This is a genomic window from Microbacterium sp. TPU 3598 (genome assembly GCF_002356155.1).
GTDB lineage: Bacteria > Actinomycetota > Actinomycetes > Actinomycetales > Microbacteriaceae > Microbacterium > Microbacterium maritypicum_A.
The window spans coordinates 569,798-685,140 of the sequence record NZ_AP017975.1; the positions used below are offsets into that span (position 1 = coordinate 569,798).

General features: G+C 69.1%; 95 protein-coding genes (2 of these 95 running past the window's edge). 67 read left to right on the forward strand and 28 right to left on the reverse strand.

Features of this window, described 5'->3' with window-relative positions; translation table 11 throughout:
* Both MST3598_RS02605 and MST3598_RS02610 read right to left on the reverse strand, forming a co-directional pair.
* Positions 1-868, reverse strand: partial view of a carbohydrate ABC transporter permease gene (locus tag MST3598_RS02605; RefSeq protein ID WP_029259541.1) — the 5' portion only. The gene continues 110 nt to the left of window position 1, outside the view; 868 of the gene's 978 nt are visible here — the first part of the coding sequence; its start codon is at positions 866-868; its stop codon lies off the left edge, out of view.
* A gap of 90 nt (positions 869-958) precedes the next feature.
* A complete protein-coding gene (locus MST3598_RS02610; RefSeq protein WP_036271649.1) occupies positions 959-2,272 on the reverse strand; it encodes an ABC transporter substrate-binding protein in 1,314 nt (437 codons plus the stop codon).
* A gap of 235 nt (positions 2,273-2,507) precedes the next feature.
* Here MST3598_RS02610 and MST3598_RS02615 point away from each other — a divergent pair, with 235 nt between their 5' ends.
* Positions 2,508-3,332, forward strand: a complete 825-nt coding sequence (locus MST3598_RS02615) for a sugar phosphate isomerase/epimerase family protein (RefSeq protein ID WP_051671083.1) — start codon at positions 2,508-2,510, stop codon at positions 3,330-3,332.
* A gap of 108 nt (positions 3,333-3,440) precedes the next feature.
* Here the strand turns inward: MST3598_RS02615 and MST3598_RS02620 are convergent, their stop codons facing one another.
* Both MST3598_RS02620 and MST3598_RS02625 read right to left on the reverse strand, forming a co-directional pair.
* Positions 3,441-4,268 (reverse strand): MOSC domain-containing protein, encoded by an 828-nt coding sequence (locus MST3598_RS02620; RefSeq protein WP_029259538.1) that lies wholly within the window; start codon positions 4,266-4,268, stop codon positions 3,441-3,443.
* A 128-nt stretch (positions 4,269-4,396) separates the two neighbouring features.
* Positions 4,397-4,582, reverse strand: coding sequence for a DUF3073 domain-containing protein (locus tag MST3598_RS02625; protein WP_029259537.1), 186 nt, complete (start codon positions 4,580-4,582; stop codon positions 4,397-4,399).
* Positions 4,583-4,731: 149 nt separating this feature from the next.
* On the opposite strand from MST3598_RS02625, the gene MST3598_RS02630 reads away from it, so the two are divergent.
* Positions 4,732-5,277, forward strand: a complete 546-nt coding sequence (locus tag MST3598_RS02630) for a universal stress protein (RefSeq protein WP_029259536.1) — start codon at positions 4,732-4,734, stop codon at positions 5,275-5,277.
* Between the two features lie 231 nt (positions 5,278-5,508).
* On the opposite strand, the gene MST3598_RS02635 is transcribed toward MST3598_RS02630, so the two are convergent.
* Together MST3598_RS02635 and MST3598_RS02640 are read right to left on the reverse strand one after the other, a co-directional pair.
* Positions 5,509-6,135: a PadR family transcriptional regulator gene (locus tag MST3598_RS02635; RefSeq protein WP_029259535.1), complete on the reverse strand. Its 627-nt coding sequence runs from the start codon at positions 6,133-6,135 to the stop codon at positions 5,509-5,511.
* Complete coding sequence (locus MST3598_RS02640; RefSeq protein ID WP_029259534.1) at positions 6,132-6,971, reverse strand: DUF4097 family beta strand repeat-containing protein; 840 nt, start codon at positions 6,969-6,971, stop codon at positions 6,132-6,134. Before MST3598_RS02640 ends, MST3598_RS02635 begins: the two co-directional genes overlap by 4 nt.
* 177 nt (positions 6,972-7,148) lie before the next feature.
* Between MST3598_RS02640 and MST3598_RS02645 the strand changes: the two genes are divergently transcribed.
* The 3 genes from MST3598_RS02645 to MST3598_RS02655 all read left to right on the forward strand — a co-directional run bounded on the left by MST3598_RS02645 (position 7,149) and on the right by MST3598_RS02655 (position 9,305).
* Entirely contained in the window at positions 7,149-7,946 is a 798-nt protein-coding gene (locus MST3598_RS02645) for a MerR family transcriptional regulator (RefSeq protein WP_029259533.1), read from the forward strand.
* 139 nt (positions 7,947-8,085) lie between these two features.
* Positions 8,086-8,460, forward strand: coding sequence for a hypothetical protein (locus tag MST3598_RS02650; protein WP_021201496.1), 375 nt, complete (start codon positions 8,086-8,088; stop codon positions 8,458-8,460).
* Between the two features lie 5 nt (positions 8,461-8,465).
* A complete protein-coding gene (locus tag MST3598_RS02655; RefSeq protein WP_029258386.1) occupies positions 8,466-9,305 on the forward strand; it encodes a nitroreductase family protein in 840 nt (279 codons plus the stop codon).
* Here MST3598_RS02655 and MST3598_RS02660 read toward each other — a convergent pair.
* Complete coding sequence (locus tag MST3598_RS02660) at positions 9,274-10,800, reverse strand: FAD-dependent oxidoreductase (RefSeq protein WP_029265269.1); 1,527 nt, start codon at positions 10,798-10,800, stop codon at positions 9,274-9,276. The two genes, MST3598_RS02655 and MST3598_RS02660, sit on opposite strands and share 32 nt — an antisense overlap.
* Before the next feature lie 106 nt (positions 10,801-10,906).
* On the opposite strand from MST3598_RS02660, the gene MST3598_RS02665 reads away from it, so the two are divergent.
* The 9 genes from MST3598_RS02665 to MST3598_RS02710 all read left to right on the forward strand — a co-directional run bounded on the left by MST3598_RS02665 (position 10,907) and on the right by MST3598_RS02710 (position 21,183).
* Positions 10,907-11,281 (forward strand): fluoride efflux transporter FluC, encoded by a 375-nt coding sequence (locus MST3598_RS02665; protein ID WP_036271458.1) that lies wholly within the window; start codon positions 10,907-10,909, stop codon positions 11,279-11,281.
* Positions 11,278-11,637: a fluoride efflux transporter FluC gene (locus MST3598_RS02670; RefSeq protein ID WP_029258389.1), complete on the forward strand. Its 360-nt coding sequence runs from the start codon at positions 11,278-11,280 to the stop codon at positions 11,635-11,637. Before MST3598_RS02665 ends, MST3598_RS02670 begins: the two co-directional genes overlap by 4 nt.
* 109 nt (positions 11,638-11,746) lie before the next feature.
* Positions 11,747-13,018 (forward strand): ABC transporter substrate-binding protein, encoded by a 1,272-nt coding sequence (locus MST3598_RS02675; RefSeq protein ID WP_029258390.1) that lies wholly within the window; start codon positions 11,747-11,749, stop codon positions 13,016-13,018.
* A 4-nt stretch (positions 13,019-13,022) separates the two neighbouring features.
* Positions 13,023-13,982, forward strand: coding sequence for a carbohydrate ABC transporter permease (locus MST3598_RS02680; protein WP_029258391.1), 960 nt, complete (start codon positions 13,023-13,025; stop codon positions 13,980-13,982).
* Positions 13,975-14,868: a carbohydrate ABC transporter permease gene (locus MST3598_RS02685; protein ID WP_029258392.1), complete on the forward strand. Its 894-nt coding sequence runs from the start codon at positions 13,975-13,977 to the stop codon at positions 14,866-14,868. The genes MST3598_RS02680 and MST3598_RS02685 overlap by 8 nt, the downstream gene beginning before the upstream one ends.
* A gap of 3 nt (positions 14,869-14,871) precedes the next feature.
* Positions 14,872-15,930, forward strand: a complete 1,059-nt coding sequence (locus tag MST3598_RS02690) for a LacI family DNA-binding transcriptional regulator (protein ID WP_029258393.1) — start codon at positions 14,872-14,874, stop codon at positions 15,928-15,930.
* Positions 15,931-15,971: 41 nt separating this feature from the next.
* On the forward strand, positions 15,972-17,153 hold the full coding sequence (locus MST3598_RS02695) for a Gfo/Idh/MocA family protein (protein WP_197024835.1): 1,182 nt from the start codon (positions 15,972-15,974) through the stop codon (positions 17,151-17,153).
* 213 nt (positions 17,154-17,366) lie between these two features.
* Positions 17,367-17,954, forward strand: a complete 588-nt coding sequence (locus MST3598_RS02705) for a TetR/AcrR family transcriptional regulator (RefSeq protein WP_029258396.1) — start codon at positions 17,367-17,369, stop codon at positions 17,952-17,954.
* A 16-nt stretch (positions 17,955-17,970) separates the two neighbouring features.
* On the forward strand, positions 17,971-21,183 hold the full coding sequence (locus tag MST3598_RS02710) for an efflux RND transporter permease subunit (RefSeq protein ID WP_029258397.1): 3,213 nt from the start codon (positions 17,971-17,973) through the stop codon (positions 21,181-21,183).
* A 131-nt stretch (positions 21,184-21,314) separates the two neighbouring features.
* Here MST3598_RS02710 and MST3598_RS02715 read toward each other — a convergent pair whose 3' ends face one another.
* Positions 21,315-22,211: an aldose 1-epimerase family protein gene (locus MST3598_RS02715; protein ID WP_029258398.1), complete on the reverse strand. Its 897-nt coding sequence runs from the start codon at positions 22,209-22,211 to the stop codon at positions 21,315-21,317.
* A 282-nt stretch (positions 22,212-22,493) separates the two neighbouring features.
* On the opposite strand from MST3598_RS02715, the gene MST3598_RS02720 reads away from it, so the two are divergent.
* Positions 22,494-24,752, forward strand: a complete 2,259-nt coding sequence (locus tag MST3598_RS02720; protein ID WP_096359389.1) for a DEAD/DEAH box helicase — start codon at positions 22,494-22,496, stop codon at positions 24,750-24,752.
* A 196-nt stretch (positions 24,753-24,948) separates the two neighbouring features.
* Here MST3598_RS02720 and MST3598_RS02725 read toward each other — a convergent pair whose 3' ends face one another.
* Together MST3598_RS02725 and MST3598_RS02730 are read right to left on the reverse strand one after the other, a co-directional pair.
* Positions 24,949-25,488, reverse strand: coding sequence for a YaeQ family protein (locus tag MST3598_RS02725; protein WP_029259835.1), 540 nt, complete (start codon positions 25,486-25,488; stop codon positions 24,949-24,951).
* A gap of 46 nt (positions 25,489-25,534) precedes the next feature.
* Complete coding sequence (locus MST3598_RS02730) at positions 25,535-26,626, reverse strand: Rv2578c family radical SAM protein (protein ID WP_029259836.1); 1,092 nt, start codon at positions 26,624-26,626, stop codon at positions 25,535-25,537.
* 74 nt (positions 26,627-26,700) lie between these two features.
* Here MST3598_RS02730 and MST3598_RS02735 point away from each other — a divergent pair, with 74 nt between their 5' ends.
* The 4 genes from MST3598_RS02735 to MST3598_RS02750 all read left to right on the forward strand — a co-directional run bounded on the left by MST3598_RS02735 (position 26,701) and on the right by MST3598_RS02750 (position 31,641).
* Positions 26,701-27,630, forward strand: a complete 930-nt coding sequence (locus tag MST3598_RS02735; protein ID WP_029259837.1) for a M15 family metallopeptidase — start codon at positions 26,701-26,703, stop codon at positions 27,628-27,630.
* Positions 27,631-27,782: 152 nt separating this feature from the next.
* Positions 27,783-28,946 (forward strand): acyl-CoA dehydrogenase family protein, encoded by a 1,164-nt coding sequence (locus tag MST3598_RS02740; RefSeq protein ID WP_029259838.1) that lies wholly within the window; start codon positions 27,783-27,785, stop codon positions 28,944-28,946.
* Positions 28,947-29,058: 112 nt separating this feature from the next.
* Positions 29,059-30,156: a serine hydrolase domain-containing protein gene (locus MST3598_RS02745; RefSeq protein WP_036271707.1), complete on the forward strand. Its 1,098-nt coding sequence runs from the start codon at positions 29,059-29,061 to the stop codon at positions 30,154-30,156.
* Positions 30,157-30,234: 78 nt separating this feature from the next.
* Positions 30,235-31,641, forward strand: coding sequence for an HNH endonuclease signature motif containing protein (locus MST3598_RS02750; RefSeq protein ID WP_231924907.1), 1,407 nt, complete (start codon positions 30,235-30,237; stop codon positions 31,639-31,641).
* Positions 31,642-31,745: 104 nt separating this feature from the next.
* On the opposite strand, the gene MST3598_RS02755 is transcribed toward MST3598_RS02750, so the two are convergent.
* The 5 genes from MST3598_RS02755 to MST3598_RS02775 all read right to left on the reverse strand — a co-directional run bounded on the left by MST3598_RS02755 (position 31,746) and on the right by MST3598_RS02775 (position 36,378).
* The gene (locus tag MST3598_RS02755) at positions 31,746-32,366 is read right to left on the reverse strand and encodes an ECF transporter S component (RefSeq protein ID WP_051670951.1); all 621 of its coding nucleotides are present in this window, start codon (positions 32,364-32,366) and stop codon (positions 31,746-31,748) included.
* Positions 32,363-33,238 (reverse strand): siderophore-interacting protein, encoded by an 876-nt coding sequence (locus tag MST3598_RS02760; protein WP_029258747.1) that lies wholly within the window; start codon positions 33,236-33,238, stop codon positions 32,363-32,365. Before MST3598_RS02760 ends, MST3598_RS02755 begins: the two co-directional genes overlap by 4 nt.
* 10 nt (positions 33,239-33,248) lie before the next feature.
* Positions 33,249-34,067 carry an energy-coupling factor transporter transmembrane component T gene (locus MST3598_RS02765; RefSeq protein ID WP_029258748.1) on the reverse strand — a complete coding sequence of 273 codons (819 nt, stop codon included), beginning with the start codon at positions 34,065-34,067 and terminating at the stop codon, positions 33,249-33,251.
* Positions 34,064-35,755 (reverse strand): ABC transporter ATP-binding protein, encoded by a 1,692-nt coding sequence (locus tag MST3598_RS02770; RefSeq protein WP_029258749.1) that lies wholly within the window; start codon positions 35,753-35,755, stop codon positions 34,064-34,066. Before MST3598_RS02770 ends, MST3598_RS02765 begins: the two co-directional genes overlap by 4 nt.
* Positions 35,756-35,832: 77 nt before the next feature.
* Positions 35,833-36,378: an ECF transporter S component gene (locus tag MST3598_RS02775; RefSeq protein ID WP_021198457.1), complete on the reverse strand. Its 546-nt coding sequence runs from the start codon at positions 36,376-36,378 to the stop codon at positions 35,833-35,835.
* A gap of 167 nt (positions 36,379-36,545) precedes the next feature.
* Here MST3598_RS02775 and MST3598_RS02780 point away from each other — a divergent pair, with 167 nt between their 5' ends.
* From MST3598_RS02780 to MST3598_RS02810, 7 genes are all read left to right on the forward strand, one after another.
* Positions 36,546-39,764: a S8 family serine peptidase gene (locus tag MST3598_RS02780; RefSeq protein WP_081860089.1), complete on the forward strand. Its 3,219-nt coding sequence runs from the start codon at positions 36,546-36,548 to the stop codon at positions 39,762-39,764.
* 184 nt (positions 39,765-39,948) lie between these two features.
* Complete coding sequence (locus tag MST3598_RS02785; protein ID WP_029258751.1) at positions 39,949-42,234, forward strand: carbon starvation CstA family protein; 2,286 nt, start codon at positions 39,949-39,951, stop codon at positions 42,232-42,234.
* Between the two features lie 16 nt (positions 42,235-42,250).
* Positions 42,251-42,496, forward strand: a complete 246-nt coding sequence (locus MST3598_RS02790; protein ID WP_051667976.1) for a YbdD/YjiX family protein — start codon at positions 42,251-42,253, stop codon at positions 42,494-42,496.
* 31 nt (positions 42,497-42,527) lie between these two features.
* Entirely contained in the window at positions 42,528-43,709 is a 1,182-nt protein-coding gene (locus tag MST3598_RS02795; RefSeq protein WP_029258753.1) for a sensor histidine kinase, read from the forward strand.
* Positions 43,710-43,714: 5 nt separating this feature from the next.
* On the forward strand, positions 43,715-44,452 hold the full coding sequence (locus tag MST3598_RS02800) for a LytR/AlgR family response regulator transcription factor (RefSeq protein ID WP_029258754.1): 738 nt from the start codon (positions 43,715-43,717) through the stop codon (positions 44,450-44,452).
* Positions 44,449-44,823: a hypothetical protein gene (locus tag MST3598_RS02805; RefSeq protein WP_021198463.1), complete on the forward strand. Its 375-nt coding sequence runs from the start codon at positions 44,449-44,451 to the stop codon at positions 44,821-44,823. Before MST3598_RS02800 ends, MST3598_RS02805 begins: the two co-directional genes overlap by 4 nt.
* Positions 44,820-46,277, forward strand: a complete 1,458-nt coding sequence (locus MST3598_RS02810; RefSeq protein ID WP_029258755.1) for a sodium/solute symporter — start codon at positions 44,820-44,822, stop codon at positions 46,275-46,277. Before MST3598_RS02805 ends, MST3598_RS02810 begins: the two co-directional genes overlap by 4 nt.
* A 1-nt stretch (position 46,278) precedes the next feature.
* Here MST3598_RS02810 and MST3598_RS02815 read toward each other — a convergent pair whose 3' ends face one another.
* Entirely contained in the window at positions 46,279-47,214 is a 936-nt protein-coding gene (locus MST3598_RS02815) for a pirin family protein (protein ID WP_029258756.1), read from the reverse strand.
* A complete protein-coding gene (locus MST3598_RS02820; protein ID WP_029258757.1) occupies positions 47,211-47,555 on the reverse strand; it encodes a GNAT family N-acetyltransferase in 345 nt (114 codons plus the stop codon). Before MST3598_RS02820 ends, MST3598_RS02815 begins: the two co-directional genes overlap by 4 nt.
* Positions 47,556-47,760: 205 nt before the next feature.
* Here MST3598_RS02820 and recQ point away from each other — a divergent pair, with 205 nt between their 5' ends.
* On the forward strand, positions 47,761-49,782 hold the full coding sequence (recQ, locus tag MST3598_RS02825; protein ID WP_029258758.1) for a DNA helicase RecQ: 2,022 nt from the start codon (positions 47,761-47,763) through the stop codon (positions 49,780-49,782).
* A 38-nt stretch (positions 49,783-49,820) separates the two neighbouring features.
* On the opposite strand, the gene MST3598_RS02830 is transcribed toward recQ, so the two are convergent.
* Positions 49,821-51,098 carry a TetR/AcrR family transcriptional regulator gene (locus tag MST3598_RS02830; protein ID WP_096359673.1) on the reverse strand — a complete coding sequence of 426 codons (1,278 nt, stop codon included), beginning with the start codon at positions 51,096-51,098 and terminating at the stop codon, positions 49,821-49,823.
* A 133-nt stretch (positions 51,099-51,231) separates the two neighbouring features.
* Here MST3598_RS02830 and MST3598_RS02835 point away from each other — a divergent pair, with 133 nt between their 5' ends.
* From MST3598_RS02835 to MST3598_RS02860, 6 genes are all read left to right on the forward strand, one after another.
* Positions 51,232-52,530 (forward strand): MFS transporter, encoded by a 1,299-nt coding sequence (locus MST3598_RS02835; RefSeq protein WP_029258760.1) that lies wholly within the window; start codon positions 51,232-51,234, stop codon positions 52,528-52,530.
* Positions 52,531-52,532: 2 nt separating this feature from the next.
* Positions 52,533-54,287, forward strand: coding sequence for a glycoside hydrolase family 3 protein (locus MST3598_RS02840; RefSeq protein ID WP_029258761.1), 1,755 nt, complete (start codon positions 52,533-52,535; stop codon positions 54,285-54,287).
* A gap of 273 nt (positions 54,288-54,560) precedes the next feature.
* Complete coding sequence (locus tag MST3598_RS02845) at positions 54,561-59,762, forward strand: choice-of-anchor G family protein (protein WP_096359391.1); 5,202 nt, start codon at positions 54,561-54,563, stop codon at positions 59,760-59,762.
* Between the two features lie 78 nt (positions 59,763-59,840).
* The gene (locus MST3598_RS02850) at positions 59,841-60,659 is read left to right on the forward strand and encodes a DUF5819 family protein (protein WP_029258886.1); all 819 of its coding nucleotides are present in this window, start codon (positions 59,841-59,843) and stop codon (positions 60,657-60,659) included.
* The gene (locus MST3598_RS02855) at positions 60,656-61,915 is read left to right on the forward strand and encodes an HTTM domain-containing protein (RefSeq protein WP_051670987.1); all 1,260 of its coding nucleotides are present in this window, start codon (positions 60,656-60,658) and stop codon (positions 61,913-61,915) included. The genes MST3598_RS02850 and MST3598_RS02855 overlap by 4 nt, the downstream gene beginning before the upstream one ends.
* A gap of 120 nt (positions 61,916-62,035) precedes the next feature.
* Positions 62,036-64,102 (forward strand): acyl-CoA dehydrogenase family protein, encoded by a 2,067-nt coding sequence (locus MST3598_RS02860; protein WP_029258888.1) that lies wholly within the window; start codon positions 62,036-62,038, stop codon positions 64,100-64,102.
* Positions 64,103-64,180: 78 nt separating this feature from the next.
* Here MST3598_RS02860 and MST3598_RS02865 read toward each other — a convergent pair whose 3' ends face one another.
* The gene (locus MST3598_RS02865) at positions 64,181-64,627 is read right to left on the reverse strand and encodes a hypothetical protein (RefSeq protein ID WP_029258889.1); all 447 of its coding nucleotides are present in this window, start codon (positions 64,625-64,627) and stop codon (positions 64,181-64,183) included.
* 124 nt (positions 64,628-64,751) lie between these two features.
* Here MST3598_RS02865 and MST3598_RS02870 point away from each other — a divergent pair, with 124 nt between their 5' ends.
* From MST3598_RS02870 to MST3598_RS03010, 29 genes are all read left to right on the forward strand, one after another.
* A complete protein-coding gene (locus tag MST3598_RS02870; RefSeq protein WP_029258890.1) occupies positions 64,752-65,795 on the forward strand; it encodes an NAD(P)-dependent alcohol dehydrogenase in 1,044 nt (347 codons plus the stop codon).
* A gap of 34 nt (positions 65,796-65,829) precedes the next feature.
* Positions 65,830-66,399 carry a DNA-3-methyladenine glycosylase I gene (locus tag MST3598_RS02875; protein WP_029258891.1) on the forward strand — a complete coding sequence of 190 codons (570 nt, stop codon included), beginning with the start codon at positions 65,830-65,832 and terminating at the stop codon, positions 66,397-66,399.
* Positions 66,400-66,546: 147 nt separating this feature from the next.
* Positions 66,547-72,618, forward strand: coding sequence for an Ig-like domain-containing protein (locus MST3598_RS02880; protein ID WP_136053500.1), 6,072 nt, complete (start codon positions 66,547-66,549; stop codon positions 72,616-72,618).
* Positions 72,619-72,661: 43 nt separating this feature from the next.
* Positions 72,662-73,633, forward strand: a complete 972-nt coding sequence (locus tag MST3598_RS02885; RefSeq protein WP_029258893.1) for an AAA family ATPase — start codon at positions 72,662-72,664, stop codon at positions 73,631-73,633.
* Entirely contained in the window at positions 73,633-74,895 is a 1,263-nt protein-coding gene (locus MST3598_RS02890; protein ID WP_029258894.1) for a DUF58 domain-containing protein, read from the forward strand. Before MST3598_RS02885 ends, MST3598_RS02890 begins: the two co-directional genes overlap by 1 nt.
* Positions 74,892-77,288 carry a transglutaminase family protein gene (locus tag MST3598_RS02895; protein WP_036271545.1) on the forward strand — a complete coding sequence of 799 codons (2,397 nt, stop codon included), beginning with the start codon at positions 74,892-74,894 and terminating at the stop codon, positions 77,286-77,288. The genes MST3598_RS02890 and MST3598_RS02895 overlap by 4 nt, the downstream gene beginning before the upstream one ends.
* Positions 77,285-78,529: an RDD family protein gene (locus tag MST3598_RS02900; RefSeq protein WP_096359395.1), complete on the forward strand. Its 1,245-nt coding sequence runs from the start codon at positions 77,285-77,287 to the stop codon at positions 78,527-78,529. Before MST3598_RS02895 ends, MST3598_RS02900 begins: the two co-directional genes overlap by 4 nt.
* Entirely contained in the window at positions 78,526-79,341 is an 816-nt protein-coding gene (locus MST3598_RS02905) for a PP2C family protein-serine/threonine phosphatase (protein ID WP_021198482.1), read from the forward strand. Before MST3598_RS02900 ends, MST3598_RS02905 begins: the two co-directional genes overlap by 4 nt.
* Positions 79,341-80,591 carry an FHA domain-containing protein gene (locus tag MST3598_RS02910; protein WP_096359397.1) on the forward strand — a complete coding sequence of 417 codons (1,251 nt, stop codon included), beginning with the start codon at positions 79,341-79,343 and terminating at the stop codon, positions 80,589-80,591. The genes MST3598_RS02905 and MST3598_RS02910 overlap by 1 nt, the downstream gene beginning before the upstream one ends.
* Complete coding sequence (locus MST3598_RS02915) at positions 80,588-82,216, forward strand: serine/threonine-protein kinase (RefSeq protein ID WP_029258383.1); 1,629 nt, start codon at positions 80,588-80,590, stop codon at positions 82,214-82,216. The genes MST3598_RS02910 and MST3598_RS02915 overlap by 4 nt, the downstream gene beginning before the upstream one ends.
* 14 nt (positions 82,217-82,230) lie before the next feature.
* The gene (locus tag MST3598_RS02920) at positions 82,231-82,941 is read left to right on the forward strand and encodes a hypothetical protein (RefSeq protein WP_231479805.1); all 711 of its coding nucleotides are present in this window, start codon (positions 82,231-82,233) and stop codon (positions 82,939-82,941) included.
* Positions 82,938-84,266, forward strand: coding sequence for an RDD family protein (locus MST3598_RS02925; RefSeq protein WP_096359399.1), 1,329 nt, complete (start codon positions 82,938-82,940; stop codon positions 84,264-84,266). Before MST3598_RS02920 ends, MST3598_RS02925 begins: the two co-directional genes overlap by 4 nt.
* A gap of 43 nt (positions 84,267-84,309) precedes the next feature.
* On the forward strand, positions 84,310-88,830 hold the full coding sequence (locus MST3598_RS02930; RefSeq protein ID WP_029259847.1) for an FtsK/SpoIIIE domain-containing protein: 4,521 nt from the start codon (positions 84,310-84,312) through the stop codon (positions 88,828-88,830).
* A 43-nt stretch (positions 88,831-88,873) separates the two neighbouring features.
* A complete protein-coding gene (locus tag MST3598_RS02935; protein ID WP_029259846.1) occupies positions 88,874-89,932 on the forward strand; it encodes a hypothetical protein in 1,059 nt (352 codons plus the stop codon).
* Positions 89,933-90,099: 167 nt separating this feature from the next.
* The gene (locus MST3598_RS02940; protein ID WP_021198489.1) at positions 90,100-90,405 is read left to right on the forward strand and encodes a hypothetical protein; all 306 of its coding nucleotides are present in this window, start codon (positions 90,100-90,102) and stop codon (positions 90,403-90,405) included.
* Between the two features lie 20 nt (positions 90,406-90,425).
* Positions 90,426-91,595 carry a hypothetical protein gene (locus tag MST3598_RS02945; RefSeq protein WP_029259845.1) on the forward strand — a complete coding sequence of 390 codons (1,170 nt, stop codon included), beginning with the start codon at positions 90,426-90,428 and terminating at the stop codon, positions 91,593-91,595.
* Between the two features lie 39 nt (positions 91,596-91,634).
* Complete coding sequence (locus MST3598_RS02950) at positions 91,635-92,252, forward strand: hypothetical protein (RefSeq protein ID WP_029259844.1); 618 nt, start codon at positions 91,635-91,637, stop codon at positions 92,250-92,252.
* Positions 92,252-92,875, forward strand: coding sequence for a hypothetical protein (locus MST3598_RS02955; RefSeq protein WP_136023791.1), 624 nt, complete (start codon positions 92,252-92,254; stop codon positions 92,873-92,875). Before MST3598_RS02950 ends, MST3598_RS02955 begins: the two co-directional genes overlap by 1 nt.
* 136 nt (positions 92,876-93,011) lie before the next feature.
* Positions 93,012-93,299 (forward strand): WXG100 family type VII secretion target, encoded by a 288-nt coding sequence (locus tag MST3598_RS02960; protein WP_028501988.1) that lies wholly within the window; start codon positions 93,012-93,014, stop codon positions 93,297-93,299.
* Positions 93,300-93,378: 79 nt separating this feature from the next.
* Positions 93,379-94,278, forward strand: a complete 900-nt coding sequence (locus MST3598_RS02965; RefSeq protein WP_029259840.1) for a hypothetical protein — start codon at positions 93,379-93,381, stop codon at positions 94,276-94,278.
* An 85-nt stretch (positions 94,279-94,363) separates the two neighbouring features.
* Complete coding sequence (locus MST3598_RS02970) at positions 94,364-94,711, forward strand: hypothetical protein (RefSeq protein WP_021200029.1); 348 nt, start codon at positions 94,364-94,366, stop codon at positions 94,709-94,711.
* Between the two features lie 12 nt (positions 94,712-94,723).
* On the forward strand, positions 94,724-96,034 hold the full coding sequence (locus MST3598_RS02975; RefSeq protein ID WP_029259841.1) for a hypothetical protein: 1,311 nt from the start codon (positions 94,724-94,726) through the stop codon (positions 96,032-96,034).
* The gene (locus MST3598_RS02980; RefSeq protein WP_021200027.1) at positions 96,034-96,630 is read left to right on the forward strand and encodes a hypothetical protein; all 597 of its coding nucleotides are present in this window, start codon (positions 96,034-96,036) and stop codon (positions 96,628-96,630) included. The genes MST3598_RS02975 and MST3598_RS02980 overlap by 1 nt, the downstream gene beginning before the upstream one ends.
* A complete protein-coding gene (locus MST3598_RS02985) occupies positions 96,627-97,514 on the forward strand; it encodes a hypothetical protein (protein WP_029259842.1) in 888 nt (295 codons plus the stop codon). Before MST3598_RS02980 ends, MST3598_RS02985 begins: the two co-directional genes overlap by 4 nt.
* Before the next feature lie 5 nt (positions 97,515-97,519).
* The gene (locus tag MST3598_RS02990; RefSeq protein WP_172889124.1) at positions 97,520-98,188 is read left to right on the forward strand and encodes a hypothetical protein; all 669 of its coding nucleotides are present in this window, start codon (positions 97,520-97,522) and stop codon (positions 98,186-98,188) included.
* Between the two features lie 115 nt (positions 98,189-98,303).
* Entirely contained in the window at positions 98,304-98,591 is a 288-nt protein-coding gene (locus MST3598_RS02995; protein WP_028501988.1) for a WXG100 family type VII secretion target, read from the forward strand.
* Positions 98,592-98,740: 149 nt separating this feature from the next.
* Positions 98,741-99,034 carry a hypothetical protein gene (locus tag MST3598_RS03000; protein ID WP_021198762.1) on the forward strand — a complete coding sequence of 98 codons (294 nt, stop codon included), beginning with the start codon at positions 98,741-98,743 and terminating at the stop codon, positions 99,032-99,034.
* Positions 99,031-100,695 (forward strand): alpha/beta hydrolase, encoded by a 1,665-nt coding sequence (locus MST3598_RS03005; protein WP_029260477.1) that lies wholly within the window; start codon positions 99,031-99,033, stop codon positions 100,693-100,695. Before MST3598_RS03000 ends, MST3598_RS03005 begins: the two co-directional genes overlap by 4 nt.
* 70 nt (positions 100,696-100,765) lie before the next feature.
* Complete coding sequence (locus tag MST3598_RS03010) at positions 100,766-101,419, forward strand: hypothetical protein (protein ID WP_136053497.1); 654 nt, start codon at positions 100,766-100,768, stop codon at positions 101,417-101,419.
* A gap of 21 nt (positions 101,420-101,440) precedes the next feature.
* Here the strand turns inward: MST3598_RS03010 and MST3598_RS03015 are convergent, their stop codons facing one another.
* Both MST3598_RS03015 and MST3598_RS03020 read right to left on the reverse strand, forming a co-directional pair.
* A complete protein-coding gene (locus MST3598_RS03015) occupies positions 101,441-101,929 on the reverse strand; it encodes a dehydrogenase (protein ID WP_029260475.1) in 489 nt (162 codons plus the stop codon).
* 54 nt (positions 101,930-101,983) lie between these two features.
* The gene (locus MST3598_RS03020) at positions 101,984-102,973 is read right to left on the reverse strand and encodes a malate dehydrogenase (RefSeq protein ID WP_029260474.1); all 990 of its coding nucleotides are present in this window, start codon (positions 102,971-102,973) and stop codon (positions 101,984-101,986) included.
* 52 nt (positions 102,974-103,025) lie between these two features.
* On the opposite strand from MST3598_RS03020, the gene ypfJ reads away from it, so the two are divergent.
* Together ypfJ and pip are read left to right on the forward strand one after the other, a co-directional pair.
* Positions 103,026-103,910 carry a KPN_02809 family neutral zinc metallopeptidase gene (gene ypfJ / locus MST3598_RS03025; protein ID WP_029260473.1) on the forward strand — a complete coding sequence of 295 codons (885 nt, stop codon included), beginning with the start codon at positions 103,026-103,028 and terminating at the stop codon, positions 103,908-103,910.
* Positions 103,911-103,980: 70 nt separating this feature from the next.
* Positions 103,981-104,955 carry a prolyl aminopeptidase gene (pip, locus tag MST3598_RS03030; RefSeq protein WP_029260472.1) on the forward strand — a complete coding sequence of 325 codons (975 nt, stop codon included), beginning with the start codon at positions 103,981-103,983 and terminating at the stop codon, positions 104,953-104,955.
* Positions 104,956-104,958: 3 nt separating this feature from the next.
* On the opposite strand, the gene MST3598_RS03035 is transcribed toward pip, so the two are convergent.
* The 5 genes from MST3598_RS03035 to MST3598_RS03055 are packed head-to-tail and all read right to left on the reverse strand — an operon-like array spanning position 104,959 to position 110,037.
* Positions 104,959-106,755, reverse strand: coding sequence for an aldehyde dehydrogenase family protein (locus MST3598_RS03035; protein WP_029260471.1), 1,797 nt, complete (start codon positions 106,753-106,755; stop codon positions 104,959-104,961).
* A gap of 28 nt (positions 106,756-106,783) precedes the next feature.
* On the reverse strand, positions 106,784-108,214 hold the full coding sequence (locus MST3598_RS03040; protein WP_029260470.1) for an MFS transporter: 1,431 nt from the start codon (positions 108,212-108,214) through the stop codon (positions 106,784-106,786).
* Positions 108,215-108,245: 31 nt separating this feature from the next.
* Positions 108,246-108,509, reverse strand: a complete 264-nt coding sequence (locus MST3598_RS03045) for a glutaredoxin family protein (protein WP_029260469.1) — start codon at positions 108,507-108,509, stop codon at positions 108,246-108,248.
* Positions 108,506-109,540 (reverse strand): cation transporter, encoded by a 1,035-nt coding sequence (locus tag MST3598_RS03050; RefSeq protein ID WP_081860193.1) that lies wholly within the window; start codon positions 109,538-109,540, stop codon positions 108,506-108,508. The genes MST3598_RS03045 and MST3598_RS03050 overlap by 4 nt, the downstream gene beginning before the upstream one ends.
* A complete protein-coding gene (locus MST3598_RS03055; RefSeq protein WP_029260467.1) occupies positions 109,537-110,037 on the reverse strand; it encodes a transporter substrate-binding domain-containing protein in 501 nt (166 codons plus the stop codon). The genes MST3598_RS03050 and MST3598_RS03055 overlap by 4 nt, the downstream gene beginning before the upstream one ends.
* 147 nt (positions 110,038-110,184) lie before the next feature.
* On the opposite strand from MST3598_RS03055, the gene MST3598_RS03060 reads away from it, so the two are divergent.
* Positions 110,185-110,577 carry an SIP domain-containing protein gene (locus MST3598_RS03060; protein ID WP_017831448.1) on the forward strand — a complete coding sequence of 131 codons (393 nt, stop codon included), beginning with the start codon at positions 110,185-110,187 and terminating at the stop codon, positions 110,575-110,577.
* Positions 110,578-110,629: 52 nt separating this feature from the next.
* Here the strand turns inward: MST3598_RS03060 and MST3598_RS03065 are convergent, their stop codons facing one another.
* Positions 110,630-111,085, reverse strand: a complete 456-nt coding sequence (locus tag MST3598_RS03065) for an adenylyltransferase/cytidyltransferase family protein (RefSeq protein WP_021198753.1) — start codon at positions 111,083-111,085, stop codon at positions 110,630-110,632.
* Between the two features lie 120 nt (positions 111,086-111,205).
* Between MST3598_RS03065 and MST3598_RS03070 the strand changes: the two genes are divergently transcribed.
* Positions 111,206-112,426: a glycosyltransferase gene (locus MST3598_RS03070; protein ID WP_021198752.1), complete on the forward strand. Its 1,221-nt coding sequence runs from the start codon at positions 111,206-111,208 to the stop codon at positions 112,424-112,426.
* Positions 112,427-112,512: 86 nt separating this feature from the next.
* Positions 112,513-113,535 carry a glycosyltransferase family 4 protein gene (locus MST3598_RS03075; protein ID WP_029260466.1) on the forward strand — a complete coding sequence of 341 codons (1,023 nt, stop codon included), beginning with the start codon at positions 112,513-112,515 and terminating at the stop codon, positions 113,533-113,535.
* A gap of 27 nt (positions 113,536-113,562) precedes the next feature.
* Here the strand turns inward: MST3598_RS03075 and MST3598_RS18630 are convergent, their stop codons facing one another.
* A protein-coding gene (locus MST3598_RS18630) for a glycosyltransferase (protein ID WP_231924908.1) crosses the window boundary here: on the reverse strand, positions 113,563-115,343 show its 3' portion. Its footprint extends 190 nt past the window's final position; 1,781 of the gene's 1,971 nt are visible here — the last part of the coding sequence; its start codon lies beyond the right edge, outside the window; its stop codon occupies positions 113,563-113,565.

Here is a 115,343-nt window from a genome sequence, read left to right on the forward strand (position 1 = left end):
AGATCTCGCCCATCATCGTGTTGTAGGTGAGCATCATCGGGGTGAAGTCCTTGCCCATCCACGAGTTCGCGGCCTGCAGCACCACCGGCTCGTTGAACAGTTGGATGGTGCCGATGATCGACAGGAGCACGGCGAGCAATGCGGCCCCGCGCACCAGCGGTACCTTGATGCGCATCGAGATCTGGAATCCGGATGCGCCGTCGAGGCGTGCCGCCTCATAGAGGTCGCGCGGAACAGCCTGCAGCGCCGACAGGAAGATCAGCATGTTGTAGCCCGTGTAGGTCCACGTCGTCATGTTCGCCATCGAGAACAGGATCGTGCCCGGTGCCATGAAGTCGGTGCCTTCGGGGAGGAAGGGCAGGAAGGGCGACACCTCGGGCGTGTAGAGGTAGAGCCACATCATCGCCGCGATGATGCCGGGAACCGCGTACGGGAGGAAGAACGAGAGCCGGAAGAGCGTGGGACGGCGCACGATGAACGAGTCCAGCAGCAGGGCGAGGCCGAGCGCGACGAAGATCATCACGGGGATCTGCAGTGCGGCATAGAGGACGACGCGACCCATGCCCGTCCAGAACGCGCCGTTGGTCGCGGCGGTGACGAAGTTCTCGAGACCGACGAACGTGTCGACGAGTTCGCCGCCGCCGTAGAGTCCGTCTCCTGACGGCACCTGCGCGAAGAACGACGAGCGGATCGACACGATGATCGGCACCAGGAAGACCAGCACGAACAGCACCGCGAACGGTGCCATGAACAGCCATCCGGTGAGACCTTCGCGTCGGGTCCCGAACCGGCGCCGGCGGGTGGGATCCGCGGGGATGCGCGATGTCGGCGCCGGTGCCGCACCTCGCGTTTCGGTCACTGTGACCATGGTGTCGCCTCTCGAGGTCAAGACGACGGCGGAGTGCACGATTGCGCGTGCACTCCGCCGTCGATCATCCGATGATGCCTTCTCGTCGACTCACTCTGCGACCGGGAGGCCGAGGTCCTTCAGGGAGGAGACGGCGGTGTCCTGCGCGGTGGTGAAGATGTCGGCCACCGATGCCGTGCCGGCGACGGCCGCAGCGGCGGTCTCGTTCATCTTCGACAGCGTCGAGAAGCCCGGTGCGTAGGGGAAGTCGGGGTTCAGATTCTCGGTGGCCGTGCTCAATTCGGCGAGCACATCCTGACCGCCGAACTGGCGGAGCATCTTCTCGGGGGTCTCCACGTCGCCCTTGGCGGCGACGACGAGGCCCTGCGATGCGAGGTCGTCGACCTGCGTGTTGAACCAGTCGTTGAACTCCATCGCTTCGGCGGGGTATTCGCAGCCCTTCATCACCGAGACGCCGGAACCGCCGTCAGGGCCGCTCATGGCACCCGCGCCGAAGTCGGGAAGCTGGGCGACGCGCCACTGCCCTTCGGCCGGTGTGCCGTCGAGCGAATCGAGGAGGAACCCGGCCTCCCACGCGGCTCCGACGTGGCCGATGAGGCTGCCGTCGTTGAGCGCGGCGGTGAAGCCCTCGCCCCAGCGCTCGGTCGCCAACGTCTGCTTGCCGTCGAGCAGGCCCTGCCAGAACGCGGCGACCCGCTCGGAGCCTGCGCCCTCGGCGTCGACCTTCCACTCGTCACCGGCGGTGCTGAACCAGGTGTCGCCGGCCGCGGCCGACTGGGCGGAGAGCCAGTTCTGAGCCTCATCCGGTGTGAACGCGGTGATGTACTTGCCCGCGGCGGCCGCTGCGGCGGAGTCGGCCGTGAGGTCGTCGAGCGTCTTCGGCGCGTCGAGGCCCAGCGCCGTGAACTCGGCCTCGTTGTAGAAGTAGACGAGGGGCCCGGTGTCCTGCGGGAGGCCCACGATGGCGTCGCCGACCTTCATGCCGCTGAACGCACCGGCCGAGAAGTCGTCCTCGTACTTCTTCGCCTCGTCCGCGACGTCCTGCAGCAGTCCCTTGACGAACAGCTGCGGGACCTCCGAGTAGCCCGTCTGCGCGAGGCAGGGTCCGTTGCCGGCCTTCACGTCGGTCTCGAGCTTGAGGATCAAGTCGCTCGACTTGCCGTCGAACTTCGTCGCCTTCACCTGGATGTCGGGGTGTTCGGCGTTCCAGCGGTCGACGATCTCGGAAGCGGGGGTCATGCCCTCGCCGTCGGGCAGGCGGTGCAGGTACTCGATCGTGATGGGCTCGTCGCTGGCGCCACTGTCACCGGAGTCGCCGGATGAGCAGGCTGCGAGGCCGAAGGCCGACACCGCGCCGACCGCGACGATCGCGGCGGTGCGGGTGAAGCGAGGGGTGATTGCCATGCTGTTCTCCTCTTTGAGGTCATGTTCCTGCGGATCGCCCTGGGCGGGGGTGACGCCGAGGCGCCGTCGATCACAAGCACATCCAACCACAGAATGTTTGCGCTCACAACCGACAAAAGAAGTCGGTGACGCTTATACTCGGCCTCATCGAGGGAGCGCTGACATGCTCTGACACGCACACGCCGACCGTCGGTTTCGCGGCGATGCCCCGATCCACCGGAGAGGACATCTGCCGATGACACGAAGCCCGCTCGTCCTGATGAACGATTGGGTCTCCGCGATGCCTCCGCGAGCGTTGGTCGAGACCGCGCTCCGCGAAGGCTACGACGGGGTGGAGCTCTGGCTTCCCTCGGAGTCGAGCGCCCGGCGCGAGCTCGTCGCGGCGATAGACGAGACCGGTGCGCCGGTCTCGTTGCTCGTCGGAAGCGTCGAATCCGATCCTGAGGCGCACCGCCGCGCGCTCGCGCTCCAATTGGATGCCATCGGTGCCGAGGGCATCGCCCCGCTGCACATCACCCTGCACGCCGGTCGGGACCACTGGAGGGAGCGGGACCTGGACGCGCTCGCCGGCTGGATCGTCGCCGAGCGCGAGCGGACGGGCATGGACATCCTGGTCGAGACGCATCGTGCGCGGATGCTCCCCTCCGCGCACTCCTCGGCGCGATTGCTCGAGAGGCATCCGGGCCTCCGGCTGACGCTCGACGTCTCCCACTGGATGGTCTCCGCCGAGTCGCTGTTGCAGGATCAGCCCGAGGCCATGGCGCTGGCTGTCAACCGCGCCGACCATATCCACGCACGATTCGGACACGCGCAATCCCCCCAGATCGATGACCCGCGATCTCCGCGATGGGCGTCCGCTGTCGAGGTGCAGTGGGGATGGTGGGACCTCGTCGTCGACCGTCTGCGCTCCGAGGGCCGTCGCCCGACTTTCCTGGCGGAATTCGGACCGTCGGACTACGCGACGCCGGACCCGCGGACGGGGCTGCCGCTCGGTGATCCCGCCGCACTCAATCGCTGGATCACCGGGCAGATTCGTGGCCGCTACGCCTCCGACGAGTGATCGCGAACTCCGGGCCGATGCGGAGCGGTCTCTGAAGCGATGCATGTTTGCGCTCACAAGCCCCATGTGAGGACATCCACGGTCGATCCAGTGCGCGCGGGGAGACGATCATGCACGGTGGGTGTGGATCTCATCACCGACGCGGATCACGCCACCACCCGGGGGTCGGCCGTCGTCCGACGGTGCCCAGCCGGGCAGGAGCAGGCGTCCGAGGGTCGGCTCCTGCTGGGCGAAGGCGCTCGTGAGGGTGGTGAGCACCTTGGCATCCCGCACGCCCGTGTCCGGGTTCGCGTGGGTCGCGAGGCAGCGCACGATGGGGCCGGCGGCCTGGAAGGCGACGTCGCCGACGCGCACCTGGCCGGTCCACTCGAGCTCGCTCCAGGGAGAGGCGTCGTCGATCACCACGTTGGAGCGGAAGCGTCGGTCGTCGACGTTCGTCCCGAGGGCTTCCCCCAATGCGCGAACGCTGGCTCGGCCGTGAATCGAGACGTAGCCCCGCGGGCGGTCCTGGAAGCGCGACGTCTCCCCGTCACCGACGAGCGCGAGCGGGAGTCGGCCGGGGCGTCGCAGCCGACGGCCCTCGGGGGTCGCGAGGACGAAGTCGGTGACGGCATCGGTCAGCTCGCGCCGTCCGCCGTCGTCGAGGGTCGCCTCGACGAGCACCGAGCCGGCGTGTTCGATGCGGATGCGTCGGGTCTCGTCGTCATAGCTCGTGCGCAGGGCGGCGAGCGCGGGAAAGTCCTGGAGGGCGAGCCCCTTGGCCTTGGGCCAGTAGTCGAAGCCGTCGCGGTCCTCCGGCTCGGCGGCATCCGCGAACCGGAAGGCGAGCACGCGATCGCCGGTGATCCGGCCGTCGGGCTGCACGGTCAGGGAGTCCCGACGCTCGGGGGTGAGTCCCTTGATCGGGTGACGGTAGAGGGCGACGACGTGTGCCATGAGGAGATCCTCTCAGCTGGCGACGTCGGGGCATGACAGACGGTGCTCTGTCGCTGAGCACATCAGCTCAGCGCCAGAGCACGACGAAACACCCGCACGGGGTGCGGGTGCGACGAACAGAGGGGCGGTCAGGCCTTCTCTAGTTCGTCCTCGTCTTCGTCGGCATAGTCATCGGCCCACTTGTCGACATACGCGTCTTCGTCGGTCGGATGACCCAACTCGCGCTCGAGAGCGGAGTAGTTCACCGACGGACTGTACGCCTTGAGTTCGCGGGCGATCTTGGTGTGTTTCGCCTTCTGACGGCCACGGCCCATGCGCGAGACCCCCTCACGAGTTAAGCTGCGGGCTGTTCAGGCCCGATGCATTTCACGACACCGGCTGAACGCCGGTAAGAGTAGCATTCAGAATAGCACGCGGGTACGACCCTCTGGCTGATGCCAGGCCGGTGAAGGGAACGATCATCATGACCGACAACACCTCCACTCCGTCCGACGAGGCCGCACAGAATGCGGCACTGCAGAAAGCCGTCATCGTCGGCATGCAGCTGGACCAGGACCGACACGTGATCGATGAGGCCGTCCGCTACGCGCGACTGCTGAGCGCACCGCTCGTGGTCGCGCACGTCGACGTCACGCGCTTCGTGACGTACGAGGACCCGGACGGCTACGTCCACTCGGCTCCGATCGACATCAACTTCGACGCCGGAGCCGCGGAGTTCGAGGCGGTCGAGGCCGCTGCGGCCACGCTGCTCGCGGGCACTGACGTCACCTGGACGGCGCGGCAGCTGGTCGGCGATCCGGCTCTGGCGATCAAGCAGCTCGCCAACAAGCTCGACGCACAGCTGATCGTCGTCGGTACACGCAAGCGTGGCATCGGCGAGTCGATCAGGGAGTTCTTCACCGGATCGGTGGCCGCGCGCCTCGCGCACCGGCAGCATCGTTCGATCCTGGTCGTGCCGCTCGGAGAGTCGGTGCCGGACGAGCAGAAGGAGATCTGGCCCGAGAAGTAGCGGCCGTTCCCCGGACGCAGAAGAGGCCCCGTCGGCGATTGCCGGTGGGGCCTCTTCTCGTGCGGCGTCACCGCATGTGGATGACGATGCCGTGACGTCGCGCGGAGGGTGACGTCTGCACGACGGGTGGGGTGCGGAGCTGCGGTGGTCGCGCGTGCCCCGGCAGAAGAGGTTCCACCCGCGGGCGAGCGTCGTCCTGCCGCGGACGTGCCGCACCCGGCTCCGAACCGATCACGGGCGTGGCGTGCTCAGGGCGACCGTGACACCGCGTGCGGCGGTGTCGAGCGCCGCTTCGAGCTCGGTGACGACCGAGGGCGAGAGGGTGCCGCCCTTCGCGATGTGGGTGCGCAGATCGGTGCGCACCCGTGCGCGGAAGGCGTTGATCACGGCATCGGCGCGGTGCATCTCCTCGCGGCTGACGAGCCGGGAGTCGTCGGTCGCCGTGCGGGGACGGTTCTTCGCCGCCGTGCGCTCGCCCTTCTCGGCCGCTGCCAGATCGGCGCGAAGGCTCTTCATCGCGTCCTGGACGCTCTGCCGCACCTCGCTCGCGATCAGTCGCACCGAGTCGGTGAGGCCGGCTTCGATGCCGGCGAGGTCGCCCTCGCGCGACGCGAGCTCCGCCCGCCCAGCCTCGGTGATGGAGTAGATGGTGGTGCGGCCGTCGACGGTCTTGGTGACCAGCCCCTCTTCCTCGAGCTTCGCGAGCCGGGGATAGATGGTCCCGGCGCTCGGCGTGTAGGTGCCGCCGGTGCGATCGGTGAGCGACTGGATGATGCCGTAGCCGTGCTGCGGCGCCTCGGCGAGCAGCGACAGCAGGTACAGGCGCAGATCGCCGTGGGAGAAGACCGCGGGGCTCATGCTTCCCACTCCGGGTCGTCGGCGATCGATGCCGGGGTGCGGCGGAGGACCGTCACGCCCCCGGAGACGGAGTTCGCGCGCAGGTCGACGAAGCGTCCGGCGAGCTCCCCGGTCGTGCCCGTGTAGTTGCTGGGGCCCGAGGTGCTGCGCTCGACCCCGTCGATCAGCAGGCGTCCGCTCAGCGACCGGATGACGTAGTTCGCGGCGAGCGACTCGTCCAGGCGCACGGTGGTGCCGCCAGAGACCGAGTTGACGTTGATGGTGTTCACGTCGCCCGCGGCGTCGACCAGCGTGGAGCCCGAGACGATGTCGACGGTCGCCCGGCGCACGGCACCGGTGACGGCCACATCGCCCGAGACGCTGTTCGCGCTGATCGAGCCGGTGAGGCCGCGCACCTGCACGTCGCCCGACACGGAGTTGACCGTGAGGTCGCCGATCAGGGTGTCGACGATGATGTCGCCCGACACGGTGTTGAGGCGGGCGTCGTTGCGGAGTCCGGAGACCAGAGCCCCGGCGCTGACGACACCGAGGTTCAGGGCGATCGCGCGGGGGACCGCGACGCTCACCTCGGCGCGGGGACCGCCGGAGCCGAAGTTGCGGAACACCTCGAGGAAGTTGTCCCAGCCCAGCTGCGGGTGGTCGATCTCGACCTCGCCGTCGTGGGATTCGATGCGCAGGTCCTTGGTGGTGACACCGTGCACCTCGATGCGGATGCCCGGTTCGTCATGGGCGATGATGTCGACCTGTCCACCGACGAGGCCCACCTTGAGGCGGGTGACGGATTCGATGTCGATGACGCGTTCCTCGCCGGGGGCGATGAGCCACTTCTCGGTCATGTCTGCTTCTCCTGGGTTGAGGGTCACGATATATCGTGTGTTGCCACGATAACACGATATATCTCGATCCTGTCAAGAAGGGAGCGCGAATATTCGCTGAAAGATGTTGACCTTGACGCATCGTCAACTTCTAGAGTTCAAGACATCACCGCACGACCACGAACGAGAGGAGGCGGTATGGAGACGGATGACTGGTCGATCCAGGAGATCGCCCGCCTCGCCGGAACCACGAGCCGCACACTGCGGCACTACGACGACATCGGCCTGCTGCCGCCCTCGCGCGTCGCGCACAACGGCTACCGGCACTACGACGGCCCGGCGCTGGTGCGTCTGCAGCGCATCCTGCTGCTGCGGGAATTGGGGCTCGGTCTCCCGCAGATCGCGGACGTGCTGGGATCCGCATCGGACAGCGATGCCGCAGCGAGCGAGGCATCGGCCCTGGAAACCCATCTCGCGCTGCTGCGCGACGAGCAGACCCGGCTGGCGCGTCAGATCGCGTCGGTCGAATCCACCATCACGGCATTGAGAGGAGGTGAGAACCTCATGGCAGAGAACATGTTCGACGGCTTCGACCACACGCAGCACAAGGATGAAGTCGAGGAACGCTGGGGGAAGAAGGCCTACGCCGACAGCGACAGCTGGTGGCGCGGGATGACGGACGCCGCGCGCGCCGACTGGCAGCAGCGCGTGTCCGACCTCGGGCGCGACTGGATCGCCGCCGCGGAGAGCGGCATCGATCCGGCTTCACCCGCGGCCCAGGAGGTCGCGCGTCGCCACGTCGAGTGGCTCACGGGCATCCCGGGCACACCCGCCGCCGTCCCCGGCGGAGACGTCAAGGCATACGTGATCGGGCTCGGCGAGATGTACGTCGCGGATCCGCGCTTCGGCGCGAACTACGCGACATCGTCCGGCGGCACGCACGGTGCGGAGTTCGTTCGCGACGCGCTCCGCGTCTACGCGGAGGGCAACCTCTAGGCCGCGTACCGAGCCGACCCCCTCCTGAGCGATGTCCGCGCAGGAGGGGGTCGTTCGCGTCCGGCACACGGCCTAGCCGACCGGCGCACTCGCGTGCAAGGGGGAGCCTGAGGCCCAGGCGCGGGCGTAGGGTCATGCCATGGTCCACCGCCGTGAGCGCGCGAACAACGCGCCGCTGTTCGCCGCTGCGGCCACGGCCTACGCCGTGAACTGCGCACTCGGCGCATCCGTCGCCGCGCGCCTGGTCGACACCAGCCGCTTCCGCTGGCTGCACCACGCGCTCTACATCGCGACATGCGCGACCTCGGCTGTCGCCGTCGTGGCGGGCTGGTCGCGGGGGCCGCGCACGGGTGGCCGTCGCGCTGCGGTCGGGCTGCTCCCCGCCGCCGTGCCGCTCGCGGCCATCCCGTACCTCGGCACGCACAGCCGGCGGCATCCGCTGGTCGCGCTCGCCGCCGCCCCCTTCATCGTCGCAGGGCTGGTGCTCTCGCGATCCGCCGCCGACCGGAAGTGAAACGCATGGAACTGCTCGATGCCATCCGCCGCCGCAAGACCACCAACGGCGCATTCCTGCCCGACCCCGTCTCCGAGGATCATCAGCGCATCCTCCTCGAAGCCGCGGGCCGCGCTCCGTCGCAGCTGAACAGTCAGCCCTGGCGGTTCGTGGTGATCGAGAGCCGCGAAACGATCGAGCAGATCGCCCGCATCTCGGGCGAGAGCATGACCGAGGCGATGTCGAACGGCACGTTCTTCGAGCGGTACAAACCGTACTTCCGCTTCAGTCAGGCCGAGATGGAGGAGAAGCGCAGCGGGATGCTGTTCGACAAGCTGCCCGCCGCGCTCCGCCCGTTCACGAGCCAGGTGTTCACCAAGCGCGGGCAGACGCTCATGAACACCTTCGGAGTGCCGAAGACCCTCGGTGCCGAGAACCGGAAGCTCGTGGCGGGGTCGCCGCTGCTGCTGGGCGTGATGCTCGACCGCAGCGAGTACCGGCCGGGGCAGCTCTCGTCGTTCTATTCGGTGTTCAGCATGGGGGCGGCGATGGAGAACGTCTGGCTCACCACGGTCGAACTCGGCATGGGCATCCAGTTCATCTCGTTCCCGATGGAGGTGCCGGGCCGCTGGGACGAGATCGTGCAGCTGTTGCGGGTGCCGGACGATCTCGAACTCATGGCCGTCTACCGGCTGGGCTACCTGCCGCCGGAACAGCGTCGCCCCGCGATCGACTGGTCGAGCAGCCAGCGCAAGCTCGTGTCGCAGTACGTGTTCCGCGAGAACGGGGAGACGCCGCAGCAGGGGTGGGACGGCGCGCCTCCCGCCGGCGACATCACTCCGGGTCCGCCGGCGTCAGGGGAGTGAGGTCTCGCAGCGCCGGACCCTCGAGGCGGGTGCCGTCCGGCGCGAAGCGCGAGGCGTGCAGCGGGCAGTCCCACGAACACTCGGCGTCGTTCCAGGCGAGCACGCCGCCCAGGTGCGTGCACACCGCGCTCACGGCCCGCGTCACACCGTCGACGGTGGAGACCGCGACCGGGCGCCCTGCGCGATTCGCCACCACGCCCTGGCCCTCGGCCGGTTGCGGCACCGGCGTGCGGCGGGTCTCCGCCTCCACCCAACCGGAAGCGAGCGCCGTCGCGACCTTGCCGCCCTCGACCGCACCGCGAGCGAGGTCGGCGGGCACGGTCAGACGCGTGCCGATCATGGTGATCCAGGTCGGGCGATCGCGTCGGGGCGTGCCCAGGATCTCGGAGGTGAGGCGCTGCGCGGCGGCGGGGGCGTTCGACAGCCCCCACTTCCCGTAGCCCGTCGCGAAGCGGATGCGGCCGAGGCCGCGCGGCATCGCCCCCACGAACGGGATCAGGTCGTGCGACTCGTAGTCCTGCGCCGACCAGCGGTGCGTCTCCTCCGCGCCGGGGAAGTGCAGCTGCGTCCAGGCGACGAGGTCCTCCACCGCGGCTCTCTCGCCGCCGGATCGGCCGACCGGGTGCCCGTTGCCGCCCACGATCAGTCGGGCGCCGCCACCGGGGCCGTCCGCGACGGTCACCGGGCGGATGGAGCGCGTCGGTCCGTCGACCGAGAGGAACGTCCCCTCCGGAACGCCGTCCGGCACGCGGAAGGACACGCAGTACGACCGGAGCCCCCGAGTCTTGGCGAAGTACAGACCTCGGTCGGTGATCGGGGTGCCCGTCGCGAGCACGATGTGGTCGGCGAAGAGCGGCCCGTGCGCGGTGTCGACGCGACCGGCCAACGCGTGGGTTCCCGTCGCGCGAACGCCGGTGTGGAGCGTGCCGCCGCCGGTGAGAAGCTCCTCGGTGAGGGCGAGGCAAACGGCCACGGGGTCGATCGCGACCTGCTCGTCGAGCGCCACGGCGGCGGCCACCGGGAACGGGGTCGCGGGGAGTGAGGTGGGCGACGCCAATCGCGTCGGCAATCCGGCTTCCCGAGCCGCGGAGTGCTGCTCGTCGACCGTGTCGATGCCGGAAGGGCCCTGCGCGTACGAGTGGTCGGTGTGTCGTGTGAAGGGGACTCCTGCGAGCTCGGCGAATGCGAGCAGCCATTCCATGCCCGAGCGGTTGGCGTCGACGTAGGCGCGCACGAGCGCAGCCGGATGATGGCGCCGGATCGTCGCGAGCTGGCCACCCTGCAGCAGGGAGAGCTTGCCCGTGTTGGCCCCCGTCGCGAGCTCGGCGACCTCGCCCGCCTCGATCACGGCCACGTCGAGCCCGGCTCTGGTGAGCATCACCGCCGTGGAGAGACCGGTGATCCCGGCGCCGACGATGACGACGTCGTGGTGCGCGCCGGGTTCGAAGGGGGATCCGACGGGCAGGGTGCGGTCGAGCTTCCACAGGGGATTCATGTCGTCAGTCAACGCCCTTCGCGTCCTGGTATCCACCGCCTTGACATCCGCAGGGGCCGCTGCCATCCGGCGAACGCCGCGCTGCTCGGCGACTACAGTGGCGGACGTGAACCTCCGCCGCATCCTGCTCGTCGCCGCCGGCGGCACGGTGGGTACGGCCGCGCGGCTCGGCCTCGCCCTCGCGCTCCCGGATGGGGGCGGAATCCCCGTCGCGGTGCTCATCGCCAACGTCGTCGGGGCCCTGCTGATCGGCGTGCTGGCGGCCCGCCTGCCCGCATCGGCCGACCTGCGGCTGATGCTCGGCACCGGAGTGCTCGGCGGATTCACGACCTACAGCGCGTTCATGACCGGCACTGTCGCCCTGTGGGCTGACGTGCCTGCTCTCGCCGCCGCCTACGCGGTGGGCAGCCTCGTTCTCGGGCTCGGTGCGGCAGCTCTCGGGCTGCGTCTCGGCCGGCCCCGGACGGGACGGGCATCATGAGCCCGCTGCTGTTCCTCGGTGCCGCGCTCGCCGGAGGGGTCGGCGCGGTGCTGCGCTACCTCGCCGATCTCGGCGTCGCCCGTCTCGCGGGTCGTCGGTTCCCCTGGGGCATCCTGCTGGTGAACCTCACGGGCTCGTTCGCGCTCGGACTGGTCACCACCGCCCTGCCGGATGCCGCCTTCCTTCTCGGCGCCGGGCTGTTGGGCGGCTACACGACCTTCAGCACGGCGATGCTCGACACGGTGGCCCTGTGGCGCGACGGCGAGCGCCCCGCGTCGACGTTCAATGCGATCGGGATGCTGCTGCTCGGTCTGCTCGCCGCGGGCCTCGGTCTCGCCCTCGGTTCAGCCCTGTAATCGAGGGTTGCGGGGTGCGGCCCCCTTGGGCTACTCTCCTTGCTAATCGATTAACGCTAAACGATTAACATCCGTTTCTGCACTCGTGCACCTGTCGAAGGAGACACCGATGCCCCGTACGACCCGCCGCGCTCTCGGCGCCCTCGCCGCGTCAGCGGTCGCTGTCCTCGCCCTCAGCGCCTGCTCCTCCTCCTCGACGGGCGGCGGCAGCGCCGACGGCGAGGTCACCCTCAGCTATGCCATCTGGGACGAGAACCAGAAACCGGCGATGGAAGACATCGCCGCTGCCTTCACGAAGGAGAACCCGAACGTCACGATCGACATCCAGGTCACGCCGTACAAGGAGTACTTCACGAAGCTGCAGACGGCGGCATCCGGCGGTTCGGCGGCCGACGTCTTCTGGATGAACGGCCCGAACTTCCAGCTCTACGCGTCGAACGGGCAGCTCGCTCCTCTCGATGACGGTGGCCTCGACGCCGCGGACTATCCGCAGGGCCTCATCGACCTCTACACCTACGACGGCAAGCTCTACGGCGCCCCGAAGGACTTCGACACCGTCGCCCTCTGGTACAACAAGGCGCTCTTCGACGCGGCGGGTGTGGAGTACCCCTCCGCGGACTGGACCTGGGACGACTTCACCGCGGCCGCCGCGAAGCTCACCGATCCCGCGAAGGGCCAGTTCGGGGTCGCCGCCAGCCAGTACGGCCAGGAGAACTTCTACAACTCGATCGCCCAGGCCGGTGGTGAGGTGATCTCCGCCGACGGGACGAAGAGCGGATACGGCTCGCCCGAAGCGCTCGCCGGCATCGAGCTGTGGACCGACCTGATCGCGGCGGGCTCCTCGCCCACGGCGCAGCAGATGACCGACACCAACCCCGAGGACTTCTTCCTCTCCGGCAAGGTCGCCATGTTCCAGAACGGATCCTGGGCGGCCATCGCTTACGCGGACAACGCCGACATCGGCGGCAGCGTCGATGTGGCCCCGCTCCCCGCCGGAGCAGAGGGCAACCAGAGCGTGATCCACGGTGTCGGCAACGTCGCCAACGCGAAGAGCGCACACCTCGCCGAGGCCAAGGCGTTCGCCGAGTTCGCCTCCGGAGAGCAGGCGGCGAAGATCCAGGCCGAGACCGGCACCGTGATCCCCGCTTTCGAGGGCACGCAGCAGGCGTGGGTCGACGCTCTGCCCCAGTACGACCTTCAGGTCTACATCGACGCGCTCGAGAACGCCGTGCCGTACCCGGCCTCGAAGAACACCTCCGCCTGGACGAGCATCGAGAGCGAGGTGCTCTCGCAGGTGTGGTCGGGCGCGGTGTCCCCGAAGGACGGCCTCCAGGATCTCGCCGACCAGATGCAGGCGGCACTGGACGCCGAGCAGGAGTGACCGCATGACCGTCATCGCGCCGCGCGCGGTCGAGACGGCGGAGCGGGTGCCGGAGCCGCAGAGCCCCGGCACCCGCCGCCGCCGACGGAGTCCGGGAGCGTCCCCCTGGTGGGCGCTGGTCTTCCTCGGCCCGACCGCCCTCGGGATCGCCGCGTTCTATCTCTGGCCGACCGTCCGCACCCTCATCATCTCGTTCACCAAGTCAGGCCCGTTCGGCGGGGCCGAGTGGGTGGGAATCGAGAACTACACGCGCCTGTTCCAGGACCCCGAGCTGATCGGAGCCCTCCGCAACACCGCGATCTACACGATCATCGCCCTCATCGGCATTCCCCTCGCGGTCGGCATCGCCGCGCTGCTGAACACCGCCGGCCTCAAGGGGCGCAGCGCCTACCGCACGCTGTACTTCATCCCCGTCGTCACCATGCCGGCAGCCATCGCGCTGGTGTGGCGCATGATCTACAACGGCGACTACGGAGTGCTCAATGCGGCCCTCGGTGCCGTCGGGATCGAGGGCCGCAGCTGGCTCACCGACCCGAACACCGCGCTGGTCGCGATCGCCGTCGTGGGCATCTGGGCGGGGCTCGGCACCAACATCGTCATCTTCCTCGCCGGACTCCAGGGCATCCCCGACACGATCATGGAGGCGGCCGACCTCGACGGCGCGGGCCCGGTGCGCAAGTTCTTCTCGATCACGATCCCGCTGCTGTCGCCGTCGATCTTCTTCGTCAGCGTGATCAGCGTGATCGGAGCGCTGCAGGTGTTCGACCTCATCTACATGATGCTCGGCCGCAGCAACCCCGCGATGCCGAACACCCGCACCGTCGTCTATCTCTTCTACGAGGCGGGCTTCCTCGACAACGACCGCGGCTATGCGGCCGCCATCGCCTTCCTCCTGCTCGTGATCATCCTGATCCTCACGATCGTGCAGTTCCGTCTGCAGAAGAAGTGGGTGCACTATGAGTGACGTCTCGCTCGACACACGCGCCGTGGTCGGCGCCCCCGCGGGCCGCTCCGGAACCCGGGCGGGGAAGCCGCGGAACCGCGGCCTCTGGATCGTGCACCTCGTGCTGATCCTCGGCGCGGTGCTGATGGTCTTCCCGTTCGTCTGGCAGCTGCTGACCTCGTTCAAGACGCTGTCCGACTCGGTGCAGGTGCCGCCGTCGTTCCTGCCGCGCGAGTGGGTGTTCACGAACTTCGCCGAGGTGTTCGACTCGATGCCGTTCGGACAGATGTTCCTGAACTCCGTGTGGCTCACGGTCGGGCGCACGGTCGGCCAGGTGGTGCTGTGCACCATGGCGGGCTACGCGTTCGCACGCATCCCGTTCCCCGGCCGCAACGCCCTGTTCGTCGTGTTCCTCTCGGTGCTCATGGTGCCGTCGCAGCTGTACCTGCTGCCGCAGTACGAGATCATCCAGTCGCTGGGCTGGCTCAACACGCTGCAGGCGCTCATCGTGCCGGGCATCTTCAGCGCCTTCGGCACCTTCCTGATGCGGCAGTTCTTCATGTCCATGCCCGCCGAGCTGGAAGAGGCCGCGCGCATCGACGGCGCGAATCCGTGGCAGACCTTCTGGCGGATCATGGTTCCGCTCGCGAAGCCTGGCATCATCGCACTTGTGGTGTTCACCGTGCTGTGGTCCTGGAACGATCTGCTCTGGCCGTTGATCGTGACGACCGACCCCGCGAAGATGCCGCTGTCGGTCGGGCTCTCGCAGCTGGTCGGCATCCACGGCACCGACTACCCGGTGCTGATGGCCGGCGCGCTGCTGGCGACGCTGCCGATGCTGGTGACCTTCATGATCCTGCAGCGGCAGTTCATCCAGGGCATCGCGTTCAGCGGATCGAAGGGCTGAGACATGGCGAAGAGCGAGCACCAGGCGCCCCGGCGCCCGACACTGCGCATGGTGGCCGAACGGGCCGGGGTGTCGACGGCGACCGTATCGTATGTGTTCTCCGGACGCGCAGGGGCGGCGTCGGGCGCCGGCGTCGCCGAAGCCACGGCCGCACGCGTGCTGGCCGCCGCCGATGAGCTGAACTACCGCCCGAACAGTGCAGCGCGGGCGATCCGCACCGGACGCAGCGGCATGGTGCAGCTGTCGCTGCACATGCTGAGCGACCCGTGGTCGTTGGCGGTCGCCGACGCGGTGAACGCCGAGGCGAACAAGCACGGGCTCACCACGCTGATCCTCGCCGACGGTGATTGGCACGCGGCCCTGGACCGGGTCGAGAGCGACGTGGCGTACCTCGACGGCGTGGGCCTCGACGACAAGGCGCGGCAGAACCTCGACGACCTCGTGCGTCGCGGTCAGCGTCTCGTGGTGTTCTCCGAACATCTCGAACCCGAGGGCTTCGATGTGATCCGCTCGGATGCGATCCCCGGCTGCGAGATCGCGATGGACCATCTGCTGGAGCGGCACACCACGATCGGATGCATCGCCGCGGAGGGCGCCGTGCGCCTCGCCGGCACGCAGATCACGCGCTACACGCCCTATGTCGAGAAGATGGCGGCCGCCGGCATCGAACCGGACCCGAGCTGGACGGTGACGTATGCCGACACCCAGGCGAGCGCCTTCACCGCCGCGGTGGAGCTGCTGTCGGGGGAGAACCGACCGCGAGCGGTGTACGCCACCACCGACTTCGCCGCGATCGCCGCGATCAACGCCGCGCACATGCTCGGCCTCCGGGTGCCGCACGACGTCGCGGTGGTGGGCGTGGGCAACACCCCGGACTCCCGCCTGATCGCGCCCACGCTCACGACCGTCGGTCCCACCGACTTCTACGAGCGGCAGGCGCGCATCATCGTCGACCGCGCCCTCGAGACCGAACCCACCCCCGGGCGCCTGCATGACTTCGCGTGGGCGCTCTTCCCCGGCGGATCGACCGACCTCGACGCCCCCGCACCGCGGGCTCGTTGACCTCGGCATCCTGCACAGACTCATCACACAGAAGGACCATCGTGGATCTCCAGATCGGCATCATCGGCTTCGGCGCGCGCTCGACCCTCCAGGAAGAGGTGCATCGCCCGGGACACGGTTCGCGCATCAGCGCCGTGTGCGACCTCGCACCGCGCGCTCGCGACGACGCCCGCGCTCTCGTGCCGGATGCGCTCGTCACCGACTCTCTCGACGAGCTGCTGGCCTCCGGCGTCGACGCCGTCATGGTGCTCACCCCCGACGACACGCACGCCGCGCTCAGCATCCGTGCCCTCGAAGCCGGAGTTCCGGTGTTCTGTGAGAAGCCCCTGGCGATCGACCTCGCCGACGCCGACGCGATGCTCGAGACCGCACGCCGCACCGGCACCGGGCTCTACATCGGGCACAACATGCGTCACATGCCCGTGATCACGCTGATGCGCGGTCTGATCCAGAGCGGACGCATCGGCCAGGTCAAGGCCGTCTGGGTGCGGCACTTCGTCGGTCACGGCGGCGACTTCTACTTCAAGGACTGGCACGCCGATCGCCGACGCACGACGGGACTGCTGCTGCAGAAGGGCGCCCACGACATCGACATCATCCACTGGCTCGCCGGCGCCTACAGCGAGCGGGTCTCAGCGATGGGCGCGCTGAGCGTGTACGGCGACATCACCGATCGGCGTGACCGCACCGGGGAGCGGATGCCGGACTGGTTCAGCATGGACAACTGGCCGCCGACCGCGCTGACGGGACTGCACCCGGTGGTGGACGTCGAGGACATCTCGATGGTGAACATGCAGCTGGAGGGCGGGATCTTCGCGTCGTACCAGCAATGCCACTTCACACCGGATTACTGGCGCAATTACACCGTGATCGGCACCGAGGGTCGCATCGAGAACTTCGGCGATGTCGCCGGCAGCGAGGTCAAGCTGTGGAATCGTCGTCATGCCGGAGCGGCGGCGGCCGACGAGACCTTCATCGTCCCGGAGGTGCCCGACGCGGGGCACGACGGTGCGGACGCCCTGCTCGTCGCGGAGTTCCTGCGCTTCGTGCGCCACGGCGGACTCACCGAGACGTCGCCCGTCGCGGCGCGCGAGGCCGTCGCCGCCGGCATCCTCGCCACCGCGTCGCTGCGGGGTGACGGCTCCGCGATCGAGATCCCGCCGCTGGATCCCGAGCTCGTCGCCTACTTCGAGCGCGGGCAGGTCGAGGCCGCGCTGGTATGAGTGCACCGCGGCCCTCGCGGTGCTGGGGTTGGGCGTATACGTGCCCGCCTACCTGGTGCAGCACCGCATCATCCTGACCGCCGGCCCTGCGTTCGCCGCCGACACCTTGGAGGTCCACGACTCCGTGCGGAGCGAGGGCGAGGTCCGTTCCCAGCATCTTCACAATCCTGAAATGTACAAACGTACATGTACGGATGTCCAAGGGGGGGCGGGATGAGGCAAGGGGAGCGTCGGCGACGTGACCCTGAGGCGCGCCGTCGGGAGATCGTGACCGCGACGGCCGAGCTCATCGTCGAGGTGGGCGCCGACGCCGTCACACACCGCATGGTGGCCGCGCGTGCCGGGGTGCCTCTCGGGGCGACGACGCAGTACTTCGACACCCTCGACGACCTCAGGGCCGCGGCCTTCCGCGCGCTCGCCGAAGAGGTCGACGCACGTCTCGACGGCGTGCGGCAGACCCTCGCCGAACGCGGTGACAGCCCCGACGTGATCGCCGCCCTCGTGTTCGAGAGCATGGACGACCACCATGCCGTGCAGGCCGACCGCGCCGTGGTCACCGCCGCCGTGCACGACCCCCGCCTGCGGGATCTCGCCCGCCATCTGTCGGACCGCCTCGTCGACCTGCTCACGCCGACCTATGGCGAAGACCGTGCCAGAGCGGCGATGATCTTCATCGACGGCGTCATGTGGAGCATGCAGATCCGCGACGACCGTCTTGCCCAGTCCTTCATCGAGTCCGCACTGGCGCGGATCCTCGGAGACGACGTCTCCACCCCTTCCGCAGCGACAGCCACACCCTGACACCGAGGAAACCGCCTTGTCGAAACTCGCCATCCTGAGCCTGAAGAACCGCGCGCTCATCGCCCTCATCACCATCGTCGCGGCGGTGTTCGGCGGGCTCGCGCTCACGAATCTCAAGCAGGAACTCATCCCCTCGCTCGAGCTGCCGGCACTCGTCGTCATGACGACCTACCCCGGCGCCTCGCCCGAGGTGGTCGAGAACGACGTATCCACGCCGGTCGAGGCGGCGATCCAGGGCGTGCCCGGTTTGGAGTCGACCACCGCGACCAGCACCACGAACGCCTCGATCGTGCAGGCGATGTTCGCCTACGGAACGAATCTCGCCACAGCCGAGCAGAAGATCCAGCAGGCGATCAACCGCATCTCGTCGCAGCTGCCGGAGGATGTGACCCCTCAGGTGCTGTCGGTCTCCATCGACGACTTCCCGGTGATCCAGGTCGCCGTCACCGGATTCGAGGATGCCGACAACGCCCAGGCCCAGCTCGAATCGGTCGCGATCCCCGAACTCGAAGACGTCGACGGCGTCAACGCGGCCGAGATCGTGGGTGGCGTCGGGCAGCGCATCAGCATCACGCCGGACGTCGCGAAGCTCGCCGCTGCCGGCCAGAGCACCTCGGCGATCAACGACGCACTCGACCAGAACGGCACGCTGTTCCCCGGTGGCGACATCACCGAGAACGGTCAGACGCTGACGGTGCAGACGGGCGCGAAGATCACCTCGGTCGAGGAGATCGCCGCCCTTCCGCTGGTCGGCACCGACGTCACGATCGGCGATGTCGCGACGGTCGTTCAGGAGTCCGACCCCGTCACCTCCATCTCCCGTGTCGACGGCAAGGATGCGCTGTCGATCTCCATCACCAAGCTCCCCGCGGCGAACACCGTGGAGGTGTCCAACGGCGTGATCGCCGCGCTCGACACGATCGGCGACGCCTTCCCGGACGCGACCTTCACCGTGATCTTCGACCAGGCGCCGTTCATCGTGCAGTCGATCGAGACGCTCGCCACCGAGGGAATGCTCGGCCTGGTGTTCGCGGTGCTCGTGATCCTCGTCTTCCTGATGTCGGTGCGCTCCACCCTCGTCACCGCGATCTCGATCCCCACCAGCGTGCTCATCACCTTCATCGGGCTGCAGGCGTTCGGCTACTCGCTGAACGTGCTCACCCTCGGTGCGCTCACTATCGCGATCGGTCGCGTGGTCGACGACTCCATCGTCGTGATCGAGAACATCAAACGTCACTACGTGGGCGATGCCGACAAGGGCGATGCGATCCGCCTCGCGGTGCGCGAGGTCGCGATGGCGATCACGGCGTCCACCATCACGACAGTGGCGGTCTTCCTGCCGATCGTCTTCGTCGGCGACATGGTCGGCGAGCTGTTCCGGCCGTTCGCGATGACGGTGACGATCGCGATGGTCGCCTCGCTCCTGGTCGCCCTGACGATCGTGCCGGTGCTCGCCTACTGGTTCCTCAAGCCGGGCAAGCCGTTGCTCGACGAGCACGGCGATGCGATCGACCCCGAGCACCCGGACGCGCCGCCGACGTGGCTGCAGCGCCAGTACCGGCCGATCCTGGGCTGGACGCTCAAGCACTCCGGTGTCACGGTGATCCTCGCGGTCGTCGTGCTCGGCGCTACGCTCGCCGCAGCGCCGCTGATGAAGGTCAACTTCCTCGGCGACTCCGGCCAGAACACCATGACGATCACGCAGGACCTCGGCCCGACGGCGAGCCTCGAGGCCAAGTCGGATGCGGCGGTGGCGGTCGAAGACGCCCTGCTCGACATCGACGGCATCGAGCACGTACAGGCCTCGATCGGCACCAGCGGTTCGGCGCTCAGCGACGCCTTCTCGGGCGGTGCGGGTGTCACGTACTCGGTGCTCACCGACTCGAACGCCGATCAGGAGAAGCTCCGCGCGGATGTGCAGGATGCGATCGACGGCCTCGGTGACGATGTCGGGGATGTCGCGGTCTCGGCCTCGGCCGGCTTCGGATCGAGCGACATCGAGATCACGGTCAGCGCCTCGAGCTCGGACGACCTCCAGACGGCGACCACCGCGCTGGTCAAGGAACTCGACGGGAAGGACGGCGTCGGCCAGGTGAGCGACAACCTCGCCGCGTCGCTGCCGTACATCGCCGTCGTGGTCGACAGGGAAGCCGCCGCCCAGCGTGGACTCTCCGAGGTCGCGGTCGGTGCCATCGTGTCGGGCACCATGCGTCCGCAGCAGGCAGGATCCGTCGAGATCGACGACACCGCGCTGACGGTCTACATCGTGACCCCGAACCCGCCGACCACGGTCGACGCGCTCAAGCAGCTCACCATCCCGACGCCGACCGGCATCGTGCAGCTGCAGGACATCGCGACCGTCGAGCAGCAGAACGGACCCACCTCGATCACCACGGAGCAGGGCCGTCGTACCGCGACGATCACCGTGCCGCCGGCGTCCGACAACCTCGCCACAGCCACGCAGTCCGTGAACACCGCGCTCGCGGCGGTCGACCTGCCCGACGGTGCATCCGCCGAGGTGGGCGGTGTCGCGTCGCAGCAGGCCGACTCGTTCTCGCAGCTGGGGCTGGCGATGCTCGCGGCGATCCTGATCGTGTACGTGGTCATGGTCGCGACCTTCAAGTCGCTGCGCCAGCCGCTGCTGCTGCTCATCTCGGTGCCGTTCGCGGCGACCGGGGCGATCCTGCTGCAGATCATCACGGGTGTGCCGCTCGGCGTCGCATCGTTGATCGGCGTGCTGATGCTCATCGGCATCGTGGTGACGAATGCGATCGTGCTCGTCGACCTCGTGAACCAGTACCGGGAGAAGGGTCTGTCGACCATCGAGGCGGTGAAGGCCGGTGGTGAGAAGCGTCTGCGACCGATCCTGATGACCGCGCTCGCCACCATCCTCGCCCTCACTCCGATGGCCCTCGGCATCACGGGTCACGGCGGCTTCATCTCGCAGCCGCTCGCGATCGTCGTGATCGGCGGTCTGATCTCGTCGACGGTGCTGACGCTGATCGTGCTGCCCACGCTCTACAACCTCGTCGAGGGGGCCAAGGAGCGACGCGCGGCGCGCAAGGCGGGGGGAACGGATGCCGGAGGAGCCTCGGCTCCGGATGCTCCTGTCGGCCCGGATGCATCCGGTGCCGCCGTGGTGTCGGCTCAGCCGGTGCTGATCGATGCCTCGGGTCTGCCGCATGCGCCGCAGCTCACCCGCCGCGAGCTGCGCGAGCGCGGGGAGTAGCGCCTTCTCGGCGCCGCCCGGCCGAAACGGAGATCATGTGCGCCGCGGCCGGCGAGTCACCATCCGACTCGCCGGCGCGGCGTCATTCGCTCTCTGTTCTCGTCGGGGAGTTCGCGGCGCGGCGCGTCGAGTCAGCTCAGCGTGATGCCCCAGTGCAGGGTCCAGGTCTCATCGGGGGCGAGCCGGCGGATGCCGAGGCCGCTGTTCAGGGCGTCGGCCGGTGCGGTCATCGGCTCGATCGCGACCGCGAGGCTCTGACCGGGATAAGCGGGTGTCGTGTACACCTGCACGTAGTCGAAACCCTCGCCCTGCCAGAGCGTCACGCGGCGACCGTCCGGTGCGGTGAGCGAATGGTGCACACGTCCGTCGGGATCACGGGCGAGATCCGTGAAGCCGGTGTCGAGGGTGACGTCTCCCAGTCGGACGCCCTCGCGCAGAGCGGCATCGGCCGGTCGGGTGCCGGTGGGGAGCATCCTGTCGTCGGTGTCGAACGCCGTCTGCGCGGGGATCCGCAGCACGAGGTCATGCGGGTCCACGTCGCCGATCGTCACGAACGGGTGGGTGCCGAGGGCCACGGGCGCGGACGTGGTCGACCGGTTGGTGAGCGTGTGCGACACGTCGATGCCGTCGGGCGTGAGCGCGTACTCCACTGTCGTCTCGATCAGGTACGGGTATCCCGTCTGCGGGACGACGGTCGCACGCAGCACGGCTTCGCCCTCGGTGTGCGAGACCTCGTAGGCGGTGAAGCGCAACAGGCCGTGGCTCGCGTTGTTCAGCTTCGGCTCGGTGATCGCGAGTCTCCGTGCGGTGCCGTCGTCGTCCCACTCTCCGTCGCGCACCCGGTTCGGCCAGGGGACGAGGACCACGCCGGAACAGGCCGGCGTGGGCAGCTCGAGAGGATACGGCGGTACGAGGTCGACATCGTCGATGCGCAGCGAACGGAGGGAGGCGCCGACCTGTGCGATCTGTGCGGTCACCCCGCCGCGTCGAAGGCTGATCTGGGCGCCGGTGGGGGAAGCGGTACTCACCTCGTCATCGTACGGCCACGATCGGGTCGGCGGTCTCTCAGGAGCGTCGGCTACACTTGAGCGGTCGGCTTCGGACACCCGCGCGTTGGCGCGGACGTTTTATGTGTGTGAAGTGTGAGTCCAGGGGCCGATGGTGAGCGTCGCTCGACGCTAATCAACCATCACATGAATGGCCCCGGCCGCTGACAGTCCGGAACCCCGCTGGTCGAGTTCGACCAGGCGCAGGGTGCTCGCGCGTGCGCGCGGCGCTGTTCTCGTGCGAGAACACAGAAAGACACCGCAATGCCGAAGAACAAGAAGCCCCGCGGCGGACGTCCGTCCGCGAACTTCGAACCGCGCTACGGCGCGAAGAAGACCTCTTTCCACGACCGTCACAACGGCGGCCCCGCCCGTGACGGCGCACGCGATGAGCGCGGCGGACGAGCGGATGCCGGCGACCGTCGCACCGCTGCATCCGCGGGAGGGTACGACCGTCGCCCCGGCAGCCGCAGCGCCGGCCACCGCGGCTACCGTCCGGCTGAAGCCGAGTCGGGTGCGCCCAAGCAGCGCTGGGGTGCGTCGGAGCGCGCCGGCCGCGACGAGGCGCGCGGGATCCGCAACCGCGCCGAGTCCGGGCGTCGCGAGGCCCCGCACCACCGCAACGACGAGCGCTCCGAGCGCCCGCGCTACAACGACCGTCCGAGCACCGGAAGCCGTTTCGACGACCGTCCGCGTCGCGACGACCGCGGCGGACAGCGCCCGAGCGGACAGCGCCCGACCGGACCCGGCACCTACCGCGACGACCGCGGCGGCGACCGCCCCCGGTTCGACCGTGACGACCGTGCGCGTCGCGATGACCGCGGCGCCGGCACCCGGCGTCAGGGCTTCCGTGACAACGACCACCGCGATGGTGGGCGTCCGGGTCGCGACGACCGGCGTGGTGCCGAGCGTCCCCGGTTCGACCGTGACCGTGGCACCGAGCGTCCTCGGTTCGACCGTGACGACCGTCCGCGTCGCGATGACCGCGCCGGTGACCGCACCCGGTCGAACGATCGCGGCACCGAGCGCCCCGAGCGTTCATACGACGCCGAGCGGGCGCGTCGCGCTTTCGACCGTGACCGCACACAGCGTTCGTACGAGGGCGGCCGCGACGAGCGTTCGCGTCCGTCGACCGGTGGCGCGTACCGCACCGAGCGCCCGCGCCCGCTGACCTCGGACACCCGTGGGCGCCCGGCCCGCAACGAGCGACCGAGCCGCAACGACTGGAACGCCACCAGCCGTCCTGCATCGACCGGAGCGAAGTTCACGCCGGGCGATGACGTCGTGCACGAGCGCCTCGAGGCGAAGTCCGTCGCGGCGGTCGAGGTCGACGGTGTGACCTTCGGCGACCTCGGTCTCGGATCGAACATCGTCGAGACCCTCGTCGGTATGGGTGCGGTCACGCCGTTCCCGATCCAGGCTGCCAGCATCCCCGCCGTCCTCGCCGGGCGCGACGTGCTCGCCCGCGGCCGTACCGGCTCCGGCAAGACCATCGCCTTCGGCGCGCCGCTCGTCGAGCGCGTGCTGCAGTCGCAGGCCGGCAAGCGCCGTGAGTTCGGGCGGTCGCCGCGCGCGATCATCCTCGCTCCGACGCGTGAGCTCGCGCTCCAGATCGACCGCACCATCCAGCCGATCGCCCGCAGCGTCGGGCTGTTCACCACGCAGATCTACGGTGGCGTGCCGCAGGGGCGTCAGGTGGGCGCGCTCAAGAAGGGCGTCGACATCGTGATCGGCACCCCCGGTCGTGTCGAGGACCTCATCAACCAGGGCAAGCTCGACCTCTCGGACTGCCGCATCGCGGTGCTCGACGAGGCCGACCACATGTGCGAGCTCGGCTTCGTTGAACCGGTGCAGCGCATCCTGCGTCACACCGCCGACGGCAGCCAGAAGTTGCTGTTCTCGGCCACGCTCGACCGTGAGGTCGCCGCACTCGTCGACGAGTTCCTCGTCGACCCGGCCGTGTACGAGGTCGCAGGTGAAGACCAGGACTCCAGCACGATCGAGCACCGCGTGCTCGTGATCGAGCACCGCGACAAGGCCGACATCCTCACGTCGCTCGTCGACCGCGACGGCAAGACGCTGGTGTTCGCCCGTACCCGCGCTTACGCCGACATGCTCGCGGAGCAGTTCGACGACGCCGGCATCCCGGCCGTCTCACTGCACGGCGACCTGAACCAGGCCAAGCGCACGCGCAACCTCGAGCGTCTGACGTCGGGGCGCGTGAGCGTGCTCGTCGCCACGGATGTCGCCGCCCGCGGCATCCATGTCGACGATATCGATCTGGTCGTCCAGGCCGATGCGCCCGACGAGTACAAGACGTACCTGCACCGCTCGGGCCGTACGGGTCGTGCCGGCCGCGCAGGTAGAGTCGTCACGCTGATCACGCGTCAGCGTCAGCGCCGCATGAGTGAGCTGCTCGAGCGCGCCGAGATCGATGCGCCGTTCGAGAACGCCCGTCTCGACGACGACGTGATCGAGGAGATCGCCGGTCGCGTTCCGACCGCGGCAGACCTCACCTCCTGACCACTCTCGTGACGAAGGCCCCGTCCGCTTCTGCGGGTGGGGCCTTTCGCGTCGGATCTCGCCAAGTGCACAGGATCTCGCCGAGTGCACGGGATCTCGCCGAGTGCACGGGATGCGTGCGCGTGGAAGCCGTGCGTTCGGCATCAACCCGTGCGCTCGGCACCGTCGCAGGGCGGGGGCGGGGCGGGAGCGTCGGTCAGGACAGCTCGTGCACGTGCACGGCGGAGGTCAGGTTCGTGCCGTTGAGGTCGAGATAGATCACGTTCTCGGTCACGGTGAGGGTCATGGTGTTGCGGCGCTCGATCAGGGCTGACGCGGTCTCGATGAATCCGGGGTCGAAGCTGTGGAGGCGGATGTCCTCGCGGCGGTGGATGCGCTTGTCGGTCCACGGCGCCATCACCTTGGCGGGGTCGCGGTGGGTGTACACCACGGTGCGCTCGGCGAGCCTGCTGCCGTAGTGCAGCCGCTCGGCGTCGGGCGCCCCGATCTCGACCCAGACGGTGACGAGGCCGGTGAGGTCGCGCACGAGCACTGCGGGCTCTTCCGTCGAGGAGATGCTGCCGCCGAATGCGATGCCTTCGGCGAACTCGAGCCCGTAGGCCAGCACGCGTGTGAGCATGTACGCATCGGTCTCGGACGGATGCCGGGCCACGCGCAACGAGTAGTCCTCGTAGACTCCGCGATCGGTGTCAGCGAGCTGCACCTCGAATGTGTGGACTGTCGAACCGATCGCCATGATCCTCGAGCCTACGCGGCTGCGGGATGCGCGCCCGACCGCGGGGTCAGAAGAGCATCGGCTGCGCGGGCGCTGCCTCGGCTCGGGCGCTGGGGGTGAACCGCACCGCGGTCGCGGCGGCGGCACTCGTCTGCACATGGCCCTGCCCCGGTCGGAGCCCGCGCCGGGGGTAGTCGTCTTCGTGGCGGCCGTCCAGTCCGTGCATGCGGATGAGCGGACGGGTGCGCTTGGCGAGCCACTGCCGGTATCCCTTGGGCGCCTCGGCGGAAGCCCCGGGATACAGCCCCCGGTACGACGAGACGAGGTCGGGACGATGAGTGTCGAGCCATTGGAAGAACCACGGCTTGACGCCCGGTCGCAGATGCAGGGCGCCGTAGATGACGCTACGCGCCCCCGCCTCCTTGATGCGCACGAGGGCACTGTCGATCGCGGCGAGCGAATCGGTCATGTGCGGCATGATCGGCATGAGGAACACGGTCACGGGGAACCCGGCGTCGGCCAGAGCCCGCACGGTGTCGAGCCGGGCCTGCGTGGTTGGGGCTCCGGGCTCGATCGCCTTCTGCAGGTCGTCGTCGTACATCGCGATCGACATCTGCACGTCGATCGGCACGCGCTCGGCGGCTTTCGCGAGCAGGGGGATGTCACGGCGGATCAGCGTGCCCTTGGTCAGGATCGATATCGGGGTGCCGGATGCCGCGAGCGTCTCGATGATGCCGGGCATGAGCTTGTATCGCCCCTCGGCGCGCTGATACGGATCGGTGTTCGTGCCCAGGGCCACGGTCTCATGCTCCCAGCTGCCTTTGCGCAGCTCTCGTGCGAGCACCTCGACGATGTTCACCTTCACCACGATCTGCGAGTCGAAGTCGGACCCGCCGTCGAGGTCGAGGTACTCGTGCGTGCCGCGGGCGAAGCAGTAGACGCAGGCATGCGAGCATCCGCGGTAGGGGTTGATCGTCCACGCGAACGGCATGCGCGAGGCGCCGGGGACGTGGTTGAGAGCGGACTTCGACAGCACCTCGTGGAACGTCATGCCGGCGAACTCGGGGGTGGTCACCGAGCGCAGCACACTCGAGCGGTCTTCGAGGCCGGGCAGCGCCGCCGCGTCCGTCTCTCCGAGCTTCTGTCCCTGCCACCTCATTCGACCATTCGAACAGAAAGACGAAGATATCGCAAGACAGTCTGCTACATATCTTCGAATGAGAAGATGGATCAATGCCCTTCCTGCCGCACGCTCAGCATGCGGCTCCGCGGTCCCCGATCCGCGGGCCCGCATTGCCGATCGGCGTCGCCCTCACTGCCATCGGCATCCTGCTCTCGATCGGTTCCGGACCGGTGTCGCCCTCGGGTGCCGACCCGATGCCGGTGCCGGTCGCGGTCATGCAGGTTCCGCCGGTCAGGGTGGCCGCGACGACCGCGGCCGACCCCTGTGCCGAGCCTTCGGTGCAGCAGGCGATCGCGAGCGGCGACGATGCGGCGGCGATCGCGGGCTTCGGCGGCGGTGCTGCCTTCCGCGAGGCGGTCGTCGCGGGGAACGCTCCGTGCGTCTCGCTCACCGATCCTGCGCGCCTCTGGGTCGTGGTGAACAAGTCGCTGCCGCTGAACCCGCCCGAGTACGAGCCGGCGAATCTCGACTCCGTGCCGCTGCAGATGACGACACCCTCGGGGCGCGTGCGCTCCGACGTGGCCGCGGCGGTCGGTCGGATGGCGGATGCCGCCGCAGCCGCGGGCGTGGGACGCATCGGCGCGAACAACGGCTACCGTTCCTACGGACTGCAGGTGACGACGTACGGATCCCACGTGCGATCACAGGGACAGGCCGAGGCGGATGCGGGCTCGGCGCGCCCCGGCCACAGCGAGCACCAGACGGGTCTCGCACTCGACGTGGTCGCATGCGGCACGGGGTGCGGGGGCCTCGACGGCTTCGGAGCGACCGCGCAGAGCGACTGGGTCGCCGCTCATGCCTGGGAGTACGGCTTCATCGTGCGTTACGAGCAGGTCGGCACCCCCGTGACGGGGTATGCGCCGGAGCCGTGGCATCTCCGCTACGTCGGAGTCGACCTCGCCGCGGCCTATCACGAGGGCGGATTCCACACGCTCGAAGAGTTCTTCGGCCTTCCTGCCGCGCCGGATTACGCGCACTGAATCGGGGGCGGAAGCCCCGGTTGCGACATCCGACAAGTGCGGTACCCAGTGTCACGATTTATGGGATGCATTCTCACAACGTCCTGTCCCGCGTCCCCTCGGCGACATAGAATCACCGGAGCAACGATGCATGAGACGTTCAGGAGGACGGCATGGAACGCGACATCTACGACGAGGATCACGAGGCTTTCCGGGACCTGGTCAAGGACTTCGTCAAGCGCCACGTGACCAACGAGGCGATCGAGCGGTGGGATGCCGCCGGTGAGATCGACCGGGGGACCATGCGCGCCGCCGGCGAAGCGGGTCTGATCGGCCTGTCGGTCCCCGAGGAGTTCGGTGGCGCCGGGATGCTGCAGGACTACCGCTTCCGCACGATCGTCATGGAAGAGGTCATCGCCGCAGGTGCCGGTTCGCTGGCGGGGGCCTTCGGCATCCAGGACGACCTGGCCGTGCCCTACCTCGTGCACATGGGAACGCAGGAGCAGAAGGAGAAGTGGCTGCCCCGCATGGCCACGGGTGAGGTGCTCGGCGCACTCGCCATGACCGATCCGGGAGCGGGTTCGGATCTGCGTGGCATCAAGACCAACGCCAAGAAGGTCGACGGCGGCTACATCCTCAACGGCGCGAAGACGTTCATCTCCTCGGGCACGACGGCCGACGTGGTCGTCACGTTCGTCAAGACCGGTGAGGGCAACCGTCCCGACGCGTTCAGCCTGCTGCTCGTGGAGAAGGGCATGGAGGGCTTCGACCAGGGCAAGAAGCTCAGCAAGATGGGTTTCCACGGCTGGGACACGGCCGAGCTCAGCTTCACCGACGTGTTCGTCCCCGAGGAGAACCTCATCAGCGGCAAGGAGGGCCAGGGCTTCATCCAGCTGATGCTGAACCTGCCGCTCGAGCGTCTCTCGATCGGCGTCGCCGCGGCCGCAGCCGCACAGGCCGCCCTCGACTGGACCATCGCCTACACGAAGGATCGCGAGGCGTTCGGTGAGCGCATCGCCGACTTCCAGAACACCCGCTTCCGGCTCGCCGACATGTCTGCGACCACCGATGCGATGTGGGCGTACATCGACCGCGCGCTGCTCTCCTACAAGGACAACACGCTCACCGCGGAGGATGCGGCGAAGGTCAAGTTCTGGGCGACCGAGCGCGAGTGGGAGGTGCTCGACACCGGTGTCCAGCTGCACGGCGGCTACGGCTACATCATGGAGTACCCGATCGCGCGCGCCTTCACCGACGCCCGGGTGCACCGCATCTACGGCGGCACGAACGAGATCATGCGCGATCTCGTGGGCCGTCAGATCATCGGCAAGCGCTGAGATCGTGATCCTGCAGAGGCCCCGGATGCGACGTCCGGGGCCTCTTCCCGTCTCGGCCGGATCGTCGTCGAGGCGTGGACACGGGGTGCTGCCGCCGGGTTGAATCGAGGGCATGACGACCTTGTTCCGGCAGATCCTGGAAGACCACGTCGCGCGGGGCACCGCTCCGGGGATCATCGGCGTGCTCGGCGCTCCTGGCGGGGCCATCGAGATCGTCACGGCCGGCGATCTCCCGGCGGATGCGATCGTCCGCATCCAGTCGATGACGAAGCCGATCCTCGCGGTCGCGGCGCTGAGGCTCGTGCAGGAGGGACGCCTCCGGCTCGATGACCCTGTGGAGCGATGGCTGCCTGAACTCGCCGACCGCTGGGTGCTGCGCGCTCCGGACGCCCCGCTCGACGACGTCGTACCCGCGACGACGCCGATCACGCTGCGGCACCTGCTCACGAACACCTCCGGATACGGGGTGCAGGTCGTGCCGTCCCCGCTGGCGGAGGCGATGATCGGGAACCGGACGGCCGCAGGGCAGGAACCTGTCGCGATGGGCGCTCAGGAGTGGCTGGACGCGCTGGCCGTGCTCCCGCTGGCCTTCGAACCCGGCACCGGATGGCGTTACCACCACTCCTTCGGGATCCTCGGGATCCTGCTCTCGCGGGTGGTCGACGGTTCGTTGGAAGATCATCTGCGACGCGACCTCTTCGCCCCGCTCGGCATGGTCGATACCGGATACACGGTGCCCCTCGACCAGGCGCACCGGCTGCCTGCCGCGTATCGTCACGAGCACGGCGCCCTGGTCGAGATCGAGCCCGCCGCCGGGGGCTTCTCCGTCGCGCCCGCTCCGTTCGACCTCAGTCATTCGGAGCTCGTGTCGACCGCGGCCGACTATGCGGCTTTCGCGGGGATGCTCGCCGCAGGGGGACGGCATGACGGCAACGTCATCATCGACCCCGAACTGCTCGCGCTGATGCGCACTGACCAGGTGCCGTCGAGCGCGAAGACCGACGACAGCTTCTTCCCGGGATTCTGGGAGGGCACGGGCTGGGGGTTCGGCGTCGCGGTGCAGACCGAGGGAGAGAACGCGGGCCGCTACGGCTGGTCGGGCGGGCAGGGGACGGACTTCTGGGTCGATCCCGACGGCTCCTTCGGGATCGTGCTGAGTCAGGTCGAGATGGGTCCGGAGATCATGGGGCTGTTCGCCGACGTGCAGTGACGCTCTCCGGCACCGCCGGGCGTCGCTCGGTGTTCTCGGAATGCCGGTGCACCGATATTCATTCGAATATAGCTTCGAATGTCGGTGGTGGTCGCGGTAAAATCGAGTATGTCGAATTTGTCCGCGTTGCATGAGGCGATGTCTCGCTTGGATGAGGTGTGGGCGGGTGTGGGGGATTCGGGGGAGTTGTCGCGGGAGCAGTTGATCGTGGTGAGCGCGTCGATCGGGGTGTTGCGGCGTCGGTTGGATGCGGTGCATGTGTCGGTGGCGGCGTGTATTGCTCGGGAGTCGCGTGCGGAGTTGGGTGCGGGGAGTCTGGCGAAGCAGCAGGGTTTCCGTAGTCCGGCGACGTTGATCGCGGTGGCGACGGGGGTGTCGAGGGGTGAGGCGTCGCGTCTTGTCAGGGTGGGTGAGGCGACGGCGCCGCGGAGTGATCTTCTGGGGGCGCGTCTGCCGGCGAGGTATCCGTTGGTGAGTGCGGCGTTGGATGCGGGGGTGCTGGGGGCTCCGGCGGCGGCGGTGATCATCGCGGCGCTGGATCGGTGCCGGGTTGTGGCGGGGGTGGAGCGGATCGCTGAGGGGGAGCGGCTGCTGGTGGAGAAGGCGGCAGGGCTCGCGCTCGATGATGTGCGCATGCTCGTGGTGCGGGTGGAGGCGTGGCTTGACCCGGATGGGGTGGAGCCGCGTGAGGACGAGCGCCGTGGCAGGCGGGCGTTGTCGCTGTTCGAGCGGGACGGGATGGTGCATCTGAACGCGGTTCTCGATGTGGAGACCGCGGCGCCGGTGGTGACGGCGATCCGGGGGTTCGTGACGGCGGTGTTCGCGGCGCGGAAGGATGCTCCCGATGCGGGCGCTCCTGATGGGGATCGGCGGACGGTGCCGATGATCCAGGCGGATGCTCTTTCGGTGTTCTGCGCGCATGTGCTCGGGTGTGAGCGGCGGGTTCCGGTGGCGGGTGCGACGGTGATCGTGCGGGTGGGTCTCGATGATCTGGAGGCCGGGACCGGGTCGGCGACCGTGGATGGTGTGGATCAGCCGGTCAGTGTCGGGGCGGCGCGGCGGATGGCGGCCGGGGGTGGCGTGATCCCGTGTGTTCTCGGTGGGGACAGTGAGGTTCTCGATTGGGGGCGGGAGAAACGGTTGTTCACCCGGGCGCAACGGCTGGCGTTGGTGGAGCGTGACGGGGGATGCGCGATGTGCGGTTTGCCGCCGGAGATGACGAGGGCGCATCACATCCGCTGGTGGACACGCGATCGCGGGCCGACCGATCTCTCCAACGGGATACTGCTGTGTGAGACGTGTCACCATCGCATCCACGACAACGGGTGGGAGATCCGCATCGACGCTCCCGGGACCGGGAACGGGAGTGGGAGTGGGGGTGGGAGCCGGGGTAGAGCGCGGGTGTGGTTCATACCGCCCCGATACGTCGACCCGCAACAGGCCCCGAGGCTCGGCGGGCGCGCACGCTTCGACATCGCCGCCTGACGACGACGCCCGCCGGACGACGACGCCGGCCTGATCACGCGGTGCCTGATGACGCGGTGCCTGATGACGTCGATGCGTGACGTCGGCGCCTGTGCTCTCGAGGCTCAGCGATGCCTGCGGACTCCGGCCCTGCGGACTCCGGCCCCGTCGCCACCGGTCGCACCGACTCCGGCTCTGCGCAGACGGTCGGCGACCAGAATGCCGAGGGCCGTGCCGCCCACGCAGCTCGCGATGGTCACGGCAAAGAACGCGATCTGGGCGAAGAACGACATCGACCCGAGATCGAACCATGCCCACGCGGAGATCGGGTACACGATGCCGACCGTGACCGCACCGAGATAGTGCATCCACGTGCCCCAGTAGCGCCAGAGCACGAAGAGGAACGGCAGCTCCGTGAATGCCGCCCACCAGAGATTGGTCAGCACGGTGCGGAAACCATACCCGGAGAACGGCACCATGACGAGGCCGGCGATCAGGGCAACGAGCAGGCCGACGAGTGGGCGACGCAGCAGCCGCAGCGCGATCACCGACGGCAGCAGCCAGAGACCGGCGAGCGCCATGCCCACGAACGGGAGCGGCCCGGTCAGCACGGTCGAGAACCAGTTCATCGGTGCGAGCAGCACCGCTCCGGCGACGCCGAGTGCCGCGCAGGTCAGCAGGATGGCGGTAGGGAAGCGGAACCGTCCGCCGGTGCGGGGCGTCCGGCCCGCGGCATCCGCGCTCACGCCAGGGGCTCCGCTGCGGCTTCGCGGGCGGCCTTCGACGCGGGGGAGGCCGCACCGATCTTCCAGTATCCGCAGAAGCTCACGGCGTTCTTGTCCACCCCGCGCTCGCCGACGAGGTGTTTGCGGGCACCTGATGCGAGCGCCTGCTCACCCGCCGCGTACGCATGGAACGGGGCCTCCGGCAGCGCGGTGCGGCCGAGCGTCTCCAGCGCGAGGGAGCCGGGGGCGACATCGTGCGGGCGCACGATCCACACCACCTCGATGCCGGCGGGACGGGCGAACTCCAGCGCATCCTCTTCGCTCGGCGTCTCGACGATCGCGGTGCCGACGGCGTCGAACGGCAGCGAGGCGCAGATCGAGGAGATCGCGGGCAGGGCGGTCTCATCGCCGACCAGCACGACACGATCCGTTCCGCGCTGCGGATTGAACGTGAGGCCCTCGTCGATGATCAGCACATGCTCGCCCGGCCGGCAGGTCTCGGCCCACCGTGACGCCGGGCCGGCCGTTCCGTCGGCCGCCGAGCCGTGCAGGACGAAGTCCACGTCGATTTCGGCGCCGGCGTCGGCCGTGGCCGCTCGATATGCCCGCACGCTGTAGTTGCGCATCACCGGACGTTCGCCGTCGGGGATGCGCAGGAACTTCAGGTAGCCGAACATCTTGTTGGCCTTCGCCGGCACCCGGTCGAGGCCCGCGTCGCCGCCGATGGGCAGGAACAGCCGGAACCACTGGTCGAACCCCATCGGGCGGAACTTCTCGATCTCGCCGCCGCCGAGCGTCACCCTGATCCAGTGCGACGACAGGCGTTCCGTACGCAGCACCACCAGGTGGATGAGCTCGGTCGACTCGGGCTTGACCATCTTGCTGAACGCCATCGGGTGCCTTTCAGGGAAGCTGCCAGGGGAAGAAGGCGACGAAGATGGCCGCGGATGCCAGCAGGGTCGCGATGGTGAAGACGGTGTCGCGTGTGCGGAACGGGACGAGGTGCCGCTCGGTGCGGGTGGGATGCGCACCGAACGCGCGCGAGTCCATCGCCAGCGCCACCCGCTCGGCGTGACGGATCGCGCCGGCGAGGAGCGGCACGATGTAGCCCCACCCGCGGGCGATGCGGGCGAACGGTCCGCGTCCGCCGTGGTAACCGCGCACCCGGTGGGCCGCCCGGATCACGGCGAGCTCATGCCCGAACCGCGGCACGAACCGGAACGCTGCCAGTGCCGTGTAGCCGATCCGGTACGGCACCCGCAGCTGCTGCACACTGGCGCGCACGAGGTCGGGCCCACTGGTCGTGAGCCCGCCGACGAGCGCGAGAGCGACGATCGATCCGAGCCGCAGCGCCGTCGCGAAGCCGATCAGGAGCGCTCCGCTGTAGAGGGTCCAGTCGCCGATCCGCAAGACGGGGGAACTGCCCGCGACGAGTCCGGTGTCGACCCATACGGAGAACCCGATGCCCACCAGGAGCATGCCGGCCGGGAGCCCGAGCAGCAGGAGAGCGAGGAGCCGAACCGTGAGACGCGCCCCGACCAGGATCAGCGCGTAGGCGAGAATCAGGAAAGCGGCGGGCGTCGCCAGGTCGCGCACGAACACGAGCAGGACCATCGCCGGCGCGAACCCGGCGACCTTCGCGAGCGGATTCAACGCATACAGGAACTGCCGCCGCGACGTCGCCGTGATACGTGCGTACGGATCGAAGGTCGTCGTGGTCACGCGGTCGCCCCGAGCCCGGCCGCGGCCAGCACGCGCTGCAGCGGGGGCAGGCGCAGCCCCGCGTCGGCGAACAGCCGCTCGTCCTGCAGCAGGGTGGCGGTGGGGCCGACCGCCTGCACCCGGCCGGCCGCCAGGACCACGACGTGGCTGGTGTGCTCGGCCACGAGCTGGAGGTCGTGCGTGACGATCACGATGGTCGTGCCCTCAGCGCGCAGGCTCTGCAGCAGGTCGAGCAGCTCGGCGGCTCTGGCGCGATCCTGTCCGAACGTGGGCTCGTCGAGCGCCAGCACCCGCGGGCGGGTGATCAGGGCCGTCCCCACCGACAGTCTTCGCTTCTCGCCGCCGGAGAGCAGGAACGGATGCACGCCCGCCTTGTGCTCGAGGCCGAAGCGGGCCAGCATCTCGCCGACCCTGGTCGAGATCTCGTCATCCGGTACGTGCCGCAGCCGCAGTCCGTGGGCCAGCTCGTCGAACACCGTGGGGGCGATGAATTGGTGCTCGGGATTCTGGAAGACGAACCCGATGCGCGCGGCGAGGTCGCGCGGCGATGCGGTGCCCGGATCGATCCCGTCGACCCGCACCTGGCCACGAGGCGGTGGCACGACCCCTGCGAGCGCCTGGATCAGCGTCGTCTTGCCCGCGCCGTTCGCACCGACGATCGCCGTGAGGCTGCCCGGTTCGAGATCGAGATCGATCCCGTGCAGGATCTCGGTGCGGCGTCGGCGCACGGTCAGCCCGCGAGCGCGGATGATCGGCTCGACACGTGCCGTCGCCTCGCCGGAGGGTGGAGAGATCTCGTCGGCTGCGCGCCGAGGGGTGGAGGACGAGACGTCCTCACGATCGAGCGCTGCGGCGAGCTCCTGCGGCGACAGCGGCAGGGGGGCGAGCGAGAATCCCCGTTCCCGAAGGCGGAGTGCCGCCAGGGTGGCAGCGGGAAGCCACACTCCCATCCGGACCAGCTCATCCGCGTGGTCGCGGATGACCTCGGCGGCCGGCCCGTCGAAGGCGACCCGGCCGTCGCCGTCGAGCACGATCGCGCGCGTGACGAAAGCCATCGCCGCGTCGAGGTTGTGCTCCACGAGCAGGATCGCGCGGTCGCCGGTCGCGACGACCTCCGAGAGGGCGGCGTACACGTCGTCGATGCCCTGGGGATCGAGGTTCGCCGTCGGCTCGTCGAGCACGATGAGCGGAGAGCCCATCGCCAGGGCTCCGGCGATCGCGAGTCGCTGCCTTCCGCCGCCGGAGAGGTGGTCGGGGTTCTCGTCGCGCCGTTCCCAGAGTCCGACCCGACGCAGTGCCTCCTCGACGCGACTTTCGACCACGTCGAGCGGAAGCCGCAGGTTCTCGGGGCCGAACGCGACCTCGTCGTAGACGCTGCCGGTGACGATCTGCGCATCGGGATCCTGGAAGACCATCGCGACGTGTGTGCTCAGCGTGGCCGTCTGCGCGCTGGCGGTGTCGATGCCCCCGGCTTCGACGGTGCCGACCAGCGTCGCGGGGAGGGCGTGGGGGATCAGTCCGTTGAGCGCGAGGGTGAGCGTCGACTTGCCGGAACCGGAGGGACCGAGCAGGAGCACGACCTCTCCGGCGTCGATGTCGAACGTCACGTCGCGCGGCGAGGGGTGCGCCGCATCGGCGTGGGTGAGGGAGAGGTCACGCACGCGGAGCAGGGGCGCGGATGGGCGCACGGCGAAGTCCCGGGTCGGCGGATCGTACGCTTCTAACTTAGCTGAGCCTTACCTGATTCTCCATGCGGGACGAGCGCCTATCGGCGGGCGACGCCCGCGCGACTGAGCGCGGAACCGATCGCGAGGCCGACCGCGGTCCACGCGATCGGTCCGAGCACCGAGATCGCGAGGTAGAGGATCTGCGCCCACAGCGGCATGACCGCGAGGTGGGCGGCGAAGAACACCACGACGGCCACGAACATCCCGATGATCGCCGCCGAGATGAAGAACCGCCACGGCCCCCAGGAGCGATAGCGGGTGAGGGCGGCCACCCCCTCCTGGATCAGACCGAACAGCAGTGCCGTGCCGATGAAGCGCAGCGCCCACGCCGGGTTGAAGGCGCTCGCGATCAGCGCGGCGAACACATGAGTGATCAGCGCGACGAGCGGAAGGCGCAGCACCTCCTGCGCGATGATGCCCGGCAGCACGTGCGAGCCGAGCACCAGGCCGTAGAGGAACAGCAGGGGGCTCGCCAGCAGCACCGGCGTCACCCATCCGGCGATGCCCGCGAGGATGCCCGTCGCGACTCCGATCGCCGCGCAGACGAGCAGTACTCGGGTCGACAGGACGGAGGTACGGGCCACCTCTCCAGCTTACTGTCGACCTATCGGGAGGGCGGCCGTGGATAACCCTGGTCGATCGGCGAATGCCGACTGGTCGATCGACCAGATCTCGCGTCGATCGCTGAGGGCGGGACTATGTTGGCCGCGGTGCAGCAACGCGGTTGCACCGTGATCATCGGGAGCACCACATGGGTCGAACACCCCTCCGGATGGCAGCGGCCGCCACCCTGGCCACGCTGTTCATCGCATCGACAGCAACCACCGGCTACGCCGCGACGGAGGAGGTGACGCACCCCGTCCCCGTCGCAGGAACCCCCGGACATTACATCGTCGTGATGAAGTCGGATCCGCTCGCCACCTATGAGGGCGACGTGAAGGGGCTGAAAGCCACCAAGCCCGCGGAAGGCGAGCAGCTCGAGACGCAGTCGCAGGATTCACAGCGCTACGTCGAGCACCTCCAGACCGAGCAGACCGACCTCGTCAGCGACATCGGCGTGACCCCCGACACGACGTATCAGGTGGTGCTGAACGGGTTCAGCGCCGACCTCAGCGGCGAACAGGTCGATGCGCTCCGTGCCTCGAAGGACGTGCTCGGTGTCTACCCCGACGAGATCCGCCACCCCGATGCGCAGACCTCGACCGACTACCTCGGTCTCGGCGACGACCGCAAGGGCCGCGGCGGCGTGTGGCAGCAGACCGGAGGAGTCGAGAAGGCCGGAGAAGGCGTCGTCGTCGGTGTGATCGACACCGGCATCGCCCCCGAGCACCCCTCCTTCGAGGGCAAGAAGATCAAGAAGCAGAAGCAGCAGAACACTCGCAACAAGGGTGGTCAGCCCTACACCGACGGCACCTACGTCTACTTCGACAAGTCCGACGGTGGCCAGTTCCAGGCCGCGATGGTCGAGGGCCAGGACTGGGACAAGAGCGACTACTCCTCGAAGCTCATCGGCGGACAGTACTTCTACGCCGGAGCCGAGGCCGCCGGGTTCGACTTCCAGTACGACTACCTCTCGCCGCGTGACGGCGACGGCCACGGCTCGCACACCGCGAGCACTGCCGCGGGCAACTTCAAGGTCAAGGCCAGCATCGAGAACGTCGATTTCGGGACGGTCTCGGGAGTCGCACCGGCCGCGAAGATCTCGGCCTACAAGGCCTGCTACGTGGGTCCTGACACGACGGTCACCACCGACGACATCTGCGCGCAGAGCGACCTCATCGCCGCGATCGATCAGGCCGTCGCCGACGGCGTCGACGTGATCAACTACTCCATCGGCGGCGGTGCCGCCAGCACCGTGATGGCTCCGGAGGACCTCGCGTTCTTCAACGCCGCGGCAGCCGGCGTCTTCGTCGCGACCAGTGCCGGCAACGACGGCCCCGACCCGGTCACGGCCGACCACGCATCGCCCTGGTACACGACCGTCGCCGCCTCGACCATCCCCACCTGGGAGGGCACCGTGCAGTTCGACGGGTTCGCGCAGGCCGGAGCCTCGGTGAGCGTGCCGTTCGGACAGAAGGTCACCGGCCCGTCCATCGCCGCGGTGGATGCCGCCGCAGCGGGAGCGAAGGATCCGCAGCTCTGCCTGCCGGGCACCCTCGATCCGGCCAAGGTCGCCGGACACATCGTGGTCTGCGACCGTGGCGGCAACGCCCGCGCCGAGAAGTCGCAGGTCGTGAAGGATGCCGGAGGCATGGGCATGGTCCTCGTGAACGTCCCCGGTGGCGCCGACTCGCTCGACAACGACTTCCACGCGGTGCCGACCGTGCACCTGAACGCGGTGCACCGAGCCGCGGTGCTCGCGTACGTGCAGGGCGGCGTGGACCGTCCGATCACGCTCGTCGGGGAGAACACCACGGGCGTCACCACCCCGACGCCGCAGATCGCAGGCTTCTCCAGCCGCGGACCGATGCTGGCAGACGGCAGCGACGTGATGAAGCCGGACATCGCGGCTCCCGGCGTCGCGATCCTCGCGGCGACCGAGAACGCTCCGGGCGAGAAGCCGACCTTCGGCATCCTCTCCGGCACGTCCATGGCCTCGCCGCACGTCGCGGGTCTCGCGGCCCTGTACCTCGGTGAGCGCCCGAAGGCGACGCCCGCCGAGATCAAGTCGGCGATGATGACCACCGCTTACGACACGGTGCTGCCCGACGGATCGAAGAACACGAACCCGTTCGAGCAGGGTGCGGGTCAGGTCGATCCGAAGCGGTACCTGAACCCGGGTCTGCTCTACCTCAACGGTGTGAAGGACTGGGCGGCGTTCCTCGACGGGAAGGGGCTGTCGGACTTCCCCGGCATCGATCCCATCGACGGCAGCGATCTGAACCAGGCGTCGATCTCGATCGGCTCGCTGACCAGCGCGCAGACCGTCACCCGCACGGTCACCTCGACCGAGAAGGGCACGTTCACCGCCAAGGCCTCCGTGCCGGGAGTGAACATCAAGGTCACGCCGCAGCAGCTGAAGTTCGATCGCCCCGGTCAGACGAAGACCTTCACGGTCACGTTCGACAACGCGAGCGCTCCGGTGGAGCAGTGGGCCACGGGTTCGCTGACCTGGACGAGTGCGAAGAACTCGGTGCGCTCTCCGATCGCGCTGTTCCCGGTCACGGCCGATGCTCCGGCCGAGGTCACGGGCAGTGGTGTCGACGGCAGTACGTCGGTGGACATCACCCCCGGTCTCACCGGAGATCTGGCGCTCGGACTCTCGGGTCTGACTCCGTTCGAGCTGCTCGCCGATGCGGGCAACCCGGTCGAGGGTCACTCGGGTGACGAGAAGTCGGGTGATGCGAACAAGGACGTGTCGTGGATCGTGAACGTGCCGGAGGGTACGACGCTCTCGCGGTTCGACCTCGACTCGTCCGATGACAAGGGCAGCGATCTCGACCTCACCGTGTACCGCGTGGTGAGCCCGGACGACCTGCAGTACTACCAGCGCTGGCGTTCGGCGACCGGCTCGGCGGATGAGCAGGTCACGATCCCGTCGCCGACGGCGGGTACGTACCTCGTGGTGGCCAACATCTACTCGACGACGGGCCCGATGACGTGGGACATGACCTACGCCAACGTGCTGCCCGACGGCGAGGGGGACCTGACCGCCACGCCGAACCCGCTCGCCGCGGTCCGCGGCACGCAGACGTCGTACGACCTCAGCTGGACCGGCCTGGCCGCCGGCACCCGCTACCTCGGGGTCGTGCAGTACGGCGAGTCGGATGTCCGCACCGTGCTGACGGTCGACGTGCCGCAGGCGAAGGCTCCGGAGACCCCCGCCCCGGAGACCCCGGCGCCCGAGACTCCGGCGCCCGAGACTCCCGCGCCGGAGACCCCGGCTCCGGAGACGACCGCGCCGGCGACTCCCGCACCGCAGACGTCGGCGCCGGCGACTCCCGCACCGCGAGGGGAGAAGCGGGAGTAATACAGGAGCACGACAGCACGGCACCCCGTGGTCGAAGGGCCACGGGGTGTCGTGTTGCGCGGGCGCATCCGTTCACCGCGTGAACGGCGCCGCTCGTCGCAGCACCTGCTCCCTCGGTCCTCTCCGACGGCGTCGTCTTCCTAACGTGGGGGAACGCAACGTCGCGTACCCCGAGGAGACCCCCATGACCGCACCTTCGTCGCGCCGCCGCGACGGCGCCGGACTCGTCGACGACGAGCCCGTGATCGTCACCGATCCGAAACTCCCCTCCGTCGCCCTCACCGAAGAGCATCACGAGAAGGCGAACCGCTGGACCCTGCCGAAGATCATCCTGTGGGCCGCGATCGCCCTGCTGGGTGCCGTCGCCTGGACCATGCTCGCGATCGTGCGCGGCGAGACCGTCAACGCGATCTGGTTCGTGTTCGCGGCGGTCTGCACGTACCTGATCGGCTACCGGTTCTACTCCAAGGTGATCGAGAAGTACATCACCCGGCCCGATGACCGCAGGGCGACTCCCGCCGAGGTCAAGCAGGACGGCAAGGACTACGTCCCCACCGACCGCCGTGTGCTCTACGGTCACCACTTCGCGGCGATCGCCGGCGCCGGCCCGCTCGTCGGACCCGTGCTCGCCGCGCAGATGGGGTACCTGCCCGGCACGATCTGGATCATCGTCGGCGTCGTGCTCGCCGGCGCCGTGCAGGACTACACGGTGCTCTTCTTCTCGATGCGCCGCGGCGGCCGCACGATCGGGCAGATGGCCCGCCAGGAGCTCGGCAAGATCGGCGGCACCGCGGCGATCATCGCCTCGCTGCTGATCATGCTGATCATCGTCGCCATCCTCGCCCTCGTCGTCGTCAACGCGCTGGGCGAGAGCCCCTGGGGCGTCTTCTCGGTCGCCATGACCATCCCGATCGCCCTCTTCATGGGCGTGTACCTGCGTTATCTCCGCCCCGGCAAGGTCACCGAGGTCTCGATCATCGGCTTCGTGCTGCTGATGGCCGCGATCATCGGCGGCGGATGGGTCGCCGGCACCGAGTGGGGTCAGGCGATCTTCCACCTCGACCGCACCACCATCGCCTGGGGCATCATCGTCTACGGCTTCATCGCCGCCGTGCTCCCGGTCTGGCTGCTGCTCGCCCCGCGCGACTACCTGTCGACCTTCATGAAGATCGGCGTGATCGTCATGCTCGCCGGAGCCATCGTGCTGGTGCGCCCCGAGATCACGGTCCCCGCGGTCAGCATCTTCGGCGAGAACGGCATGGGTCCGGTGTTCGCCGGTCCGCTCTTCCCCTTCCTGTTCGTGACGATCGCGTGCGGGGCGCTCTCCGGGTTCCATGCGCTGATCGCCTCCGGAACGACCCCGAAGCTCATCGAGAAGGAGCGCCAGACGCGCTTCATCGGCTACGGCGGCATGCTCATGGAGTCGTTCGTCGCGATCATGGCCCTCGTCGCCGCGATCTCGATCGACCAGGGCATCTACTTCGCGATGAACGCGCCGACGGCGGCGACGGGAGGCACGGTCGAAGGGGCCGTCGCCTTCGTGAACTCGCTGGGGCTGACGGGGGTGAACCTCACACCCGAGATGCTCACCGGTACGGCGGCCGCGGTCGGCGAGGAGTCGATCGTGTCCCGCACCGGTGGCGCACCCACCCTCGCGCTCGGCCTCGCGCACATCATGCAGCAGGCTCTCGGTGGCCAGGCGCTCATGGCGTTCTGGTACCACTTCGCGATCATGTTCGAGGCGCTGTTCATCCTCACCGCGGTGGATGCCGGCACCCGCGTCGCCCGCTTCATGCTGCAGGACTCGATCGGCGCCTGGTTCCCCAAGTTCCGCGACGTCTCGTGGCGCCCCGGCGTCTGGATCTGCACGGCGATCATGGTGGCCGGATGGGGCGCGATCCTCATCCTCGGTGTCACCGACCCGCTCGGCGGCATCAACACCTTCTTCCCGCTGTTCGGCATCGCCAACCAGCTGCTCGCCGCGATCGCGCTCGCCGTGGTGCTGGCCATCGTCGCCAAGCGCGGCCGCAGCTACTTCAAGTGGTTGTGGATCATCGCCCTGCCGCTGGCGTTCACCGCGGTCGTGACCATCACGGCGTCGCTGTACAAGATCGCCTCTCCGGTGCCGGCCATCGGCTACTGGGCGAACCACTTCCGCTACGTCGCCGCCCGCGACAGCGGAGACACCTCGCTCGGCGAGCCGCAGGTGCTCGACGCGGTCATCCGCAACACCGCCGTGCAGGGCACGCTGTCGATCATCTTCGTGACCCTGGCGATCATCGTGATGGTGACCGCTGTGATCGTCACGATCAGGGCCATCCGCAACGGCGGCGGCGAGAACACCGAGGAGCCGCCCGTGGCCTCGCGCCGCTTCGCCCCGGCCGGATTCCTGCCGAGCGCCGAAGAACGTGAGCTCGAGAAGCAGTGGGAGCCGATCCTCGCCGACGAGCGCAAGGCGTCGACCCACTGATGTCGATCCCCCTGAGATGGCCGACACCATGAGGCGGACGGATGCCGCGACCTCCCTCCTGCGGACGCTGCTCAGTGCCGTGGCGCGGGCTGGTCGCGGCATCCGGTGGTACATGACGACCCTGATGGGCGACACCGCCTATGCGACCTACGTCGCCCATCAGCGTCGGCAGCATCCGGAGGAGGAGCCGCTGACCGAACGGCAGTTCTGGCGGCAGCGGATGGACGACCAGGATCGCAACCCCGGTGCCCGCTGCTGCTGAGCGCAGCCACGCCGGTGCCTAGGCTGGGACCATGACCGACGTCGTTCTCGCAGCGATCCTCGGCGTGCTCGGCGGCATCGTCCTCTCGGTGCTCCTCCTGCTCGCACGCCGACTCGCGCGCGGGGCCGCCGACCTCGGAAGCGACGCCGAACAGGCCGCCCTCACCGCACTGCATCAGGCGAGCCTGGCGGCGCCGCATCTGCGCGCCGGACTCTCGGATTCCGATGTGGTCAAAGCCGCGCGTCACCTGCGAGTGCTGCTCGGCAGCGCGGCGGTCGCGATCGTGAGCGCGGAAGGCACGGTGTCGTTCGACGGTCCGTCCGATGGACTCGAATCCGCGGCCCGCCGCATCGCCGCCCAGGTCGGGGCCTCGGGGCGGAGGCAGGTGTTCCCGGCGCCGGGAAGGGAGGACGACCTGGAGGCGGTCGGCGCTCCGATCCTCGTCGACGGCCGGGTGGCGGGAGTCGTCGTGGCGTTCGCGGCACCGGTCAGAGCCGCGCTCGTGCGGGCGGCGGAAGAAGTCGCCGACTGGTGCGCGGCCCAGGTCGAACTCGGCGGGCTCGATGCGCAGCGGACGCAGCTGGCCGAGGCGGAGCTGCGGTCGCTGCGGGCGCAGATCTCCCCGCACTTCATCTACAACGCCCTCACGGCGATCGCCTCGTTCATCCTCACCGACCCCGCGCGGGCCAGGGAGCTGGTGCTCGAGTTCGCCGACTTCACGCGCTACTCGTTCCGCCGTCAGGGCGAGTTCACCACGATCGCCGAAGAGCTCGGCAGCATCCACTCCTACCTCGAGCTCGAACGTGCACGCTTCGGCGACCGTCTGCGCGTCACGCTGCAGATCGCCCCGGAGACGCTGGCGACCGTCATCCCGTTCCTCTCGGTGCAGCCCCTGGTCGAGAACGCGGTCCGCCACGGGCTCGAGCCGGGTGAGGGCGGGGGAGAGATCCGCATCGCCTCGCGCGACGACGGCACCCACACCGAGATCACGGTCGAGGACGATGGCGTGGGCATGGACCCCGAGGCGCTGCGCGCAACTCTCACCGCGGGGGACGACGGCGTCCACGTCGGGCTCCGCAACGTCGACACCCGGCTCCGCCAGCTCTACGGTGCGGACGGAGGGCTGGTGGTCGAGACGAACACCGGCGCCGGTACCCTGGTGCGCATGCGGGTCCCGAAATCTCAGCCGCAGCACGACCCGGACGCCGACTGACGATCATGACGAACAGCGCCCCCTCGATCGACGTCCTCGTCGCGGATGACGAGCGTCCAGCCCTCGACGAGCTCGTCCACCTGCTCGGCACTGACGCCCGCATCGGCGAGATCCTCACCGCGTCGTCGGGCGCGGATGCGCTGCGGCTGATGTCGGAGCGCGCGGTGCGGATCGCCTTCCTCGACATCCACATGCCGGGGTTGACCGGGATGGAGCTCGCGCGGGCGCTGCTGACCCTCGCCGAACCTCCGGCGGTCGTGTTCGTCACCGCCGACGAGGCGAAGGCGGTGGAGGCTTTCGAGCTGCGTGCCGCCGACTATCTGCTCAAGCCCGTGCGCCTCGAGCGTCTGCGGCGGGCGGTCGACCGGGTGGTCGAGCTCGGAGACGCCGCGGCATCGGGCGACGACGAGATGCTGCCGGTCACGGTCGGCTCGGTCGTGCGGTTCGTGAAACGCAGCGACGTGCGCTGGGTGCGGGCGCAGGGGGACTACTCCCGACTGCACACCGGAGATGGGACGGGTCATCTGGTGCGCATCCCGATCTCGGAGCTGGAGGCGCGATGGGCGGATGCCGGGTTCCTCCGCATCCACCGCTCTTCGCTCGTGCGCATCGCCGCCGTGACCGAGGCGCGGCTGTCGGGGCCGGAGCCCACCGTGTCGATCGGTGCGACCTCTCTCCCGGTCAGCCGGCGACTGGTACCCGCGGTGCGCGACGCGCTGCTGCGCGGAGAGGGGGCAGGATGACCGAGAAGCCGAAGCGGGTTCGTGTGACGGCCGACCTGCCCGATCGGAGGCCGACCACCTTCACCCGCGGCATCGCGCTCCCCGGCTCGCCCGTCGACGAGGCGGATGCCGTGTATGCGCGCGCCCTGATGCGCAGTCAGCTCCGGCTCGCGCTCGGGACCGTCGCGGGGTTCGTCGTCGTGGTCATCGCGCTGACCCTGACGATCGCTCTCGTCCCCGAGGTCGGACAGGTCGTGGTCTGGGGCCTGCCGCTGTCGTGGCTGCTGCAGGCCTACGCGTTCTATCCGATCATCCTCGTGTTCGCGGTGCTCTACGTGCGCACGGCCGCCCGCAACGAGCGCCGATACCGGGCGCTCCGTGATCGCGAATGAACGCGGTGCTCGACCTCATCGGCGTCGCGCTCGTCATCGTCGCGACCCTGCTGATCGGGGTCTACGGACTGCGCATCTCGCGCACGACGGGAGACTTCTTCGTCGCCTCGCGCACCGTGCGGCCGGTGTGGAACGCGTCGGCGATCAGCGGCGAGTACCTCTCGGCCGGCACTTTCCTCGGACTGTCGGGTCTCGTGCTGCTCGACGGCGCCCGCGGCTTCTGGTTCCCGATCGGCTATGCGGCCGGCTACCTGCTGGTGCTCGCGTTCGTGGCGGCGCCGCTCCGGCGCAGCGGCGCCTACACGATCCCGGACTTCATCGAGGCGCGGCTGGAGTCGACGTCGGCCCGGCGCGTGACCAGCATCGCGGTGCTGGTGATCGGCTGGCTCTACATCGTGCCGCAGCTGCACGGAGCGGGGCTGACGCTCCTCGTCGTGGCCGGCCTTCCGGAATGGGTGGGGGCCGTGACCGTCGCGGTGCTCGTGGCGGCGGCGGTCGCCGCGGGCGGCATGCGGGCCATCACCTATGTGCAGGCGTTCCAGTACTGGCTCAAGCTCACGGCGCTCCTGGTGCCGGTGGTGTTCATCGCGTTCGCCCTCAGCGGCGGTCCGCACGACGTCGATCCCGCGCTGGTGTTCCCCGTCGAGGCCGGGCCCTCGGGCTTCGACGCGTATGAGACGGCATCCCTGTTGCTCGCACTGCTGTTGGGGACGATGGGGCTCCCGCACGTGCTGGTGCGGTTCTACACGAGTCCGACCGGGGTGTCGGCGCGGCGGACCACCGTCATCGTGATCGGCATGGTGAGCGCGTTCTATGCGGTGTCGAGCACGATGGGGCTGCTGGCGCGCATCGCCGCTCCCGACCTCGCGGTTCCCGGTGTCGCCGACACGGTGGTGCTGCTGTTGCCGTCGCGCGTGTTCCCCGGAGCGTTCGGCGAACTGCTGACCGCGCTGATCGTCGCGGGGGCGTTCGCGGCGTTCCTGGCGACATCGGCCGGTCTCGTCGTGTCGCTCGCGGGCGTGATCAGCCAGGACGTGTTCTCCGGCTCGGTGCGGTCGTTCCGGCTGTCTGCGGTGCTCTGTGCACTGGTGCCTCTGGCGGTGGCGTTGCTCACAGCGCCGGCGGGCCTCGGGTCCAGCGTCGGCGTGGTGTTCGTGGTGGCGGCGTCCACGCTGTCGCCGGTCGTGCTGTTGGGAGTCTGGTGGCGAGGACTCACCGCCCGTGGCGCGGTCGCCGGGATGCTGTCGGGCGGGATCGCCGCCGGACTCGCGCTGCTGGTGCACGCGGCGGTCGGGGGAGTCGGAGTGGCCGCGCCCTACCTCGCGCAGCCCGCCGCCTGGACGATCCCGCTCGCCACGGCCGTGACGGTCGTGGTGTCGCTCTTCGATCCGCGGGGACCGTCGCCGCGCACGGAGCGCTTCCTCGCTCGTGTGCACACGCCCGAGCGCGGCTGAGTCAGAGTTTCCGGCTGCGCGGCATGAGCCGCACGTCAGGGAGCGGCGGAGCGGGGATGCGCACGTCGTGACCGTCGACCGCGCCGAAGCGGGGGGATGCCGCTCCCGTCACGGACTCCGCTTCCCACTCTTCGCGCGCCTCGACGATCTCGTCATGCGAGCGGCCGGCGAAGTTCCACCACATCACGATGTCGTCCTCGAACGGCTCACCACCCAACAGGAACAACAGGGCGCCCTCGGTGCTCGACACCTCGACGGTGTCGCGGGAGTCGCCGAGGTAGAGCAGGTTGTTGCGATCGAGCGGATGCGAGGCCACCACGGCGTCTCCCTCGACGAGCATGAGGGCGTGCTCCCAGTCGGAGCGCAGCGGCAGATGCACACGCGAGCCGGGAGCGAGCACGATCTCGGCCCCGACGATCGGGGTGTGCACCGTGGCGGGCGAGCGCACGCCGGCGAACTCGCCGAGCACGACGGTGGCTTCGGCATCCGCTCCCTCGTCGGCCGGGAGGGCGAGTGCGGGCAGTGCGGTGTGCCGTTCGAACCCGGCAGCGCCGTGGCGGGCCGAATCCGGGAGCACCACCCAGAACTGCAGCGCATCGAGGGGGACGGGATCCTCGCCGATCGAGTACTCCGAGTGCGAGATCCCGTTGCCCGCGGTCATAAGGTTCAACTGCCCGCGACGCAGGTCGGCGTCGCTGCCGAGCGAGTCGCGGTGACGGATCTCTCCGACGAGCGGCCAGGTCACGGTCTGCAGACCGATGTGGGGGTGCGGCTCGACCCGCATCTTCGTGTCGGCCGGTCCGAAACGGTCGAGGAAGCACCAGGCGCCGATCGTGGGCAGGTTGCGGTGCGGCAGGGCGCGCAGCACGTTCATGCCGCGCACCCCGCCGAGCGGAACCTCGCGGGGCTCGAGGAGGAGGCGGTGCTGTCCGATCATTCGGCGCGGCCCGTCGGGTCCTCACCCGCGGTTCCCACAGGTGCAGAGGGGGTCTGCGGCCAGCGGATCTCGGCGCCGGGGATCTCATGCGTCTCGAGGTACTTGGCGATGTACGGGCACAGCGGCACGATCGCGTCACCGCGTCCCGCCGCATCCGCCAGCGCCTCGGCAGCGAGCTTCCCGGCCAGCCCCTGGCCTTGGAACGCCGGGTCGACCTCGGTGTGGATGAAGCGGATGGATCCGGGGCGCAGGTCGTACGCGGCGAAGCCGGCGAGTACGTCGTCGGAACGGATCTCGTACCGCGATTCGTCGTCGTTGCGGGTCACGGTGATGTCGGTCATCGGCTGCTCCTTCGAACGGATGCCTCCAACCTACGCCCGCGTGCGGGGTCGGGCCCGGCGAAAACCCAGACCGTCTGCTGCCGCACCGGCGCGTCGGAGTGCGACACTCCGTGGGGGAGGCGGGTGGTCTGGGTTTCGGCAGCCGGCCGGTCGAGGGTGTGGAGGAAGCGCCTCCCGCGTCGGCGGGGGTCGTTACGCTGGAGGGATGCCGCAGACTCCCCGTGACCCGTACGCGGACCTGCCGTACGCCGACGAGCCCTACGACGACGGCTGGGAGTCGTCCGCCCCGCCCGAGCCGATGGACTGGGAGCCGCAGGGGGCGGGCTACGAGCCGCCGCTCGACTGGGGTCAGGGTCCGGTCACGCCGGTGGCCCCCGCATCCGCGGCTCCGGCCGCTCGTCGCGCGACGCCGAGCCGGTACGCGACCGCGCGCGAGGCTCTGCACACCGTCTTCGGCTACGACGAGTTCCGTGGCGACCAGGCGGCGATCGTCGAGCAGGTCATCGCCGGCGGAGACGCCGTCGTGCTGATGCCGACCGGTGGCGGAAAGAGCATCACGTACCAGGTGCCCGCCCTCGTCCGTGAGGGCACGGGCCTCGTGATCAGCCCGCTCATCGCGCTCATGCACGACCAGGTCGATGCCCTGCGGGCCAACGGTGTGAAGGCCGCCTACCTCAACTCCACCCAGGCGATCGACGAGCGTCGCGAGGTCGAGCGGGCCTACGTCGCCGGCGAGCTCGACCTCATCTACGTCGCCCCCGAGCGTCTGTCGAACGCGCAGACCACGGCGCTGCTCCAGCGCGGAACGCTCAGCGTCATCGCGATCGACGAGGCCCACTGCGTGTCGCAGTGGGGTCACGACTTCCGTCCCGACTACCTGGCGCTCGGCGACCTGGGCGAGCGGTTCCCCGGGGTGCCGCGCATGGCGCTCACGGCGACAGCGACCGCGGCGACGCACAAGGAGATCACCGAGCGGCTGCACCTCGAGGGTGCCGCCCACTTCGTCGCGAGCTTCGACCGCCCGAACATCCAATACCGCATCGTGCCCAAGGTCGACCCGCGCAAGCAGCTCGTCCAGTTCATCCGCTCGCAGCCGGAAGGCGCGGCAGGCATCGTCTACGCGCTCAGCCGCAAATCGGTCGAGCAGACGGCGACCTCCCTCGCCGCCCAGGGGTTCGATGCGCTGCCGTACCACGCGGGTCTGCCCGCCGAGGTGCGGGCGGCCAACCAGGCGCGCTTCCTCCGTGAAGACGGCGTGGTCATGGTCGCGACCATCGCGTTCGGCATGGGCATCGACAAGCCCGACGTGCGCTTCGTCGCGCACATCGATCTGCCGAAGTCGGTCGAGGGCTACTACCAGGAGACCGGTCGCGCCGGCCGCGACGGCGAGCCCTCTGTGGCGTGGATGGCGTACGGTCTGGGCGACGTCGTGCAGCAGCGCCGGCTCATCGACCAGAGCCCCGGCGACCGCACGTTCAAGATGCGGATGGGCCAGCACCTCGACGCGATGCTCGCGCTGTGCGAGACCGTGGAGTGCCGCCGGCAGAACCTGCTGGGGTACTTCGGTCAGGAATCGCAGCCCTGTGGCAACTGCGACACGTGCCTCGAGAACACCGAGACGTTCGACGGGCTCGTGCCCGCGCAGAAGCTGCTCTCGACGATCGTGCGGCTGAAGCGTGAGCGCAATCAGGCGTTCGGTGCCGGCCACCTGATCGACATCCTCCGCGGCGCCTCGACCGAGCGCATCCGGCAGCAGGGACACGAGAAGCTCGCGACCTACGGCATCGGCAACGACCTCTCCGATCAGGACTGGCGCAGCGTCGTCCGGCAGCTCCTCGCTCGTGGCATCCTGGTCGCGCAGGGCGACTACGGCACCCTCGCTCCCGGGGAGCAGGCCGCCGGAGTGCTGCGCGGCGAGACGGCTGTACCGCTGCGCAAGGACACGATCGGGCGTCCGACCTCGTCCGGTCGGGCTCGCAAGGCCAGTGCCGCCGATGCCCTGGACGCCGGAGACCGGGGTCTGTTCGAGGCGCTGCGCATCTGGCGGGCCGAGACCGCCCGCGAGCAGGGCGTCCCCGCCTACATCGTGTTCGGGGACGCGACCCTGCGCGCGCTCGCGGAGCATCGTCCTGCCTCCCTCGCCGACCTCGACGGGATCACCGGTATCGGTGCGAAGAAACGCGAGGCGTACGGCGAGGGCGTTCTCGCGGTCATCGCCGCGGCCTGATCTGAGCCCTGACCATCACCGCCCGACTCCGCGCGCGCTCAGCGCGGAGGCAGCACGTCGTCGAGATGTGCGCGCAGGTGGGTGGCGATGTCGAGCCGCTCCCTGTCGTACAGCCACTGGTACTGCAGTCCGTCCCACATCGCGATGAGCCACGTGGCCTCGTGCTCGGGGTCTCGATGCGCCGGCAGATCGCCGTCGATCCGGGCGAGGCGGAAGAGCTCGGTGAAGTAGTCGAGGGCGTTCGCGAACCGCATCGCGAAGTAGTCATGCGCGGGGTGGGCGGCGGGCACGGCCTCGCACGACAACACCGCATACACCTCGATCAGACCGGGTTCCTCCTGCGCGCTGAGCGCGGCACCGTCGGGAATGCCGCGCAGCAGCTCGCCCGCTGACGCGGCGCCGGCGAACCCCTGGTTCTGGTTGATGGTGCTGTCGCGTTCGGTCAGGACGGCGCTGAGCAGCAGTTCCTTCGACGGGTAGTGGTGCAGCAGCGTCGACTTCGACACCCCGACCGCGGTCGCGATGTCCTGCAAGCTGGTGTCGCCGTAGCCGTCGCGGGCGAACAGGCGGGTCGCATCGGCGAGGATCTGCGCGCGACGACGACGGCCGACCGCATAGCCGGGATCGACGTCGGCTGCAGCGGTCGTGCGCAGTGCGGGCAGGGGCCCCGCCGGGTCAGAGCTGTCTGAAGAGGGCTCGTCGTCGGGGTCCCGCCACCCGAGCGGCAGTGCCCAGAGGTTCTCCCGCTCCTCGAGCATCTCCACCACGTCGACGCGATCAGGCAGATACTGCGACAGCAGCTGCAGCCCGTCCCATCCGGCGGTGTGTCGCACCGTCTCCCCGTCGATATCGCGATCGGCTGCGATGACGCCGTGGTGCTTCGCGTCTTCCAGGACGTCGATGCTCAGCGAGCGGAGTCGGCAGTACCGGGCGCGCATCCGCTCGTGCGCAGGGTGTCCGGGAGCAGAGGCTTCGCCCGTGAGCGCGGCGAACAGCTCGAGGTAGCCTGCGGTGCGCGCGTTCCGTTCGGCGATGCCGGAGAACACCAGCTCGCCCGGCTCGGAGGCGGCCGAGATGGCGCTGAACACGGTCTCGTTCTCGGCTTCGAGCTCGGCGACCACTTCGCCGAGCAGGTCGTCCTTCGAGGCGAAATGGCCGAGGAGCCCTGGATGGCTGACGGAGGCCGCGGTGGCGATATCGCGCAGAGACGTCGACCGGTAGCCGCGCGTGACGAACAGGTCATGTGCGGCGGTGAGGATCCGCTGGCGCGTGGCGGCAGCGCGCGCGTGCCGGGAGCCGGTCGCCGTCGTCGTCATCGCATCCTCCTTCCACATCCTATCCTCGCTCATTACCAATCGGTCTGGTTTCAGTTACCAGACGGTCGAGATTGGTGTATCGTCATCCCAGACCGCATCGCCCGAAGACGTGCGGTGAATCGAAAGGACTGTCATGACAGAGCTGTCATCCGCCGCCACGGCGGCCGCGGTCGGCACCACCGGGTTCAAGGCCCCCGGAACCACGCCGCCGAAGACCCCGCGCGGCTACACGCCGGGCCTCGCCGCCGTGAACTTCGGCGTCTACCTCGCCCTGCTCACCCCGGTCATGGTGTCGATGGCATTCAAGATCCAGCACATCGACCCCGTGAACACCGAGGGCAGCCTCGGACTCGTGATGGGCGTGGGCGCGATCTTCGCCCTGATCGCGAACCCCCTCGTCGGTCGACTCTCCGACCGCACCACCTCGCGCTGGGGCATGCGTCGTCCGTGGATCCTCGGCGGCGCGATCGTCGGGCTCGGCGGCTTCCTCCTCATCGGCTCGGCGACCTCCGTGTGGATGGTCCTGCTCGCCTGGTGCCTCGTGCAGACCGCGATGAACGCCGTGCTGGCCGCGGCCAACGCCACGCTGCCCGATCAGGTGCCGGTCACCAGCCGAGGCAAGGTTTCCGGCATCATCGGCATCACGACCCCGATCGGCATCCTCGCCGGCAGCTTCCTCGTGAACTTCCTCCCCGGCGACTTCGAGCGCTTCGTCGTCCCCGGCGTGATCGCCCTGATCCTCGTGATCGTGTTCGTCGTGACCCTCAAGGACCGTCGCCTCACCGAGAAGCCGGCCGAGAAGTTCACCGTCGGCATGTTCTTCGGCTCGTTCGTGTTCAACCCCCGCAAGCACCCCGACTTCGGCTGGACCTGGCTCACCAAGTTCTTCGTGATGTTCGGCTACGCCGGTATCGCCACCTTCCTGCCGCTCTACCTCGTCACCAAGTTCGGTCTCGACGAGCAGGGCGCGGTCGGCATCATCCTGGCCGCCAACCTCGCCTCGATGGCGGCGATGGCGATCTCGTCGCCGCTGGGCGGATTCCTCTCCGACAAGATCGGCAAGCGCCGACCGTTCGTCGCGATCGCCGGCGTGATCATGGTGGTGGGCCTCGTCATCCTCGCCGTCGCTCCCGACGTCACGACCGTCATCATCGCGCAGGCGATCATCGGTCTGGGCGCCGGGTCCTTCCTCTCGGTCGACCTGGCCCTCGCGACCGAGGTGCTGCCCAACCCCGACGACGTGGCCAAGGACCTCGGTGTGCTGAACATCGCCAACGCCCTGCCGCAGTCGATCGCCCCGGCCATCGCCCCCGGCATCATCGCCATCGGCGCAGCCACACCGCTCGGCGGCTACACCACCTGGTACCTGTTCGGCGCGGTCGTCGCGCTGGCCGGCGCCGTTCTCGTCTACCGCATCAAGGGAGTCAAGTGACCATGACCGAGACCATCACCGCACGCCCGTGGCTCGACACCGATCTCCCCGTCGACGAACGGGTGCAGCTGCTGCTCGACGCCATGACGATCGAGGAGAAGGCCGGGCTCTTCTTCCACACCATGATCGCGATCGGCGACCTCGAAGAGCCGAACCCGGTCTTCGCGACTCCATCGGCGCGCGAATTCCTCGAGACCAAGCGGATGACGCACTTCAACCTGCTCGGTGCGGCGCCGACCGGCCGCGAGATCGCGGCATGGCAGAACGCGCTGCAGCGACTGGCGGCATCCACGCGTCTCGGCATCCCGGTGACGCTGTCGACCGACCCGCGGCACTCGTTCAGCGAGAACCCCGGTGCGTCGATCCTCGCCGGCCCCTTCTCGCAATGGCCCGAGACCCTCGGCCTCGCCGCCACCCGTGACGAGGCGCTCGTCGAGCGCTTCGCCGACATCGCCCGACAGGAGTACACGGCGGTCGGGCTGCGGGTCGCGCTGCACCCGCAGGTCGACCTCGCGACCGAGCCGCGGTGGGCGCGGCAGACGGCGACCTTCGGCGAAGACGCGGAACTGTCGGGAAAGCTCGGCGCCGCCTACATCCGCGGGTTCCAGGGGGAGTCCTTCGGGCCCGGCTCCGTATCGACCATGACGAAGCACTTCCCCGGAGGCGGTCCGCAGAAGGACGGCGAGGACCCGCACTTCCCCTACGGCCGCGAGCAGATCTATCCTGGCGGCGAGTTCGAGCTTCACCTGAAGCCGTTCGAAGACGCGCTCGCTGCGGGGACCCGGCAGATGATGCCGTACTACGGGATGCCCGTCGGCACGGAGTACGAGGAGGTGGGATTCGGGTTCAACAAGTCCGTGATCACCGGCCTGCTGCGTGAGCGCTACGGCTTCGACGGTCTCGTGTGCACCGACTGGGGCCTGATCAGCGACTCCGAGATCTTCGGTCAGCCCTTCCCCGCACGTGCCTGGGGCGTGGAGGATCTCACGCCGCGCGAGCGCATGAAGAAGGTGCTGGAGGCCGGAGCCGACCAGTTCGGCGGCGAAGCGAACCCGGAGCTGCTGCTCGAGCTCATCGCCGACGGTGAGGTGACCGAGGAGCGACTCGACGTCTCGGCTCGCCGCATCCTGCGCGAGAAGTTCGAGCTCGGGCTGTTCGAGAACCCGTACGTCGACGAGGACGCGGCCGACGAGATCGTCGGGCGAGCCGATTTCCGAGCCGCGGGGGAGGCCGCCCAGCGCGCCTCGATCACGGTGCTCATGAACGACGGTGCCCTGCCGTTGGCCCCCGGCCGCAAGCTCTACGTCGAGGGCGTCGACTCGACGGTCGCTGCATCGTTCGGGGAGATCGTCACGACGCCGGAGGAAGCCGACCTGGCCGTCATCCGCCTGCAGGCTCCATTCGAAGAGCGCGAGACGATGTTCGAGAACTTCTTCCACGCGGGCTCTCTCGCGTTCTCGGACGATGTGGTCGCGCACGTCCGCGCCGTCGCCGCCGTCGTGCCGACCGTCGTCGACGTGCTCGCGGATCGTCCGCCGATCCTCACCCCGATCGTCGAGGCCGCGGCCGCGGTGACCGTGAACTGGGGGGCGTCGAGCGCCGCGCTCCTCGACGTGCTCAGCGCCGCGTTCCCCGCCCAGGGCAGGCTGCCGTTCGACCTGCCGCGGTCGATGGACGCTGTCGAAGCCTCCCGTCCCGATGTGCCGTTCGACACCGCCGATCCGCTGTTCCGGTTCGGTCACGGGCTCTCGCTCTAGTCCGGTCGCACCGTCCGGAAGACCGCCCCGCAAGCTTCGGCATGCGGGGCGGTTCGGCGTCCCGGCATCCTCTCGCCGGGAGCATCCCGTCGCTGCACGGTCCCCGCGTTTCGAAATGTCTCGCGCGAAGACGTTCACCGGACGATTTCTGGACGAATGCTGGACTTCTCATTCGGGATCCCGTAAGAATGAGCGCAACATCGCTCGGCCGACAGAAGTCGACCCGTGGGGGGGCCATGTGACGCGGAAGATCGCATCACACGGGAGTAGCGAATGGAATTGCAGGAGAGGACTCTGCGGCGACGCAGAGCGGTAGGAGGAGGCATCGCCGGCGTCACCGTCGGCGCGGTGATCCTCGCGAGTGCACTGGTGCCGACGGCGGCGAATGCGCTGGACGCGGCGAATCCGAATGATCCGTCTGTCGCGCAGGGGCAGATCATCCAGCTGCCCGCCGCCCTGCTCGGCGGCCTCGACATCGCGGCGCTCGGACACACGCTGACGAGCAACCCGGCGGCCCCCGGCTCTGAGCTCGGCGGGCTGGACGTCGGGCTGCTGGAGGCGCTGAACATCGACGTGGGCACGCTGAACGTGCCGCTCCTGACCGACGGCACCCCCGGGACGCCCGGTCTGCTGCGACTCGGCGATCTGGGCGCAGCGCAGAGCTTCAGCTCGTCGCCGACCCAGACGCAGTCGATCGCCTCATCCGGGACCATCACCTCGGGTGGCGCCATCGACACCGGTGCCATCGACGGCAGCGTGAACCCCGGCACCCTCGAACTCACCGATCTGTTCGACCAACTCGCCGTCGCCGGACTCACCGACGCGGTGCTCGACCAGGCGTCGGTCGGCATCGGCGCACTCGCATCGCGTGCCGAATCCAACGCCGGAACGGTCACCTCCCAGTACCGCATCGCCGACCTGAACCTCGATCTGCACAGCAACCTGGTCGCCGGTCTCTCGGGCACACTCGCCTCCGCGATCCAGGGCACCGTCACCCCCGTGAGCGATCTCGCCGGCCCCGGCGGAGCGCTGACCGCACTCACCACGACCATCGTCAACACGATCAATGCGATTCCCGACGTGCCGCTCGTCGCGGCGTTCACCGCGACCGGAGGAACGGTCGCGATCGCCGGACTCGACACCGTCGGACAGACCGTGACCACGCAGGTGCTGCAGACACCGGTGGAGAACACGACGGGCTCGGTGCTGGTCGATCTGAACACCGGGACGGTGTCCGTCGATCTCGCCAAGATCCTCGTCGAGACCGGGGCGGGGGCCGACCTCAACTCCCTGCCGGCGAACACCCCGGTGCTGTCGGCCACGACGATCTCCGCGATCCAGCAGGGCATCACCTCCGCCCTCACCGGCACCCACCCGAACAGCCTGAACGGCAAGGTCTCCACCATCCTGAAGTCGACGTTGGACGCGCTCCAGGTGACGCTGACCGTCGGGGTCGATCTCACGGTGCCGCTCACCGGAACGCCACTGGTGTCAGGGGATGTGACGGTCAAGGGCTCGCTGGCGCAGTTCGCCGGCACCGCGACGCCGGTTCCCGTGGTCGCGACCGACATCAGCCTCGCCGGTCTCAACATCGGCGTCCTGCTGAACCCGGTGGTCGCTGCCGTCACGAATGCGGTCGCCACCACGACGGGTCCGCTCGTGAACACCGCGCTGAACAGCGTGATCCCTCTCGTGCAGCCCGCGCTCGCCGCGATCACCGGACCGGTGCTCTCGACGCTCGATCCCGTTCTGCAGGGCGTGCTGTCGCAGGTCGCGACCATCACCATCAACGAGCAGCCGGCGACAGGAGACATCCCCGGAGGGAGCTTCACCGTGCGCGCGCTCGGCGTGAATCTGCTCCCCGCCGTCGGTGGCGGAGTCTCGCTCGACCTCGGATCGTCGACGGTGAAGGCCGCGGCGGCGGCCGTCCCCGCGATCGACGCGGCCGCCACGGTCCAGGCGGGAACCGACCTCCCTGTGACGGGCTCGGGATGGCCTGCGAACACGCAGGTCACCATCCAGGTGACCACCGCCGGCGGCGGCATCGTCAACGACCCGTTGCCGGTCACGACCGATGCCAACGGCGCCTTCACCTTCGCGTACGGGATTCCGGTGGCGACGCCGCCGGGCACCGGCTACATCGTGACGGCGACCGACGGAACCAGCACGGCGACGGACACCACTGAGGTCACCGCTGCGGCAGCCATCGACGCGGCACCCGCGGTGCAGGCGGGCACGGATCTCGGTGTCTCGGGAACCAACTGGCCCGCGAACACCCAGGTGTCGGTGCAGCTGCGGGCTCCCGGCGGCGGTGCGAACATCGGTGGTCCCGAACTCGTGACCACCGACGGCTCCGGCACGTTCACGCTGGCCTATCCCGTCCCGGCGGGAACGCCGGCGGCGACCGGATACGAGGTCACGGCATCGGTCGGCGCCCAGACGGCGACCGACACCACCGAGGTGACGGCTGCGCCGGTCGCGTCGATCGACGCAGCCGCGACCGTCCAGGCGGGCACGAGCCTGCCGGTGACCGGGACGAATTGGCCGGCGAACACGCAGGTGTCGGTGCAGCTGACGGCTCCCGGCGGGGGCGCGAACGTCGGCGGGCCGGTCACGGCGACCTCCAACGCATCCGGCGAGATCACGCTCGACTACCCGGTTCCCGCGTCTGCGGCGCCGGGCGCGGCGTACACCGTGACCGGGACGGCAGGAGCGGTCACCGCGATCGACACCACCGAGGTGACGGCGGCGGCGACCGTCGACGCGGCGGCGACCGTGCAGGCAGGGACGTCGCTTCCGGTCACCGGAGCGAACTGGCCGGCGAACACGCAGGTGTCGGTGCAGTTGACGGCTCCCGGCGGCGGGAACGTCGGCGGTCCGGAGACGGTGACGACGGATGTGTCCGGCGGCTTCACGCTGGACTATCCGGTGCCGGCCTCTGCGACTCCCGGAGCGGGCTACACCGTGACGGCGACCGTCGGCACCCAGACCGCGACCGACACCACCGAGGTCACGGCCGCGGCGGCCGTCGACGCAGCGGCGACGGTTCAGGCAGGAACGTCGCTTCCGGTCACGGGGACGAATTGGCCGGCGAACACGCAGGTGTCGGTGCAGCTGACCGCTCCCGGCGGTGGTGCGAACGTCGGCGGTCCGGAGACGGTGACCACCGACGGCACGGGCGGCTTCACGCTCGACTACCCGGTGCCGGCCTCTGCGACCCCCGGAGCGGGCTACACCGTGACGGCGACCGTCGGCACCCAGACCGCGACTGACTCCACCGAGGTGACGGCGGCGGCCGCGATCGACGCGGCGGCGACCGTGCAGGCCGGCAGCGATCTGCCTGTCACCGGGACGAACTGGCCGGCCGACACCGAGGTGTCGGTGCAGCTGACCGCTCCCGGCGGTGCGGCCATCGGCACGCCTCGAACCGCCACGACCGGTGCTCTCGGCGGCTTCGCACTCGACTACCCGGTTCCGGCCGGCACACCCGCAGGGACCGGCTACACGGTCACGGCTTCGGTGGGCGCGCAGACGGCGACCGACACGACGGAGGTCACAGCGGCTCCGGTCGTGGTGGATGCGGCGGCGCAGGTCCCCGCGGGCACGAACCTGGCCGTCACCGGTTCCGGGTGGCCGGTGAGCTCCTCGGTGTCGTTGCAGCTGACGGCTCCGGGCGGCGGCGCCGACGTCGGCGGTCCGGTGACCGCGACCACGGATGCCTCCGGTGCCTTCACGGCGAGTTATCCGGTTCCGGCCGGCACCACGCCGGGAACGGGCTACACGCTCACGGCGACCGCGGGTGCGGTCACCGGATCGGACACCACCGAGGTGACTGCGGGCGATCCGGGCGACGTCAACACGAACGCGGCAGCCTCGGCGTCCGCCTCGGCTGACGCGACGGCAGACGGCGACCCGTCGGCTCAGGCAGCTGCGGAAGCCGCTGCCCTCGCGGATGCCACCTCGGCCGCCTCGGCGGCAGCGACGGCTGATGCCACGTCGGCGGCTCAGGCCGCGGCGACGACCGATGCCTCGACCACCGCGACCACGGATGTGACCTCCGCGGCCAACGCCTCGGCGGCCGTCGCGGCGCAGGCGGCCGCGCAAGCGGACGCGTCGGACGACGCGAACGCCGCGGCATCGACGGCGGCGGAGTCGAACTCCGCTGCCTCGTCGGAATCGGCAGCGACCACGGATTCGTCCACGGACGCATCGTCTGAGGCTTCGGCGAACACGAACGCGACAGCCTCGGCATCCGCTTCGGCGAACGCCGACGCCACCACCGCCGCGGTCGCCGAAGCGTCCGCGCAGGCCGCGGCCTTCGCCGACGCCACGGCGGAGGGATCGGCTGCGGCCGACCCGGCGGCGGAAGCGGCATCGGAGGCAGCGGCGACCGCGACCTCGTCCACGGCGGCGACGGCGGATGCCACCTCGGAGGCGAACGCCGGCGCGGCGATCGCCGCCCAGGCGGCAGCGCTGGCCGACGCCACGACGAACACCGCGGCCGACACATCGGCCACGTCGGATGCGAGTACGAGCGCGGCGTCGAACGCGAGCGCGGCAGCCATCGCGAACGCCTCGACCGATGCGTCTTCGGATGCGGTCGCCTCGGCGGACGCATCGGCGGAGATCAACACCAACGCCTCCGCGTCGGCGTCGGCCTCTGCGCAGGCCGACGACGACAGCAACGCCTCGGCGGAAGCAGCGGCAGTGGCTGCGGCACTCGCAGACGCGACCAGCCAGGCATCCGCTGCGGCGGACGTGTCGGCCAACGCCGCGGCCCAGGCGGCGGCGACCACCGATGCCTCCACGGATGCCTCGACCACGGCCACCACAGCGGCGAATGCCTCTGCGGCGGCAGCGGCTCAGGCGGCAGCGCAGAACGACGCGACCTCCACCAGTGCGGCGGATGCCTCGGCTTCGGCCGATGCGGATCCGAACGCCTCGGCGGCAGCGGCGGCGAACGCCTCGTCGTCGGCCACGGCATCGGCATCGGCTGCAGCTGACGCCTCGGCCGAAGCCACGGCTGCGGCATCCGCCGATGCCACCGCCAGCGCCTCGGCGGACGCGGCGGCCGACCCGACCGGGAACATCGCCATCGCGCTCAAGTCCCCGGTGCTGGAGCGTGGCAAGCAACAGACCGCGGTCGGCACGGGCTTCAGGCCCGGCGAGACGGTGACGGGTGTCATGACCTCCGCCCCCGTGGCGCTGGGAACCCAGGTCGCGAACGCGCAGGGCACGGTCACCTTCACCTGGACCGTTCCCACCGACACCGATCTCGGAACCCACACCGTGACGCTGACCGGAGCGACGTCCGGCAGCGTATCGGCCTCGTTCCAGGTGGTGGCGTCGGGTCTGGCCACGACAGGCGGACAGGTCCAGGGCGGATGGATCGCTCTGGCCGCACTGCTCCTCATGCTCGGCCTGGGGGCGATGAGACTCGCGAGATCCCGACGGCCCCAGGTGCAGACGGAGTGATCGCGATGCAGGAACGCTGAGTGGTCGGGACCGTTTCCCCACGGCGGTCCCGACCCTCGGCGGTACGGAGGGAAGTGAATGAGCACGAAACTCGAGTCCTCACCGGAGACCGACGTGTCCGCGTCGGGTGACACGGCCGTGGTGCGTCCGCGTCCGACCTGGTGGGTGAAGCTCATCGCCTTCGCCGCCTGCCTCCTGACGTTGTGGCATATCGGGGCGTCCTTCCTGTGGATCGCGCCGTACTCCGCCCTGCGGGAGATCCCCACGCAGGAGGTGCTGGCCGGGTACATGCTGCCGATGTTCGGACAGTCCTGGAGCGTCTTCGCGCCGGAGCCGATCAACGGCGACTACCACTTCAACGTCCGTGCCGTCATCGAGAAGGACGGCGAGCAGGTCGAGACCGGCTGGGTCAGCGCCACCGACGTCGAGCTGTCGATGATCCGCTACAACCTCTTCCCGCCCCGCGCCGGTATCCAGTCCAGCGAGGTGGCGAGTGGACAGATGAACGCCTACAACAAGCTGAACGCCGATCAGCAGGCCGTGGTCGGTCTTGACTTCGCGAAGGACGACGGGGAGGAGTGGATGGTGCGCTCGTTCGAGAAGCTCGAGGGCGACAACCCGTCGACGGAGGCGTACATGGCCGAAGAGCACCTCTCCACCGCGTACGCGACCCAGGTGGCCTATGCGATCTGGGGTGCGGATGCCGTGGTCAAAGTGCAGTACCGCGTGAGTCGTCAGAACGTGATCCCGTACGAGGATCGCAACGATCCGAGCGCACAGCGGCCCGATCCGACGTTCTCGACCACCGGATGGAGACTTCCCATAGAAGAGGAAGGGCAGAGCCGTGAGAACTTCGCGGACACCTTCCGCGCCCAGTTCGAGAGGATCCAGCCGTGAGCGCGCCGACGAGGACCGCGCCGCGGAAGCCCGGCGCGAAGCAGGACGTGACGAAGAAGGAAGCCCTGCCCCGGAGCACGACGACCGCGCCGGCGCCGGTGTCCACGCCTCCCGCTCCTCCTCGTGAACCCGCGCCCGCTCCTGCGAGCACTGTGCCCCCGCGGTCGTTCCTCACTCGGCTGCTGACGTTCGCCTCGTCGATGATCGGCGGGCTCTGGGCGATGGTGCTCTCGGCGATCGACCGCATCTCTGCTTTCGTCGGCGACTGGCTCTTCAACGGCAAGAAGGCACTCTACGGGCTCGCGGTCACACGCATCCTCTTCGGCGTCACCGCCATCGGCCTGCTGGCCTCGAACTTCAGCACCCGCCTCTACACGTTCGGATCCGGATCGGCCTGGAACGGCGAGCTCGCCGAGCCGGTGAGCGAGTTCCCGAAGATCTGGGTGTTCAGCGCCTTCCATGCCGCGATGGGCAACGACGTGCTGTACACGGCGCTCTACCTCCTCCTCGGAGCGCTCGCGGTGCTGTTCGTCCTGGGGTGGCGGTTCCGGATCGTGCTCCCGATCTTCTTCTGCCTCTGGGTGGGCTTCATCGAGGCCAACGACATGGTCGGCGATCAGGGCGACAACATGTTCCGCATCGCCCTGCTGCTGCTGTTCTTCGCCGACCCCGCGGCCCGGTGGTCGCTGGACGCGAGGCGTCGGGCGAAGTCGGGGGAGTGGTTCGCCCCGAACAGCCAGCCGGCGCTGCTGGGAACCATGTTCCACAACCTCGCCCTCGTCGCCCTCACCGCGCAGGTGTGCTTCGTGTACGCCTCGGGGGCGCTGTACAAGGCGGGGGGTGCCCCGTGGGAAGAGGGGTACGCGATCTACAACCCGCTGCAGACGGCACGGTTCGGTACCTGGCCGGTGCTCAGCGACCTCGTCACCGCCTGGGGGCCGATGGTCACGATCGCGAGCTGGGGGTCGATCATCCTGCAGGTCGCCTTCCCCCTCATGCTGTTGACTCGTCCGACGCGGCTGATCGGCCTGCTCGGCATCCTCTCCTTCCACATCGGCATCGCGGTGCTCATGGGACTGCCGTGGTTCTCGCTCACGATGATCGCGATCGATGCGATCTTCATCCGTGACCGGACCTGGGGGCGGTTGAGTGCGGGGACGAGGCGGCGCTGGCGGGAGGCCGGGGTCGAGCGGCAGCCGACGACGCCGCGAACGGTGAGCCCCGACGCGGAGGCGCAGGCGCGGACTGTGGTCTGACGACAACGCGGCGGGGAGATGTGCCCGCCGGGTGTTGGAGGAAGTGGACAGAGCACTTCGCCCGTGGTTGTGGCAGACCTACCATGGCAGTATTCCCACTTCCCTCTGAGAGGAACGCTCATGGTCGACGCCGCCGTCCGTCCGAAGACGACTCGCCCCTCCACCGACACCGCGGATGCGCACCTGCACCTCGATGTCGCCCGCGTCAACGACGCCCTGATGGGCACGTGGGGTGACGTGCGTCGCCAGGCCCGCGAGATGATCAAGGACTCCGCGTTCTGGCGCAAGGATGAGCTCGGCAAGGACGAACACCGCGAGCGCGTGCTCAGCCAACTGCACCTGCTGGTCGAGAACAAGGCCGTGCACCGCGCGTTCCCCAAGTCGCTCGGCGGCGAGGAGAACAACGGCGCCAACATCGCCGGCTTCGAGGAGCTCGTGGTGGCCGACCCCAGCCTGCAGATCAAGTCGGGCGTGCAGTGGGGGCTCTTCGGCTCGGCGATCCTGCAGCTCGGCACCGAGTCGCACCACGCGAAGTGGCTCCCCGGGGTGATGGACCTCTCCATCCCCGGCGCCTTCGCGATGACCGAGATCGGTCACGGTTCCGACGTCGCGGCGGTCGGAACGACCGCGACCTACGACCCCGAGACGGAGGAGTTCGTCATCAACACCCCGTTCCGCGGGGCGACGAAGGAGTACCTCGGGAACGCGGCCCTGCACGGGGTCGCGGCGACCGTGTTCGCGCAGCTGATCACGAACGGCGTGAACCACGGCGTGCACTGTTTCTACGTGCCGCTGCGCGGCGACGACGGCGTCGATCTTCCCGGCATCGGCCGCGAGGACGACGGCCTCAAGGGCGGACTCAACGGCATCGACAACGGGCGCCTCTCGTTCGACCACGTGCGCATCCCACGCACCAACCTCCTCAACCGCTACGGCGATGTCGCGGCCGACGGCACGTACTCCAGCGCGATCGACAGCCCCGGCCGCCGCTTCTTCACCATGCTCGGCACCCTCGTGCAGGGGCGCGTGTCGCTCGACGGCGCGGCATCCTGGGCCTCGGCTCTCGGCCTGCACATCGCGATCACCTACGCCACCCAGCGCCGCCAGTTCGACGGCGCGGACGGGCAGGAGGTCGTGCTCATGGACTACGGCAAGCACCAGCGCCGTCTGCTCCCGCGCCTGGCGACGACGTACGCGCAGATCTTCGCGCACGACGAGTTCCTGCAGAAGTTCGACGGCGTCTTCTCCGGTCGCACCGACACCCCGGCCGACCGCGAAGACCTCGAGACGCTGGCTGCGGCTCTCAAGCCGCTGTCGACGTGGCATGCGCTCGACACGCTGCAGGAGGCCCGTGAGGCCACCGGCGGCGCCGGGTTCATGTTCGAGAACCGTCTGGTGGGTCTGCGCGCCGACCTCGATATCTACGTGACGTTCGAGGGCGACAACAACGTGCTGCTGCAGCTCGTCGGCAAGCGTCTGCTCACCGACTACGCCAAGCAGTTCCAGGGCAAGGATGCGGCGGCGCTCGCGAAGTTCGCTGTCGGGATGACGGCGGGCAAGCTGTTCCACGGCGCCGGCCTGCGTCAGCTCGGTCAGGCCGTCTCCGACTTCGGACAGGTGAGCCGCTCGGTCGAACGGGGCCTGCGCGAGGAGCAGCAGCACGACCTGCTCGCGGGCCGTGTGCAGCAGATGGTGGCCGACATCGCCTCGCGTCTGCGCCCCGGCGCGAAGGACAAGGCGCTCGGTGCCCGCCTGTTCAACGAGAACCAGGCAGAGCTCATCGAGGCGGCCCGCGCGCACGGCGAACTGCTGCAGTGGGAGGCGTTCACCGACGCCGTGCACCAGATCGACGACGAGGACACGAAGAAGGTGCTCACCTGGCTGCGTGACCTGTTCGGTCTGCAGCTCATCGAGAAGCATCTCGCCTGGCACCTCATCAACGGACGCCTGTCGACGCAGCGCGCCGCGGCCGTGTCGAGCTACATCGATCGCCTGTGCACCCGCCTGCGCCCGTATGCGCTCGACCTCGTGAACGCGTTCGGCTACGAGCCCGAGCACGTGCGTGCCCCCATCGCGAGCGGTCTGGAGAAGCAGCGTCAGGATGAGGCCCGTGCGTACTACGCCGACCTCGCGGCGACCGGCCGGGCGCCGATCCAGGAGAAGGCGCTGAAGAAGAAGCAGCGCTGACCCCGCCCGCGGTTCATGGTCCAGGAATCCCGCCCCGTCTTCACGATCGAGGCGGGATTCCTGCGTCGGGTGTCGTTCTCAGGGCGCCGCGGTGAGGTCCACGCCGCGCGCGGCGGCCAGCGCCTGGAGCTTCTCGGCGGCATCGGTCTCGACGCACACGCAGGCCTGCAGGCCCGCCGCGTCTTCGTCGCGCAGGAGGTAGTAGCTGTCGGTGTCGGTCAGCTGCGCGCCGCCGGCGTCGAAGAACAGCCAGCGCACCCGGACGAGCACGAGACGGTCGGAGAGATCGCGGCGCTCGCGCAGCTCGAATCCGACGGAGGCCAGGCCCAGCCGCCGGTAGATCGGATAAGACTGCCGCAGACCGTCGATCATGGCGTCGCGGGATTCCAGCACACCAGAGGAGCGGTCGTTCACGATCGTCCCCGGCGCCGACCACAGCCCCGCCGCGGTCTCGGCATCGAACGCGGTGAGGCTGTCCGCGTAGCGGGTGAGGTACTCGGAGATCGTGTCGTCGGTGGTGGTCATGGCGCGAGCCTAGACGCGGCCGAGCGGAGCGCCCCCGGCCTTGACAATCGCCGATCCGCGCGGATGGCCGATTCCCATTCGGGGCTGGGTAGTCTCGGCAGGTACCCGATCCGAGGAGTCCGAGATGTCTGCCGTGAACGCCTATGCCGCACCCCGTGAAGCGGCCCCGCTCGAGAAGACCGTGATCGAACGGCGCGAGCTCGGCCCACTCGACGTGCTGATCGACGTCGCCTTCGCCGGGATCTGCCACTCCGATATCCACACCGTGCGCGGCGACTGGGGTCCGCAGCAGTATCCGCTCGCTCCCGGGCATGAGATCACCGGCACGGTGGCGGCAGTCGGCGCGGACGTCACCCGGCACGCGGTGGGCGACCGCGTCGGCGTCGGATGCCTGGTGAACTCGTGCGGCGAGTGCCGCAACTGCCTGCGCGACGAGGAGCAGTTCTGCACACAGGGGGCCGTGCTCACCTATGGCAGCACCGACCGTGACGGCACCGTCACCCAGGGCGGGTACTCCGAGCAGGTCGTCGTGACCGAGGCCTTCGTCCTGCGCATCCCCGATGCTCTGGCGCTGGATGTCGCTGCACCCCTGCTGTGCGCCGGCATCACGACCTACTCGCCGCTGCGGCACTGGAACGTCGGACCCGGCACTCGTGTCGCGGTCGTCGGTCTCGGCGGACTCGGGCACATGGGCGTGCAGATCGCGCACGCGCTCGGCGCCGAGGTGACCGTGCTCTCGCAGACCCTGAGCAAGAAGGACGACGGTCTGCGTCTCGGCGCCGACCACTATCGCGCCACGAGCGACCGCGAGACCTTCCGCGACCTGCGGTCGTCGTTCGACGTGATCCTCAACACGGTGAGTGCCGTGATCGATCTGCGCTCGTACCTGAGCCTGCTCGACGTCGGCGGAGCCATGGTGTGCGTCGGTGCTCCCGGCGAGCCCCTCGAGGTCGGCGTGATGTCGCTGATCGGCGGACGCCGCTCGCTCGCCGGCAGCAACATCGGCGGCATCCGCGAGACTCAGGAGATGCTCGACTTCTGTGCAGAGCACGGCATCGCCGCCGAGATCGAGACCATCCCCGCCTCCGACATCAACGCGGCCTATGAGCGCGTGCTGGCGTCGGACGTGCGGTACCGGTTCGTGATCGACGCGGCCACGATCGGTTGAAGGCGGTGTCGGTCACCGCGGCTAGCCTGAGCGGATGACCTCTCTTCTCACGGGCCCCGACGCCCGCGACCGCTGCGCCTGGGTGGGCGACGACGACGAGTACCGCCGCTATCACGACGAGGAGTGGGGCACGCCCCTGCACGGCGATCGTGCGCTGTTCGAGAAGATGGCGCTCGAGGGCTTCCAGGCGGGGCTCTCGTGGATCACGATCCTGCGCAAGCGACCGCGGTTCCGCGAGGTGTTCGCAGGATTCGAGCCCGGGGTCGTCGCGGAGTTCGACGAGTCCGACGTCGAGCGTCTGATGGGCGATGCCGGCATCGTCCGCAACCGCGCGAAGATCGAGGCGACCATCGGCAACGCCCGCATCGTCCGGGGCATGGCCGAGGGCGAGTTCGACGCGCTCATGTGGTCGTTCGCTCCGACGTCCGCGGGTGATCGCCCGGCATCCTTCGCCGACGTCCCGGCGGTCACGCCGGAATCGACCGCGCTGAGCACAGAGCTGCGCCGTCGCGGATTCCGCTTCGTCGGGCCGACCACGATGTACGCGCTGATGCAGTCGGGCGGGATGGTCGACGACCACATCTCGGGGTGCTGGCGAGCCTGACCCTCGGCGATGGGCAAATATCCCCATCGAGCAGTATTCCAGGACGCAGTTAGGATGAACGGGTGCTCGGTGGGCCCGTCGGGACTGCACAGGAGCAATCGAAGAGTGTCACCCTGGGGGGAACCGGGAATGAAGGCGTTGTCATGGATGCGCGCACGACCGAAGACGCTGGCGTCGGCCGCCGGCGTCACCGTCGGCGTCATCGCCATCACCACGATGGCTTTCACCTATGAGGGATTCCCGACCACCAAGGTCGATCTGAACGACGGCGGCGTCTGGATCACCAAGACCTCGAGCCTGCTCGTCGGGCACTTCAACAACGAGTCGACCGTCCTCGACGGTGGCCTGCGCACCACGGGTGAGAACTACGACATCCTGCAGGACACGAGCAACATCCTCGTCGTCGATGAGAACGCCTCGACCCTGACCGCCGTCGATCCGGCACGCGTCTCGCTCAACGACTCCGCGAAGGTCCCCTCCTCCTCGAAGGTCGCGCTGGGCAACCGCACGGCCGCGATCCTCGACCAGAAGACCGGCGAGCTCTGGGTCGTTCCGGCGCAGGGTGTCTCCTCCTTCGAGGCCGAGGTCAACGAGCCGGTGGCGGAGCTGGGAGCCGGTGCCGACGTCGCGGTGGCCAAGGACGGCACCGTCTTCGGACTCGCGCCGGAGCGCGGCGAGGTCGTCACCGTCCCTGTGGACAACGAGGGGGAGGCGCTCGACGCCTCCGCAGCCTCGGTCGGCGAGCTCGATGCGGCCGCGAAGCCGACCATCACAGCCGTTGGACGCACACCGGTCGTGCTCGATCGCGCCGCCGGGGTCGTGACCTCGCCCGGTGGCATGCGCACCGAGATCCGCGGTGCCGACAAGGCGGTCCTGCAGCAGTCGTCCGAGAACACCGACGCGGTGGCGATCTCGACTGCGAACGCCCTCGTCAGCGTCCCCCTCGACGGCAGCGAGCCGACCGAGGTCGACGCGGGGGGCGACGGCACCGCGGCCGCTCCCGTCTGGCTGCGCGGATGCACCTACGGCGCGTGGGCCGGCACGGCGACCTTCATCCGCGAGTGCCCGGGCACGACCAACGACGTCAACGCCCAGGTCGAGGGCGCCGAAGACGCGAAGAGCCTCGTGTTCCGTGTCAACCGCGACGTCATCATCCTCAACGACGCCGTGGGCGGCGCGGCCTGGCTGGCCAACGAGAGTCTGCAGCGCGTCGACAACTGGAACGACCTCACCCCGCCGGAAGGCGAGACCGAGAACGAGGACGACTCGACCGAGGAGACCGTCGAGACGACGCTCCCGGAGCGCAAGGAGGAGAACACTCCTCCGATCGCCGAGGACGACACCTTCGGCGTGCGCCCCGGTGTCACGACCATGCTCCCGGTGCTCGACAACGACAACGACCCCGACGGCGACGTCCTGGTCGCCACGCTCGCCGAGGCCCAGCCCGCGATCGGCACGATCCAGCAGGTGCAGAACGGCGGATCACTGCAGATCGCGGTCGAGGAGGGCGCGTCCGGCTCGACGACGTTCACCTACGAGGCCGATGACGGCCGCGGTGGCAAGGACACGGCGGCCGTCACGCTGACCGTCTTCGACAAGAGCGTCAACACCGCCCCTGTCCCCAAGCGCAGGACGACCTTGACGGTCGAGACCGGCGGCACGATCTCGTACAACATCCTCCCGGACTGGATCGACCCGGAGGGCGACGACGTCTACCTCAAGGACGTGGTCGCCGCTCCCGGAGACGAGGTCGACTTCAACACCGACGGTCAGATCACCTACAAGGCCACGGCGAGCCAGCAGGGGCACAAGGAGGTGCAGGTCACGGTCGCCGACGGATACGGCGAGACGGCCACCGCCACGGTGATCCTCGACGTGCGGCCGGAGGGCTCGACGAAGCCGAAGACCAACGCCGATCACGTCGTCACCCGCGTCGGCGAGCAGGTCACGGTGGCGCCGCTCGCCAACGACACCAGCTCGGGCCGAGAGCTGCTGCGTCTCGGGCGCGTGAACGAGGTCCCCGGCGCGACCATCGTGACCGACGGCCCCAACAAGACGTTCACATTCACCGCCGATGCCCCCGGCACCTACTACGTGCTGTATCTCGCGACCGCCGGTCCCGAGAACGGCGAGGGGATCGTGCGCGTCGACGTGCTGGAGGCGAGCGAGACGGATCTGCCCCCTGTCGCCGTGCGCGACGTGGCGCTGCTGCCGACCGGTGGTGACGTGCTCATCGGTGTGCTCGCGAACGATGTCGACCCCGCCGGCGGCATCCTCGTCGTGCAGTCGGTCTCGATCGAGGACGACTCCGGCGTCTCGGTGTCGGTCATCAACCATGAGACCCTCCGTATCACCGACCAGGGATCGCTCACCGATCAGGCCCGCATCAAGTACCGGATCTCGAACGGTTCCAAGTCGGCCGAGGGCGAGGTCGTGGTGATCCCGATCCCCGCGCCCGACCAGCTCCTCCAGCCGGTCGTGAACGACGACACCGCGATCGTGCGTGCCGGCGACGTCGTCACCATCCCGGTGCTCGACAACGACACGCATCCGAACGACGACGTCATGCACGTCGTGCCCGAGCTGGTCGAGCCCCTCGTCGACCCGGAAGACGGCGAGGCGTTCGTCTCGCAGGACACGATCCGCTTCAAGGCCGGACCCGTCGCGAAGACGGTCTATCTGACGTATGAGGCCGTCGACTCCCGCCAGCAGAAGGACGCCGGCTACGTCACGATTCAGATCCTCCCCGTCGACGCGGACACCAACGCCGCTCCACGCCCTCAGGATCTCGTTGCGCGCGTGCTCGCCGGATCCACCGCGAACATCGCCGTGCCTCTGGACGGCATCGACGCCGACGGCGACTCGGTCGAGCTGATCGACATCGCCTCCAGCCCCACGAAGGGCCGCATCACCGAGACCGCGCAGAACTACTTCACCTACGAGGCGTTCGACGACTCCTCCGGTGTCGATGTGTTCCGCTATCGGGTGCGCGACCGCCTCGGCAAGGAGGGCATCGCCACGATCCGCGTGGGCATCGCTCCGGGCGAGCAGGTCAACCAGAGGCCCTTCGCGGTGAAGGATGCCGTGGTCGTGCGACCCGGCCGTGAGATCTCGGTACCGGTGATGCTCAACGACTCCGACCCCGAGGGCGACAAGATCAGTCTCGTCAAGGACGGTCTCGAGGTTCCGACCGACACGGGGATCACGGCCCGCGTCTCGGGTGACCGCGTGCTGGTGCAGGCGCCGAACCGCGAGCTCGAGACGTCGCTGCAGTACACGATCCGCGATGCGCGGGGCGCGGAAGCCACCGCGGCCCTGCAGATCACGGTCGACGAGGACGTGCCGTTGCAGGCGCCCGTCGCGCGAGACGACCGCGTGCGCCCGACCGACCTCACCGACGGCACGATGAGTGCCGACCTCGACATCCTCAAGAACGACGAGGACCCGGACGGCACGACCGACCGCCTCAAGCTCGCGCTCGGTGAAGGCGCCACGCAGCTCGAGAACGGCAAGGTGCGGGTCACCGTGACGGAGAACCTGCAGCTCATCCGCTACACGATCACCGACCAGGACGAACTGGCCGCATCGGCCTTCATCTTCGTTCCCGCCGAAGCGGACCTCCGGCCGATCCTCGACTCGACGAAGCCGCTCGAGGTCATGAGCGGCGAGACCAAGGAGATCCCGCTCTCGAAATTCGTCACCGTCGCCGGCGGCGGTACGGCTCGGATCACCGAACACGCCAAGGTCACCGCCGTGTATGCGAACGGCGACGACCTCGTGAAGGACGAGACGACGCTGGTCTACACCTCGGCCGACGGGTACTTCGGACAGGACTCGCTCACCTTCGAGGTCACCGACGGCACGGGCCCCGACGACCCCGAGGGCCGCACGGCGACGCTGAGCATCCCGATCAACGTGCTGCCGCCGGAGAACCAGCAGCCGGTGTTCACGGGGGCAGAGGTCATCGTCGCCCCGGGGGAGAAGGCGTCGACGCTCGACCTCGCTGCGCTCACGACCGACCCTGATCCGGAGGACGAGGGCACGCACAGGTACAAGTACGTCAGCGGCGCCGGCAAGGGCATCACCGCCAAGATCGATGGCTCGAAGCTGCTCGTGGAAGCGTCGTCGGATGTCGAGAAGGGCACGGTCGCCTCGCTCAAGCTCGAGATCACCGACGGAACGACCGAGGCGGTCGAAGGCACCGTGACCGTGCGCGTCGGCGCGTCGACCCGCCCACTGCCCGCGGCCAACACCGACACGATCTCGGAAGCGGATCAGGGCAAGAGCATCACGGTGCCCGTGCTCGCGAACGACTACAACCCGTTCCCGGAGACGCCGCTCAAGCTGATGACGGCCGCCACGGAGTCGGGCTCCGGCGGCGCGGCCGTCAAGGGCGATCAGGTGGTCGTCACGCCCGACCCCAGCTTCGTCGGGACCATGGTCGTGCGCTATCGCATCCAGGACGCGACGAAGGATGCCGAGCGCGAAGCCAACGGGCAGATCATCGTCACGGTGCAGGGTGTTCCGGACGCGCCGGGAACCCCTCTCGTCTCGAGCGTGCAGGACCGTACCGTCGTCGTCTCCTATGGGGCGCCGGCGAACAACGGCGCCGAGATCACGAAGTACACGGTGAAGTCCGTCAGCGGCAACCCGTACTCGAAGGAGTGCCGCTCCACCACCTGCACGCTGGACGGCTTGACCAACAACGTCGAATACACCTTCCAGGTGACCGCGACGAACCGCGTCGGCGAGTCGAAGCCGTCAGGCTCGTCGGCGGTCGCCCGTCCGGACGCTCGGCCCGACACCCCGAACCCGCCGACCCTCGCCTTCGGCGACAAGTCCCTCAAGGTCTCCTGGGCCACCCCGACAACTCCCGGATCCCCTGTCGAGAGCTACACGCTGGAGATCTCCCCGGCTCCGCCGTCCGGGGTCTCGCAGAAGCAGGCCACCGGGAACTCGATGACCTGGGAGGGGCTCGAGAACGGCGGCATCTACCAGGTGCGCGTGCAGGCTCACAACCGCGCGCCCGAGCCGTCGAGCTGGAGCGGCTGGTCGGCGTCGGAGGTACCGGCAGGTCCTCCGATGCCCGCGGCCGCCCCCACCGTCGCGCAGCTGCAGGCCGTGGGCAGCCAGGCGCAGATGCAGGTGAGCTGGGTGCCGGGGAATCCCAACGGTGATCCGATCGACTCCTTCGAACTGCAGGTATGGGAGGGCGGAACGCTCCGCAACACACTCACCCCGGGGGCGTCCATACGGTCGCAAGCGGTCTCGGTCCCGACATCAGAGGTGCCGTACACCTACCGCATCCGTGCCCAGAACAAGGCGGGCTGGGGCGACTGGAGCCCCATGTCGGCACCGCGCCGCGGTGTGAACAAGCCCGACGCTCCTGTTCTCTCGGCCGTCACGCCGGGCGATCGCTCGCTCACTCTCACCTGGTCGCGGAGCGCCCTCAACGGCGCGAAGACGACCGAGGTGCAGTACCAGTACTCGATCAACGGCGGTAGCAGCTGGGCGGCGATGCCGGGCAACAACGTGGTCACCGGACTCGCCAACGGAACCAACTACAACGTGCGGGTGCGCGCGGTCGCGACGGTCGACGGGTCGACGTACGCGAGCGATCCCTCCGGACAGATCGTCGGCAACCCGTACGGTCCGCTGAAGCAGCCGGCGGTCAGCGCTTCGCAGAACCCCACCAGCGTCACCTTCAACTGGGACGCGGGGCCCGCCGCGAACGGCCGCTCCATCAAGACCGTCCGCATCCGCATCGACGGCGGCGGCTGGCAGAACGTCGGCGCCAGCGGCAGCCGTACGGTCGGCGACGGGTACAGCCAGCGACACACGATCGACGTCGAGGTCACCGACCAGGCAGGCCAGCAGATCACCCGATCCGCGGAGCAGACGTCCGGACCGAAGCCCGACCCGCGCGCCTGGGTCACCTCGACCGGAAACGCGAACGGACAGCCCAACTGCAACGACGGCACGTGCGCATACTTCTACCTCACCGGCCGCGGCTTCCCGGCGAACTCCAGCATGTGGGTGCAGTGCGCCAGCAACGCGCCGCCTCCCTACGGCGGCACATTCGGCGGACGGACCGTCACGACCGACGGCAACGGCAACATCGATCAGCAGCTCGGCTGCTACCTCGGCATGCGCCGCGGGACGATCGAGGCCTGGGTCGTGATGGACGGCAAGGAATACGAACACAAGGTCTGGCAGTGATGCCGCGCGACACCTCTCCACGAGAACAAGGAACGACACCCTCATGACAATGACCCCCGAGCAGGCCGCCTGGTTCCAGGGCACCTTCCAGCGCCTCGTCGAGAACATCGACAAGGCCGTGCAGGGCAAGCAGGAGATCGTCGGCCTCGTGCTGGCCTCGATGCTCGCCGAGGGCCACGTGCTCCTCGAGGATGCACCGGGAACGGGCAAGACCAGCCTCGCCAAGGCGCTGGCCGCGACCGTGCAGGGCACCAGCGCGCGCATCCAGTTCACGCCCGACCTGCTGCCGTCCGATGTCACCGGCGTGACGATCTACGACCAGCAGTCGCACCGCTTCGAGTTCCACAAGGGCCCGATCTTCGCGTCGATCGTGCTCGCCGACGAGATCAACCGCGCATCGCCCAAGACCCAGTCGGCGCTGCTCGAGGTCATGGAGGAGTCGCGCGTCACGGTCGACGGCGTCACGCACGAGGCCGGTCGCCCGTTCCTCGTGATCGCGACGCAGAACCCCATCGAGCAGGCGGGCACCTACAAGCTGCCCGAGGCGCAGCTCGACCGCTTCCTGATCAAGACGTCGATCGGCTACCCCGACCTCGCCGTGACCGAGAGCATCCTCGCCGGTGCCTCCGACCGCAACCCCTCGGCCGGCCTGTCCGCGGTCATCACCACGAGCGCGGTGGCCGATATGGCCGACCTCGCCGCGACCGTGCACGTCGAGCCCGCCGTGCTCCGCTACGTGGCCGAGCTCGCCGAGGCCACGCGCGAGGACGGCGCCATCCGTCTCGGCGTGTCGGTGCGCGGGGCGATCGCGATGGTGCGCATGGCCAAGGTGTGGGCAGCGGCCCAGGGGCGCCACTTCGTGCTTCCCGACGACATCAAGGCCCTCGCCCGCCCGGTCTGGCAGCACCGCCTGCTTCTCGACGCCGAGGCCGAGTTCGCCGGCACCAGCAGCGACACCGTGATCGCCCGTGTTCTCGACGCGGTGGCAGCGCCTCAGGCCCGAGTGGCGGCCTGATGACCACGGAGGCCCTTCCGGCGTCGACGCCGCAGATGGAGCGCGACGCCGGTTGGCGTGACATCGCGGCCGTCCTCGGTGCGCGCGCCCTGACGCGCCTCCGCAAGATCACCTCCGCCATCCGCCCGCTCGCCTGGGTGCTGATGGCCCTCGCCGTCGGCTTCTGGGTGCTCGGCCAGACCGCCGGATGGGCGGAGTTCACCATCGCCGCCGTCGTCATCGCGATCGCCGTGGTCCTGTGCGCGCTGTTCCTCATCGGCCGCACCGCCTACGACGTCGCGCTCGACCTCGCCCGCACCCGTGTGGTCGTGGGAGAGCGCGCGGTCGGTGCCCTGACCCTCGCCAACCGCGGCACCAGGGCCATCCTCCCGTCTCGTGTGGTGCTCCCCGTCGGTTCCGGACGCGGCGAGTTCGGCATCCAGCGACTCGCGCCGGGGGAGGAGGCGGAGGAACTCTTCGCGATCCCCACCCAGAAGCGCGGCGTGGTCAAAGTGGGGCCGGTGAGCGTCGTGCGCGGCGACCCGCTGGGCCTGTTCGAGCGGGCTCACCGTCGTGACGACCCTGTCGACCTCTTCGTGCACCCGCGCACCGTGCTGTTCGACGGTCAGTCGCTCGGCTACCTGCGCGACCTCGAAGGGCTTCCCGCAGCGGATCTGTCTCGCGACGACGTCTCGTTCCACGCCCTCCTGGAGTACCAGCCAGGCGACGACCTGCGTCACGTGCACTGGCGGTCGACGGCCCGCACCGGCACCATGATGGTCCGGCAGTACGAGGAGACCCGACGCTCGCACTTCGTGATCGGGCTCTCGCGCTCGCTCGCCGACTACGCCACCGAAGACGACTTCGAGCTCGGGGTCTCGGCTGCGGGGTCGATCGGCCTGCGCGCTCTGCGCGACTCTCAGCGCGTCGACATGCGCGTGCAGGGCCGGGAGCTTCCCGCGGGCACCGGCAAGCAGCTGCTCGACTCGCTCTCGGCCGTGGAGAACAGCAAGCCGAAGGAGGGTGGCATCGCCGAGCTCGCGGGCGTCGTGGCCGCCACCATGCCGTTGGCGAGCGTGGTGGTCCTGGTCTGCGGCGCTCGGGTGAAGTCCGACGATCTCCGCCTCGCGTGCGCGCGTCTGCCGTTCGGCGCCCGTGTCCTCGTCGTGGTCGCCGACACCACGGCCTCCGCCCCGGCGCTGCGCCGCATCGGCGATGCCGACGTCGTCACGGTGGGTGCGCTCGAACAGGTCCCGCTCGCTCTGCAGAAGGTGCTCGCATGACCGGGTCCTCCGCCGCGTTCGGCGACCTCCCCCTCCGCCGTTGGATCCTCGACCTGGGAGCGACGGCGCTCCTGGTCCTCACGGCCCTCGTGGGCTTCTGGCCGACGTTCGCCGGTCCGTCGTTCCTGCCAGCCGCCATCGGTGGAATCCTGATCGGCCTGGCGATCGCGGTCATCACGACCTGGCGTCATTGGGGCATCCTGATCATCGCGGGTCTCACGATCGCCGCGTACTTCGTGTTCGGCGGAGCTTTCGCTCTGCCGCAGACGTCGATCCTCGGCTTCATCCCGACAATCGAGACGCTGCAGAAGCTCGCGCTCGGGACGGTCACCGCGTGGAAGCAGATGCTCACCACGGTCGCCCCCGTCGCGGCGGCCGACGGACACCTCGTCGTCCCGTTCCTGCTGGCGCTGGTCGTCACCACCGTGACCGCCTCCCTCGCGCTCCGGCTGTCGCAGGTGGCGTGGGCCCTGATCCCCGCCGGCGTGCTGCTCATGCTGGTGATCGCGCTCGGCACGCCCGAACCCGCGTTCCCGCTCGTGCAGGGACTCGTGTTCGCGGTCGTGAGCATGTCGTGGCTCGCCCTTCGCCAGTTGTGGGCACCGCAGAACACGGCGATCTCCGTCAGCGAGGTCGATCCCTCCCGCGCCGCGCACATGCGCACCCGGCGTCTGCTCGCCGGGGTGGCCGTGCTGGCGATCGCCGGCGGCGCGGGGGTGGCAACGAGCGCCGTCGCGAACCCGGCGCAGCCACGACACGTGTTCCGCGACGTGATCATCCCGCCGTTCGACATCCGGGACTACCCGAGCCCCCTGCAGGCGTTCCGGAAGAACGTGCGCGACGAGGCGGACCAGACGCTCTTCACGGTGCAGGGCCTGCCCAAGGGCGCGCGCGTGCGCACCGCGGTCATGGACCAGTTCGACGGGATGGTCTACAACGTCACCGACGGCGGGCCCACCTCGTCGAGCGCCTTCAGCCCCCTGCGATCGAACATGTCGCCGGATGCCGAGGGTGTCCCGGTGACGCTCAACGTCGAGATCGGTGCGTATCGCGGAGTATGGATGCCCACCGCGGGCGAGCTGTCCGAGATCAGGTTCTCCGGCGACGATGCCGAGCAGCTGCGCCGCGGCACCTACGTGAACACCGAGACGGGTACCGCCGTCTCCACCACGAAGCTGACGAAGGGTGACGAGTACACGGTGGATGCCGTGATGCCGAACGTACCCGACGACGAGCAGCTCGCCGAGGTGCCGTTCGGCAAGGTGTCGATGCCGAAGCCGAGCAACGTGCCGGAAGAGCTCACAGCCCTCGCCGCCGAGACCATCGCCGGTGCCGAGACGCCGATCGAGCGGGTGCGGGCCCTCGAGAACTTCCTCTCCAAGGAGGGCTTCTTCAGCCACGGGCTCGAGGGAGAGGTCATCTCCCGCGCCGGCCACACCGCCGAGCGCATCTCGACGCTCGTCGGCGGGGAGCAGATGATCGGTGACGACGAGCAGTACGCCGTCGCCATGGCGCTGCTCGCCGGGCAGGTCGACATCCCCGCCCGGGTGGTCATGGGCTATTACCCCGACGAGGACAAGGCAGGCGAAGCCACGTTCGCCGCCACCGGCGACAACGTGCACGCCTGGGTCGAGGTCAACTTCGAGGGACTCGGGTGGATGGCGTTCAACCCCACCCCGCCCGAAGACCAGGTGCCGAACGACCAGAACACCAAGCCGCGCGTCGACCCGAAGCCGCAGGTGCTGCAGCCCCCGCCTCCGCCGCAGGAACCCGTCGACCTGCCACCCACCCTGCCCGACGACCGCGAGGCCGAGGACGAGAGTCTGAACCTCGCGGGCATCATCGGGGCGATCCTCGTGATCGGCGGCATCTCCCTCGGAGTGATCGCACTTCTGGCATCGCCCTTCATCGTGATCGGCGCGTGGAAGGCGGCGAAGCGTCGTTCCCGCCGCGCGGCCGCGCGCACCGCCGACCGCATCAGCGGCGGCTGGGACGAGCTCACCGACCGTGCCGTCGACTACGGCGCCCGCATCCCTCCCGGAGGCACGCGGATCGAAGAGGCGGCGGTCGTGGCGTCGTCGCTCACGGTCCCGCAGGTCACCGCCCTCGCCGAGCGGGCCGACGCCGACGTGTTCGGCCCCGCCGAGCCGAGCCCGGAGGATGTCGAGTCGTTCTGGCACGAGGTCGACGACATCGTCGGCGGACTGGGCAAGGAGGCCGGCTTCTGGAAGCGCCTCCAGGCGCGACTGAGCGTCCGCTCCCTGATCGGCGGCACCGCCATCTCGAACGGATTCCAGAACCTGAAGGACGCGGCGGCCGTGCGCGTCCGCCGCGAACCTGGCACCATCAAGAACAGCACGACGCCCCCGTCCCCCGAGAGCGAGACCTCATGACGCAGCCCGCGCCCGACCAGATCGCGCCGGTCTCCCGTCGCGCCGTCGCCTATCTCATCGACGCCTTGATCGCCGGGGGCCTCGCGATCGTGCTCGGCGGCGGACTCCTCGTCGCCGTGTCGCTCGCCGGCAGCGTCGAGGCCGGCCTCGGAGTCCTGCTGATCGGCGGCCCCGTGGTGGGCCTGGTGCTGCTCGGCTGGTTCTTCGTCTACACGGTGATGCAGGCGGGGGCCGGCTCGATCGGCATGCGCGCTCAGAGTCTGAAGCTCGCCTCGGCCGCGGACGGGAGTCCGCTCGGCTTCGGACGCACGCTGCTGCGCAACGTCATCTTCGGCCTCGCCGCCTCCGTCGTCGTGGGGTACTTCACCCCGCTCTTCGACGGTTCCGGACGGTTCCAGGGGTGGCACGACAAGGTCGCCGGATCCCTGATGCTGGACGCGCGGGTACCGGCGCCCGTCAGGGCGGACGCCGCGGCGCCCGCTTCGGCTCCGACGGTGCGGGCTGCCGCGGTCGCGCCGGCTGCGGCTCCGACGGCGCAGGCGACCGCGCCCGCGATCCCCGGTCTCCCGCAGCTGCCGGCAGCAGCCCCGGCTGCGCCCGCCTCTCCGGCACCGGCCTCCATCCCTCCGCGACCGGCCGCCCCCGCGGCGCCCGTCGCCGAGGCGGGATCGCTCATCGCCTTCGTTCCCGGCATCACGCAGGACGCCCCCGTGCGGTCCGCGCCGGCGGTGGAGCCCGAACCCGAGATCGACGCGACCATCCAGCAGCACCCGGTGGCTCCCGTCGCACCGCCTGCGCCGCCAGTGCCCCCGGTGCCGGCAGCCGCGCCTGTCCCGGACGCCTCGGCTGCTCCGGCGGCTGCCTCCTCGGCGGTCGTCGAGGAGGACGATCTCGAGGACACCAGGATCAGTGTTCCGGGGCATCGCCTCGTCTTCACCTGGGATGACGGCACGCGAGTATCCGTCTCACGACGCACGGTGTTCGGGCGCAACCCTGCCCCGGAAGAGGGAGCCACGCTCGTCCCCGTGCGCGACGAGACGCTCTCCCTCTCGAAGACGCACTTCGAGGCCGCAGCGGAGACGTCGGGCGGGTGGGTGATGGATCGCCATTCCACGAACGGCATGACCATCGTGCGCGCAGGACAGCGGATCGCCTGCCCCGCGGGGCAACGCGTGCCCGTGCGTCTGGGCGACGCCATCGAGATCGGCGACCGCATCGTCACGATCGGCGGCTACGCGTGAGGCCGGGACTCATCGTCTCGACCGGATCCGCGACGCATCCGGGGCTTCGGCGTGCGCTGAACGAGGACGCACATCTGGCGGCCGCTCCGATCTTCCTGGTCGCCGACGGAATGGGGGGCCACGAGGCCGGGGAGCGCGCGAGCGCCGCCGTGATCGCCGAGTTCGCGCGGTACATCGGACGTTCGGCGCTCGTGCTCGACGATGTCCGCCACGCGCTGTCGCTCTCGAGGGAGAGCGTGGAGGAGCTGTCCACCTCCGGCAACGGCCGCGCGGGGACCACTCTCAGCGGAGTGGTGATCGCGTCCGTCGACGGCATGGGGTATTGGCTCGCGCTCAACATCGGAGACTCGCGCACCTACCGCTTCGCCGACGGCGAGCTCGAGCAGATCAGCGTCGACCACTCCGTGGTGCAGGAGCTGATCGAGTCGGGCGAGCTCACGACCGAGGACGCCGTCTCCGATCGACGCCGCAACATCATCACCCGGGCCATCGGCGCGAGCAGCACGGGAGACGCCGACTACTGGATGTTCCCCGCAGAACTGGGCGACCGCATCCTGGTGTGCTCCGACGGACTCACCTCCGAGGTGCCGGACGCGCGCATCCGCGAGGTTCTGAACGCCGAGTCGGATCCGCAGCGGGCCGCTGATGTGCTCGTCGACGAGGCCGTCAGCGCCGGGGGCAGGGACAACATCACCGTCCTCGTCGTCGATGCCGTCTCCGTCGCCTCACGGCCGGGCACGCTGATGGCCACCGACACGGACATCGACCAGGACACACGTCCACGAGAAGCCGCAGCAGGAGGGGTTCGCTGATGCAGACCATCTACCGACCGGGACAGTGGTACCTGATCGTCATCCCGGGAGCGCTCGTCGCGCTGCCCCCCGACGTCCCGGGCGATGTCGTCGCGCGGCTGTGGGAGCGGATGCCGGAGGAGAAGACGCTCGCGACGGTCGTCGATGTGCTCACTGCACACGCGGGAGGCTCGTTCACGTCGCTGCCGTCCTTCGTCGCCGCCGTCGCCGAAGGTGCCGATGTGCGCATCGCCCTGCGAGGCGCGGTCTCCGCCCAGGTCGCGACCCCGACCGACTCGTTCGAGCTGTCCGGCGCTGAGGTCACGACCTGGAACGAGCGATTCCTCAGCGGTGCGTCGAAGATCGAGATCACGGTCGAGGCCCCCACCGACGCCGACGGGCTGCCCGTGCAGAGCGGCATCGTGCGTGCCGCGGCCGTGAGCGCCGAGCTCGAGCCGAGCGACGCCGATCCGCTCACCTCCGTGCTCGGGCCGTCGCCCGTGGTCGGCGCCGTGCCCTCGGAACCGGGCCTGCCCGAGGCCGTCGCCGCCGAGCCGGTCGTGTCGGAGCCCGAAGCGGAGCCCGAGCCCGCACCCGAGCCGGAGCCCGCACCCGAGCCGGAGCCCGCACTCGAGCCGGTCGTGCCGGAGCCCGAGGCCGAGGAGCCGCTTCCCCTCATCGAAGACGCCTTCCTGCCGCCCACGGAGGTGACGCTCGCGCCACCGGTCGACGACGACTTCGACCAGCTGTGGGGTGCCACCGTGCACTCGGTCGGCGGGGCGGCACCGGTGGTGCCGGTCCCCGTCGAGGGCGACCACGACGGCGCCACCGTCTCGGCAGCGGACCTCCGTGCTCTCCGCCAGCAGCCGCCGGTCGCGAACGACGCGCCGACGGAGGTACTCGATGTCGCGCCGGCACCGGCCGTGGCCTCGGTCGGCCGCATCCGGCTCTCCACCGGTCAGGTGGCCGCCCTCGACCGCACCGTGATCATCGGGCGCCGGCCACGGTCGACACGTGCCAGCGGGGCGAACCTCCCGCACCTGATCGCCGTCGAGAGCCCCCAGCAGGACATCTCACGCAGCCACCTCGAGGTCAGGCCGGAAGGCGACACCGTGGTGGTCATCGACCTGCACACCACCAACGGGTCCACGCTCCTGCGCCCGGGCGCCGACCCCGTGCGGTTGCACCCCGGGGAGCAGACGCTGGTGCTCTCCGGCGATGTCGTCGACCTCGGCGACGGCGTGACCGTCGCCTTCGAGGATCTCCCGTGACGCGTCGCCCGTCGCCGCCGCCGGATCTTCCCGGCTTCACCTATGTGGAGCCGTTGGGCACCGGTGGCTTCGCCGACGTGTTCCTCTACGAGCAGGAGATGCCTCGCCGCCGCGTCGCGGTGAAGGTCCTGCTCGCCGATCGCATCTCGAGCGGCGCCGCGCAGGAGTTCGCCGATGAGGCGAACGTCATGGCCATGCTCTCGACGCACCCCGCGATCGTCACGATCTACCAGGCCGGGGTCGCCGGCGACGGGCGCCCCTATCTGGTGATGGAGTACTGCCCGCGGCCGAACCTCCAGCTGCGCGCACGGAAGGACCCGTTCTCCGTCGCCGAGGCTCTCCGGGTCGGCGTGCAGGTGGCCGGCGCTGTCGAGACGGCGCACCGCGCAGGCGTGCTGCACCGCGACATCAAGCCCGCCAACATCCTCGTCACCGAGTACAACCGGCCGGCGCTCACCGATTTCGGCATCGCGTCGACGACGGGCGCGACGGGTGAGGCGTCGGGCATGTCGATCCCGTGGTCGCCACCGGAGTCGTTCGCCGAGCCGCCCCAGAGCGGGCCGCGCACGGACGTGTGGGCGCTGGGGGCGACGCTGTACACCCTGCTCGCCGGACGATCACCGTTCGAGCGCCCCGGGGAACGGAACTCCAGTGCCGACCTCATCGAGCGCATCGAGCGCGCCGCCCTGCCGTCTCTGAAGCGGCCGGACTCCCCGGAGAGCCTGCAACGACTCCTCGAGCGCTCGATGGCGAAGAATCCCGACGATCGCTTCCCGAGCGCCGTGGCGTTCGCGCGAGCGCTGCAGAAGGTGCAGATCGAGCTCTCCCACTCGGTGACCCCGATCGACATCGTCGACGATCACCCGCCGGTGGAAGACCTCGACGACGACGGCGACGGTCTCACCCGGGTGCGGGAGATCGTCAGTATCGATCCCGACATGGCCTCGTTCACCCGTCCGTCGGCGACGACGCAGCGGAAGGAGCCTCCGGCCGCGCTGCAGGGGGTGCCGCGCTTCGACGCCCCGGCCGCCCAGGAAGCGGCGGTCGAGCAGACGCAGCTGCGTACGCCGTCTCCCGTTGCTGCACCTCCGACCGTGCCGGGCGCCGACGACCGGACCATCGCCCGTGCGCCGATGGTCGTGGCCCCGGACGCCGCCGTGCCGCCGACGATGGTTCCCGGAGCGCCCGTCGAGGCCCCGGTCGCACCCGAGCCGCCCCGCAGTCGGAAGGGGCTGTGGATCACCCTCGCCGCCGCGGGAGTCGTGCTCGTGATCGGCGGCATCGTCGGACTCAACCTCCTGGTCGCGGGTATCGCGCCCGAACCGCAGGAGACCGCGGAAGCCGTCGATCCGAAGGACGTCGGAACGGATGTGGTGCCGAAGGTGACGGAGCTCGCCGGGACGCGACAGGGCGAACAGGTGGTCTTCACCTGGACGAACCCGAGCCCGCTCGACGGCGATTCATACATCTGGACCCCGGTGGCGGTCTCGGGCGAGGTCGATCCCCAGCAGACGCCGGATCCGACCGCCACGGTGCCCGCCGCGGCGGGGACCGTCTGCATCGATGTGATGCTGCGACGCGACGACGGGCGCGCGTCCGAGACCGTGCGGGGGTGCGTGGAGTGAGTGGTGAAGGCGGCGTGACCGTCGAGTTCGCGGGGGAGTACTTCCCGGTCCGTCGGGGCGGGCGGTTCATCGTCGGGCGCGAGGGAGATCTCGAGCTCGACGACAACCTGTTCCTGCACCGGCACTTCCTGGAGATCACCGACGCCGACGGGTTGTGGTGGCTGTCGAACGTCGGCACGCGACTCACGGCGACCGTGACCGATTCGGCCGGTGGCGTGCAGGCCTGGCTCGCTCCCGGTGCCCGCCTTCCGCTGGTCTTCGAGACCACGACCGTCGTGTTCAGCGCAGGACCGACGACCTACGAACTCACCTTGCACGCGGCGGAGCCGACGTTCCGTGCGACCAGGCGCGAGCACGACGACGGGGGTGCCTCCACGATCGGCGACGTCCCGTTGACCCTCAGCCAGAAGCTCCTCATCCTCGCGCTGGCGGAGCCGCAGTTGCGCAGGGACGGTACGGGTATGAGCGAGATCCCGACGTCGGCGAAGGCCGCGGAGCGCCTCGGCTGGACCGTCACCCGCTTCAACCGCAAGCTCGACAACGTGTGCGACAAGTTCGACCGGATCGGTGTGCCTGGAATGCGCGGCGGACAACGCAGCTTCGCGACCAACAGACGTGCGCGCCTGGTGGAGCACGTGATCGCGTCGCGACTGGTCGGCAAGAGCGACCTGCCGTTGCTCGACACCGCGCACGCCGTCGACGAGGTCGAGGGAGAGCAGGAGTGATCTGGGAGATCGACGACCACGCTCCCGAGGTCGAAGGGCTCGACGCGCACGGACGCCCGGATCCTGCGTACGCGGAGGCCCTCGGGCTCCGCACAGCAGGGCGAGGGCCGCGCGTGCTCGCCGCGCTGATCGAGTGGGCGGTGGCCGTGCTCATCGCGCTCCCGGCGATCGTCGCGCTCACCCCGGTTCTCGCGCAGGTCGTGGCAGGGCAGTTCGACGCCGAGAAGTTCTTCGCCCGCGGTGACCTGGTGTGGCTCATCGTCGCGGCAGCCGTATCGCAGGGCCTGATGATCGCCTATATCGTCGTCCAGCTCGTCCTGCACGGACGCAAGGGAGTGACGCTCGGCAAGGCGATCTGCGGCATCCGCTCGGTGAACGTACGGACCCTCGAGCGCCCCGGTTTCTGGCGCGGAGCCGTGGTCCGCTTCCTCGTCGCCTACGCCTCGCTCATCGTCCCGGTCATCGGTCCGCTGCTGGTGATCATGCTCTCCCCGCTGTTCGACATCGAGAGGCGAGGACGCGGCTGGCTCGATCTCGCTGCCGCGACCTGGTTCGTCGACGTGCGCGGCGGGTTGAATCCCTACGATGCGAAACGCATGCGCATCGCGCGCAAGCGCGTGAAGACGCCCGAACACGAGGAGAAGGCTCCGCTGCCGTCACTGGCGACGCCGGTGCATCGCGACGCGCCGGCCGAGTACGTCCCGAGTGCGCGCCTTTCCGGAGGCGTCATCGGTGCGCACCGCTCGGCCGCGGCGGCTGCGACGGGGCAGGCAGAGCCATCTGGAGCCGGCTCCATGGTGTCGGCGGCGCCGCCGTCGCTCGCGACGGGCGCACCGGCTCCGGCAACGTTCTCCCCGGCTCCCGCCCCGGCGCCCGCCCCGGCACCGGTCGCCGCTCCGGCACCGGTCGCGGCGCCCGCCCCGCCCGCGGCGGAACCGCCCGCCCTTGCAGTACCTGTACCTGCGCCTGCTGCGCCCGCTGCTCCCGCACCCGCGGGCGTCCGTGCGATCCTCGTGCTCGACACGGGCGAGCGCATCGAGGTGCGCGGCACCACGCTCTTCGGGCGGTCTCCGAGTGCGGCCGCCGGCGAGGGGGAGGCGCTGCTCGTGCCGGTGATCGACGACACTCGCTCGGTGTCCAAGACGCACATAGCGGTGATGCCGGCTCGACGAGGTGTCTTCGTCGTCGACCGGGCGTCGACCAACGGCAGCGCGATCATCCGGGGCGGTGCGGAGACGGTCCTCCCGGCCGGACACCCCGCCGAGCTGAAGACCGGCGACACGGTGCGCTTCGGCGACCGGTCCCTCCAGGTGGAGTGGGCATGACCCTGAGTAGTGAGATGCGCCCTCGGCGCGGTGAGGACGAGCGATGAGAGTCAAGCTGACCCTGCGTCGACCCGCAGCACCCCTGACCGATGTGGTCGTGATGGCCGACTCGACGGCGACGATCGCCGACGTCGCGCGTCAGATCGCCACGACCGACCCCGCACGCAGTATCGCCGCGGCTCCGGCCGACGTGCTCACTCTCTCGGTGGCGCCGCCGACCAGCGAGCAGCTCACCATGCTCAACCCCGACCTGCTCGTCGGTGACGCTCCGATCGGCTCCGGCTTCCTCGCCGAGGTGGTCAACGTCGGCCCGAACCGGGTATCGGTGGGAGGAGCCGGCACGCGCCCGGCCGCCGTGCTCACGGTCGTCGCCGGTCCCGCCGCGGGCCAGGAGTTCCCGCTGCCGATCGGTCACTTCCTGATCGGCCGTGATAGCGCGAACGACGTCACGATCGCTGATCCGCTGGTCTCGAAGCGGCACGCTCGTATCGAGGTCGCCGCGACCTTCGTCGAGCTGGTCGATCTGAACTCGGCGAACGGGATCCTCGTCGACGGCGGACTCGTGCAGCGGCTCCGCGTGATTCCCGGACAGAGCTTCGCGCTCGGCGACTGCGAGTTCGTCGTGCACATGGTGAGCGACTTCGACGGATCGGCCAGCGGCGACCCGGTGCTCGAGCGCGGGGGTGCTCTGATGTTCAATCGCAGCCCCCGCGTGGAGGAACGGTTCACGGGGCAGGAGCTGGATGAACCGCGCTACCCACGCGACCAGCCGTCTCGGCTCTTCCCCTGGCCCATGCTCGTCGCGCCGATCCTGTTGGCCGTGACGATGTTCAGCATCACGCAGCGTCCGGCCTCTCTGCTCATCGCCGCCGCCTCCCCGATGATGATGTTCGGTAACTTCATCTCCCAGAAGACCAACATCGGTCAGCGTCTGCGCAAGGAGGCGGAGTCGTTCGAGGAGCAGTTCGAGCGGCTCGAGGAGACGCTCTACCACTCGCACCCGAAGGAGCGGGAGGTGCGGCAGAACGAGGTTCCCGCCGTCGCCGTCGTGTTCGATGAGGCGATGCGCCTCGGACCCCTGCTGTGGACGCGTCGACCGGAGCACTGGAACTTCCTCGCCCTGCGCCTCGGCGTCTGCGAGAGCGAGGCGCGCACGCGCATCAAGCGCACCGAGACCCCGGAGGCGCTCGTCGAGTACGTCGAGCGCGTCGACCGCCTCGAGGAGCGGTACCGGATGATCGACGACGTCCCCATCCTGGAATCGCTCCAGAGCGTGGGATCCATCGGCGTCGCGGGGCCGACGTCGCTCGCGAGCGATGCGCTGCGCGGGATCGCGGTGCAGCTGTTCGGTACGCATTCCCCCAATGAGCTGGTGACCGTCGCCCTCACCGAGCCGGGCTGGGCGAATGAGCTCGACTGGCTCAAGTGGCTGCCGCACACCTCGAGCGAGCGCAACCCGTTCAAGGAGATGCCCCTCGCCGATTCCGCCTCGACGGGCACGGCGCTGCTCAGCGGCCTGGAGGAGATCGTGCTGCGTCGCTCGCGGGAATCGAAGTCCGCGCGGCCGCCGTACGGCGCCGACTGGGATCCGATGCGCTACGGGACCGACGTCAAGCGGGCAGCAGAGGACGCGACGTTCCCCGGCCAGACGGCCATCCTGGTGATCATCACGAACGACGCTCCCGTCGACCGGGCTCGACTGACCCAGATCCTGGAACGCGGCGCCGACGTCGGCGTGTACGCGCTCTTCGTCGCTCCGGTCGTCGAGGCGCTGCCCGCCGCGTGCCGCACGTTCGTCGATGTGAGCGCCGGCCTCGCCGATGCCGTGGTCGGTACCGTCCGCAGCGGCGTGGACTACCGCGGGGTGCAGGTCGAGGGCGTCTCGCACGCCTACATGACCATGTTCGCGAAGCGCCTCGCCCCGGTCGTCGACTCCAGCACGGTGATCGAGGATTCCTCCGACATCCCGAACTCCGTCAGCTTCCTCTCGCTGGTGGGCAACGAGGTCGCCGAGGATGCGAGCGCCGTGATCGACCGGTGGCGTCAGAACAACACCATCATCGATCGCTCCGGTGCTCCGCAGTCCCGACTCAAGAAGGCCGGAAACCTGCGCGCCATCATCGGGCAGTCGCAGACCGACGCGATGACCCTCGACCTGCGCTCCCAGGGGCCGCACGCGCTCGTCGGCGGGACGACCGGTGCCGGCAAGAGCGAGTTCCTGCAGGCGTGGGTGCTCGGCATGGCCGCGGCCCACAGCCCCGATCGCGTCACATTCCTCTTCGTCGACTACAAGGGCGGTTCCGCGTTCGCGGATTGCGTCGACCTGCCGCACACCGTGGGGCTGGTCACCGACCTGAGCCCGCACCTGGTGCGTCGCGCCCTCACCAGCCTGCGCGCCGAGCTGCACCATCGCGAGCACCTCTTCAACCGCAAGAAGGCGAAGGACCTCCTCGAACTCGAGAAGCGTCGCGATCCCGAGACGCCACCGGCCCTGGTGCTGGTGATCGACGAGTTCGCCGCGCTCGCCGGAGAAGTGCCGGAGTTCGTCGACGGCGTCGTCGACATCGCCCAGCGCGGTCGTTCCCTCGGCATCCACCTGATCATGGCCACCCAGCGCCCCGCGGGCGTCATCAAGGACAATCTACGCGCGAACACGAACCTGCGCGTCGCGTTGCGGATGGCCGATGAATCCGACTCGAAAGACGTCGTGGACGATCCGGTGGCGGCGACGTTCCCGCCCTCGCTGCCCGGACGCGGCATCGCGAAGACCGGTCCGGGTCGCCTCGTGCCGTTCCAGTCCGCCTACGCGGGCGGGTGGACGACCGATGAGGCGCAGGTCGCCGAGGTCAAGGTCGCCGAACTCCGCTTCGGCTCGATCCAGACCTGGGAGGCCGAGCAGGCTCCGGAATCCGACTCCCACGATGAGGATCTCGGACCCAACGACCAGAAGCGCATCGTGGCGACACTCGTGAACGCGGCACGCGAGGCCCGCATCCCCGCGCCCCGGCGTCCGTGGCTCGACGACCTCGAGGGCGCCGTCGATCTGCGCGACCTCCCGGTGCTCGGCGACGGGCAGGTGCTGCTCGGCAAGATGGATGTCCCGGAGCGGCAGCTGCAGGAGCCCGCGTACTTCCATCCCGACAAGGACGGGTCGCTCCTGGTCTACGGGACCAGCGGATCGGGCAAATCGACGGTCCTGCGCACGATCGCGATCGCGGCGGGTTTCGAGCCCGCGCATTCGAACGTCGAGGTGTACGGCCTCGACTTCGGATCGGGTGCGCTGAAGAGCCTCGAGATGCTGCCCCACGTCGGCTCGATCATCTCCGGCGACGACTCCGAGCGCGTGCAGCGCGTGCTGCGTTCGCTGGCCGCCGTGCTCGACGACCGCGGCAAGCGCTTCAGCGCCGCCAACGCTTCCAGCCTGACCGAGTACCGGGAGATCACCGGAAAGGATGAGGCCCGCATCCTGATCCTGATCGACGGGTTCCCGCAGTTCCGCAGCGAGTGGGAGTCGACCACCGCGCGGATGCCGTTCTACCAGACGTTCATGCGCATTCTCGGAGAGGGGCGCCCGCTGGGCGTGCACGTGATCGCGAGCGCCGACCGTTCGGGCTCCGTGCCCACCGCGGTCAGCGCTAACGTGTCGCGGCGCGTGGTCCTGCGGCTCTCCGACGAATCCGGGTACGCGATGCTCAACGCGCCCAAGGACGTGCTCGACGAGCGTTCGGCTCCCGGTCGCGCGATCGTCGACGGGCGGGAGACGCAGATCGCGACGCTGGGCGGCACCCCGAACGTGGCTGAGCAGACCAAGCTGTTGGAACAGCACGCGACGGCTCTGCGCGCGGCCGGGGCGAGGGAGGTGCCGGAGATCGGCGCCCTGCCGACCCGCCTGTCCGTGCGCGATCTCCCGGATCGTCTGGGCGAGTTCCCGGTGCTCGGCGTCGCGGAGGACACGCTGGCCGCACGCGACTTCGACCCTGTCGGCACCTTCGTGGTCGCCGGTCCGCCATCGTCGGGCAAGACCACCGCGCTCAAGGGGATCATCACGTCGATACGGCGGTTCGACCCCGAGGTCAAGCTGTTCCACTTCGGCGGTCGCCGAGCCCAGCTCAAGGGCTACGTCGACTGGACGCGGAGCGCGGTCACCCCGGAGGACGCGAAAGAGCTCGCGAAGGAGATCGCCGAGATCGCCGTCGACGAAACCATTCCGGTGCGCATGCTCGTCATCGTCGAGGACGTGCCCCAGTTCGCGGACGGCCCCGCCGAACGCGAGATGAAGGCGCTCTTCCAGGCGATCAACCGGAGCGATCACCTGCTGGTGGGCGACGCCGACGTCACCCAGGTGACGAGCGGCTTCGGATTCATCGGCGACTTCAAAGCCGGGCGCAAGGGCATTGTTCTCAAGCCGGATGCGTTCGACGGCGATGCGATCTTCAAGGTCCCGTTCCCCAAGGTCAAGCGCACGGATTTCCCGGACGGTCGAGGCATCTTCGTACAAGCGGGACGCCAGGTCACGGTACAGCTGCCACTCATCGAAGGAGACACATGGACGCCAGTCCGCTGAGCGCGAGCGCGCACACGCATCGGTTCCGAAGGAGGGGCGAACGATGACGGTCACCTTCGACGACGCCGCGCTGCGCGCGCGCGTGGATCCGGTGCGTGCGCGGCAGGAGAGCCGTGAGCGTGTGACGAGGGAGGGGCGCCGGTTCGGCGTGGTGCTCGGTTCCGGCTGGGTCGTCTTCCAATCGGTCGTGCTGGTCGTCGGCGCCGGTGCACTCGCGGCCCTGGCCGTCGTGGCCGTGCAGTTCATGTTCGGTGCCGACGGCGCCGATCTGACGACCGTCGTTCTGGCTGTGCTGATGGTGCTGCCGCTCGCGGTCGGCCGCATCCGATCCCACCTCCGGGGTCCGCGCGAGCGGGAGATCGAGGAGTACCGCCTCGAGCAGTTCACAGCGGCGAACGGACTCACCTATCGCACCGGCGAACTCGACCCTGAGCGGCCGGCAGCGTTGTTCGGAATCGGCACCTCGCGAGTCGCCAGCGACATCGTCTCCGGCCCGTCCCCGCGCCCGTTCGAGGCCGCGAACTACTCGTTCGACACCTGGGTCGCCCGCGCGCGCATGCCGCGGGTCGCGAACTACGTCGAGTTCGCGCTGACCGGCTCGCTGCCGCCGATGGTCCTCGTGACCAAGTCACCCGCAGTCGCGGCATCCGGATGGGAGCCGACCGCGCCGCAGGAGCGCGTGCAGATCGAGGGCGACTTCGCCGCGCGCTTCGAGGTCTTCACGACGCGGGCGACGGAGGAGCCGGTACGTCATCTGCTCTCTCCGGACGTGCAGGCGGCACTGACGGCGGTCGCCGAGCGGTGCGACGTCGAAGTCGTCGGCGACCGGGTCTACGTCATCGCCCGACGGCACCTCCCGATGGCTGAGCCCGCGTACTGGGAGTGGATCGAGGATCTCGCCGCGCTGGTGTCACTGCTGGAAGTCCGCGGACGCGCGGAGCAGACGGCGGGTGTCACGGAGGCGGATCCTGCTCGTCGCACGCGGCGGGAGGCTTTGTTCGCCGCTCCCAAGGGCGGGCGGGCGGCGGCTGTCGGCTGTCTCGTCCCGCTTCTCGTAGGTCTCGTGGCCGCCGCCCTGATCACCAAGATCACGACGGGCTAACAGCGACGGGTCATCCTGGGATGGGGAGTTGTCCCCATCGACCGAAGGGTGATTCTCTTCGTAGAGTTTGCATAGTCGGGGCGATCAGATCGCCGCGACGGACACTTTCAGGGGGCCGGCTCCGCAGCCGGTCCCTTCGATCTGAACGTTTCATGAGGGGGACGGACGTGGGTGACGGCGTCAAGCTGAAGTACGGAGATCTCGAGCCGTTGCAGACCGAATTGAAGAACATCATCGAGGAGTTCGAGCACGCCGGTTCGCGCAGCAACGATCTCGAGAGCGCCGTGGGCTCACCCTACGGCGAGCGTGCGCTGCGCGATGCGGCATCCGACTTCGAGGGGCGCTGGGACGACCGCCGTAAGCAGCTCATGGATGATTGCAAGACGGTCGAAGAGTACGTGGCTGCGGTGATCAAGGGATTCCAGGACTTCGACCGTGACGCCGCATCCAAGTCCGAGAACAGCGGAGGCTGACCGTGTACGAGTACATGCCCATGACCTCGCCGGCGGGTCACCCGATCGGCGCTCTGACCGGTGATGTGGAGGCGATCCGCGATCGGGGGAACTCGCTGCAGGATCTCGCGAACGCGATGAGCAACTCCGCGACGCTGCTGCAGCGCCTCGTCGACAACGGCGCCGACATGCAGGGCGAATCCGTCGACAAGCTCGCTGAGATCTCCGGAAAGATGCACGCCGAGCTCGGCCGCGCAGCCGACCTGTACGACGCCGTCGCGCCGCACATCGTGCAGTATGCGTCAGACCTCGAGACCTCGAAGGCCGCGATCGATCCGATCCTCGACGATCTCGAGACACTGTGGGCGACGTATCAGCAGAAGAAGGATGCCGCATCGTCGGCGGCTGCGCAGAGCCCCGACTATCCGACGGGCGCGGATGCCGACGACGATCAGGCGCGGCAGGCGGCGGAGGACGCGCGTGACGACGCAGCCGAGGCCGCATCGGGGGCGGCGAGCAGCGCGCGCGGCGACTGGGATGCGCGTGCCGGTGACTACGATCGCGAGTGGAACAGCTGGCACACCGCGTTCACCAACGCGGCCAGCAACATCCGTGAAGACACCTCCGACAAGATCGAAGACGGCTTCTGGGACAACGTGGACGGCTTCCTGCAGTTCATGTCCGACTTCCTCGCCGTCGCCGGCATCGTTCTCGCCGTGCTCGCGATCATCGTGGGTGGCCCGATCATCGCCGCCCTCGCCGCCATCGTCGCGGTCGCCACGCTGATCGTGGCCGTCGCGCGGTTGGCGAGGGGCAAGGGGTCGGTCATCGATGTCGTTTTCGGTGTCATCGGGGTCATCCCGCTGATCGGTCCCGCGATCAAGTTCGCGCGTGGTCCGATGGCGATGATCCGCGGCGCGGATTTCGGTGCCGACGGCATGCGGTTCTTCAACGCCGTCGCCGGGCGGGCTCCTCTGAGCACGCTCAGCCAGATCCGCGGCGGATTCACGACGGGTTTCGGCGAGTTCTCCGCTCGACTGTTCACGGGCAACGGCGCCGCGTCGTTCGCCGCGCAGATGACAGGGGTGCAGACGCTCGACATGGTGGGCAACGTCTTCGCTTCGCATTTCGCGATCGCCGGCGGTATCAAAGACAGCGCGGGCGGTGCGTGGTCGGGCACATTCGACCCGGATCAGAATCCGTTCTCGTGACCGACAGCGACGCGAGTCGCCCCATGGAAGACTGAGACGATGAGCAGCCTGCGCGCGGAACTGACGGGAAACTCCGGAACGATCATCCCGCCCTACCGGATGCTCCTCCCTCCGGGATGGGAGGCGTTCGACCTCAGCGAGGCGACCGAACGCGACCTGATCCGTCGAGCGGACGCGCGCCTGCGGGGTGCGCAGAACACGACTTTCGGGCCCGTCCTCGCAGGAAAGGTGCACGAGGCCCTCGAGGGACTGCGGGCACGCCAGGGCTTCGCGTTTGCCTTCGCGGGAGAGACGGCGCCGTCCTGGGCGATCGGTGCGGCGACCCTGGTCGGGCTCAAGCGTTCCTCGACGCCCGAAGCGACGCTGGAGCAGCTCGTCGAAAGCGCGATCCGCCACCACGCCGGCATCGCCATCGGTGAGGGTCAGCGCATCGTGCGGTGGACCGAGCGCCGTGAGGTGTCCCTCGACGGGGAAGACGTCGCGTCGCTGCTGATCAACTACCTGATCCCGATTCCGGGAACGAGGCTCACCGAGGCGGTGCAATGGACGGCCACCGTGACGCATGAGGCCGACCTTCCCGCCGATCACCCGAACCTCACGCTCTGGACGGCACTGTTCGACACCCACGTCAGCACCTTCACATGGACGGTGCGCTGATGGACCTCGCCCTCTCGTACGCGCCTGATCGCATCATCCCGATTCCTGGCGAACGACTCTCACCGCAAGAGCAGGTGACGTGGGCGCGTCAGACGGCGGAGGACTTCGCTCGCGATGCCGGTGCGCACTCCACGGTCGCGGCGCAGATCGAGACCGCCCTGCTCGCGGTGGCGGCGCAGGCCGACGATGACCGAAGGCTCCTGCTCGTCGTGGGCGTCGATGGCGGGGTCGTCGCACCGCTGATGATCTCTGTGATCACGCATGAACTCTCGCGTCAGGAGCAGGCGGACTTCCTCTGGTCGAGCACCGCGATCCTGCCCGTCACGCCGAGACTCACCGAAACCGACGCGCTCGGCACCGGGTTCTCCTCCACCCTCGCGCAGCGGGAGAACGGTCTCGACTTCGCGACGCGCCGCTGGATCTTCTTCGGTGAGGGTACGACCGTGTGCGCGATGCTCGGTCCTGTCGTGCCCTACGGGATGGCGTTCGTCGAGCCGTTCGCCGAGGCTGTTCTCACCACTGCTTCGCTCAGCGATTTCGTCCCGCGGTCCGACCCCGAGCGTCTCGAAGAGCTCGTCTCCGCCGTGGTGCGCCCGGGGGACGACTGGGTGCTGAACGGCTGACCCCGCCCCGACACGCATCGAGCCCTGTGCGGGGATGGGGAGTTGTCCCCATCGACGGTGTTCGTGGGTGCGCCGTAGGGTGGGTGTTGTTCGGGCCGGAGGGGTCCGGTTCTCTCGATTGGCGGAGGTGTGGACGATGGCCGATTTCGGTGCGTCTTATGCGGAGATGGAGCAGGTGGCGTCGTCGCTGTCGCAGGCTCGTGATGACATTCAGGGTCAGTTGGACACGTTGAAGGGTCAGGTGGACACTCTTCTGGGTGAGGACTTCAAGACGCAGCATGCGTCGGGGAAGTTCGGTGAGGGGTACACGGAGTTGACGACGGGTCTGAAGACCGCGGTCGATGGCATCAACGACATGTCCGAGTCGCTGTTGGGCATGATGCGGGCGATCCAGGACCTGGACCAGCAGCTCGCCGGCAGCTGACACACGGCACGGTTTCACGAAGAGGGTCGACCACGACGGTCGGCCCTCTTCATCGTTCGCGGGCGTTTACTCTGGGGGCATGAGCGCGTCTGACGCTGTCGAGGAGTTCGAACGCGATGTGTTGGAGGCGAACGTGCCCCTGGCCGCGCTGCACGAGGCGGCGGGAGTCTCGGGTGATGCGCGGATGCGGGTGCTCGCGACTCACGTCGCGTTCCCGTCTTGGCCGGGAGTCACATCCGCGAGCGCGTTGAGACACGCGGCGCAGGAAGCGGAGATCACCGCGGCGCTGGACGAGTATGCGTCCTCCGCTCGCCCGTTGCTCCGACCGGCAGACCAGGAGCGTTGGGAGCTGCTGGTCGCCGAGATGCAGCGCCGGAGTGGCGAGGGATTCCTCGCCGACGAGCTCGGGCGCAGCGCGGTGGGAGCCTCACTCCTGCGCGCGAAGCTCGGCGGTCGTCCGCATCGGGTGCAGCAGCGCGCCGGTATCGACTGCGCATGCGGCTACGCGGTCGATGGCCTCCTGCCGCAGAGGCTGTGTCCGGAGTGCTGCGACGTGCTCCTGCGGCGCTGGGTGGCGGAAGAACGGCGGCTGCTTCGGGCGATGCCCGCGTATGCGGAGGACGTCGCCCAGGTGATCGACGACGTCGCCCAGCAGCAGACGAAGGTGTTCGAGAGCCGCGGCGAGTATCTCGACTCCGAGGCCTTCGGCCGGAGGAAGGCCGGCGGACGACGCCTTGCCCGTCTGGGACGCAGACACCGGGCGGAGCTCGCCGGTGCCGATCTGCGACGGTGGACAAGCTTCATCGAGCCGCTTTCCCGTGCGTCCACGACGAGTCTGCGCTCCACGGTGCAGAAGGTGCACAAGCGCGGTCTCGGTGCGGCGGCGCTCACCGAACTCGGGGTGCGTGCAGACGCGGAGAGCATCAAGGCCTTCGTCAAGGATTCCGAGAAGCGCACGAAGAGCAGCAGGAGAGTGTGAGGCGCAGCCCGATGGGGAGTACTCCCCATCGCGTCGGGCGGAGCTTCCCCGTAACGTCGTAGCGTCCGGGAAGAAGGAGGGGGCCATGGCAGGCGAACGCATGCTCGTGCCGATCAGTGATCTGCAGACGACCAGCGAGAAGCTCGCGGCGATCGTGTCCGAGCTGGAGTCTGCGGCCGCGAAGCAGGACGACGTCGAGAACGCCGTCGGCAGGCCGTACGGGGACGGTCGCCTGAAGGACCGCTGCCACGACTTCGAGGGAAGCTGGAACGACAGCCGCGACAAGCTGCTGACCAAGCTCAAAGAGGTCGCCGATCGCGTCAAGGGCACGGTCGACGAGGTCACCAGCCTCGACAACGAGATGGCGACGTCGATGGAGCAGTCGGGGTCGGGGAACGCGCCGGGTGCCGGGCGTCAGCCAGCCGCGGTGTAGGGGGCGAGGCAGATGCAGACGAACAAGGGACGTGACGTCGAAGTCGTTGCCGGCGATGCCGTGGCGATCGCCGACCGGGGAACGAAGATCGTCGAGCTCGGCGACAGCATGGTCAGTGCCGCTGCGACGCTCAAGGGCATCAAAGACGGCTCCATCGATGGCGAGGGCTACGCGATGGACAAGATCAAGGACGTCGTCGACGACGTCCACAAGGATCTGGATGAGGCAGGGCGTCGGTACAAGCCGGCCGGGACCACGCTGAGCAGCTACGCGACGGCGCTCGAGACCGCCCAGAGCCGCATGCGCACGATCGTGGCGGACTGCCAGACGAGCCTCACCGAGCTGCAGACCGCGCAGTCGAACGCGGCCGATGCCGCCGACGCGCTCCAGGCGCACAACACCTCGACGCGGCTGAACCCACCGGCCGAAGAGGACGCGGCAGCGAACACGACTGCCGGCACGAATCTCGCGAACGCCGCCTCCGGTGCGGCGTCGACCCTCAACGCCGCGGAGACCACCCACAACGACAACCTCGACGCGTTCGACGGCGAGTACGACAGCTGGCACACCGCCTACGAGACGGCCGTTTCGGGACTGACCGACGCGAACAAGATCGGCGAGGACTCCACGTGGGAGAACATCGCCGGTGTCCTCGCCGTGGTCGCGGAGTGGGTGAGTTGGATCGGCCTCGCGATCGCCGTGCTCGGACTCATCATCGGTGGTCCGTTCTTCGCGATCGCGGCTCTGGTGGTCGGGGTCATCGCGCTGGCGCTCACGGTCGCCCTGATGTTCGACGGCCGCAAGGGCTGGGGTGACCTCGGCTGGGCGATCGTGGGCATCCTGCCTGTGGGCAAACTCGGCAAGATCTTCTCCGGCAAGGCGAAGTTCGTAGAGGAGTTCATCGGTCAGTTCCGCAATCCGGTCCAGCAGATGACTCGATTGCGCGGTCTCGCCGGAACCGCATCTCCGTGGCGGGGCATCGTCTCGCAGAACTTCGGCTCCTACGCGTCCGGTGTCTCCGGAGTCCGTCAGTTCGGGAACAACATCTTCGGCGGGCTCGGCGAGCGGTTCTTCTTCGGTGCCAACCGATCGTTCCAAGTCGCCTTCAACGACGCGGTGTCGTCGACCGGCCCGCGGTTCCAGGAGGTGCTGCGGGCGGCGCTGCCCGAAGGGCTCGCAAACGTTGCCAAGGCACCGACCAACTCGATGTTCGAAGCCGCGTGGAACACGTTCAAGTGGTCGGACCGAGTGGTGGGGCTCACCGGGAACGGCAAGCCCTCTGGTGGGTTGTCGCCCGCCGGGCTCGTCAACGGGCTGCTCTGATGGCGGGAGACGCGGGATTCGTCTGGGACCTCGACTTCGACGCCGCGTGGTTCGTCCCGCTTCCCGGAGTGGACGGGAGCCAGATCGGTCCCGATGCGGCGGCTGCCTGGACCGACGCCGCCCTCGCGAGGTTGCCCGATGCCGCGACGTCCGATCCGCAGCGCGCTGCGCTGCTGCGCGCGACCGCTGGCGCCCTGCTTTCGCAAGCCGAAGAAGGTGTCACCCGATTGTGGTTCGCTCCGGAGCGGATGTACAGCGATCTCCTCGTTACGATCACCGTGTCGCGAGCATCGGGGCCGGGGAGCGCAGCGAATGAGGAAGTCTTCGACGGCGACCGGTTCTCCGCTGGATTCGATGTGGTGCCACTGCAGACCGAGACGCATGGCAGCGGCTTCCTCCTCCGGCGCTCCACGCAACTCGAAGGGGAACAGCCGCTGTTCATCACGCAATGGACCGTGCGGCTGAACGACGGCACGTGGAGCATCCTTGTCGATACGCTGGGGACGACCCTTCCCGCCTTCGTCCTGTTCGAGGAGCAGCTCATGCGCCTGATCCCGGGGATCCGACTTCCGCGGACGGCGGCGGTCGAACAGTGAGCAGGTACGACCTCCTCGGCGTCGAAGCGCAGCTCTTCGAGCAGTATCCGGCGTTGGCCGATCGCCACGAGAAGGCGGCTCGAGCGGGCTCCGAGCATATTCGTGGTCTGATCGAGCGAAGCGACGCGGCGCGCGGGGGCGATGCCGACGCGTTCGCCGAGCATGTGGCATCCATTCAGCGCTCGGCTCTTGCGAGTTACGCAGCCTCGGTCCGAGGGATCGTGTCTGTCGAGGACATGGTGCGGTGGGTGCGCACCCGCGACGCGTTGAGGCTGAGCGCATATGACTCGCTGCTGCGCGAGGTCGATGCGCCTGGAGCGGCGTCTCTGCTCGATGCCCTGGAAGCGGTGCACGACAGTGGCGATGCATCGGGCGGCCAGGCGACGCTGGATCAGGCGCTCGCAGCCGTCGCGGATCGCTGCACCTGCGGATACGCCTCCACCCGCAACCTCCCGAAGCGCACATGCTACGTCTGCGCGCAGGCGGTGACGGCGGTGTGGGATGCGGAAGAGCAACGCGTGCTGCTTCGCCTGCCGGCGTTGCGAGAAGCGGTCGACGGGGTGCTCGATGCGCTGGTCGACCGACTGGCGGAGATCAAGCTGGATCCCGCCACGGAATGGTCTGTCGTCGAGCATGAACAACGGAAGGCTCGGCATCGTCTCACGCGACTGAACCGCGCTGCGCGTGGTGAGATCTTCGACGAGATGCTGACGAATTGGCGTGAGCTCGCCACCGCAGCCTCGCACGACTCTCGACCGATCGCTCGATCGGTGGCGAAGGGAGCCAAGCGCTCCGGGCTGGGGACGGCGCGTCTCAGCGCGATCGCGCTCCCCGGCAATGCCCTCGTCGAGTCACGCGCGAAGAAGAGAGCGCAACAGCGGTGAGCGAGATGAACGATCTCGGTGTGGAGTTCCGTTACGGCATCCCCGCCTTCCGCCTGGTGCTGCCTCCGGGGTGGGCCACGCATCTGCCCACGAACGCGGGCCAGCAGGAGGACGTGCGCAAGGCCAGTGCGATCTTCATGCAGGCCGGGCGCCCCGATCTCGACGCGGAGTTCCGCACGATGATGGCGCAGGCCAATCAGGGTATGCGCCGCACCAAGGTGTTCGCGATCTATCGGCAGGAAGACGTGCCGATGGAGGAGATCCTGCCCCTGTCGATAACGGCCTCCGCGCTCGACGCCCCCGACGGCGAGAATCTCGACGGCTGGGTGACGGAGGCCTTCCGCCTCCGCGGCGCCGTCTTTCTCGACGAACACCTCCGGCACATCGTCCGCTGGTCCGCCGAGGCAACGCGCCCCGCGGGTGCGCCTGCGATCGACGGCGTCGGCGGACGCACCGTGACGTACATCATCCCCGTGCCGGGAACGCTGCGTCGCAAGGCGCTCGTGTTCACGTCTACCATCGTGATCCCGGACGGCGAGGTGATCCCCGCCGAGGTGCTCGACGGCATCGAGCTCCTCAGCGACGCCATGATCTCGACCTTCGCGTGGGAGCAGCTGGCCGAGGAGCCGGCGATTCCCGTCACCGCCGACCAGGCGCCGACCGACCGCCGCTGACTGGTGTGCGGGGATGGGGAGTTGTCCCCATCGACGGTGTTCGTGGGTGCGCCGTAGGGTGGGTGTTGTTCGGGCCGGAGGGGTCCGGTTCTCTCGATTGGCGGAGGTGTGGACGATGGCCGATTTCGGTGCGTCTTATGCGGAGATGGAGCAGGTGGCGTCGTCGCTGTCGCAGGCTCGTGATGACATTCAGGGTCAGTTGGACACGTTGAAGGGTCAGGTGGACACTCTTCTGGGTGAGGACTTCAAGACGCAGCATGCGTCGGGGAAGTTCGGTGAGGGGTACACGGAGTTGACGACGGGTCTGAAGACCGCGGTCGATGGCATCAACGACATGTCCGAGTCGCTGTTGGGCATGATGCGGGCGATCCAGGACCTGGACCAGCAGCTCGCCGGCAGCTGACACACAGTCTCGAGAAGGGGTCGACGGTTCGCCGTCGGCCCCTTCTTCGTGTCCTCGGGTCCGGAGATCGCGGTCGATGGGCAGTTCTCCCCATCGGCTCACCGTGCGCGACCGGGGTAGGGTGAATCCGGCGGAACCGGGGGGTGGCCATGTCAGACGTCGAGATCTTCTACGCGGAGCTGAACGATGCCGCGAGGAGCCTCACGACCGCGACCTCTGAGGTCCTCACGCAGGCGGCGGGTCTGCAGGGTGACGACACCGGTGTCGAGAACCCGGCGCACCGCTCCGCTCTGCGGCTCGAGATGCACCGGCGGCTGACCGCTCTGCACGACCGGGTGTACGACCGCGTCGAATCGGGGGATGACCTCGCTGCCGCGATCTCCGCCATCGCGAGCAAGTACTCCGACCTCGACGTCGAACTCACCGGGCGGGACGGACCATGAGCCTGACATCGCCGAATCGGGGGTATCCGCTCGAACGCCTCGAGGGCAGCAGCGGATCCATGGGGTACTGGAGCGGTCTGTTCACGCGCGTGGCCGACCGGCTCGGCGACGTGCGTTCGGCCGCGAACTCCGCGCAGGAACTGCGCGGAGTCGGTCGTGCGGTCACAGCGGTGCGCGCAGATGCCGATGACCTCGCCGCACTGCTCCCCGCCGACATCGCCGAGGCACAACTCCTCGCCGGCGTCCTGCAAAGCTATGCCGACGCGTTCGATGCGTATGCCAAGCCCGCCAACGATCTGATCGACGACATCGAGACGGCGCACGCCGAGTGGTCCCGGCTCGACATCGCCGCCGATCGAGCCGGTCGTGCCGCCATGGCCGCCGCCTACGGTGACGATCAGTCCGAGATCGATGAGACGACCGACGCCGTGAACGATGCGATCGTCGACCGTGATGCCGCGAAAGAGGCGCTGGACGAGCTCTGGAACCAGTACGAACGGCTCTACGGCGACTGGGACGCCGCGTACGATGCGGCCCTCGCCGCACTCGCCGCAGGCACGGGTGCCGTCTTGACGAACCAGGCGCGCGACCTGCTCGCCGACCTGCTCGCGGCCTCAAGCCCGGAGGAGGTCGCTCGACTCTGGGCGGCGAACCCCGAACTGCAGCAGGAGCTCATCGACAGCCACCCCGCCATCGTCGGCAACCTCGACGGGGTCCCCTGGGACGTGCGTGCGAGGGTGAACGCCGCGAGGCTGGAGGAGGTGCTCCAGACCGAACCCGCGGGTCCGCACCGTGACGACCTCGAAGCGATCGTGCGAGCGCTGAACGCGGGTGGGATCCCGGCCCCGAATCTGATCAGCTTCGACCCGGACGGTTCGGAGCAGGTGACCGCGGCGATCGCCTACGGCGACCTGTCGACGGCGTCGGAGATCAACACTCTCGTCCCCGGGATGCTGGGGAACGTGCACGACCTGCAATCGTGGGGTGAATCGGCGAAGGCGCTGAACTCCTCCGTGGGTGCCGGATCCGCGACCGTCGTCTGGTTCGGCTACGACACGCCGGAACTCCTCGAGGAGCCCGTGATGGGTCGAGCGCAGGACGGAGCGGCGTCCTTGCGCTCCTACCTGCTCGCGGTACGCGCGCTGTCGCCCGAGGCCGACGTCAACGTGATCGCACACTCGTACGGCAGTACGACAGCGGCGCTCGCCATCGGATCGCAGCCCGACGGTCTCGGCGTCACCTCGTTGATCGCGGTCGGATCCGCCGGGTTCCCGAACGATGCGGCCGTCGTCGACAACCTGACCAACGGCGAGCCCCCGCAGATCTATGCGACGATCTCCGAGGACGACGCCGTGGCCCGCGTCGGTCGCGCCACGGCTCCCGGGCATCCTGTCAGCCCGGAGACCCTGTCAGGGACTACCGTGTTCGACAGCGACGGTGGCGTGAGCGCATCCGGCGACAGTCTTCCGTCCGCGACCGGACACGATGCTCTCGGGCCCGGTGCATACCTCGAGCCGGGTTCGGAATCCTTCTACAACGTGTCGGAGATCATCCAGACCGGGGAGCCCGGTACCGTTCGCGGCGGCGAGGGCAGTACGCAGGGGTTCTGGGATGCGAGCAACTGGTGGATCAGCGATGAGTACGCTCTCATCGACTTCTGAGCGAATGGGACGACGAATGCGCGGGATATGGCGGCGCGGAGTGATGGCGGCAGCAGCCGTCGGATTGGTGATGACGATGACGAGCTGCGGAACCACGTCGGCGCCCGAAGGCGATGCGCTGTATCGCGATGGCGAGAAGAATTACGTCGCCTACTCCACCGTCATGCACTCCGTGATCATGGCGATCCACGAAGGCGACTGGGCCGTGGACCAGGGCTCATTCGGCGCCTCGCCGATTCCCTGCCGGATCGACGGCGACGTCTCGGGGTACACGTTCTCCTGGGCGCGGGTGCTCGAACCGGCGGAGGAGATCGATGTGGAGGCCGTGGTCGCCGCGGCGACGGCGGCGTTCGAGGATGCCGGGGTGGAGGCGAGCACGACGCGATTCGGAGAGGGCGATCGGCAGGAAGTCAACATCGTCGGCACCGGAGGCGACGTCGGCCGCGGTGTCGTGACGATCCGGCCCGGTCGGAACCAGATCTCCGCGACGGCGACGCCCGGGTGCATCCCCGGCGATGCGGCCGCGCTCTCGGACATGGTCTTCGGCGGAGAACTCGCCTATGACGGGGCTTCGCTGCGATTCCCGGCGTTCGAGGGTCCGGATTGGCAGCCGCGGTTCTATTTCCCCGAAGAGGGGAGCCCGGTGTACTACAACGAAGACGGCTCGCCCGTCGAACCTCAGCCGACGACGACCGCGTTCCCGGTCGCGCCCTACGGCGGCTGACGAGCGCTCTCGGACGGTGTCTCAGCGGGCCGAGGTGTGTACGGCGGCGGCGTCGGCCAGGTGCCGCGCGTCGTGATTCAGCACCTTCACGATGATGCCGTGCTTGCGCAGTTCGGCCACGGTGCGGGCGCCTTCGTCCGCGTCGAGGCCGAGAGCCTTGATGTTCACGACGACCACCACGTCGCCGATGCGCAGGGTCGAGATGAGGCGCGCGAGGCGGTCGTTCCAGCTCTCCAGGATGTCGGGCGCCGGGTGACGGAATCCTTCGATCGGCACACCGAAACGGGTGAGATCTTCGCGCTGCTCGACCACTGACGGCAGACCTTCGCGGGCGACGACGAGACCGACCAGGCGTGAGCCGTCGGGGCGGGCGGTCCAGAAGTTGCGGTTCTGCTGCAACTCGGTGAAGCACTTCGGGCAGGACGCCGCATCGTGCGGCAGGTGCAGGGGACTCGTCAGAGCCTCTTCGACCGATGCCGTGGTCTTCGTGGGATCAATCGTCTCGCTCATCGCGCACCTCCGGCATCCATTCTGCCCTGTCGGCGTGCGTCGCGGTGACCGGATTCACAAGAGGCCGAGGCTCTGCACCGTCTCGCGTTCCTGCTGCAGTTCGGCCACCGAGGCATCGATCCGGGTGCGTGCCCACTCGCTCAACTCGAGTCCCTCGACGACGTGCCACTCACCGTCGATCGACCGCACCGGGAAGGACGAGATCAGGCCCTCCGGAACGCCGTATTCGCCGTGGGAGACGACGCCGGCCGACGTCCAGTCGTCGGTGCCCCGCACCCAGTCGCGCACGTGATCGATGGTCGCACTCGCCGCCGATGCCACCGACGAGGAACCCCGTACCTCGATGATCTCCGCCCCACGCTTCGCCACGCGGGGGATGAACGTCCGGTCGAGCCAGGAGGGAACGTCGCCCACGATCTGTTCGAGCGCCTCTCCCACCGGCCGGCCGCCCACCGTCGCGTGCGAGATGTCCGGGAACTGGGTCGCCGAGTGGTTGCCCCAGATGGGCACGCGGCGAACCGTGTGCACGGGAGCCCCCAGCGTCAGTGCGAGCTGAGCCCGCGCGCGGTTCTCGTCGAGCCGTGTCAGGGCGGTGAAACGCTCGGCGGGCACGCCATCTGCCGAGGCGGCGGCGATCAGCGCGTTCGTGTTGGCGGGGTTGCCGACCACGGTGACGCGCACGCCGGATGCGGCGTTCGCCGCGATGGCCGCTCCCTGCGGCCCGAAGATGCCGCCGTTGGCCGCGAGCAGGTCGCCGCGCTCCATACCGGGCCCGCGTGGACGTGCACCGACGAGCAGGGCGAGGTCGCAGCCGTCGAATCCCACTGCGGCGTCATCCGTCACCTCGACGTGCTCCAGCAGTCCGAACGCGCCGTCCTGCAATTCGAGCGCCGCGCCCTCCGCGGCACCGAGCCCCTGCGGGATCTCCAGCAGCCGCAGACGCACCTTCTCATCCGGGCCGAGCAGGTCGCCCGCCGCGATGCGGAACAGCAGTGCGTAGCCGATCTGTCCGCCGGCTCCGGTGATGGTGATCGTGGTCGTCATGCCCCGAGCCTACGTCCGTTCGAGGGGCCTCCGCTCGGAGTACCCTCGTCCCATGACCTTCAATCCCGACGCCGACATCTCCGGCAACACCACGCGTCGTCGCGGGCGCACGGCAGCGATCGCCGGTGGCACGGGCGTGGGCGTGCTCGGCATCATTGCGCTCATCGCCGGGCCTCTGCTCGGCATCGACCTGACCGGGTTGCTGGGTGGCGGAGCGCCGAGCGGAGGCAGCGAACCAGCGGGCGGATCGGTCATCGAGAACTGCGATACGGGGGCGCAGGCGAACGCCGACGTCGACTGCCGCATGGCGGGTGCTCAGGTCGCGCTGGACGCCTTCTGGGCCGAGAACGTGGAGGGCTATCGCAACCCGCAGATGATCGTCGTCGACGGATCGACGCCGACACAGTGCGGTACGGCGTCCAATGCCGTGGGGCCGTTCTACTGTCCCCCGGAGGAAGGGGTCTACGTCGACCCGACGTTCTTCCAACTCATGCAACAGCAGTTCGGGGCGTCCGCCGGCAATCTCGCGCAGCTGTACATCGTGGGGCACGAGTGGGGTCACCACATTCAGAACATCACGGGCGACATGGATGCCTACCCGAACAACGGCACGGGGCCGGGAAGCAATGGGGTGCGGATCGAGCTGCAGGCCGACTGCTACGCCGGGGCGTGGCTCGGCCGCATGACCGAGCAGAAGGATGCCGACGGCGATCCGTACCTGATGAAGCCCACCGAAGCGCAGATCGAGGACGCGCTGAACGCGGCAGAGGCCGTCGGCGACGACCACATCCAGGAGCAGTCCGGGTTCTCGAATCCGGAGACCTGGACGCACGGATCCAGTGTGCAGCGGAAGCGCTGGTTCGCGGAGGGCTATCAGAACGGGCTGGGCGTCTGCGCGCAGGTGCTGACGCTTCCCGCCGATCAGTTGGACCCGTGATGCCCGGCGGGTGGGCGAACGTCCGCTACCGTTGACGAAGTAGTCAGCACGACCGGCTGGGGGGCCGACGATGAAGAAGACGGATGCACTGTATCCACCGATCGAACCGTACGAGACAGGGGAACTCCTCGTCGGTGACGGCCACCGGGTCTACTGGGAGGTCAGCGGCAACCCCGAGGGCAAGCCGGTGGTGTTCCTCCACGGCGGTCCCGGCAGTGGGACATCGCCGTGGCAGCGGCGGTTCTTCGATCCGAAGCGCTACCGCATCGTGTTGCTGGACCAGCGGGGCTGCGGGCGCAGCACCCCGCATGCGAGTGCACCCGACGCCGACTTCCGGCACATCACGACGGCCCATCTGATCGCCGACATCGAACTTCTGCGCAAGAATCTCGGCGTCGAGAAGTGGCAGGTGTTCGGCGGATCGTGGGGCAGCGCACTCGCGCTCGCCTACGCGCAGGCGCACCCGGAAGCCGTGACCGAGCTGGTGCTCCGAGGCATCTTCACCCTGCGCCGAGTCGAACTGGAGTGGTTCTACGAGGGTGGTGCCGCGGCGCTGTTCCCCGATCTCTGGGAGAGCTTCCTGGCACCGATCCCCGTGCTGGAGCGCTCGCACATGATCGAGGCGTATCACCGTCGACTGTTCGACCCCGATCCCGCCGTGCACGTGCCGGCGGCGGTCGCCTGGTCCACCTGGGAGGCATCGACCGTCACCCTGACCCCGGATACCGCGCAGATCGAGGCGATGTCCGATCCGGCGAAGGCCACGGCGTTCGCCCGCATCGAGAACCATTTCTTCGTCAATCGCGGCTGGTGGGAGGAAGGGCAGCTGATCGCCGGTGTCGACGTCATCCGTCATATCCCGACGGTCATCGTGCAGGGACGACATGATGTCGCGACACCGATGATGACCGCATGGGATCTGCACCGCGCCTGGCCCGAGGCGGAGTTCGTCGTGGTCGACGATGCCGGTCACGCGGCCACAGAGCCCGGCACGCAGAAGGCGCTCCGAGCAGCGACCGATCGGTTCGCGCGATCGACGCGTTGACCGTCAGGCCTGCAGCGCCTTCGTCAGCGTCTTCACGAGCCCGGTGATGCTGCCGTCCACCCGGTAGCGGGTCAGCCCTTCGCTGACGGCCGCCCCGGTGCGCGCGGAGACGAACCAGGGAGGCTTCGGCAGGATCGTGAATCGTCCACCGCCGTTCGCGATCGGCAGCGACCGGGGGAACGGGCGGAAAGGGCCGCGCAGCACCGAGCGTTCGACGCCGTCGAGCAGGAGGGCGTTGTGCACCACACCGATGCCGCTGCCGACGTCGCCGATCGTTCCACCGGGGAATGCACCCCATGTGAGGGTGGGGGTGATGAAGGCGAACGCCGTCCAGCTGTTGATCGCGATGGACCCGTAGTGGAGCGCGGCGATGGCCCGCTCGAAGCCGGCGCCGAGCGACTTCTCGGTCGCGGGGTCGATCAGCAGGTTCGCGCCGAGGGTGCCCTGGAGCTTGTCGTTGGCGTGAGTCACGGCGGCGTCCAGGAAGTCCTGGCCCGTGCCCGGCACGGTCACGACGCCCAGCACGGGGGCGAAGTACTCGGTGCTCTCCAGCGCCGTCGGATCGTCGTCGGCATCGATCTCGACGAGCAGCCGGTCGCCCAGCACGAGGGCGTCGGGGTAGGCGTCGGTCGCGAGCTCCATCCGCGACGAAGAACCGGGGTACCAGATCGGGCGCTCCGGCGCGTTGGCGTACGCGCGCCGCAGCGCTGCGCGGAAAGCATCCGCCTGGTCCCAGTCGGACGAGATGATCACGACCTGGCCGGCGATGCAGTTGTGCCCGCAGTTCTGCAGCCGCATGGTCGCGATGTGCTCGGCCTGGTAGGTGAGGTCGGCATCGGTCCAGGCGCCGGGCACGACGATGATGGGGGAGACGCCGCCGAGCTCAGCCGTGATGGGCTTCTTCAGCTGGGGGCGATCCTCACGACGTCGTCGCTTCGTCGCCGCCGCGCCCTCGCCCTTCGACGGACCCCAGACGATGGTGTCGAACGTCGCCGCCGAGCCGGTGATGTGCACGTGCACGAGTCCGGGGTGGCCGGTGAGGTAGGCCCCGACGTCGGGCCCGCCGCGGACGATGCGCAGGAACCCGGGCTCGATGAGCGGCGCGAGTGCGCGCTTGTAGACCGGCACCAGCGCATCCTGTGTCGGGTTCACCTTGAGCAGAGCCGTGCGGTTGTGGGCGAGCAGCTCGTAGAGCACGTCGAGCACCGGGATCGACGTCACGTTCCCCGCTCCGAGCACGAGGCCCACACCGCCCGACTCGGTGGGCGTGCGCTGCGCGAGGCCGGCCGCTGCGCGCGCGGCGCCGGGGGTGATCCCCGGTTCCAGCCAGACCTCGCCCGCGAAGCCCGACAACAGGAACCCGTCGATGCCGGTGAGGGGGAAGGCGTGCACGCGGGTGCGTCCTCCGGGCGCGCGATCGATCGTGATCCCGTCGAGCGGGTTCACACCGTTCGCCAGGCGCGAGAGGGTCTCGATATAGGCGTCGAGCGCGCCGAGCACGCTGTACGGTCCGCTGAGCCACTCTTCACCGCGCAGGGGATGCCGCGCGTCGAGGCCCTTCGATGCGGCGGCCGTGTGCGCCCAATCCTCCGCGGTGGCGGCGACGCTCGTGCGCACCGCGCGCAGCAGCGTCGCCCGTTGGGCGACGGTGAGGGCAGACCAGGTGCGCGTTCCGGTCTGAAGGGCATCGACCGCGGCGTCGAGCCGTTCTCTTTCCCCTTCGCCCAGCTCCGGAGCTGCGCTTCCCGACGCGCGCTTCGAGGTCGGGGCGGAGGTGGCGGTTGTGCTCGCAGAAGTCATCGACGTCTCCTTCGGACGGGATCCCAGCTTAGGCATGGAAGGGCTCGAGGGTATCGATGTCCGCTCGGCGCAGGCGGTAGTGGCGGAGGGTCAGCAGACTCCCGGCCATCAGCACGGCGGGCAGCGCGCTGAAGCTGAGCACGATGCCCGTGACGGCCGCGTCCGGCTGTTCGACCGTGGCGCCTGCGACGGTCGAGATGTAGCCGGTGGCCGCGAGGGTCAACGACACAGCGGTCGCGCCGAGGGCGAAGCCCACGGTCTCGCCCGCGGTCCAGATGCCGGTGAAGGTGCCGGCCTGTCCCGCTCCGCTCGTGCGTTCGTCGTGCGAGATCACATCGGGCAGCATGGCCATCGGCAGCGACTGGAGTCCTGCGTAGGCGACGCCGGCCACCGCGACGGACACGTAGATCCAGGCGCCGGATGCCCAGACGGCGAAGACGAGCGACGCCGCGGCCGCGGTGAACAGCACGGTGGCCATCGCGAACGCCCGCTCCTTGCCGACCCGTCGCGCGATCACGGTCCATCCCGGGGTGGCGAGCAGTGCGGGGCCCACCAGCGCGACGAAGACGAAGGTGACCGCGTCCTCCGACCGCAGCACCCAGGTCGCCACGTACTGCGCGCCGGCGAGCATCGTTCCCGTTGCGAGCGCCTGCAGCACGAACGTCCCCAGGAGTGCACGGAAGGGCTGGCTGCGCCCGAGTGCGCGGAAGCCCGACATGTACTGGTGCCGCCAGGTCGAAGTGGCGGTGGCGGCAGCGTCAGCGGTGGGGATGGCAGCGTCAGCGGTGGTGACGGGGGAGACTGCGGTGCGCTTCGCCGCCACATCCGCCGTCCGGGAGGCGATCAGCATGCCGATGCCGATTGCGATACCCGAGGCGATGCCCATCAAGAGGTAGCCCTGCACAGGGTCGTCGCCGGCATTGCGCAGGGCGGGGCCACCGGCGCCGAACAGCAGGATGGCTGCCGTCAGCACGACCACGCGCCACCCGAGCAGACGCGTGCGCTCGTCGTAGCTGCCGGTCAGTTCCGCGGGCAGGGCGACGTACGGCACCTGGAACAGGCTGAATGCCGTCGCGGTCGCCAGGAAGGCCAGCAGCACGCTGATCGCTCCGACGACCGGTCCCCAGGAAGGCGGTACGGCGAAGGTGAGGGCGAAGAAGAGGGGCAGAGCGAGCGCACCGGTCACCATGAACCCGCGGCGCGACCCGGTGCGGGCGAGCTGGCGATCGGACGCGGCCCCGATCAGCGGGTCGATCAGCACGTCCCAGATCTTCGCCGCCGTGACGATCAGACCGGCGGCGAGGGCGGCGACACCGAGATTGTCGGTGAGGAAGTAGGTCAGCACGAGGCCCGGCAGTGTCGCATAGCCGCCAGTCCCGAGCGAGCCTATCGCGTACAGCACGATCGTGCGCGGAGAAAGACGGACGGGTGCTCGTTCGGACCGAGCCTCGGTGCTCATCGCGCCAGTGTAGTGGGGCGATGCCGCGGGGTCAGATCAGCGAGAGCTCGCGCAGCTTCGACTCGACGTCGGCGTTCGACGGCTCGACGTGGTGCGAGGCGTCGGGGTACACGACGACGGGGATGTTGGTGCGGCCCGAGATCTCCTTCGCCACGTCTGCGGCGGCGGGCTCGGCGACCAGGTCGACGTACGTGTACTCGACACCGAGCGCGTCGAGCTGCTTCTTGGTGCGGATGCAGTCGCGGCACCAGTCGGCGCCGAACATCGTGATGGTGTCGGAGGCAAGAGCAGTCATGCATCCAGCCTACGGCCGCGCGGATGAGGTGGCGCTGAGTGTCGGCTGGGCACACGGTGGCCCGTGTCCGCCTCGTCGGGCAGCTGCTCGACCGGGATGACGACGACGTCCTGAATCTTCCAATCGAGGTCGGCGATCCCCTCGGCGGCCGCGCTGAGGTCGGTCACCCTCACCGTGCGGCGGTGTGGCACGACGAACGCCTCGATGTGGAACACCTGCCCCTGGTCGCGCATGCGGACCGCGGCCCGCGAGACCCAGAGACGGCTCCGCAGGTAGGACACGATATCGGCGGCCAGCGGATGTGGCTGCGTGCTGTCGTACGTGCGTGCGCGCTGATCCATGAGATCGACCACGGCTGTGCGGGTGTTGCGGAAGCCATCCCAGACGATGCCCAGCGAGATGAAGAGGGCTGCGGCTCCGTCCAGCCACCACAGGCCGACACCCACGCCGAGAACGCCCACGATCGAGGCGACCGTCGTCTGCCAGTCGGCCTTCGCCATGTCGGCGTCGGCGTACAGCAGCTTGTTGTGCAGCACGGGGGCGAGCTTCGACTTCGCCGGCCCGTAGAAGAACACGGGGCCGATGATGACGACCGCCATCACCGCGACCATCAGCCAGCCGAGCCAGATGGTCTGACCGAACAGCTGCACGGTGCCGATAGTGGGATGCTCAGCGGCGATCAGCCCGGTGACGGCCTCGATGGCGAGGTTCAGGCCGACGGCGAGCAGCGCCACACCCGCGACGAGATGCCCGATGCCCATCGCCCTGTGCAGACCGTACGGGTGCTTCCTGGTGGGGCGACGACGCACCAAGAGGAGCGCCGCGAGGAAGGCGAACTGCGGGATGAGGGACAGCATGTCCTCGATCCACGCCGTCCGCATGGCCTGGGACTCGCCGACCACCAAGGCGATCACGGCGATGGTGATCGACGTGTAGACGATCGTGAAGATCTCCCAGCGCACGGCGCTCCGGATCGCCCTCTGCTGTTCTGGGGGGAGGGTTGTGCGACCGAACTGCCCTGTCTCGTTCATTCGCCGACCTCCTCGTCGAGGAAGCGCTCGAGAGAGGAGAGGAACGCGTTCTCGCCGAGAGGCACCAGCATGACGATCTCTCGACCGTCGGCGCCTTCGATCCCGCGGTAGCCGCGAGTGACTCCGGCTTCGTCCACCCAGGGGGTGTCGCTCGTGATGCCGCCGGCGACAAGGTCGAGGTGCCCTTCTTCGAGCATCGTCACGAGAGTCTCCTCCGAGGCGACGGTCCAGTCGGTCTCGGCATGGAGGCGGGAGGCGAACCCGTCGACGAGGTCGACGATGCTCCCGGTCGGTTCCCCGTGCTCGATCCGGACGAGGTCGCCGTCCGGCGCCGTGCCGACGCGGAGTTCGCCGCCGGAGACCGTCTCCAAGGTTCCGTCCGGGTCAGCGGGTACCGTGAGTCCGCATCCGCCCAGAGCGAGGGTCAGGAGCAGCGCAACGGCGACCGACGCCGCTCGGAGGCGGTGACGGCTGCGGCGCGCGAATGCTCGGTTCACACTCGCAGGATGCCTTTGCGGCGACTCTCGGAACAGGCCGTTGACGGGGTGCACGCGCGAGGGCTAGAGATGACGGCGCGGTCGGATCGACGCGTTGATCCGGACTCATCCCTTGTAAGTAAGGGTGCCCTAACTTAGGCTGGGGCCATGAGTGGCGCATGCGAGCATCTGGAGGATCCCGATTGGGACGACATCGAGGGTGCCGTGCTCATCGCCGGCGACGCCGCCGACGCCGGCTTCATCGCGAGCATCGCCGCGCGGTTGCCGTGGGACGCGCAGGGCGTCGTCATCCTCGAAGCGGCGGCACGTATCCAGTTCCGACACATCGACGTCCCCGACGGGGTGTCGGTGCGCTGGCTCGTGCGTGGAGACGGAACGAGGGCGCATACGCGTGGCGAACGGCTCGCGAACGCCGTGCACGCGTGGTGCGTGGAGTGGGCATGCAGTGAGCCGCCGTCGCAGTGGACGGTGTGGCTCGGGCCGCACACTCCGCCGCACGTGGCGCGCATGGCGCGCAGTCTGCTCGGCGTCGCCAACTGACCTCACGTCGGCGGTGGCGCACCGACCGGGCGGCGAAGGGCTGCTCGGGCTCTCAGCGCACCGAGGCGACCGCGGGAGCGTTCGCGCCCGCGGTGATCGCGTCGAGTGCGCGACGCAGCGACGAGCTCGACGTGTGCGCCGTGTACGGGAAGTACACGACCTCGACGCCGACCTCGGCGAACTCGCGCTCCAGGCGCAGACCCTTCTCGGTGCCGCGCCAGTCGTCACCCTTGAAGAAGTGCGTGAACTGCACGTCGCGCCACGAGTCCATCTTCGACGGCGTCGTCTCGACGTAGACGTCATCGACGAACGAGATGTGCTTCACGATCTCCGCCCGCTCGGCCGTCGGGATGACGGGCTCGATGCCCTTCACCTGACGCAGCATCTCGTCGCTGACGACGCCTGCGATCAGAATGTCGCAGTGCTGCTTGGCGTGACGAAGAAGGTTCAGATGCCCGACGTGAAACAGGTCGAAAGCACCAACGGCATAGCCGATACGCGTCCCCATGATCTCCCCAGATCAGTAATTCCCCAGTAAGCGGATCCCCATCCGCTTCGCGACTCCCACAGCCGCGGTTCGAAAGTCTAGCAGGTCCGGGTTTCCTCCCGCATAGGAACCCGTGGAACGATGGAGGCCGCACGCGATGCGCGTGGGGGACAGGGGGCGGACGTGGGGACACCGGTCACGGTCATCGTGCCGACGTTCAACGAGCGCGACAACATCGCCGAGCTCGTGGCACGGACTGCGGTCGCCCTCGAGGGGTGGGACGCCGAGATCCTGTTCGTCGACGACAGCACGGATGACACGGCGGCCGAGGTCGCGCGGGTGGCGGCAGATGCTCCGCTCCCCGTGCGCGTGATCCACCGCTCCGAGAACACGGGCGGACTGGGCGGCGCCGTCGTCGTCGGGCTCGAGGCCGCGGCCTTCGACATCTGCATCGTGATGGACGGCGACCTGCAGCATCCGCCCGAACTCCTCCCCACCCTGCTCGCCCGGTATGCGCAGGGAGACGCCGATGTCGTCGCCGCGTCCCGCTACATCGGCGGAGGGGACACGAGCGGCCTCGGCACCGCTGTGCGCTTCGGCGTCTCCCGCGTCGCGACGTGGCTGACGCGGGCGATGTTCCCGATCCGTCTCGCCCGCAGCACTGACCCGATGACCGGGTTCTTCCTGGTCGATCGCGGTCGTCTCGACCGCTCGACGCTCCAACCCCGGGGTTTCAAGATCCTCCTCGAGATCCTCGCTCGCAACGATCTGCGCATCGCCGAGGTGCCGATGGAGTTCGCTGAACGTCGACACGGCACGTCCAAGGCGAGCATGCGTCAGGGGGCGATGTTCCTCGAGCACCTCGCGCGCCTGCGCTTCGGCAAGATGTCGTTGTTCGCACTGATCGGTGCGATCGGCGCCGCCGCCAACCTCGGGATCATGTGGGCGCTCACCGCCGCAGGGGTCCCGTACATCTGGGCGGCGATCATCGGTGCCGAGGTCACGATCATCGGCAACTTCGTGCTGCAGGAGCGCTTCGTGTTCGCCGATATGCGGACCGACGCGCGCGCCCTCGGCATCCGCTTCGCCAGCTCCTTCGCGTTCAACAACATCGAGGCCGCACTGCGGATCCCGGTGATGGCTCTGATGGTCGAGTCGTGGCACATCTCGAGCGTCGTCGCGACCGGCCTCTCGCTCATCGTGGCGTTCTTCGCCCGCTTCCTCTTCCACTCGCTCGTCGTGTACGCGCCCCAGCGGCGACGCAAGGGTGAGGGCGATGGTGCCGAGCCCCCGACGGACACCGCGGCCCAGCGCGTCATCCGCGCCATCGATGCCGAGGTGATGAAGCCCGGCGAGCTCTGAGGGCGGAGTTCCTTCCGGAGCCGGTTTCCAGGGTGATCGGCGACTCCTCTCTTGCCAGGACGGGTGAGGGGGTCCATAGTGGGCTCGTGGAATCCGAGGGCGGTCCCTCGCTGTCTCTCACCTGGGCGCATCGTGTCGAACAGTCGGCGCGCACCTGGGAGCAGAGCCACGCCAGGGGAGAGGTGCCCAGCATCTGGCCGTACGGTCTCGATGCACTGCGTGACCACGCGGCGGTCGAGGTGATCGACCTCGCCCCGCCGGGCCGCGTCGCGCGAGCTCGTGCGCGATTGTCCATGGGGCCGCGCCCCGTCGACGGTCTCACGCTGACGTGGGATGAGAACACGGCCTATCGGATGCAGACGACCCACCCGCGGACCCGATTCGCCACCGGGGTGATCTGGCTCACGGATATGGCCGAGACCGGGGAGGCACCGGCACGGATGGTCGCGATGCTCAGCAGGGCGGAGGCCGCCTGGGTGCTCAGCGACGCACAGGTCGAACCTCTGCGAACGATGCTCGGGCACGGACCGACGCGCGTGTTCGCTGTCCCTTTCGGCATCGACAGTGCGTTCTTCGTCCCGAGGCCCTATCCGGACCGGCCGCGGATCGTGAGCGTGGGGAACGACCGCGACCGCGACCCCGCCACCCTCTATGCGGCGCTCGCCCGGGTCCTCGCCATCCGTCCGGAGACCGAGGCGGTGGTTCAGACGCGGTCGGATCTCGACCCGCCGGAGGGGGTCCGGGTCGTGCGGCACATGCCGCATGCCGACCTCCGCGACCTCTACGCCACCGCGAGCGTGGTCGTCATCCCGACCCGGCCGAACCTCCATGCCTCCGGGATGACGGTCGCACTCGAAGCGCTCGCGACGGCGCGTCCTGTCGTCGTCACCGATACCCCGGGGATGGAGCAGTACGTGAGCGAGGGGCGCACCGGACACCTCGTTCGTCCGGAGGATCCCGCCGAGCTCGCCCTCGCGCTGCTCCGACTGCTCGACGATCCGGGACATGCCGCCGAGCTCGGGCGGAACGGCCGGATCGAGGTGGAGCGGCGTTTCACGACGCAGATCATGGTCGCATCTCTCGTGCGAGGGCTGCTGGCCCCCGCCTGACGATGCGCCGGGTGCTGCCGAGGCGCCCTAGTGCTTGGCGCCGCGTCGCTTGACCCGCACGGCGGCGCGGAACGCGTCCGCGTGCGCGCGGCCGGCGTCGGCCCAGTCGCGGCGGGAGAGATCGGGCGAGCCCGTCAGCGTGGTCGCGGACCGCCACGCCTCGACGACGGTCGGCGCATCGAGATCGCCGTCGTACATCAGCACCCACTCCGGTCCGACTTCGCGTCCGAGAGCCTCGTTCGCCTCGTTGCGGGGGACGAGCACCGGTCGGTCCATCGACAGGGCGGCGAGGACGCTGCCCGAGTTGTGCATGAAACGGTAGGCCAGCACGATCAGGTCGGAAGAGGTCGCGAGCTGGACGAGTTCGGCATCGCTCAGGAAGTCGAGGTGGAGCTCGACGCCCGGGAGATCCGCGGTCCGCGCCCGGAGGTCGTCGCCGAGCTCAGGGGTGGACGGCCGCCCGCCGATTCGCAGGCTCAGCGCCGGCTCGACCGTCACGGCCTCGGCATAGGCGTCGATGAAGCCCTCCAGGCCCTTGTAGCGACGGATGCCGCCGAACGACCCCAGCTGCCCCGTCACCCGCTCCGCCGAGGGGAACTTCGCGTACCAGCCGCGGTAGTCGCCGTGCAGGATCAGGCTGTGCGGGGTGCCGGGGGCGAGCGGAGTGGTCTCGTTGATGACGATCCGGTAGTCGGTGTGGCGATCGATGAAACGCAGCAGCCACAGCCGAGGCGCGTTGTCGTCGGGGAGTTCGATGTTGTGCACGGTGCGCACCACGGCGATGCGACGGGAGAGGCGGTGTCGGAACACGAGCGCCGTCGTGAGGAGGAACTTGCCCGTGGACTTCCACCACGTGGAGCCGTGCAGCTTCGCCTCCGGCCAATGCCAGTGGAAGGCGTCGTAGCGTCCGAACAGAGCCGTCCCCCAGGAGAACCGCAGGCGGGTCAGGCCCTCCGTGGATCCGAGCGCCTCATCGAGCATCTTGTTGTACGGGTTCGTCGTCGGACGGGGGGCGCCCAACGATTGCATCACGCGGATGCTCGATGCGGTGTCGGTCATGGTCGTGTCATCCTCCGATGGGCGGCGGTACTCGTCATAGCGACGGCCGAGGGCGGCGGCGATGGTGCCGCGGCCGCGGTGCACGAGGCGGGTTCCTCTGGCGTGATGGGTGATGTTCGAGGTCAGTGTTCCGAAGATCCTGCGCAGGCCGCCGACGACGATCCGGGCCACGCCGCCCACCAGGGCCTTCAACCGCAGGATGCCGCGACGGATCTTCCCGTCGGTCAACATCAGCTGGATGCGGGTGCCGGCATTCGCGGAGCTGTATGCCCGTTGCGCCGCCCAGGCGCGGCTCAGGCGCGACGCGACGACGAGATCCTCTGTCTCCGATTCGTTGCACCACACGATCAGGCCGCCACGACGTGCGAGCTGCCGCGAGAAGAGCGTGTCCTCCCCACCGCCCAGACCGAGGGACGGATCGAAGCGCAGCCCGAGCCGACGGACGGAACGGAGGTCGAGCAGCAGGTTGCCCGCGGCGGCCACCTGCAGCACGGTGCCCGTCCGTCTCGGCGGTCGCCGGAACGTGCCGGACGCGAGCAGCCACGGGTCGACGTCCTCGTCGAAGACCGAGATCACGCGGCCCATCACGGCGTCCGCACCGTGTTCGCGCCAGACCTCGATGAGCGAGGAGAGCCATGCCTCCCGAGGGATCTCGTCGTCGTCGATGAAGGCGAGGAGATCGCGATCGGCGCTTTCATCCAGGATGCGGTTGCGCGCGGCGACGATCCCCGGTGCGGGTTCGACGACGT

Coding starts and splice junctions, on each gene's coding strand:
- MST3598_RS02610 (WP_036271649.1), bottom strand. CDS start 2,272: ATGGCAATCACCCCTCGCTTCACCCGCACCGCCGCGATCGTCGCGGTC.
- MST3598_RS02615 (WP_051671083.1), top strand. CDS start 2,508: ATGACACGAAGCCCGCTCGTCCTGATGAACGATTGGGTCTCCGCGATG.
- MST3598_RS02620 (WP_029259538.1), bottom strand. CDS start 4,268: ATGGCACACGTCGTCGCCCTCTACCGTCACCCGATCAAGGGACTCACC.
- MST3598_RS02625 (WP_029259537.1), bottom strand. CDS start 4,582: ATGGGCCGTGGCCGTCAGAAGGCGAAACACACCAAGATCGCCCGCGAA.
- MST3598_RS02630 (WP_029259536.1), top strand. CDS start 4,732: ATGACCGACAACACCTCCACTCCGTCCGACGAGGCCGCACAGAATGCG.
- MST3598_RS02635 (WP_029259535.1), bottom strand. CDS start 6,135: ATGAGCCCCGCGGTCTTCTCCCACGGCGATCTGCGCCTGTACCTGCTG.
- MST3598_RS02640 (WP_029259534.1), bottom strand. CDS start 6,971: ATGACCGAGAAGTGGCTCATCGCCCCCGGCGAGGAACGCGTCATCGAC.
- MST3598_RS02645 (WP_029259533.1), top strand. CDS start 7,149: ATGGAGACGGATGACTGGTCGATCCAGGAGATCGCCCGCCTCGCCGGA.
- MST3598_RS02650 (WP_021201496.1), top strand. CDS start 8,086: ATGGTCCACCGCCGTGAGCGCGCGAACAACGCGCCGCTGTTCGCCGCT.
- MST3598_RS02655 (WP_029258386.1), top strand. CDS start 8,466: ATGGAACTGCTCGATGCCATCCGCCGCCGCAAGACCACCAACGGCGCA.
- MST3598_RS02660 (WP_029265269.1), bottom strand. CDS start 10,800: ATGAATCCCCTGTGGAAGCTCGACCGCACCCTGCCCGTCGGATCCCCC.
- MST3598_RS02670 (WP_029258389.1), top strand. CDS start 11,278: ATGAGCCCGCTGCTGTTCCTCGGTGCCGCGCTCGCCGGAGGGGTCGGC.
- MST3598_RS02675 (WP_029258390.1), top strand. CDS start 11,747: ATGCCCCGTACGACCCGCCGCGCTCTCGGCGCCCTCGCCGCGTCAGCG.
- MST3598_RS02680 (WP_029258391.1), top strand. CDS start 13,023: ATGACCGTCATCGCGCCGCGCGCGGTCGAGACGGCGGAGCGGGTGCCG.
- MST3598_RS02685 (WP_029258392.1), top strand. CDS start 13,975: ATGAGTGACGTCTCGCTCGACACACGCGCCGTGGTCGGCGCCCCCGCG.
- MST3598_RS02690 (WP_029258393.1), top strand. CDS start 14,872: ATGGCGAAGAGCGAGCACCAGGCGCCCCGGCGCCCGACACTGCGCATG.
- MST3598_RS02705 (WP_029258396.1), top strand. CDS start 17,367: ATGAGGCAAGGGGAGCGTCGGCGACGTGACCCTGAGGCGCGCCGTCGG.
- MST3598_RS02720 (WP_096359389.1), top strand. CDS start 22,494: ATGCCGAAGAACAAGAAGCCCCGCGGCGGACGTCCGTCCGCGAACTTC.
- MST3598_RS02725 (WP_029259835.1), bottom strand. CDS start 25,488: ATGGCGATCGGTTCGACAGTCCACACATTCGAGGTGCAGCTCGCTGAC.
- MST3598_RS02730 (WP_029259836.1), bottom strand. CDS start 26,626: ATGAGGTGGCAGGGACAGAAGCTCGGAGAGACGGACGCGGCGGCGCTG.
- MST3598_RS02735 (WP_029259837.1), top strand. CDS start 26,701: ATGCCCTTCCTGCCGCACGCTCAGCATGCGGCTCCGCGGTCCCCGATC.
- MST3598_RS02740 (WP_029259838.1), top strand. CDS start 27,783: ATGGAACGCGACATCTACGACGAGGATCACGAGGCTTTCCGGGACCTG.
- MST3598_RS02745 (WP_036271707.1), top strand. CDS start 29,059: ATGACGACCTTGTTCCGGCAGATCCTGGAAGACCACGTCGCGCGGGGC.
- MST3598_RS02750 (WP_231924907.1), top strand. CDS start 30,235: ATGTCGGTGGTGGTCGCGGTAAAATCGAGTATGTCGAATTTGTCCGCG.
- MST3598_RS02760 (WP_029258747.1), bottom strand. CDS start 33,238: ATGGCGTTCAGCAAGATGGTCAAGCCCGAGTCGACCGAGCTCATCCAC.
- MST3598_RS02780 (WP_081860089.1), top strand. CDS start 36,546: ATGGGTCGAACACCCCTCCGGATGGCAGCGGCCGCCACCCTGGCCACG.
- MST3598_RS02785 (WP_029258751.1), top strand. CDS start 39,949: ATGACCGCACCTTCGTCGCGCCGCCGCGACGGCGCCGGACTCGTCGAC.
- MST3598_RS02790 (WP_051667976.1), top strand. CDS start 42,251: ATGGCCGACACCATGAGGCGGACGGATGCCGCGACCTCCCTCCTGCGG.
- MST3598_RS02795 (WP_029258753.1), top strand. CDS start 42,528: ATGACCGACGTCGTTCTCGCAGCGATCCTCGGCGTGCTCGGCGGCATC.
- MST3598_RS02800 (WP_029258754.1), top strand. CDS start 43,715: ATGACGAACAGCGCCCCCTCGATCGACGTCCTCGTCGCGGATGACGAG.
- MST3598_RS02805 (WP_021198463.1), top strand. CDS start 44,449: ATGACCGAGAAGCCGAAGCGGGTTCGTGTGACGGCCGACCTGCCCGAT.
- MST3598_RS02810 (WP_029258755.1), top strand. CDS start 44,820: ATGAACGCGGTGCTCGACCTCATCGGCGTCGCGCTCGTCATCGTCGCG.
- MST3598_RS02815 (WP_029258756.1), bottom strand. CDS start 47,214: ATGATCGGACAGCACCGCCTCCTCCTCGAGCCCCGCGAGGTTCCGCTC.
- MST3598_RS02820 (WP_029258757.1), bottom strand. CDS start 47,555: ATGACCGACATCACCGTGACCCGCAACGACGACGAATCGCGGTACGAG.
- recQ (WP_029258758.1), top strand. CDS start 47,761: ATGCCGCAGACTCCCCGTGACCCGTACGCGGACCTGCCGTACGCCGAC.
- MST3598_RS02830 (WP_096359673.1), bottom strand. CDS start 51,098: ATGACGACGACGGCGACCGGCTCCCGGCACGCGCGCGCTGCCGCCACG.
- MST3598_RS02835 (WP_029258760.1), top strand. CDS start 51,232: ATGACAGAGCTGTCATCCGCCGCCACGGCGGCCGCGGTCGGCACCACC.
- MST3598_RS02840 (WP_029258761.1), top strand. CDS start 52,533: ATGACCGAGACCATCACCGCACGCCCGTGGCTCGACACCGATCTCCCC.
- MST3598_RS02845 (WP_096359391.1), top strand. CDS start 54,561: ATGGAATTGCAGGAGAGGACTCTGCGGCGACGCAGAGCGGTAGGAGGA.
- MST3598_RS02850 (WP_029258886.1), top strand. CDS start 59,841: ATGAGCACGAAACTCGAGTCCTCACCGGAGACCGACGTGTCCGCGTCG.
- MST3598_RS02860 (WP_029258888.1), top strand. CDS start 62,036: ATGGTCGACGCCGCCGTCCGTCCGAAGACGACTCGCCCCTCCACCGAC.
- MST3598_RS02865 (WP_029258889.1), bottom strand. CDS start 64,627: ATGACCACCACCGACGACACGATCTCCGAGTACCTCACCCGCTACGCG.
- MST3598_RS02870 (WP_029258890.1), top strand. CDS start 64,752: ATGTCTGCCGTGAACGCCTATGCCGCACCCCGTGAAGCGGCCCCGCTC.
- MST3598_RS02875 (WP_029258891.1), top strand. CDS start 65,830: ATGACCTCTCTTCTCACGGGCCCCGACGCCCGCGACCGCTGCGCCTGG.
- MST3598_RS02880 (WP_136053500.1), top strand. CDS start 66,547: ATGCGCGCACGACCGAAGACGCTGGCGTCGGCCGCCGGCGTCACCGTC.
- MST3598_RS02885 (WP_029258893.1), top strand. CDS start 72,662: ATGACAATGACCCCCGAGCAGGCCGCCTGGTTCCAGGGCACCTTCCAG.
- MST3598_RS02890 (WP_029258894.1), top strand. CDS start 73,633: ATGACCACGGAGGCCCTTCCGGCGTCGACGCCGCAGATGGAGCGCGAC.
- MST3598_RS02895 (WP_036271545.1), top strand. CDS start 74,892: ATGACCGGGTCCTCCGCCGCGTTCGGCGACCTCCCCCTCCGCCGTTGG.
- MST3598_RS02900 (WP_096359395.1), top strand. CDS start 77,285: ATGACGCAGCCCGCGCCCGACCAGATCGCGCCGGTCTCCCGTCGCGCC.
- MST3598_RS02910 (WP_096359397.1), top strand. CDS start 79,341: ATGCAGACCATCTACCGACCGGGACAGTGGTACCTGATCGTCATCCCG.
- MST3598_RS02930 (WP_029259847.1), top strand. CDS start 84,310: ATGAGAGTCAAGCTGACCCTGCGTCGACCCGCAGCACCCCTGACCGAT.
- MST3598_RS02935 (WP_029259846.1), top strand. CDS start 88,874: ATGACGGTCACCTTCGACGACGCCGCGCTGCGCGCGCGCGTGGATCCG.
- MST3598_RS02945 (WP_029259845.1), top strand. CDS start 90,426: ATGACCTCGCCGGCGGGTCACCCGATCGGCGCTCTGACCGGTGATGTG.
- MST3598_RS02950 (WP_029259844.1), top strand. CDS start 91,635: ATGAGCAGCCTGCGCGCGGAACTGACGGGAAACTCCGGAACGATCATC.
- MST3598_RS02955 (WP_136023791.1), top strand. CDS start 92,252: ATGGACCTCGCCCTCTCGTACGCGCCTGATCGCATCATCCCGATTCCT.
- MST3598_RS02960 (WP_028501988.1), top strand. CDS start 93,012: ATGGCCGATTTCGGTGCGTCTTATGCGGAGATGGAGCAGGTGGCGTCG.
- MST3598_RS02965 (WP_029259840.1), top strand. CDS start 93,379: ATGAGCGCGTCTGACGCTGTCGAGGAGTTCGAACGCGATGTGTTGGAG.
- MST3598_RS02970 (WP_021200029.1), top strand. CDS start 94,364: ATGGCAGGCGAACGCATGCTCGTGCCGATCAGTGATCTGCAGACGACC.
- MST3598_RS02975 (WP_029259841.1), top strand. CDS start 94,724: ATGCAGACGAACAAGGGACGTGACGTCGAAGTCGTTGCCGGCGATGCC.
- MST3598_RS02980 (WP_021200027.1), top strand. CDS start 96,034: ATGGCGGGAGACGCGGGATTCGTCTGGGACCTCGACTTCGACGCCGCG.
- MST3598_RS02990 (WP_172889124.1), top strand. CDS start 97,520: ATGAACGATCTCGGTGTGGAGTTCCGTTACGGCATCCCCGCCTTCCGC.
- MST3598_RS02995 (WP_028501988.1), top strand. CDS start 98,304: ATGGCCGATTTCGGTGCGTCTTATGCGGAGATGGAGCAGGTGGCGTCG.
- MST3598_RS03000 (WP_021198762.1), top strand. CDS start 98,741: ATGTCAGACGTCGAGATCTTCTACGCGGAGCTGAACGATGCCGCGAGG.
- MST3598_RS03005 (WP_029260477.1), top strand. CDS start 99,031: ATGAGCCTGACATCGCCGAATCGGGGGTATCCGCTCGAACGCCTCGAG.
- MST3598_RS03010 (WP_136053497.1), top strand. CDS start 100,766: ATGACGATGACGAGCTGCGGAACCACGTCGGCGCCCGAAGGCGATGCG.
- MST3598_RS03015 (WP_029260475.1), bottom strand. CDS start 101,929: ATGAGCGAGACGATTGATCCCACGAAGACCACGGCATCGGTCGAAGAG.
- MST3598_RS03020 (WP_029260474.1), bottom strand. CDS start 102,973: ATGACGACCACGATCACCATCACCGGAGCCGGCGGACAGATCGGCTAC.
- ypfJ (WP_029260473.1), top strand. CDS start 103,026: ATGACCTTCAATCCCGACGCCGACATCTCCGGCAACACCACGCGTCGT.
- pip (WP_029260472.1), top strand. CDS start 103,981: ATGAAGAAGACGGATGCACTGTATCCACCGATCGAACCGTACGAGACA.
- MST3598_RS03035 (WP_029260471.1), bottom strand. CDS start 106,755: ATGACTTCTGCGAGCACAACCGCCACCTCCGCCCCGACCTCGAAGCGC.
- MST3598_RS03040 (WP_029260470.1), bottom strand. CDS start 108,214: ATGAGCACCGAGGCTCGGTCCGAACGAGCACCCGTCCGTCTTTCTCCG.
- MST3598_RS03045 (WP_029260469.1), bottom strand. CDS start 108,509: ATGACTGCTCTTGCCTCCGACACCATCACGATGTTCGGCGCCGACTGG.
- MST3598_RS03050 (WP_081860193.1), bottom strand. CDS start 109,540: ATGAACGAGACAGGGCAGTTCGGTCGCACAACCCTCCCCCCAGAACAG.
- MST3598_RS03060 (WP_017831448.1), top strand. CDS start 110,185: ATGAGTGGCGCATGCGAGCATCTGGAGGATCCCGATTGGGACGACATC.
- MST3598_RS03065 (WP_021198753.1), bottom strand. CDS start 111,085: ATGGGGACGCGTATCGGCTATGCCGTTGGTGCTTTCGACCTGTTTCAC.
- MST3598_RS03070 (WP_021198752.1), top strand. CDS start 111,206: ATGGAGGCCGCACGCGATGCGCGTGGGGGACAGGGGGCGGACGTGGGG.